Annotated in this window: 106 protein-coding genes and 1 riboswitch (2 of these 107 only partly in view); of the genes, 59 read left to right on the top strand and 47 right to left on the bottom strand. The window is 67.9% G+C overall.

Annotation, left to right across the window (positions count from 1 at the left end; translation table 11 throughout):
* Nucleotides 1-80 carry the 3' portion of a [protein-PII] uridylyltransferase gene (locus tag EV138_RS36555; protein WP_133985315.1) on the top strand. The gene continues 2,185 nt to the left of window position 1, outside the view, so the window shows 80 of its 2,265 coding nt (coding positions 2,186-2,265); its start codon lies beyond the left edge, outside the window; its stop codon occupies nucleotides 78-80.
* A gap of 10 nt (nucleotides 81-90) precedes the next feature.
* Complete coding sequence (locus EV138_RS36560; protein WP_133985317.1) at nucleotides 91-1,128, top strand: DUF2332 domain-containing protein; 1,038 nt, start codon at nucleotides 91-93, stop codon at nucleotides 1,126-1,128.
* A gap of 119 nt (nucleotides 1,129-1,247) precedes the next feature.
* Here EV138_RS36560 and EV138_RS36565 read toward each other — a convergent pair whose 3' ends face one another.
* The 7 genes from EV138_RS36565 to EV138_RS36595 all read right to left on the bottom strand — a co-directional run bounded on the left by EV138_RS36565 (nucleotide 1,248) and on the right by EV138_RS36595 (nucleotide 7,505).
* Nucleotides 1,248-2,024: an arginase family protein gene (locus EV138_RS36565; protein WP_238158612.1), complete on the bottom strand. Its 777-nt coding sequence runs from the start codon at nucleotides 2,022-2,024 to the stop codon at nucleotides 1,248-1,250.
* Nucleotides 2,025-2,378: 354 nt separating this feature from the next.
* Nucleotides 2,379-3,425 carry a hypothetical protein gene (locus tag EV138_RS36570; protein WP_133985321.1) on the bottom strand — a complete coding sequence of 349 codons (1,047 nt, stop codon included), beginning with the start codon at nucleotides 3,423-3,425 and terminating at the stop codon, nucleotides 2,379-2,381.
* A 3-nt stretch (nucleotides 3,426-3,428) separates the two neighbouring features.
* Nucleotides 3,429-3,869, bottom strand: coding sequence for a hypothetical protein (locus EV138_RS36575; RefSeq protein WP_133985323.1), 441 nt, complete (start codon nucleotides 3,867-3,869; stop codon nucleotides 3,429-3,431).
* 102 nt (nucleotides 3,870-3,971) lie between these two features.
* Entirely contained in the window at nucleotides 3,972-5,279 is a 1,308-nt protein-coding gene (locus tag EV138_RS36580) for a hypothetical protein (protein WP_133985325.1), read from the bottom strand.
* 3 nt (nucleotides 5,280-5,282) lie between these two features.
* Nucleotides 5,283-5,726, bottom strand: coding sequence for a hypothetical protein (locus EV138_RS36585; RefSeq protein WP_133985327.1), 444 nt, complete (start codon nucleotides 5,724-5,726; stop codon nucleotides 5,283-5,285).
* A 99-nt stretch (nucleotides 5,727-5,825) separates the two neighbouring features.
* Complete coding sequence (locus tag EV138_RS36590) at nucleotides 5,826-7,061, bottom strand: hypothetical protein (RefSeq protein ID WP_133985329.1); 1,236 nt, start codon at nucleotides 7,059-7,061, stop codon at nucleotides 5,826-5,828.
* Nucleotides 7,062-7,064: 3 nt separating this feature from the next.
* Nucleotides 7,065-7,505 (bottom strand): hypothetical protein, encoded by a 441-nt coding sequence (locus EV138_RS36595; RefSeq protein WP_133985331.1) that lies wholly within the window; start codon nucleotides 7,503-7,505, stop codon nucleotides 7,065-7,067.
* Nucleotides 7,506-7,680: 175 nt separating this feature from the next.
* On the opposite strand from EV138_RS36595, the gene ffh reads away from it, so the two are divergent.
* The 8 genes from ffh (at nucleotide 7,681) to EV138_RS36635 (ending at nucleotide 18,234) form a co-directional block, all read left to right on the top strand.
* Nucleotides 7,681-9,231 carry a signal recognition particle protein gene (gene ffh, locus EV138_RS36600; protein ID WP_133985333.1) on the top strand — a complete coding sequence of 517 codons (1,551 nt, stop codon included), beginning with the start codon at nucleotides 7,681-7,683 and terminating at the stop codon, nucleotides 9,229-9,231.
* Between the two features lie 183 nt (nucleotides 9,232-9,414).
* Entirely contained in the window at nucleotides 9,415-10,812 is a 1,398-nt protein-coding gene (locus EV138_RS36605; protein ID WP_133985335.1) for a lytic transglycosylase domain-containing protein, read from the top strand.
* A 359-nt stretch (nucleotides 10,813-11,171) separates the two neighbouring features.
* Nucleotides 11,172-12,308 carry a lytic transglycosylase domain-containing protein gene (locus tag EV138_RS36610; protein ID WP_238158613.1) on the top strand — a complete coding sequence of 379 codons (1,137 nt, stop codon included), beginning with the start codon at nucleotides 11,172-11,174 and terminating at the stop codon, nucleotides 12,306-12,308.
* Nucleotides 12,309-12,333: 25 nt separating this feature from the next.
* A complete protein-coding gene (locus tag EV138_RS36615) occupies nucleotides 12,334-13,413 on the top strand; it encodes an amidohydrolase family protein (protein WP_133985339.1) in 1,080 nt (359 codons plus the stop codon).
* Nucleotides 13,414-13,534: 121 nt separating this feature from the next.
* Nucleotides 13,535-14,911: an N-acetylmuramoyl-L-alanine amidase gene (locus tag EV138_RS36620; protein ID WP_133985341.1), complete on the top strand. Its 1,377-nt coding sequence runs from the start codon at nucleotides 13,535-13,537 to the stop codon at nucleotides 14,909-14,911.
* Nucleotides 14,912-15,082: 171 nt separating this feature from the next.
* Entirely contained in the window at nucleotides 15,083-16,315 is a 1,233-nt protein-coding gene (locus EV138_RS36625) for a sensor histidine kinase (protein ID WP_133985343.1), read from the top strand.
* On the top strand, nucleotides 16,306-16,944 hold the full coding sequence (locus EV138_RS36630) for a response regulator (protein WP_133985345.1): 639 nt from the start codon (nucleotides 16,306-16,308) through the stop codon (nucleotides 16,942-16,944). The genes EV138_RS36625 and EV138_RS36630 overlap by 10 nt, the downstream gene beginning before the upstream one ends.
* 159 nt (nucleotides 16,945-17,103) lie before the next feature.
* The gene (locus EV138_RS36635; protein WP_133985347.1) at nucleotides 17,104-18,234 is read left to right on the top strand and encodes a S1 family peptidase; all 1,131 of its coding nucleotides are present in this window, start codon (nucleotides 17,104-17,106) and stop codon (nucleotides 18,232-18,234) included.
* Nucleotides 18,235-18,292: 58 nt separating this feature from the next.
* Here the strand turns inward: EV138_RS36635 and EV138_RS36640 are convergent, their stop codons facing one another.
* Together EV138_RS36640 and EV138_RS36645 are read right to left on the bottom strand one after the other, a co-directional pair.
* Nucleotides 18,293-19,636 carry a flotillin family protein gene (locus EV138_RS36640; RefSeq protein WP_133985349.1) on the bottom strand — a complete coding sequence of 448 codons (1,344 nt, stop codon included), beginning with the start codon at nucleotides 19,634-19,636 and terminating at the stop codon, nucleotides 18,293-18,295.
* Between the two features lie 37 nt (nucleotides 19,637-19,673).
* The gene (locus EV138_RS36645; RefSeq protein ID WP_133985351.1) at nucleotides 19,674-19,868 is read right to left on the bottom strand and encodes an NfeD C-terminal domain-containing protein; all 195 of its coding nucleotides are present in this window, start codon (nucleotides 19,866-19,868) and stop codon (nucleotides 19,674-19,676) included.
* Nucleotides 19,869-20,026: 158 nt separating this feature from the next.
* Between EV138_RS36645 and EV138_RS36650 the strand changes: the two genes are divergently transcribed.
* From EV138_RS36650 to EV138_RS36660, 3 genes are read left to right on the top strand one after another with little or no spacing between them, the layout of a single operon-like run.
* Nucleotides 20,027-20,410, top strand: coding sequence for a hypothetical protein (locus tag EV138_RS36650; RefSeq protein WP_133985353.1), 384 nt, complete (start codon nucleotides 20,027-20,029; stop codon nucleotides 20,408-20,410).
* A 1-nt stretch (nucleotide 20,411) separates the two neighbouring features.
* Nucleotides 20,412-23,606, top strand: a complete 3,195-nt coding sequence (locus EV138_RS36655; RefSeq protein ID WP_133985355.1) for a caspase family protein — start codon at nucleotides 20,412-20,414, stop codon at nucleotides 23,604-23,606.
* On the top strand, nucleotides 23,590-24,240 hold the full coding sequence (locus EV138_RS36660) for a maleylpyruvate isomerase family mycothiol-dependent enzyme (protein ID WP_133985357.1): 651 nt from the start codon (nucleotides 23,590-23,592) through the stop codon (nucleotides 24,238-24,240). Before EV138_RS36655 ends, EV138_RS36660 begins: the two co-directional genes overlap by 17 nt.
* 6 nt (nucleotides 24,241-24,246) lie before the next feature.
* Here EV138_RS36660 and EV138_RS36665 read toward each other — a convergent pair whose 3' ends face one another.
* Genes EV138_RS36665 through EV138_RS36680 form a run of 4 tightly spaced genes read right to left on the bottom strand, consistent with a single transcriptional unit; the run spans nucleotide 24,247 to nucleotide 28,281 of the window.
* Nucleotides 24,247-25,044, bottom strand: coding sequence for a carbohydrate ABC transporter permease (locus EV138_RS36665; RefSeq protein WP_133985566.1), 798 nt, complete (start codon nucleotides 25,042-25,044; stop codon nucleotides 24,247-24,249).
* Between the two features lie 23 nt (nucleotides 25,045-25,067).
* Nucleotides 25,068-26,000, bottom strand: a complete 933-nt coding sequence (locus EV138_RS36670) for a carbohydrate ABC transporter permease (protein WP_133985359.1) — start codon at nucleotides 25,998-26,000, stop codon at nucleotides 25,068-25,070.
* On the bottom strand, nucleotides 25,997-27,283 hold the full coding sequence (locus EV138_RS36675; RefSeq protein ID WP_133985361.1) for an ABC transporter substrate-binding protein: 1,287 nt from the start codon (nucleotides 27,281-27,283) through the stop codon (nucleotides 25,997-25,999). Before EV138_RS36675 ends, EV138_RS36670 begins: the two co-directional genes overlap by 4 nt.
* A gap of 5 nt (nucleotides 27,284-27,288) precedes the next feature.
* Nucleotides 27,289-28,281 carry a carbohydrate kinase family protein gene (locus EV138_RS36680; RefSeq protein WP_238158614.1) on the bottom strand — a complete coding sequence of 331 codons (993 nt, stop codon included), beginning with the start codon at nucleotides 28,279-28,281 and terminating at the stop codon, nucleotides 27,289-27,291.
* Between the two features lie 125 nt (nucleotides 28,282-28,406).
* Between EV138_RS36680 and EV138_RS36685 the strand changes: the two genes are divergently transcribed.
* The 11 genes from EV138_RS36685 to EV138_RS36735 all read left to right on the top strand — a co-directional run bounded on the left by EV138_RS36685 (nucleotide 28,407) and on the right by EV138_RS36735 (nucleotide 36,483).
* A complete protein-coding gene (locus tag EV138_RS36685) occupies nucleotides 28,407-29,159 on the top strand; it encodes a DeoR/GlpR family DNA-binding transcription regulator (protein ID WP_133985363.1) in 753 nt (250 codons plus the stop codon).
* The gene (locus EV138_RS36690) at nucleotides 29,156-30,499 is read left to right on the top strand and encodes a 6-phospho-beta-glucosidase (protein ID WP_133985365.1); all 1,344 of its coding nucleotides are present in this window, start codon (nucleotides 29,156-29,158) and stop codon (nucleotides 30,497-30,499) included. The genes EV138_RS36685 and EV138_RS36690 overlap by 4 nt, the downstream gene beginning before the upstream one ends.
* 199 nt (nucleotides 30,500-30,698) lie before the next feature.
* Nucleotides 30,699-31,217 carry a 30S ribosomal protein S16 gene (gene rpsP, locus EV138_RS36695; RefSeq protein WP_133985367.1) on the top strand — a complete coding sequence of 173 codons (519 nt, stop codon included), beginning with the start codon at nucleotides 30,699-30,701 and terminating at the stop codon, nucleotides 31,215-31,217.
* Between the two features lie 5 nt (nucleotides 31,218-31,222).
* Nucleotides 31,223-31,474 carry an RNA-binding protein gene (locus EV138_RS36700; protein ID WP_133985570.1) on the top strand — a complete coding sequence of 84 codons (252 nt, stop codon included), beginning with the start codon at nucleotides 31,223-31,225 and terminating at the stop codon, nucleotides 31,472-31,474.
* A 156-nt stretch (nucleotides 31,475-31,630) separates the two neighbouring features.
* Nucleotides 31,631-32,182 (top strand): ribosome maturation factor RimM, encoded by a 552-nt coding sequence (rimM, locus tag EV138_RS36705; protein ID WP_133985369.1) that lies wholly within the window; start codon nucleotides 31,631-31,633, stop codon nucleotides 32,180-32,182.
* A complete protein-coding gene (gene trmD, locus EV138_RS36710; protein WP_133985371.1) occupies nucleotides 32,179-33,378 on the top strand; it encodes a tRNA (guanosine(37)-N1)-methyltransferase TrmD in 1,200 nt (399 codons plus the stop codon). Before rimM ends, trmD begins: the two co-directional genes overlap by 4 nt.
* A 154-nt stretch (nucleotides 33,379-33,532) precedes the next feature.
* On the top strand, nucleotides 33,533-33,895 hold the full coding sequence (gene rplS / locus EV138_RS36715; RefSeq protein ID WP_133985373.1) for a 50S ribosomal protein L19: 363 nt from the start codon (nucleotides 33,533-33,535) through the stop codon (nucleotides 33,893-33,895).
* Between the two features lie 138 nt (nucleotides 33,896-34,033).
* Nucleotides 34,034-34,663: a signal peptidase I gene (gene lepB, locus EV138_RS36720; RefSeq protein ID WP_232828083.1), complete on the top strand. Its 630-nt coding sequence runs from the start codon at nucleotides 34,034-34,036 to the stop codon at nucleotides 34,661-34,663.
* Entirely contained in the window at nucleotides 34,660-35,427 is a 768-nt protein-coding gene (gene lepB / locus EV138_RS36725; protein ID WP_133985375.1) for a signal peptidase I, read from the top strand. The genes lepB (EV138_RS36720) and lepB (EV138_RS36725) overlap by 4 nt, the downstream gene beginning before the upstream one ends.
* A gap of 11 nt (nucleotides 35,428-35,438) precedes the next feature.
* Nucleotides 35,439-36,137: a ribonuclease HII gene (locus EV138_RS36730; RefSeq protein ID WP_133985377.1), complete on the top strand. Its 699-nt coding sequence runs from the start codon at nucleotides 35,439-35,441 to the stop codon at nucleotides 36,135-36,137.
* A 22-nt stretch (nucleotides 36,138-36,159) separates the two neighbouring features.
* Complete coding sequence (locus EV138_RS36735; RefSeq protein WP_012922325.1) at nucleotides 36,160-36,483, top strand: DUF2469 domain-containing protein; 324 nt, start codon at nucleotides 36,160-36,162, stop codon at nucleotides 36,481-36,483.
* Nucleotides 36,484-36,551: 68 nt separating this feature from the next.
* On the opposite strand, the gene EV138_RS36740 is transcribed toward EV138_RS36735, so the two are convergent.
* From EV138_RS36740 to EV138_RS36770, 7 genes are all read right to left on the bottom strand, one after another.
* A complete protein-coding gene (locus tag EV138_RS36740; RefSeq protein WP_133985379.1) occupies nucleotides 36,552-37,676 on the bottom strand; it encodes a phosphoribosylaminoimidazolecarboxamide formyltransferase in 1,125 nt (374 codons plus the stop codon).
* 25 nt (nucleotides 37,677-37,701) lie between these two features.
* Nucleotides 37,702-37,785: riboswitch (ZMP/ZTP riboswitch) on the bottom strand.
* 24 nt (nucleotides 37,786-37,809) lie between these two features.
* Nucleotides 37,810-38,382, bottom strand: coding sequence for a dihydrofolate reductase family protein (locus EV138_RS36745; RefSeq protein ID WP_133985381.1), 573 nt, complete (start codon nucleotides 38,380-38,382; stop codon nucleotides 37,810-37,812).
* 176 nt (nucleotides 38,383-38,558) lie between these two features.
* Nucleotides 38,559-39,032: a pyridoxamine 5'-phosphate oxidase family protein gene (locus tag EV138_RS36750; protein ID WP_133985383.1), complete on the bottom strand. Its 474-nt coding sequence runs from the start codon at nucleotides 39,030-39,032 to the stop codon at nucleotides 38,559-38,561.
* Between the two features lie 446 nt (nucleotides 39,033-39,478).
* Entirely contained in the window at nucleotides 39,479-40,576 is a 1,098-nt protein-coding gene (gene dprA, locus EV138_RS36755; protein ID WP_238158615.1) for a DNA-processing protein DprA, read from the bottom strand.
* 433 nt (nucleotides 40,577-41,009) lie between these two features.
* A complete protein-coding gene (locus EV138_RS36760; protein ID WP_133985385.1) occupies nucleotides 41,010-42,575 on the bottom strand; it encodes a YifB family Mg chelatase-like AAA ATPase in 1,566 nt (521 codons plus the stop codon).
* Entirely contained in the window at nucleotides 42,575-42,931 is a 357-nt protein-coding gene (locus tag EV138_RS36765; RefSeq protein WP_133985387.1) for a YraN family protein, read from the bottom strand. Before EV138_RS36765 ends, EV138_RS36760 begins: the two co-directional genes overlap by 1 nt.
* 124 nt (nucleotides 42,932-43,055) lie before the next feature.
* Nucleotides 43,056-44,675 carry an APC family permease gene (locus tag EV138_RS36770; RefSeq protein ID WP_112236796.1) on the bottom strand — a complete coding sequence of 540 codons (1,620 nt, stop codon included), beginning with the start codon at nucleotides 44,673-44,675 and terminating at the stop codon, nucleotides 43,056-43,058.
* Nucleotides 44,676-44,811: 136 nt separating this feature from the next.
* Between EV138_RS36770 and EV138_RS36775 the strand changes: the two genes are divergently transcribed.
* Both EV138_RS36775 and EV138_RS36780 read left to right on the top strand, forming a co-directional pair.
* A complete protein-coding gene (locus EV138_RS36775) occupies nucleotides 44,812-45,756 on the top strand; it encodes a tyrosine recombinase XerC (RefSeq protein ID WP_133985389.1) in 945 nt (314 codons plus the stop codon).
* Nucleotides 45,757-45,787: 31 nt separating this feature from the next.
* Nucleotides 45,788-46,267, top strand: coding sequence for an RrF2 family transcriptional regulator (locus EV138_RS36780; protein WP_112236792.1), 480 nt, complete (start codon nucleotides 45,788-45,790; stop codon nucleotides 46,265-46,267).
* A gap of 124 nt (nucleotides 46,268-46,391) precedes the next feature.
* Here EV138_RS36780 and EV138_RS36785 read toward each other — a convergent pair whose 3' ends face one another.
* Complete coding sequence (locus EV138_RS36785; RefSeq protein WP_133985391.1) at nucleotides 46,392-47,246, bottom strand: M23 family metallopeptidase; 855 nt, start codon at nucleotides 47,244-47,246, stop codon at nucleotides 46,392-46,394.
* 285 nt (nucleotides 47,247-47,531) lie between these two features.
* On the opposite strand from EV138_RS36785, the gene rpsB reads away from it, so the two are divergent.
* The 6 genes from rpsB to EV138_RS36815 all read left to right on the top strand — a co-directional run bounded on the left by rpsB (nucleotide 47,532) and on the right by EV138_RS36815 (nucleotide 52,433).
* On the top strand, nucleotides 47,532-48,500 hold the full coding sequence (rpsB, locus tag EV138_RS36790) for a 30S ribosomal protein S2 (RefSeq protein WP_133985393.1): 969 nt from the start codon (nucleotides 47,532-47,534) through the stop codon (nucleotides 48,498-48,500).
* Nucleotides 48,501-48,641: 141 nt separating this feature from the next.
* Nucleotides 48,642-49,460 carry a translation elongation factor Ts gene (tsf, locus tag EV138_RS36795; protein ID WP_133985395.1) on the top strand — a complete coding sequence of 273 codons (819 nt, stop codon included), beginning with the start codon at nucleotides 48,642-48,644 and terminating at the stop codon, nucleotides 49,458-49,460.
* A gap of 47 nt (nucleotides 49,461-49,507) precedes the next feature.
* A complete protein-coding gene (gene pyrH, locus EV138_RS36800; RefSeq protein ID WP_238158616.1) occupies nucleotides 49,508-50,269 on the top strand; it encodes a UMP kinase in 762 nt (253 codons plus the stop codon).
* A gap of 164 nt (nucleotides 50,270-50,433) precedes the next feature.
* The gene (gene frr / locus EV138_RS36805) at nucleotides 50,434-50,988 is read left to right on the top strand and encodes a ribosome recycling factor (protein WP_202867130.1); all 555 of its coding nucleotides are present in this window, start codon (nucleotides 50,434-50,436) and stop codon (nucleotides 50,986-50,988) included.
* Nucleotides 50,988-51,821, top strand: a complete 834-nt coding sequence (locus tag EV138_RS36810; RefSeq protein ID WP_133985399.1) for a phosphatidate cytidylyltransferase — start codon at nucleotides 50,988-50,990, stop codon at nucleotides 51,819-51,821. The genes frr and EV138_RS36810 overlap by 1 nt, the downstream gene beginning before the upstream one ends.
* Before the next feature lie 21 nt (nucleotides 51,822-51,842).
* Entirely contained in the window at nucleotides 51,843-52,433 is a 591-nt protein-coding gene (locus EV138_RS36815; RefSeq protein ID WP_133985401.1) for a GNAT family N-acetyltransferase, read from the top strand.
* On the opposite strand, the gene EV138_RS36820 is transcribed toward EV138_RS36815, so the two are convergent.
* The gene (locus tag EV138_RS36820; RefSeq protein ID WP_133985403.1) at nucleotides 52,423-53,466 is read right to left on the bottom strand and encodes an LLM class flavin-dependent oxidoreductase; all 1,044 of its coding nucleotides are present in this window, start codon (nucleotides 53,464-53,466) and stop codon (nucleotides 52,423-52,425) included. The two genes, EV138_RS36815 and EV138_RS36820, sit on opposite strands and share 11 nt — an antisense overlap.
* A gap of 274 nt (nucleotides 53,467-53,740) precedes the next feature.
* Between EV138_RS36820 and EV138_RS36825 the strand changes: the two genes are divergently transcribed.
* From EV138_RS36825 to EV138_RS36840, 4 genes are all read left to right on the top strand, one after another.
* The gene (locus EV138_RS36825) at nucleotides 53,741-54,493 is read left to right on the top strand and encodes a C39 family peptidase (protein ID WP_238158617.1); all 753 of its coding nucleotides are present in this window, start codon (nucleotides 53,741-53,743) and stop codon (nucleotides 54,491-54,493) included.
* A 99-nt stretch (nucleotides 54,494-54,592) separates the two neighbouring features.
* Nucleotides 54,593-56,101 (top strand): alpha/beta hydrolase family protein, encoded by a 1,509-nt coding sequence (locus EV138_RS36830; protein ID WP_133985405.1) that lies wholly within the window; start codon nucleotides 54,593-54,595, stop codon nucleotides 56,099-56,101.
* 40 nt (nucleotides 56,102-56,141) lie between these two features.
* Entirely contained in the window at nucleotides 56,142-57,263 is a 1,122-nt protein-coding gene (rlmN, locus tag EV138_RS36835) for a dual-specificity RNA methyltransferase RlmN (RefSeq protein WP_133985407.1), read from the top strand.
* A 1-nt stretch (nucleotide 57,264) separates the two neighbouring features.
* Entirely contained in the window at nucleotides 57,265-57,765 is a 501-nt protein-coding gene (locus EV138_RS36840) for a DivIVA domain-containing protein (RefSeq protein WP_133985409.1), read from the top strand.
* Here EV138_RS36840 and EV138_RS36845 read toward each other — a convergent pair.
* Nucleotides 57,752-58,501 carry an alpha/beta fold hydrolase gene (locus EV138_RS36845; RefSeq protein WP_133985411.1) on the bottom strand — a complete coding sequence of 250 codons (750 nt, stop codon included), beginning with the start codon at nucleotides 58,499-58,501 and terminating at the stop codon, nucleotides 57,752-57,754. The two genes, EV138_RS36840 and EV138_RS36845, sit on opposite strands and share 14 nt — an antisense overlap.
* A gap of 99 nt (nucleotides 58,502-58,600) precedes the next feature.
* On the opposite strand from EV138_RS36845, the gene EV138_RS36850 reads away from it, so the two are divergent.
* Nucleotides 58,601-59,023, top strand: a complete 423-nt coding sequence (locus EV138_RS36850; RefSeq protein ID WP_133985413.1) for a MarR family winged helix-turn-helix transcriptional regulator — start codon at nucleotides 58,601-58,603, stop codon at nucleotides 59,021-59,023.
* A gap of 15 nt (nucleotides 59,024-59,038) precedes the next feature.
* Here EV138_RS36850 and EV138_RS36855 read toward each other — a convergent pair whose 3' ends face one another.
* The 4 genes from EV138_RS36855 to EV138_RS36870 all read right to left on the bottom strand — a co-directional run bounded on the left by EV138_RS36855 (nucleotide 59,039) and on the right by EV138_RS36870 (nucleotide 63,353).
* The gene (locus EV138_RS36855; RefSeq protein ID WP_133985578.1) at nucleotides 59,039-60,130 is read right to left on the bottom strand and encodes an LOG family protein; all 1,092 of its coding nucleotides are present in this window, start codon (nucleotides 60,128-60,130) and stop codon (nucleotides 59,039-59,041) included.
* A 28-nt stretch (nucleotides 60,131-60,158) separates the two neighbouring features.
* A complete protein-coding gene (locus tag EV138_RS36860) occupies nucleotides 60,159-61,034 on the bottom strand; it encodes a carbohydrate ABC transporter permease (protein ID WP_133985415.1) in 876 nt (291 codons plus the stop codon).
* A gap of 1 nt (nucleotide 61,035) precedes the next feature.
* On the bottom strand, nucleotides 61,036-62,001 hold the full coding sequence (locus tag EV138_RS36865; RefSeq protein WP_133985417.1) for a carbohydrate ABC transporter permease: 966 nt from the start codon (nucleotides 61,999-62,001) through the stop codon (nucleotides 61,036-61,038).
* 71 nt (nucleotides 62,002-62,072) lie between these two features.
* Nucleotides 62,073-63,353 (bottom strand): ABC transporter substrate-binding protein, encoded by a 1,281-nt coding sequence (locus EV138_RS36870; protein ID WP_133985419.1) that lies wholly within the window; start codon nucleotides 63,351-63,353, stop codon nucleotides 62,073-62,075.
* A 257-nt stretch (nucleotides 63,354-63,610) separates the two neighbouring features.
* Between EV138_RS36870 and EV138_RS36875 the strand changes: the two genes are divergently transcribed.
* Nucleotides 63,611-64,900 (top strand): aspartate aminotransferase family protein, encoded by a 1,290-nt coding sequence (locus EV138_RS36875; protein ID WP_133985420.1) that lies wholly within the window; start codon nucleotides 63,611-63,613, stop codon nucleotides 64,898-64,900.
* A 1-nt stretch (nucleotide 64,901) separates the two neighbouring features.
* Here the strand turns inward: EV138_RS36875 and EV138_RS36880 are convergent, their stop codons facing one another.
* From EV138_RS36880 to EV138_RS36910, 7 genes are all read right to left on the bottom strand, one after another.
* Nucleotides 64,902-65,807, bottom strand: coding sequence for an aminoglycoside phosphotransferase family protein (locus EV138_RS36880; protein ID WP_133985423.1), 906 nt, complete (start codon nucleotides 65,805-65,807; stop codon nucleotides 64,902-64,904).
* 66 nt (nucleotides 65,808-65,873) lie between these two features.
* Nucleotides 65,874-66,299: a hypothetical protein gene (locus tag EV138_RS36885; protein WP_133985425.1), complete on the bottom strand. Its 426-nt coding sequence runs from the start codon at nucleotides 66,297-66,299 to the stop codon at nucleotides 65,874-65,876.
* Between the two features lie 23 nt (nucleotides 66,300-66,322).
* Nucleotides 66,323-66,751, bottom strand: a complete 429-nt coding sequence (locus EV138_RS36890) for a hypothetical protein (protein WP_133985427.1) — start codon at nucleotides 66,749-66,751, stop codon at nucleotides 66,323-66,325.
* A 190-nt stretch (nucleotides 66,752-66,941) separates the two neighbouring features.
* Entirely contained in the window at nucleotides 66,942-67,856 is a 915-nt protein-coding gene (locus EV138_RS36895) for an amino acid ABC transporter permease (RefSeq protein ID WP_133985429.1), read from the bottom strand.
* Nucleotides 67,853-68,542: an amino acid ABC transporter permease gene (locus tag EV138_RS36900; RefSeq protein WP_133985431.1), complete on the bottom strand. Its 690-nt coding sequence runs from the start codon at nucleotides 68,540-68,542 to the stop codon at nucleotides 67,853-67,855. Before EV138_RS36900 ends, EV138_RS36895 begins: the two co-directional genes overlap by 4 nt.
* Nucleotides 68,543-68,619: 77 nt before the next feature.
* Nucleotides 68,620-69,456, bottom strand: coding sequence for a glutamate ABC transporter substrate-binding protein (locus EV138_RS36905; protein ID WP_133985433.1), 837 nt, complete (start codon nucleotides 69,454-69,456; stop codon nucleotides 68,620-68,622).
* 58 nt (nucleotides 69,457-69,514) lie between these two features.
* A complete protein-coding gene (locus EV138_RS36910) occupies nucleotides 69,515-70,276 on the bottom strand; it encodes an amino acid ABC transporter ATP-binding protein (RefSeq protein WP_133985435.1) in 762 nt (253 codons plus the stop codon).
* Nucleotides 70,277-70,532: 256 nt separating this feature from the next.
* On the opposite strand from EV138_RS36910, the gene EV138_RS36915 reads away from it, so the two are divergent.
* On the top strand, nucleotides 70,533-73,205 hold the full coding sequence (locus EV138_RS36915; RefSeq protein ID WP_133985437.1) for a WD40/YVTN/BNR-like repeat-containing protein: 2,673 nt from the start codon (nucleotides 70,533-70,535) through the stop codon (nucleotides 73,203-73,205).
* A 56-nt stretch (nucleotides 73,206-73,261) separates the two neighbouring features.
* Here EV138_RS36915 and EV138_RS36920 read toward each other — a convergent pair whose 3' ends face one another.
* Entirely contained in the window at nucleotides 73,262-74,791 is a 1,530-nt protein-coding gene (locus tag EV138_RS36920) for an amidohydrolase family protein (RefSeq protein WP_133985439.1), read from the bottom strand.
* A gap of 538 nt (nucleotides 74,792-75,329) precedes the next feature.
* On the opposite strand from EV138_RS36920, the gene EV138_RS36925 reads away from it, so the two are divergent.
* From EV138_RS36925 to EV138_RS36935, 3 genes are read left to right on the top strand one after another with little or no spacing between them, the layout of a single operon-like run.
* Nucleotides 75,330-76,865 (top strand): PQQ-binding-like beta-propeller repeat protein, encoded by a 1,536-nt coding sequence (locus EV138_RS36925; RefSeq protein ID WP_133985441.1) that lies wholly within the window; start codon nucleotides 75,330-75,332, stop codon nucleotides 76,863-76,865.
* Nucleotides 76,866-76,897: 32 nt separating this feature from the next.
* On the top strand, nucleotides 76,898-78,388 hold the full coding sequence (gene miaB, locus EV138_RS36930) for a tRNA (N6-isopentenyl adenosine(37)-C2)-methylthiotransferase MiaB (RefSeq protein ID WP_133985443.1): 1,491 nt from the start codon (nucleotides 76,898-76,900) through the stop codon (nucleotides 78,386-78,388).
* A 1-nt stretch (nucleotide 78,389) separates the two neighbouring features.
* A complete protein-coding gene (locus tag EV138_RS36935) occupies nucleotides 78,390-79,055 on the top strand; it encodes a phosphotransferase (RefSeq protein WP_133985445.1) in 666 nt (221 codons plus the stop codon).
* 69 nt (nucleotides 79,056-79,124) lie between these two features.
* On the opposite strand, the gene EV138_RS36940 is transcribed toward EV138_RS36935, so the two are convergent.
* From EV138_RS36940 to EV138_RS36960, 5 genes are all read right to left on the bottom strand, one after another.
* Nucleotides 79,125-80,321 (bottom strand): hypothetical protein, encoded by a 1,197-nt coding sequence (locus tag EV138_RS36940; RefSeq protein WP_133985447.1) that lies wholly within the window; start codon nucleotides 80,319-80,321, stop codon nucleotides 79,125-79,127.
* A 310-nt stretch (nucleotides 80,322-80,631) separates the two neighbouring features.
* Nucleotides 80,632-82,515 (bottom strand): LamG-like jellyroll fold domain-containing protein, encoded by a 1,884-nt coding sequence (locus EV138_RS36945; RefSeq protein WP_133985449.1) that lies wholly within the window; start codon nucleotides 82,513-82,515, stop codon nucleotides 80,632-80,634.
* A 138-nt stretch (nucleotides 82,516-82,653) separates the two neighbouring features.
* Nucleotides 82,654-83,118, bottom strand: coding sequence for an NUDIX hydrolase (locus tag EV138_RS36950; RefSeq protein ID WP_133985451.1), 465 nt, complete (start codon nucleotides 83,116-83,118; stop codon nucleotides 82,654-82,656).
* A gap of 335 nt (nucleotides 83,119-83,453) precedes the next feature.
* Nucleotides 83,454-83,699: an antitoxin gene (locus EV138_RS36955; RefSeq protein WP_133985453.1), complete on the bottom strand. Its 246-nt coding sequence runs from the start codon at nucleotides 83,697-83,699 to the stop codon at nucleotides 83,454-83,456.
* Nucleotides 83,700-83,789: 90 nt separating this feature from the next.
* Nucleotides 83,790-84,008, bottom strand: coding sequence for a hypothetical protein (locus tag EV138_RS36960; RefSeq protein WP_133985455.1), 219 nt, complete (start codon nucleotides 84,006-84,008; stop codon nucleotides 83,790-83,792).
* A 178-nt stretch (nucleotides 84,009-84,186) separates the two neighbouring features.
* On the opposite strand from EV138_RS36960, the gene miaA reads away from it, so the two are divergent.
* From miaA to ggt, 4 genes are all read left to right on the top strand, one after another.
* Nucleotides 84,187-85,176 (top strand): tRNA (adenosine(37)-N6)-dimethylallyltransferase MiaA, encoded by a 990-nt coding sequence (gene miaA, locus EV138_RS36965; RefSeq protein WP_133985457.1) that lies wholly within the window; start codon nucleotides 84,187-84,189, stop codon nucleotides 85,174-85,176.
* Entirely contained in the window at nucleotides 85,163-85,684 is a 522-nt protein-coding gene (locus EV138_RS36970; RefSeq protein WP_133985459.1) for a SigE family RNA polymerase sigma factor, read from the top strand. The genes miaA and EV138_RS36970 overlap by 14 nt, the downstream gene beginning before the upstream one ends.
* A 1-nt stretch (nucleotide 85,685) precedes the next feature.
* Complete coding sequence (locus EV138_RS36975; protein ID WP_133985461.1) at nucleotides 85,686-86,366, top strand: hypothetical protein; 681 nt, start codon at nucleotides 85,686-85,688, stop codon at nucleotides 86,364-86,366.
* A gap of 76 nt (nucleotides 86,367-86,442) precedes the next feature.
* Nucleotides 86,443-88,266, top strand: coding sequence for a gamma-glutamyltransferase (ggt, locus tag EV138_RS36980; protein ID WP_133985463.1), 1,824 nt, complete (start codon nucleotides 86,443-86,445; stop codon nucleotides 88,264-88,266).
* Nucleotides 88,267-88,491: 225 nt separating this feature from the next.
* Here the strand turns inward: ggt and EV138_RS36985 are convergent, their stop codons facing one another.
* Entirely contained in the window at nucleotides 88,492-88,767 is a 276-nt protein-coding gene (locus EV138_RS36985; protein WP_133985464.1) for a hypothetical protein, read from the bottom strand.
* A 4-nt stretch (nucleotides 88,768-88,771) separates the two neighbouring features.
* Nucleotides 88,772-91,093, bottom strand: a complete 2,322-nt coding sequence (locus EV138_RS36990) for an XRE family transcriptional regulator (RefSeq protein WP_133985466.1) — start codon at nucleotides 91,091-91,093, stop codon at nucleotides 88,772-88,774.
* Between the two features lie 176 nt (nucleotides 91,094-91,269).
* Here EV138_RS36990 and EV138_RS36995 point away from each other — a divergent pair, with 176 nt between their 5' ends.
* The 4 genes from EV138_RS36995 (at nucleotide 91,270) to hflX (ending at nucleotide 94,647) form a co-directional block, all read left to right on the top strand.
* Complete coding sequence (locus EV138_RS36995) at nucleotides 91,270-91,725, top strand: carboxymuconolactone decarboxylase family protein (protein ID WP_133985468.1); 456 nt, start codon at nucleotides 91,270-91,272, stop codon at nucleotides 91,723-91,725.
* A gap of 25 nt (nucleotides 91,726-91,750) precedes the next feature.
* Complete coding sequence (locus tag EV138_RS37000; RefSeq protein ID WP_133985470.1) at nucleotides 91,751-92,044, top strand: hypothetical protein; 294 nt, start codon at nucleotides 91,751-91,753, stop codon at nucleotides 92,042-92,044.
* Between the two features lie 190 nt (nucleotides 92,045-92,234).
* Nucleotides 92,235-93,080: a diaminopimelate epimerase gene (gene dapF, locus EV138_RS37005; RefSeq protein WP_133985472.1), complete on the top strand. Its 846-nt coding sequence runs from the start codon at nucleotides 92,235-92,237 to the stop codon at nucleotides 93,078-93,080.
* Nucleotides 93,081-93,171: 91 nt separating this feature from the next.
* Nucleotides 93,172-94,647, top strand: coding sequence for a GTPase HflX (gene hflX / locus EV138_RS37010; protein ID WP_133985474.1), 1,476 nt, complete (start codon nucleotides 93,172-93,174; stop codon nucleotides 94,645-94,647).
* A 96-nt stretch (nucleotides 94,648-94,743) separates the two neighbouring features.
* Here the strand turns inward: hflX and EV138_RS37015 are convergent, their stop codons facing one another.
* Nucleotides 94,744-97,122 carry an immune inhibitor A domain-containing protein gene (locus EV138_RS37015; RefSeq protein WP_238158618.1) on the bottom strand — a complete coding sequence of 793 codons (2,379 nt, stop codon included), beginning with the start codon at nucleotides 97,120-97,122 and terminating at the stop codon, nucleotides 94,744-94,746.
* Between the two features lie 221 nt (nucleotides 97,123-97,343).
* On the opposite strand from EV138_RS37015, the gene macS reads away from it, so the two are divergent.
* The 6 genes from macS (at nucleotide 97,344) to EV138_RS37045 (ending at nucleotide 105,364) form a co-directional block, all read left to right on the top strand.
* Entirely contained in the window at nucleotides 97,344-98,483 is a 1,140-nt protein-coding gene (gene macS / locus EV138_RS37020) for a MacS family sensor histidine kinase (RefSeq protein WP_133985478.1), read from the top strand.
* Complete coding sequence (locus tag EV138_RS37025) at nucleotides 98,480-99,130, top strand: response regulator (RefSeq protein WP_133985580.1); 651 nt, start codon at nucleotides 98,480-98,482, stop codon at nucleotides 99,128-99,130. Before macS ends, EV138_RS37025 begins: the two co-directional genes overlap by 4 nt.
* 106 nt (nucleotides 99,131-99,236) lie before the next feature.
* A complete protein-coding gene (gene secD / locus EV138_RS37030; RefSeq protein WP_133985480.1) occupies nucleotides 99,237-101,534 on the top strand; it encodes a protein translocase subunit SecD in 2,298 nt (765 codons plus the stop codon).
* Nucleotides 101,535-101,755: 221 nt separating this feature from the next.
* Nucleotides 101,756-103,735: an ATP-dependent DNA helicase gene (locus tag EV138_RS37035; RefSeq protein WP_133985582.1), complete on the top strand. Its 1,980-nt coding sequence runs from the start codon at nucleotides 101,756-101,758 to the stop codon at nucleotides 103,733-103,735.
* A 27-nt stretch (nucleotides 103,736-103,762) separates the two neighbouring features.
* On the top strand, nucleotides 103,763-104,728 hold the full coding sequence (gene ligD / locus EV138_RS37040; protein WP_238158619.1) for a non-homologous end-joining DNA ligase: 966 nt from the start codon (nucleotides 103,763-103,765) through the stop codon (nucleotides 104,726-104,728).
* A 45-nt stretch (nucleotides 104,729-104,773) separates the two neighbouring features.
* Nucleotides 104,774-105,364: a GNAT family N-acetyltransferase gene (locus tag EV138_RS37045; protein WP_133985586.1), complete on the top strand. Its 591-nt coding sequence runs from the start codon at nucleotides 104,774-104,776 to the stop codon at nucleotides 105,362-105,364.
* 95 nt (nucleotides 105,365-105,459) lie between these two features.
* On the opposite strand, the gene EV138_RS37050 is transcribed toward EV138_RS37045, so the two are convergent.
* Both EV138_RS37050 and lexA read right to left on the bottom strand, forming a co-directional pair.
* Entirely contained in the window at nucleotides 105,460-105,972 is a 513-nt protein-coding gene (locus EV138_RS37050; RefSeq protein ID WP_112236702.1) for a glutathione peroxidase, read from the bottom strand.
* A 48-nt stretch (nucleotides 105,973-106,020) separates the two neighbouring features.
* On the bottom strand, nucleotides 106,021-106,797 hold the full coding sequence (gene lexA / locus EV138_RS37055) for a transcriptional repressor LexA (RefSeq protein ID WP_133985482.1): 777 nt from the start codon (nucleotides 106,795-106,797) through the stop codon (nucleotides 106,021-106,023).
* 420 nt (nucleotides 106,798-107,217) lie between these two features.
* Here lexA and EV138_RS37060 point away from each other — a divergent pair, with 420 nt between their 5' ends.
* A complete protein-coding gene (locus tag EV138_RS37060; RefSeq protein WP_133985484.1) occupies nucleotides 107,218-107,694 on the top strand; it encodes a LysM peptidoglycan-binding domain-containing protein in 477 nt (158 codons plus the stop codon).
* A 38-nt stretch (nucleotides 107,695-107,732) separates the two neighbouring features.
* On the opposite strand, the gene EV138_RS37065 is transcribed toward EV138_RS37060, so the two are convergent.
* Complete coding sequence (locus EV138_RS37065; RefSeq protein ID WP_238158620.1) at nucleotides 107,733-109,061, bottom strand: Gfo/Idh/MocA family protein; 1,329 nt, start codon at nucleotides 109,059-109,061, stop codon at nucleotides 107,733-107,735.
* A 181-nt stretch (nucleotides 109,062-109,242) separates the two neighbouring features.
* Nucleotides 109,243-110,193 carry a nucleoside hydrolase gene (locus EV138_RS37070; RefSeq protein WP_133985486.1) on the bottom strand — a complete coding sequence of 317 codons (951 nt, stop codon included), beginning with the start codon at nucleotides 110,191-110,193 and terminating at the stop codon, nucleotides 109,243-109,245.
* Nucleotides 110,194-110,528: 335 nt separating this feature from the next.
* Between EV138_RS37070 and nrdR the strand changes: the two genes are divergently transcribed.
* Nucleotides 110,529-111,020, top strand: coding sequence for a transcriptional regulator NrdR (nrdR, locus tag EV138_RS37075; RefSeq protein WP_112236694.1), 492 nt, complete (start codon nucleotides 110,529-110,531; stop codon nucleotides 111,018-111,020).
* Nucleotides 111,021-111,177: 157 nt separating this feature from the next.
* Nucleotides 111,178-113,430, top strand: the 5' portion of a protein-coding gene (locus EV138_RS37080; RefSeq protein ID WP_133985488.1) for a vitamin B12-dependent ribonucleotide reductase. The gene runs 642 nt beyond the window's last position; 2,253 of the gene's 2,895 nt are visible here — the first part of the coding sequence; its start codon is at nucleotides 111,178-111,180; its stop codon lies off the right edge, out of view.

Raw genomic sequence — 113,430 nt, forward strand, 5'->3', positions numbered from 1 at the left:
CCGACCGCCACGGAGCACCGCTGGAAGAGGAGGACGCGGAGACGACCGCCAAGTCGGTGCTGGACCGGCTGACCTTCTAGTGTTTCGGCTGTGGATCTTGTAGAGGCGTTCCAGCTGCAGGCTCAGGAGTGCGAGAAACTCGGCTCGCCGATGTACGCGGACCTGCTGCGGCGGATCGTGGACGACCTCGAGTTGGGAGGCGTGTCCACGAAGGTGGTGGCCGGGTACGACCCTGCGCAGTACGGGCTTGCACTGCCGCTGCTGGGCGCTGTGCACCGACTCGTACTGGCAGGGGAGGCGCCGGAGCTTGCTGCGTTCTACCCGAGCGTCGGTGGCTCGTGGGACCCGGTGCTGGGCTGGGAAGCTTTCGAGCAGGTGCTGCAGTCGCGGGGCGGCGAGCTACGGGCGCAGTTGCTCCAGGCGCCGCAGACCAACGAGGTCGGACGCTCTACTGCCTTGTACGGCGGGTTGCTGCAGCTCTTTGAAGCTGTTCCCCTTCCTGTGCGCCTGTTCGAGATCGGGGCGAGTGCTGGGCTCAACCTTCGGGCGGACCACTTTCGCTACAACCTCGCGGACGGGAACGGCTTCGGTCCGCCTGACAGCCCTGTGCAGATCTCCGACGCGTGGTCCGGTCGGGCACTGGCGCCGCAGCCGGAGCTCCGGATCGCGGAGCGGGTCGGCGGCGACATCGCTCCGGTGAACGCGCTGAGCGCCGAGGGGGAGCTGCTGCTGACGTCGTACATCTGGCCGGACATGACGGCCCGGCTGGAGCGGCTTCGCGGTGCGATCGAGATCGCCCGGTCGGTGCCGGCCGACGTACGGCGTGAGGACGCCGTGTCGTTCCTTCGTGGGCTGGAGTTGTCGCCAGCGCACGTGACGGTCGTGTGGCATTCGGTGATGTGGCACTACCTCACTTCGTCGGAGCAGGCGGCGGCTGACGAAGCGCTTGACGCTCTGGGAGAGCGGGCTACGGCGTCGGCGCCGCTGGCTCGCTTGAGCCTGGAGCATCGCCGCCGTACGCCGGACGCACCTGTGGAGCCCTTGATCGTCCTCCAGGTCTGGCCTGGGGGAGAGCCCCGCATCCTCGGGCACACCTCTGCGCACGGCCAGCAGACGGTTTGGGAGTAGTCGCTTTCTGGCCGTTGAGCGCCTCGGCTGGTGACCGCCTCGGCTGGTGACGGCCTCGGCTGTTGAGCGCCTCAGCTGGTGACCGCCTCGGCTGGCGAGCGGCTCGGTTGGTGAGCTCCTCAACCGTTGAGCGCCGCGACCAGGGTGTCGGTGAGCTCGGCGGCGTACCGGCCGTCGGGATCCAGATCCGGGTCGAAGATGCCGACATCCAGCCCGACGCACTTCGGTGACTTCAGCAACGGTTTCAGCAGGCTCAGCAGGTGCTCGTGCTGCAGCCCACCCGGATCGGGACTGTCGACGGCCGGCATCACCTCCGAGTCGAGGATGTCGACGTCGAGATGCACCCAGAACCCGTCCAGCTCGCCCCTTTCCAGGTGTTTCAGCACATCGGCCGCGGCTTTGGTGGCGTCTTTCATGACCTCGAGCGCCGACCGCTCCAGAATCCCTGCCTCCCGGAGGGTTTCGAGGTACGCCTCGTCCTCGCGGTAGCCGAGCATCGCCGCGTCCTCGTCCCGGACGTACGGCCCGAGCCGCTCGAGGTCGGTCAGATCCACCTGCCCGCGCCCGGTCACCAACGCCAGCGCCTCACCACCGGCGGCCCCGACGTACTCGTCGTTGTCGACGGTGCGCATATCGGAGTGCCCGTCGAGATACACCACGCCGTACCGCCCGCGCCGCTTCAACGCCAACGCCGGCCCGAGCAAGTTGCTGCACTCCCCACCCAGCAGTACGACGAACTTGTCCTCGTCGACCAACATCCCCACCCGATCAGCCAACCTCCGGCTGTACTCCGCCATCGCGACCGCGTTGAACACGCCGTCCCCGGCCTTCCAATCCCCCCGGTCGTACCGCGGCGGCGTCACCACCCCCGAGTCCTCAGCCCCGATCCTCTTCACGAACCCCTGATCCCGCACCGCCCCCGCCAACTTGTAACACCCCGGCACAGTCCCTTCCACAGGCGGCCGTAACCCCAAATTCGACGGCCCATCCACCACAACCCGCTCCCGCACCCACCCACCCCTAACCACTATCCCGGCCACAATTGGTTAGATCCTCCCGACCCAATCCACCCCTTGTCAACGCACCTCCCCGCAGGCTTCGCGCTATCTGGTAGAGGCGAACTCGCGGTAGACCGGCGATTCACGATCGACCAGTCGTTCGCCGGCGCCCATGAGTCAGTTACCCGGACGGTGTAAATCTTCCGTTGGCCACGTGAGGCTGCGCAGTTCGCCTTCGAGGTGCTCGAGAACTCAATCCGCCCCGCGATCAAGGCCGGGGGTAGCGCGGCCCACCGGCGGCACGCCAGGCGCTCCGGCACCTCGAGAGCCATCTCCAAGCGAAGGCGCTACCCGCGTCGCGTGCGCAGCGGGCGCCTGCCCATCGAGGAACCGCATGGTCGCCACTTCCTGCTGCTTCGATTCAGTCACAGCGGTGGTTGGTGCTGAGGGACTTGGCTGGCTTTGTGCGGCGAGGCTTACGGCGTGCTGGTTGGGGAAGTCGGCCGGGAAGGGCTGGCGTGGATGGGCTTGGTAGTGATGACGAATCTCCTCAACCTTTGCGTTGAGCCTGCGCCGAATGTCCTCGGCGACTGCTGTTCCAGTTCCCGCTGAGACGTCGGGCAGAGTCGGCCAATGGTCGTGCGTCATTGTCTGGATCAAGGCGGCCCGTACCGCCAATTGATCTTCAGTTCGGTGGGGAACCACCTCTGCCAGGCGGTTCCGCACGACCCCGTCGGACAACTGATCGAAATGCATGACACCGGGTCCGTGAACGGCCTCCCTGATCAAGGCATACCTGTCCTTGGCCGGCCCGGAGGCTTGCGTGACCAGACTGTCCATTGCCGCGTACGCACCAGCGCGTTGCGGCGCCGGGAGTCTCAAACCCGGGTAGCCGGCGCTGACTGAGAAAGGTATGAAGTCGTTCAGCGCTCGCAGTTCGGCGATGCCCTCCATCGCGCCCTGCGAATGGAGGCTTCGGACGGCGTTCGGCTCGTTCGGCGCGTCCGTCTCCATACCGGCGTGCGTGAGTTCGTGCAGAACCGTCGCCAACGCCTGTGCCTGTTCGGCTGCGTCGACTTTCGACACCGAGCCGGTGAGATGTCGTAGTACGCCGTCTTCGGACAGCCGGATGCTGCCGGTCTTCGGATCGAAGCCACCCCAGCGTTTCGTATCCGTGGCGTAGAGCTGCCGATTCCACCGATCGACTCCGGTGGGCCGCATGCCACGAGCCACCTGGTGAAGGCGTGCGAACTCTTGGTATACAGCAGAATCACGGGGGACGAGCCGATCATCGCCCATCGCTCAGGTCGTTGGTGGGGCGGAATCACCGTGCGGCCAGGTCGGGTCGCGGAGTTCGTCCTCGAGGTGTTCCAGGACTCTTGTCATCGCGCGGATGTGTGGCGCTTCGTCCTTGGCTGCCCGGTCGGCGATGTCCCAGATCGTCTCGCGGGCCCTCTCCAGAGCCGCGATCTGTTCCTCGACGCTGCCGTCCGCTCGGTACGCCGCAGCGTGCACCTCGCTCGCCTGGTGATAGAACTCGCTCCACTCCCGAGGCGGCTCAGGTGGTTCGGCCAGACCGTCGATGAGAACCGTGGTCCACGCCCGATCGTGGTCGGACGCATCGTTCGGAATCAGCGAACGAAGCTCCGCCTGCACCGCGGCGACATCGATCCCCTCCTCGGCCCGCACCCTGTCCCGAGCCCGATAGAAGGCGTCGTTGAACTCAGCAATATCCAGCGGCACAAGCCCTCCAAGTGACTACTTCCTCCACTACCCGCAACGATATCGAGCGAAGTACCGCGGAGTCGGCGGTTATCCACAGGAGCCTTCAGCCCGTACTGCGAGTCAGTCCCGACTGCCCCGGTCGGGGGTGGGAGTGCGGCTCGGGGTTGGCCGATTGACCGAAGGACCACCAGGGGCACCAGCATCCCGCGAGCCGTCGCCCAGGGAGGGCGTTGCGTGGGTGGCCTGCGCGGCAGGTGCCTGATTGTTGAGGAAACGCATGGGATCACCCTGCTGGTCCGCCCCACGAGAATCGCCTTGCGCGCCTGCGCCGCGCCCGGCGTGCGCAGGCGGCGCAGTACCGGCCTGCCCCTCTCGGCCGCCGAAGGCTGGGGCAGGCTGAGTGATCGCGGAGTGCTCCGCCGGTGCGCGCTGGTCGCTTTCGAGTGCGCCCGGTTGGCTGTTCGGAGTACCGGACTGGGCGGACACGTCGGCTATTCGAGTGGCCGCGTCCGGGGGAGGGAAATCGGCCAGGCCGACGGTCTGGTCGCGGGCAGAGGTGGTGCCTGCGCGCTGTTGTTCGTCCGTATGGGCCGCCTCTGTGGCCAGCGTGGCTTCTGGGTTGAAGACTCGGGCGGGGTAGGGCTCGCTCGGGTTCTGGGCGTAATGGGTCTTGAGTTCGGCGACTGCGAGATCCAGGGCGACGTCGGTGTCTGCTGCGACTAGCGAGCCGAGATCGTTGCGACGATGGACCGAGGCCCACCCACCACCGGCGATCTCGCCGATGACGTGGGCCCGAGCAGCCTGCTGATGGGCCGCGTCCGGCGGGACGGTATCGCCGAGTTCTTTGCGCACGATGCTGTCGGCAATGCTGTCCCAGCGCATCGCCACCGGCTGATCAAGAGCCTTGTTGATCAGTTCGGTGCGCTCGGCTTCGGACGACGTGGCCCGGTCCAGTAACCCGGATGTTGCTTCGACGGCGCCGGGGTACTTCGGCTCCTGCTTCTCAGCGTGTTCGTAGCCGGCCTGTCGGACGAACTCCTCGTAGTCGTTCATCGTGGCCAGTTCGGTGAGTCCTTCGTCCAGCGCGATGGACTGCTTCGCCCGTACGGCGTTGGGCTGGTCCGCGGCGTCCATCTCGACCCGTGCGTGGAGGGACTCATGGAGCACCGTGGCCAGTGCATCGCCCTGTCGTGCGGGATCGTCGCTGCGCTCTCCACCCGTCAGGTGTTTGAGAACGAGATCCTCGCTCAGCCGGAGAGTTCCGTCGTTCGTCAGCCCGCCGTGCAGGCCGTCGCTGCGGGATTCGAGCTCGCCGTTCCAGCGGTCCCGGCCGCCAGGACGCACTTCCTGGGCGATCCCGTACAACCGGGCTACCTCGCGGTAGACCGGCGATTCCGGATCGATCCGACGCCCTTCCCCGTCCGCCACGACTCAGCCGCCGCGGTTGTCCGGACGGGGATCCGACCAGGGTGGTCCCAGTTCCAGGGCTCGCTCGTCGGACTCCAGGCCCCGGGTCAGGTTGCGGATCTGGCTACTGTCCGCGCCGGCTCGGTCGGCGATCGCCCAGATCCGTTTCCGGACGTCCGCGAGGGCCGCCGATCGCTCGTCGACGGTGCCGTCGTCGAATCGGCCTTCCGCGATGATGCGCAGGGCTTCGCGCATCTCGGGGGAGCGCTTGGCGTCGTCCTCTTGGAGGTTTGCGATCAGGGCCGGGAGGCCGTTGATCAGTTTGGTGGCGGCGGCCAGTTCGGTGTCGGTCAGGTCGCCGGCGAGGTGGCGGAGGTGTGTTTGTACGCCGTTGATGTCCGTGGTGTCGCCTGCGATCAGGCTGGCGCGGGACAGCTTGTACTGGCGTTGGAACTCGTTGAAGTCCATCGGCGCCTCTCCGCTTCGGCCTGTTGGATGGTGATTCGGGCCGACTTTATCGGGCGGCAGTTGCAAACTGTCGGGCTTGTCCACAGGCCCGTTTCGAGGTCAGTCTCGGCCGCCTCGGTCTGGGGTGGGGGTACGGGCCGGGGTGGTGCGGCTGATGGAAGGACCTGCCGGAGCACCTGCACCTCGGGAGCCGTCGCCGAGGGATGGGGTGGTGCGGGTGGCGTGGGCTGCGGGGGCCTGGTTGTTGAGGAAGCGCATGGGGTCGCCGTTTTGGCCGGTGGCCTGGGCAGCAGGTTGGGGGTTCGGTTGAGCCTCCGGCTGGATGGTTTGCGGGGAAGAGGGTTCGGGAGCGGCGGGGATGGGCTGAGGTGTCGTGCCGGGGGTGGTGTGGTTGGGGAGTCGGGTGGTGGCGTCCGGGGGTGGGAGTTTGGTGAGGTCGACGGGTTGGTCGCGGCCGGGGGTGGGGGCGGTGCGTTGTTGTTCTTGTTGGTGGCCGGTGTCGGCGGCGACCTCGGCCGCGGCGTTCGGGGCTTGGGCGGGGTACGGCTCGTCGGGGGTGTTCTGGTAGTGCTCGCGGATCTGGGCTACGCCGTTGTCCAGACCCTCGTTGGTGAGACTGGCGGTCGTTGGACCGAGGCCGTCGCGTTTGTGTACTGCGGCCCACTCTTCGACGGACATCTGGTTGACGAGGTGGGCGCGGGCTGCCTGTTGGTGTTCGGCGTCCGGTGGGACAGAGTCGGCCAGTTCGTTGCGCACGATGCTGTCGGCGATGGTGTCGAAGCGCATCGCCACCGGCTGGTCGACAGCTTTGTTCAGGAGCTCGGTGCGCTCGGCGTCGGACGAGGTGGCGCGATCCAGCAATTCGCCGGTGGCATGTACGGCGCCGGCGTACGCGGGGGTCGCCTTCTCTGCATCGTCGTAGCCGGCCTGCTGGACGAACGCGTCGTAGTCCTCCATCGTGGCGACTTCGGTGAGTCCCTCGTCCAACCCGATCGACTCGAGCGCACGTACCGCGTTCGGCTCCTGTGGGGCGTCCTTCTCGACTCGGGCGTGCAGAGATTCGTGCAGCACGGTTGCCAGCGCTTGCGCCTGCCGGTCTGGATCGTGGCTAGGTTCCCCGCCGGTCAGGTGGTCGAGAACGAGGTCCTGGTGCAGGCGCAGGGTCTTGTCCGGTGAGAGGCCGCCCAGCTTGTCATCGGTACGGGAGTAGAGCTCGCCGTTCCAGAGGTCCTGACCGCCAGGACGCATCTCCTGCGCGATCCGGTACAGCCGGGCCACCTCTTGATAGACCGGTGATCCCGGATCGATCCGGGTCATTCCCTCATTGCCCGCCATCGATCAGCTGCCGCGGTTGTCCGGCGGCGGATCCCAGGGCAGGCCCTCTTCCAGGATGTCCTCGCTGGTCTCCAACCCACGGCTGAGACTGCGGATCTGCACGCTGTCCGCGGTCCCACGGTCGGCAAGCTCCCAGATCCTCCGACGGGCTTCGGCCAGCGCGGCGAGACGCTCCTCGCGGGTGCCTTCGTCGAATTTCCCCTCGTTGACGATCCGCCGGGCCTCGAGCATTTCTGGCGAGGGGGGTGGGGGAGGGGCTTGGGCCGCGGCCACGGTGGCTGGGAGGCGGTGGATGAGTTTGTGGGCGACCTCTTGGTCGTTTCCGGTGAGGGCGGCGGCCAGGGTGCGGAGGTGGGTCTGTACTGCGTCGAGGTCTGTGGTGTCGCCTGCGATCAGGCTTGCGCGGGACAGTTTGTACTGCCGGTTGAACTCGTTGAAGTCCATCGACGCCTTCCGCTTCGGCCTGCCAGGTGGTGGTTCAGCAGACTTTACCGACCTGCCGTGTCCCCGGACGGAGCTATCCACAGGGCTGAGGGGTCGGGGTGGCCGGTAGACTCGTCGAGTTGCCTGGGGTTTGGGGTGGCGGTGTGTTCCATCGGAAGAAATGGATTGTGGCCTCGTGTTCGACACGCTTTCTGATCGCCTTTCTGCCGCGTTCAAGAATCTGCGCGGCAAGGGCAAGCTGACCGACGCCGATATCGACGCGACCGCGCGGGAGATCCGGATCGCGCTGCTGGAGGCCGATGTCGCGCTGCCGGTGGTGAAGGACTTCATCGCCGCGGTCAAGGAGCGGGCCAGCGGGGCCGAGGTGCGCGGCGGGCTGAACCCGGCGCAGCAGGTCATCAAGATCGTCAACGAGGAGCTCGTCACCATCCTCGGTGGCGAGACCCGTGAGCTGCGGATGGCCAAGCGGCCGCCGACGGTGATCATGCTGGCCGGTCTGCAGGGTGCGGGTAAGACCACCCTGGCCGGCAAGCTCGCGAAGTGGCTGAAGGAGAGCAAGCACCAGACGCCGATGCTGGTCGCGGCCGACCTGCAGCGGCCGAACGCGGTCACCCAGCTCCAGGTCGTCGGCGAGCGCGCCGGCGTACCGGTGTATGCGCCCGAACCGGGCAACGGCGTCGGCAACCCGGTGCAGGTCGCGCGGCAGGCGATGGACGAGGCGAGGACCAAGCAGTACTCCGTGGTCATCGTCGACACGGCCGGCCGCCTCGGTGTCGACGAGGAGCTGATGAAGCAGGCCGCGGACATCCGCGACGCGGTGACGCCGGACGAGATCCTGTTCGTCGTCGACGCGATGATCGGCCAGGACGCGGTCACCACCGCGCAGGCCTTCCTCGACGGCGTCGGCTTCGACGGCGTGGTGCTGTCCAAGCTCGACGGTGACGCGCGCGGTGGTGCGGCGCTGTCGATCGCGCAGGTCACCGGCCGGCAGGTGATGTTCGCCAGCAACGGCGAGAAGCTCGAGGACTTCGACGTCTTCCACCCCGACCGGATGGCGTCGCGCATCCTCGGCATGGGCGACGTGATGAGCCTGATCGAGCAGGCGGAGAAGTCGTTCGACGCCGAGGAGGCCGCCAAGACCGCCGCCAAGCTGCAGAAGCGCGGCGGTAAGGACTTCACCCTGGACGACTTCCTCGCCCAGATGCAGTCGGTCCGCAAGATGGGCCCGCTGACCAAGATCTTCGGCATGCTGCCCGGCGCGGCCCAGTTCAAGGACCAGCTGGAGAACTTCGACGAGCGCGAGATCGACCGGATCGAGGCCGTCATCCACTCGATGACCCCGGCCGAGCGCAACGACCCGAACATCATCAACGGTTCCCGCCGGGCCCGGATCGCGAAGGGTTCGGGGACCGAGGTCGCCACCGTCAGCGGCCTGGTCGAGCGGTTCTTCGAGGCCCGCAAGATGATGTCCGCGATGGCGTCCGGCAAGGGCATGCCAGGGATGCCGGGAATGCCCGGGATGCCGGGCATGGGCGGCAAGAAGGCGAAGCAGCAGGCCAAGAAGGGCAAGGCCAAGCGCGGCTCCGGCAACCCGGCCAAGCGCGCGAACCAGGCCGAGCCGGCCGCTCCGCAGCCCGGTCAGCTCCCGGCGGCCTTCGGTGGCGGCGCCGGCGCCGACGGCTTCGAGTTGCCCGACGAGCTGAAGAACATGCTCGGCGGAAAATAGCCGTTCAGTACTACGTACCGTGGTCGGCTGAGGCCGCTATCACGGATCACGCGCCGGGCACAAGTCCTCGCTCGGTCATGAACTCGCGCCCGGTCGTGGACGGTTGCCGGAACCGCACCGACGGCTAAGATCGTGACTACGCCCGAAGCAACGACAGACTGCAGAACCCGGGGGACGGTTCGGATGAGGCAGCAGTTCAAGAATCTGGACACGTGGCGCGGCAAGTTGACCGCCACGTGGATCTGCCTGGCCCCGCCTGCCGCGATGGTGGCCGTCTTCGTCGCCGGCGGCGTGCCGTCGAACTCGTTCGTGGTCGATTCGCACGCGCTCAGCCTGCCCCGGCAGGACTCGGTCTTCGACGACCTGCTCAACGACGTACCGGCCCAGCCCGGCGCCGACGGCGGGGTCGGCACGGAGAAGCGGTCCTCGATCGACGTCCCGATCACGGGGGCGATCGACAACAAGCAGCCGGTTCTGCCCGGTGTCATCGGTGACGCCTCTGGCATCCCGGGCACCGTGCTCGCGGCGTACCAGAAGGCGGCCAACGACCTCGCCCTCGCCCAGCCCAACTGCCACATCACCTGGCCACTGCTGGCCGGTATCGGCAAGGTCGAGTCCTCGCACGCCAGTGGCGGCCGGGTCGACGCGGCCGGCAACACCCGCGGCAAGATCCTCGGCCCGGTGCTCGACGGCGGCCCCGGGATGGCGGCCATCGCCGACACCGACCAGGGCCGGTACGACGGGAACACCAGCTGGGATCGCGCGGTCGGCCCGATGCAGTTCATCCCCGGTAGCTGGAACGCCTTCGGCGCCGACGGCAACGGCGACGGGGTCAAGGACCCGCACAACGTGTTCGACGCGTCCCGGGCCGCCGCGGGCTATCTCTGCTCGAACGGTTCCGACCTGAGCACTCCGCAGGGCCTGGTCCAGGCCGTACTCCGGTACAACCACTCGATGGACTACGTGAACACGGTGCTGCGCTGGATGCAGACGTACAGCAAGTCCACGACAACTCTGCCGGACGGCGACGGCGTGATCGATCCGACGATCGGTGACGACGGCAACGTGCAGCGCGATTCCGACCCGACCCACGTGCCCGGTGACCACGACACCACGTCGGACCCGACCACGACGAGGCCGGCGACGACCCAGCCCGCCACGACCAAGCCGGCCACGCACGCGACCCAGCCGGCCACCACGCCGACGACGGCGCACCCCACCGTGACCCCGACGGTGACGCCGACCCAGACGTTGCCGACGACCACCCGGCCGACCACGCCGACGCCGACGCCGCCGTGGACCGTCTCGCCGACCCCGCGGCCGACGCCGACCCCGACCGAGCCGTCGACGCCCCCGACCACGCCGCCCAGCACCCCGCCGACGACGCCTCCCACGACTCCGCCGACGACGACCCCGACGGACACGCCGACCCCGACGCCGCTGCCACAGTGCGAGGCAGGCGCTCCCACGCAGGCCCCGACCGAGACGCCGACCTGTACGCCGGTCTCCCAGCCGGCCGCGACGACCTCCGACGCCGCGAGCAACAACTCGACCCCGGGCGACACACCGACCAGCCCCTGACAGGTGCCGTCGGCCCGGACTGACCAGCCCGGACAGGCGCCGTCGGCCCGGATGCCGACCAGTCGCTGACACGAGCAGACTGGCCCAGAGCCCGTACGGCGTACGCAGGCGGTCCGGCAACGTAAGATCCAGCCCAAGGGCCGATCGGTTGCCCTCGGCCCCCGGAAGGCCCTTTTCCGCCTCAATCAAGGGTCGTTCGAGCCGAGAGCTATCCGCTCAGGTAACTTTCCGTCGCTCTTCGGTAACTTTCTGGCGCGTGGGTCGTTGGGGGAATCATGCGCCTAACCCGTAGTGGTAACCGTCGGGTCAAAATCATCATCGCTTCACTGTGCACGGCCCCGCTCCTGGTCGGGGCCATCGTGACAGTCGCCTCGGGGGGTGCCGGTGCCGCCGGCGACTTCGTGGCGGACAGCCCGGTCGCCCCATCGCCTGGGGCCGGACTGAACAGCGGTGAATTCGACGAACTGACGATGATCGTCCCGCAACGTCCCGGAGTGGACGGCCGGATCGGATCTGACAAGCCCGCCCGTGCCGACGTGCCCGTCCAGGGGGCGACCGACGGCTCGTCCGTGGTCCGGCCCGGCCGGCCCGGTGCCGTCAACGGCATCCCCCGCGGGGTCTTCCCCGCGTACCGCCGCGCCACCGCGAATCTCGCCGTGGTCCGGCCCAACTGCGGTCTCACCTGGCCGCTGCTGGCCGGGATCGGCAAGGTCGAGTCGAACCACGCCAGCGGCGGCCGGGTCGACGTGGCCGGCACCACCCGCGGCAAGGTCCTCGGCCCGGTGCTGAACGGCAAGGGCGGCACCGGCCGGATCACCGACACCGACAAGGGTCGCTACGACAGCGACAAGGTGTGGGACCGCGCGGTCGGCCCGATGCAGATCATCCCGGGCGTGTGGACCGAGTTCGGGGCCGACGGCAACGGTGACGGCTTCCGCAACCCGAACAACGTGTACGACGCGGTCACCACCGTCGCGGTCTACCTGTGCTCCGAGGGCGACGACCTGAAGCGCCCGATGGACCTGGTCTCCGCCCTGCTGCGCTACCAGCACTCCAAGGACTTCGTGGCCACCGTGCTGCGCTGGATGCGGGTCTACAGCAAGAGCGCGGTCCTGGTGCCGAATGCCAAGGGCAACCTCTCGACGCCGAAGGCGACCGGTAACGCCGATCGCAAGGTCGACCCGCGGCAGGTGCCGGACGTGCCGGACGACCCCAAGCCGGGCACCACGCAGAAGCCGACGGCGAGGCCGACCGGCAAGCCGTCGATCCCGGCTCCGATCGACACGCCGACCGCTCGCCCGACCAAGCCGACGCACACGCCGACGGACGAGCCGACGAAGCCGCCGACCACGCCGACGCCGACGCCGACCGACACCCCGACCCCGACTCCGACCGATACGCCGACCCCGACGCCGACGGACACGCCCAGCGGTTCGCCGTGCGGGACCGATCCGAACCCGACGCCCTGCACACAGGGCAGCGGCTCGCACGGCTGACACGTCTGCCGTTACCGTCGGCGGTATGTCCGACGTCATCAGGCTCACCGGCACGGTCCTGCCGGCCGGTGAGCAGCAGGAGATCCACCTCAGTGGCGGGCTGGTCGTCGACCGGCCCGCCACTGCCGACGTGACGACCGTGAGCAGCGGCGGCTGGATCGTGCCCGGCCTCGTGGACGCGCACTGTCACATCGGCCTCGACCAGCACGGCGCCGTCGACCGCGACACCCAGGAGCGGCAGGCGTACGCCGACCGCGACGCCGGCGCGCTGCTGGTCCGCGACGCCGGCTCGGCCGCGGACACCCGCTGGATCGACGATCGCGAGGATCTGCCCAAGATCATCCGGGCCGGCCGCCACATCGCCCGGTCGAAGCGGTACATCCGCAACTACGGCTGGGAGATCGAGCCGGAGGAACTGGTCGCGTACGTCGAACAGGAAGCGCTCAAGGGCGACGGCTGGGTCAAGCTGGTCGGCGACTGGATCGACCGCGACGCCGGCGACCTCACCCCCTGCTGGCCGGCCGGGGCGCTGAACGCCGCCATCGCCCGGGCCCACGAGCTCGACGCCCGCGTCACCGCGCACGTCTTCGGCGAGCATGCCCTGCCCGACTTGCTGGCCGCCGGCATCGATTGCATCGAGCACGGCACCGGGCTGCTCCCCGACATGATCGACCAGATGGCGGCGGCCGGCGTCGCCGTCGTACCGACGATGATCCAGCTGGAGAACTTCCCCGAGTACGCCGACCAGGCGGCCGGCAAGTTCCCGGCGTACGCCGGTCACATGCGCGACCTCTACGACCGGCGTCTCGACACCCTTCGCTCGGCAGTCGAGGCCGGGATCCCCGTGTATGCAGGGACCGACGCCGGTGGCGTACTGGGTCATGGGTTGGTGGCCGCCGAGATCCAGGCGCTCACGACGATCGGAATGTCCGGCGAGCAGGCGCTGGCCGCCGGGTCCTGGGCGGCCCGCGAATGGCTCGGCGTGCCCGGCACGCTGGTCCCTGGGAATCCGGCCGACCTGGTCGTCTACGACGAGGACCCGCGCGCGAACCCCGCCGTACTGGAGCATCCGCGGCTCATCGTGTTGCGAGGGAGAGTCTGCTGATCGCCCGGCGTACGGGAAAAATTCACGTAAGCACTGGCTTTTACGGAAGATATTGCCCTAGCGTGGCTGGCACCCGCCGACGCCCCTCGGTTGGGACGCCGCAAGGGAAGGAACGATCCCGATGGGTAAGACCGCCCCACTGCCCAGATTGATCGCCGGAGTGGCCGTCGCGGCCGCCAGTGCGATCGCGTTCAGCGGAACGCTGCCGAGCACCGCCGCGCCGGCCCCCGAGCCCGCCGGCTCGGTCGTGCCCGGTGAACTCGCCAAGGCTTTCCAGAGCGCATCCGCCCAGTACGACGTACCGCGCGCGATCCTGGTCGGCATCGGCTACGCCGAGTCGCACCTGGACGGCCACGACGGCCTGCCGAGCCAGGACAACGGCTTCGGCGTGATGCACCTGGCCGACAATCCCACCAACCCCACGATGGCCGAGGCGAAGAAGCTGACCGGTCTGCCGGCCGACAAGCTCGCCAAGGACGCTGCCGCCAACATCCAGGGCGCCGCCGCGGTCCTGGACTCGTACGCCGACAAGGCCGGCCTCCAAGGAGCCGCCCGCAAGGACGTCGCCAAGTGGTACGAGGTCGTCGCGCAGTACCCGCACTCGGCTGACGCCCCGACGGCCCGTCTCTACACCGACGAGGTCTACCGGATCATCGGCCAGGGCGTCGGCGCAGCAGGAGTCACGTTGGCCGCGAAACCGGTGACGCCCGACCGCGGCCGCTACGCGAACGTGGCACCACTCGGCACCCGTACGCCGGCGTCGCTCCAGGCGGCCGACTACCCGGGCGCCATCTGGAACCCGGCCTGCACCTGCAACTACCGGGCCGGCCGGACGGCAGCCATCACCACGATCGTCATCCACGTCACCCAGGGCTCGTACGCCGGCACGATCAGCTGGTTCAAGGACCCCGCGGCCCAGGTGAGCGCGCACTACGTGATCCGCTCCAGCGACGGGCAGATCACCCAGATGGTGGCCGAGAAGGACACCGCCTGGCACGTGCGCACCGAGAACCCGTACACGATCGGCATCGAGCACGAAGGCTTTGTGGACCAGCCGTCCTGGTTCACCGACGCGATGTACCGGTCGTCGGCCGCGCTGACCAAGAACATCGCCGAGCGGCGCGGCATCCCCAAGGACCGGGCGCACATCAAGGGCCACAGCGAGATGCCCAACAACGATCACACCGACCCGGGTCCGAACTGGAACTGGACCTACTACATGCAGCTGGTCAACGGCGGCAACCCGCCGCAGTACAACTTCACCACCTACGGCAGCGGTGTCCGGGTCCGCTCGGATGCGAAGCTGACCGCCTCGATCATCACCACGCTGCCCGGCCCGACCCAGGTGTTCGTCACCTGCCAGAAGCAGGGCGACACGGTGAACGCCGAAGGCACCAGCAACAACTGGTGGGCCAAGCTGCGTGACCAGGGCGGCTACATGAGCAACATCTACATCCAGGACCCCAACCCCAAGCTGCCAGGCGTCCCGGTCTGCTAGACGCTGCACCAACCGGACCAGCGGGGCCGGGGGCCTTTCGCGGTGGCCCCCGGCCCGCTGCTGCTCGGTAGCCTTACAGCAGATGCCCGGGCGAAGAGTAGAGCCTGCTGTACCGACTGCGCCTGCCCGTTGCTTCAGGATCGTTACTGACGACAACGGAAGGCCAAGGCAATGCTCTCGAAGATCCTGACCCGCGGTGGCCCAGCCAGCCTCTACCTGATCATCAGGTACCTCAAGGGCATCACTCTGCTCGCGGCCATCCCGATCAGCACCCTGCTGGGCTGGGCGATCCCCGGTGTCACCGGCGGACTGGTCCGGCTCGCCAACAGCGAGGTGTACCGCGCAGGCCGGTACCTCGAACTGCCGGAAGAACCGTCGCTGCCCCTGGCCGCACCGCGCAAGCCGGGCGACGTAGTCGCGTTGTTCAAGGACAAGACCTTCATCCGCAGCCTCCGAATCCTGCTGTTGGCGGTGGTGGCGATCCCGGAGCTGATCCTCGCGGTGATGGCGATCATGGCCGCACCCGCCGCAGTGGTGACCATGGTGCTGTGGCCGCTGGACTCGGGACAGTTCAGCCTGCTGGGAGTAGGCATCGACAGCTTGTGGAAGGCTCTGGTGCTCGGCCCGGCGCAGATCCTGCTGGGTCTCTACCTCCTGGGCTGGGTTGCACCCGCTGTAGCGCGTGGACATGCCCATGCGACTCGCAACCTGCTGGCACCGACTGCCACAGAGCTGGAGACCGCGCGGCTCTCGCAGCGCGTCGAGGAGCTCACCAGGACCCGTGCAGGCGCTGTCGATTCCCACGGTGCCGAGCTGCGCCGGATCGAGCGCGACCTGCACGACGGTACGCAGGCACAGCTCGTCTCGCTGGCGCTCCGGATCGGTGTAGCCAAGCAGACGATGGCCAACGACCCGGAGAAGGCGGCTCAGATCCTCGACGACGCCAGGGACGGTGCAGAGCAGGCCATGACCGAGCTGCGCGGCGTACTGCGGAGCATGTACCCGCCGATTCTCGCCGACCGCGGTCTGGCCGGTGCTGTGTCGGCCCTGTGCGCACGGTGCCCCATCCCGGTCGAACTGCGGCTCGGTGAGCTCGGGAGCGTCCCGGCGCCGGTCGAAGCCGCGGCGTACTTCGTGGTTGCCGAGTCACTCACCAACGTCAGCAAGCACTCGGCAGCCGGCCATGTCGACGTACTGCTCGAGCGCCGCGGGCACGAGCTCTACCTGGCGATCACAGACGACGGCATCGGAGGGGCCCGGGTCAACGAGAAGCAGGACCTGCTGGGCCGGGGGAGTGGCCTGCATGGCATGGTGCACCGGGTGGAAGCGATCGACGGACGCATGGAGCTGCAGAGCCCGATCGGCGGGCCGACGACGGTCGAGGTGATCCTCCCGTGCGGGTAGTGATCCTGGAGGACAACCCGATCCTCGCCGAGGGACTCGGTCTGCTGCTGAACAACTCCGGGTTCGAGGTCGTCGCCGTGGCGGGGGACGCCGACGAGTTCGCCAAGGCGGTCGCCGAGCACGATCCGCAGATGACCGTGGTCGACGTACGGCTGCCGCCCACCTTCACCGACGAGGGCCTGCGGGCCGCGATCGAGGCGCGCCGGGTGCGGCCGGGGTTGCCCGTGCTCGTCTTCTCGCAGTACGTCGAGGAGGTGTACGCCGCTGAACTCCTGGCGGCCGGGAGCGAAGGCGTCGGATATCTGCTGAAGGACCGGGTCTCGCGGGTCGACGAGTTCCTCGAAGCCGTACGCCGGGTCGCTGCCGGTGGGACCGTGCTCGATCCCGAAGTGGTCAGCCAGCTCATGGTGAAGCGGACCGACCCGCTGGAACGACTGACGCCGCGCGAACGCGAAGTACTCGCGCTGATGGCCGAGGGACTGGGCAACACCGCGATCGCCGAGCGGCTGGTGATCAGCGAGGGGGCCGTGCACAAACACGTCGGCAACGTGTTCCTCAAGCTCGACCTGCCGCCGACCGACTCCGGTCACCGCCGCGTTCTTGCCGTCCTGGCTCACCTGGGTCTCTGACCGCTTGCGGACAGCAGACAGGCGGGGATAGCGGTTGCCATTCCCGTGCCGATGACAACGAAGGTCATCAGGTCTTGACTGCTCGTGCTCACTAGGCCACTCTCGGGTGCGAGAGCGCTCTCACCGCACCGATCCGCCCCTTAGGTGAGGAGAGTCCTGATGAAAGTTCTAGTCGCCACCGTGCTCGTCGCGAGCGTGGTAGCCGTACCAAGCCAGGCCGTCGCGGCCGGTCCCGACCAGCCGTTGGCTGTGCCGAGCCAGGCGCTGGCCATGCAGAAAGACCTCGGTCTGACCGAGCAGCAGGTGAAGGACCGGCTCAAGGTGGAGTCCGCTGCCACCAAGCTGGTCCCGACCGCCCAGCGCGCTGCCGGAGCCGCCTTCGGCGGTGTCTGGTACGACAGTGCCAAGCAGAAACTGGTCGTCGGCCTGACCAACCCGGTCACCGCGGCCGCAGTACGAGCTACTGGTGCCGACGTCGCCGCAGTACCGATCACTGCCAAGCAGCTCGATCAGCGCAAGGCTGCAGTGGACAAGCTCGCCGGCAAGGCTGTGCCGGCTGCAGTGAGTGGCTGGTCGGCTGACCCGCGCACAGGCAGTGTGGTGGTGAATGTCCAAGCAGGTAAGCGTTCTGCGGCTGTCGATGCGTTTGTTGCCAAGGTCTCCAAGGCTGGGCCCGTCACGGTTCGGGAGGTCGCGGCCCAGGCGCCGCGGACCTTCGCGGCAGGCACGGTCGGTGGAGATCCCTACTACACGGGCAATGTCCGGTGCTCCATCGGCTTCTCCGTGTACGGCGGGTTCGTCTCGGCCGGGCACTGTTCTCCTGGTGTAGGTGCCAGGACGTTCGGCTGGGACGGTTCGGCGCAGGGCGTCTTCCGGGGCTCGTCGTTCCCCGGCAACGACTACTCCTGGGTCTCGATCGACAGCGGCTGGTGGACCGTACCGGTCGTCCTCGGCTGGGGACAGGTCAGCGACCAACTGGTCCGCGGCTCCTGGGTCGCCCCGATCGGTACGTCGGTCTGCCGCAGCGGCTCGACCAGTCACTGGCACTGCGGCCAGGTGCTGGCCATGAACGAGACGGTGAACTACGGCAACGGCCAGCTGTTCTACGGCGCGACAAAGACCAGTGTTTGCGCCGAGCCCGGTGATTCCGGCGGCTCGTTCATCACCGGTGACCAGGCGCAGGGTGTCACCTCCGGCGGCTGGGGCAACTGCAGCAGCGGAGGCGAGACCTGGTTCCAGCCGGTCAACGAAATCCTCAGCACCTACGGGCTGACACTGCACACCGCCTGAACACATGGAAACAGCCGGGCCTGCCATGCGGCGGGCCCGGCTGTCCAAGGTGGTGAGATCAGGCGGTTTCGTCCTGGACCGGTTCCAGGGTGGGCTGGTCCTTGGTGGACAGGGACTCGATCAGCTGCTTGGCCAGCGCGAAGCCGGAGCCGCCCATCGTGATGGTCTTCACCAAGGTGTCCTCGATGCCCTGGGCACCGTTCAGCACGACCATGTTGCCGACCTTCTCGAACGAGCTCGCGGCCGCCCGGACGATCTCCGGGTACGCCTCCGCCAACTGCTGCGCGACGACCGCATCGGTGTTGGTGGCCAGCGCCTCGGCCCGCGCCTTGATACCGGCCGCCTCGGCCATCGCCTTGGCCTGTACGGCGAGCGCCTCGGCCTTACCGTTCAGCTCGGTCGCCTTCGCCTGCGCCTCACCGCGCAGGGTGACCTCGCGGGCCTGCGCCTCGGCGGCCGCGATCTGCGCGTCACGCGCGGCCGCGGCCAGCGTGCGCTGCTTGTACGCCTCGGCATCGGCCGGCTTCAGCACCGTCGACTCCAGCTGCTTCTCGGCCAGCGACGCGTTCAGCTTCGCGGTTTCCGTCTCCGCGACGACAACTTCCTGGCGGGCCAGCGCCTCGGCCAGCGGGCCGGACTGCGACGCCTTCGAGTTCGCCTGGTCGACCTCGGCCTGGTAGCCGGCCTGCGCGATCGAGCTCTGCCGTACTGCGGCGGCCTTCGCCGCGGCGGCGACCTGCTCGCGCTCGGTCGCCTCCTGGTCGCGCTCGGCCTGGGCGATCCGGGCCTGCGCCTCGACAGCCGCGGCCTGCGGGCGACCCAGGTTGCGGATGTAGCCGGACTCGTCGTCGATCTCCTGGATCTGCAGCGAGTCCACCACCAGGCCGAGCTTCTCCATGTCGCCGGCCAGCGAGCCGCGGATGTTGGTGGTCAGCGTCTCCCGGTCGTGCAGCATCTCCTCGACCGTGGTGGAACCGACGATCGCGCGCAGGTGACCCGCGAACAGCTCGTGGATCGTGCTCATCACCTGCTCGTCGCTCTGCTCCAGGAACCGCCGGGCCGCGTTCGCGATCGACCCGAAGTCGTCACCGACCTTGTACGCCGTGACGCCCTTGATGTGCAGCGGGATGCCCTGGCTGGACACACAGGTGACGGTCAGCGGCGTCGCGCGGATGTCGAGCGGCAACCGGCGTACGGTCTGGAAGCCGGGCAGGACCGCGGTACCACGGCCGACGACGATCTTGAAGCCGAGCGTGTCGTTGACCTGCTCGGAGCTCGCGTGCGCGCCGAGGCCGGAGATGATCAGGGCCTCGTTCGGCTCGGCCACCCGCCAGACCATCCGGAACAGGATCAGCAGGACCACCAGCGCGACGGCGCCGGCGATCAGGTACGTCCAGAGCATTGCCCCTCCAGGGCTGCGAAAAGTGAAGGCGAGTGGATCAGACGGCGCGGGCGACGTAGACCGTCCGCGGCGGATCGAACTCCACCACGACGATCGGCGTACCGACCTCGATCACCTCGTCGGTTGCCGGGTAAGCGTAGAAGGCCTCGGTGGCACCACGGACCGGCAACATCACTTCGCCGACGATCCCCGGCCCGACCCGCCCGATCACGCGTCCTCGCTTCCCGACCATGACGTCCCCTCCGACGCACTCGCGACCACTTCAGTTCCTGCAGCCTAGTGGCGCCGGCCGCCTGACCTGAGGCCGCACGGCGATCCGGTGTCACGCCTTGTGATCGGCGTAGCACGAGCGCATGCTGTGAAATGACGGCCTGGGATGGGGGAGGGGCTATGGACGCAGAGGTTCGCGTCGGCGTGGTCGAAGAGGGGTCCGACGACGCGAGGCTCGAAGAGCTGGCGTTGATGCTGCGCCAGGAGTTGCTGGCACTCAACGTCCGATCGGTCGAGCCGTACGCCGAGGGGGACGCTCCGGAGGGCTCGCGATCCGCGTTGGCGGCGCTCGCCGGCGTACTGACCGTTTCGCTGCAACCGGGGCTGCAGGTGGTCGGCGCGGTCGTCGCGGTGGTACGCGACTGGTTGCGCAGATCGGGCGGTGGGCGGACGGTCAAGCTTGCGATCGACGGCGACGTGATCGAGCTGACCGGCGCCAGCGACGAGATCCAGCAGCAACTCGTGGACGCCTGGGTGAAGAAGCACTCGGGGACGGACGCATGAGATGGACGGCACGCGAGTCGCGCTCGTCATAGCCAACGACGAGTACGCCGATCCGGGGCTCCGCCGCCTGGTGGCGCCTGCCCAGGACGCGGCCGCACTGGCCGACGCGCTCGGCGACCCGTCGGTCGGCGGCTTCGAGGTCACCGTCCTGCAGAACGAGTCGGCGCAGGCGATCCGGCTGGCCGTCGAGGACTTCTTCGCCGACCGGGCGCCGGAGGACCTGCTCCTGCTGCACTTCTCGGGCCATGGCTTGAAGAACGCGGCCGGGGAGTTGTTCCTGGCGGTGGCGGACACCAGGCCCACCCGGCTGGCGTCGACCGCGGTCGCCGCCGACTTCGTGAACCGGCAGATGGCGGACAGCCGCGCGCAGCGGATCGCGCTGTTCCTCGACTGTTGCTACGGCGGCGCTTTTCCGCGCGGCATGGTGGTGCGTGCGGCCGGTGAGGCCCAGGTACGAGACGCCTTCGCCGGGCAGGAAGGTGTCGGCGGAGGCCGCGGACGGGTGATCGTGACGGCGTCGAGTGCGATGGAGTACGCCTTCGAAGGCGGGCAACTCGCGACGGACGCGTCGAAGCCTTCGCCGTCGGTATTCACGAGTGCGGTGGTGGACGGTCTGACCACCGGCGAGGCCGATCGCGACGGCGACGGCTGGGTCGGCCTGACCGAGCTGGTCGGTTTCGTCACCGATCGGGTCCATCGGGTGACGCCGAACCAGAACCCGCAGATGTGGACCTTCGGCGCGCAGGGCGAGCTACTGATCGCCCGCAGCCGGGTCCGCCGGATCACGCCTACACCGCTGGCACCCGAGCTGTTGCAGGCGATGGAGAGTCCCTTGCCTGCAGCAAGGTTCGGTGTCGCCGACTATCTCCGGGAGCGCTTGCAGGAAACAGACCTCGGTCAGGCGTACGCCGCCTGGCAAGCGCTGCACCAACTCGTCGACGACGACAGCCGCAAGGTCTCCCAAGCCGCCCGCCGCGGCATCGCGGACGCCGTACCTTCTACAACGCCCGCCGAGCTCGACCTCACCACGCGGTCCGGTGAAACCGCCGAGGCAGAACTCCAGTTGACCGGCCCGCCGATCGCGCTGACCGCGAGCGTCACGACAACCACACTGTGGCTCCGAGTGGAACAGGTCGGCCCGACCGTCCGCATCACCGCCACCCCACCCACCCCCGGCAACCACGAAGCCACCATCACGGTCACCGGCCCCACCGGCGAACGCACCATCCCCATCACCCTCCACGCCACCGCACCCCAACCCACCGCCGACGCCAAGCCTGCAACCGTCGCCGAGCCCGAGACCGTCGCCGGGCCCGAGACCGTCGCCGGGCCCGAGACCGTCGCCGGGCCCGAGACCGAGGCCGTCGCCGAGCCTGCAGCCGTCGCCGAGTCCGAAGCCGTCGCCGAGTCCGAGACCGTCGCCGAGCCCGAGGCCGTCGCCGAGCTTGCATCCGAGCCGGAGCCGGCGACTGCCGTGGCGTCAGCGGCTGCTGGTGTGTCCGCCTCGCCTGTCACCGTCCCCGAGCGGACTCCCGCCGCGGAGCCGGAGTCAGTCGCCGGTCCGGTGACCGTCCCCGAGCCGGCGGCGCCAAAGCCTGCCTCCTCTGCTACCCCGCCGGCCGTATCCGTTGAGCAGTCCGAAACGCCACCACCGATGGTTTCCTGGTGGGTGGTGGGCTTGCTGGCGGTCGGCGCGCTGATGCTGATCTTCATGAACTGGCCGGGGCAGGCGGAGTCGCGGAAGGTCTGGACCGACGAGTCGAATACCGGCTGGCGGATCTATCGCACCTGGTCCGGCTCGGAGATCCTCTCCGCCGTCTTCGCGCTGGTCGCCGCGCTGACCCTCCGCGCCTCGAGACGCTGGACGCCGGTTGCTCTCGGCATCGTCCTCGGCTGCGCGGTGAGCCTCGCTCAGCGGAGCCTGATGATTCTGGCCAGCGACATGGCCGGCGAGGAAGTCGGCGTCTGGGTCGCCACCGGCGCGCTGGCAGCCGCGATGGCAGTCGTCGTCCTCGCCACCCGCCGGCCTCTCCGCCGGCAGCTCTGGCCGGTGCATGTCGTCGGCGCGGCACTGGTAGTTGCCGGCGGCATCATGTTGCTCCTGCAGACGACCATCCAGCATCCCGACGGCATCTCCTTCATCGACGTCACCAAGTTGGCCGCGTTGGAGCCACTCGTCGTTGTCGCTATCGCCTGGCTGGCTCTGGCCGCCACAGACACCACAGCACGTGTCCTGCTCACTGCGACCGCAGTGACCTACTGCTCCTTGGGCGCGATCTCCGCCATCCCAGCTCTGACAGAAGGTGATTCCGCGCCGGCATTCCTGGTCACTTGCGTAGGAGAGGCGCTGGTGATCGCCGGCGTGGTCGTAGCCGCCCGGCGCCCGCCACAGCACGCAGTACTGGCTGCGGCTCCTGCCGTACTGCGCGGGCGTCGGCGACCGTGGCTGACAACAGTTGCGGTCGGCGTCGGAGCGGCACTGCTCGCGCTGGTGAATCTCGCTGGTCTAGATGACGCGCAGCGGCTTTGGTACAACTCGGGGTACGGCTCGCCCGACCTCTACCGGCACGTAGCCGACGGCACACTGCTGGCGTCGGTGGTTGCCCTCCTCGGAGCGGCACTCGCCTGGCGGCGTGGTCGTCTCGGGCTCTACTCCACCGGTGTTGCGGTCGGGGCCACTGTGCTGTTCGCTACCGCAGGGGTCGTCATTCTCGGCGGCCGGATCTCCTACGGCAACACCGTCTACACCTGGTCCATCTCACTGCTGATCGTCGGTCTGATGCTGCTCGTCGTGCTGACCGGTTCAGGCATCCGGACCACCGAGCTGGATCGACCCCGTGATCCGGTGACCACCGCTGTCATCGCGGCCGGCTTCGTCGCCCTGCTGGTGATCCAGTTGGTACCGGCCGAGAGCGGACCCTCCGCCGCGACGTACACCAATGGTCTCGCCCTACTACTGCCGGCCGTCGCCGCCGCACTGGTCCTGGCCGTCAGCGCTACGGCCCGCAACCCCTTGGTGGTCGGCGCGGCCGCCTCCTACCTGCTACTGCTGGCGGCAGCCGCCCTCTACCCGATAGGCGTGGACACCGCCCGCGCCTACTTCACAGCAATGCTCCTGGGCCACCTGCTCCTGTTCGCGGCTCTGGTCCTGGGCATCCGGCGAGTGGGACACTCGGCTCATGGGGGAACTAGCTGAGCTGATCAAAAGCGAGCGAGTGGCGCTGGCCGACTTCCTGGAGACGCTCACTGCCGAGGAGTGGGCTACGCCGTCGCTGTGCGACGAATGGCGGGTGCAAGACGTTGCCGCGCATCTCAGCTTCGCGCCGGTGGCCCCAGGGCGCGAAATGCTCGGAGGCATCCTGCGGTACGGCTTGCGGGTCGACAAGGCCAGCGCGGAGCTGTCGAAGAAGTGGGCCGAGCGCGGTCCGGCCGAGATCGTTCGACAGTTGCGCGCCAACGCCGCCGCGGGCACCAAGCCTGCCATCGTCCCCGAGATCGCCACGCTGGTGGACACCGTGATCCACACGCTCGACATCAGGGTCCCGTTGGGCAAGCCCCGGACGGTTCCGGCGGAGGTCTTCGGCCCGGTGGCCGACTTCTCGGTCACCACGAAGTGGCCGATGACGATCTCGGTCGGCGGGAGTGCCCGGAAGCGGCTTCGGGGCCTGGAACTGGTTGCCGAGGACTACGACTGGTCGTACGGCGAAGGCGCGCGGGTGAGCGCGAGCGGGAGCGCCGTACTGCGGGTTCTCAACGGCCGCCGGGTCGGGCGGAGCGAGCTGACCGGCCCTGGTGCCGACCAGCTCTATGCCACGCTGCCGAAAGGCTGACGAGGGTCAGCCTCTGATCGCCCCCTCTGTTGCGCCCTTGATGAACTGGCGGGCGAAGACGGTGAAGACGACGATCAGGGGGATCATCGCCATCAAGGCGCCGGTCATCACCATGCTGTAGTCGACGCCGTGGCTGCGGTTCAGCGACGACAGCGCGACCTGCAGGGTCAGATGATCGGGGTTCGTGAGCACGATCAGCGGCCAGAAGTAGTCGTTCCACGACCCCACGAACGTGAAGATTCCCAGGAACGCCAAGGCCGGCCGTGCCGACGGCAGGGCCACATGCCGGTAGATGCCGAGGAAGCCACACCCGTCCAGCGTCGCGGCTTCCACCAACTCGTCATGGATCGAGTTCTGGAAGTACTGCCGCAGCCAGAAGATGCCGAAGGCGTTCGCGGCGGCCGGGATGATCAGCGCCTTCAACGACCCGACCCACCCGAACGCGGCCATCGTCTGGAACTGCGGTACGGCGCCCAGCTGGGCCGGCAGCAGCATCGTCGCCAGCAGGACGACGAACAACGCGTTCCGGCCGGGGAACCGGAACTTGGCGAAGGTGAACGCGGCCAGCGAGTCGAAGAACAGCACCAGCGCGGTGGTGGAGACGGCCACGATCGCGGTGTTGCCCATCGACTGGAAGAACGCGACGTTCCGTAGTACGGCGTGCACGTTGTCGTCGAACTGCGACCCGAAGGTGAACTTCGGCGGGAACCGGTAGATGTCCGACGTCGTGTTGGTCGCCATCACCAGCGTCCAGTAGAACGGGAACAGGCACAGTACTCCGGCGATCGCCAGCAACGCGTGCATCAGCACGCCACGCCATTTGACGGTCACTGCCGCCCCCTTCCGCCCAGCAGCTTCCAGTTGATCGCGGTGAAGAGCAGCACGAGCATGAAGATGCTCAGGGCAATCGCCCCGGCATACCCGTAGTCGTTGTTGAAGAAGGCCTGGTTGTAGAAGTACATGACCACCGTCATGCCGCTCTGCCCGGTACCGCCGTTGTTGCCGACCATCACCTGGGGCTCGGTGAACGTCTGCAGGCCGCCGATCGTCGACATGATCACGGTGAACAGCACCACGGGCCGCAGTTGCGGCAAGGTGATCGAGAAGAACGTCCGGAACGGCCCGGCCCCGTCGACCTTGGCCGCTTCGTACTGTTCGGTCGGGATCGCCTGCAGCCCGGCCAGGTAGATGATCGTGTTGTAACCGGCCCACTGCCACACGATCATCGTGGAGATCGCGATCTTGATCCCCCACGGCTGCCGGAGCCAGTCCTCGGTCGGCAACCCGAGCGAGCGCAGGCCGGCGTTGATCAGCCCGAAGTTGGTACTGAACACAGCGGCGAAGAAGATCGCCGCCGCCACCAGCGAGGTGATGTTCGGGATGAAGTACGCGATCCGGTAGATGCCCTTGAACCGTACGGCGGAGTGCAGCATCACCGCGAGCGTCATGGCGATCACCAGCGTGGGTGCCGTCGACATCACGAACAGGACGACCGTGTTCCACAGGGACAACCAGAACGTGCTGTCCTGGATCAGGAAGCCGAAGTTCTGCAGGCCGACCATCTTGCGCGGGCCGAGGCCGTCCCACTTCTGGAAGGCGAGCAGGATCGTCGACGCGACCGGGTACAGCCCGAAGACGACGAAGAGCAGGTAGAAGGGCGACAGGGCCAGGTAGAAACGCCAGTACGACAGGACGCCTCGGCGGCGCTGCGGCTTCGCCGTACGGGCCGGTCGGGTGGGGGCTGTCGCGGTCAGGGTCACTGCACGCCCTGACGCTTGCCGATCTGCTTCGCCTTCTGCACGGCGGAGGACCAGGCCGCGTCGGAAGACTTCTTGCCGGCCTGGACCAGCTTGAGTTCGTCGGTGAACGGCGTGGCGACCGCGCTGTCCAGCGGCGCCTCGTAGGCGATCGGGATGTTCTTGGCCGCCGGGCCGAAGACCTCGATCGGCACCTGGCCGCCGAAGAACGGATCGGCCGCCTTGAGCTGCGGCTTGTCGTACGCGGCCGGCGTGGCCGGGAAGATCTGCGCATCCGCGAACGCCTTCGCCTCGTTGTCCGCGCTGAGCATGTACTTGATCACCTCGAAGGCGGCGGCCGGATCGGCGGCGCTCTTGGTGATGGTGAGGAACGAGCCGCCGAAGTTCGCCGGGCCGCTCGGGGTCGGGGCGACCCGCCACTTGCCGACGCTGGTCTTGCAGGCGGCCTTGATGTCCAGCGCGACCCAGGCCGCGCCGGTGACGGTGGGCACCGTGCCGTTGTCGAGGCCGGCGTTCCAGTCCGGCGAACCGCCGAGCGTCTTGCCGTCGACCTTGAGCGTGATCGCCTTCACCGCGGTGTCCCACGCCTTGCGGATGTGGTCCTGGTCGCCGATGAACTTGTTGTCCTTGTCGATGTAGCGAGCCGTGCCCTGGTTGACGATCGTGCCGTACAGGTCGGCGGCGTCGGCGACGATGAAGGCCTTCGGGTTGGACTTCTTCAGCTCCACCCCGGCGGCCAGGAAGTCGTCCCAGGTCTTCAGCTGCTCAGCTACCTTGGCCGGGTCGCCGGGCAGTCCGCCGGCGGTGAAGACGTCCTCACGGTAGAACAGCGCGGTCGGGCCGATGTCGATCGGGATGCCGAGCACCTTGCCGTCCAGCGTGGTGGCCTGCTTGACCTTCCAGTCCAGGTAGTCGCCGAGGATCGAGTCGGCCCCGATCGTCTTCAGGTCCACGAACCGGTTGGCCTGCGGCAGCATCGAGGCGATGTCCTCGCCCTTGACCCCGGTGATGTCGGGGATCGACGTACCGCCGTTGAACGTGGTCAGCAGCTTCTGCTTGAAGTCACCGCCGACCTCGGAGTACTTGATGTGCTGGTCGGGGAAGTGCGCGATGGTGTCGTCGAGCACGGACTTGCCCAGGCCGCCGGGCCAGCACCACAAGGCGATGTTGCCGGTGGCGTTCTTCTTCGTGGTGCCGGCGTCCATGCTGGACGAGCAGCCGACCACGGTTCCGCCGAGCATGGCGGCGAAGCCCCCGGCGATCAGCGTGCGACGAGAGAGCTCCATGGTGTCTACCTTCCTAGCTGCGCACTGAGCAGTGCGTCGATTGCCCCGTCTGATGGATTGCGGTGCTGCCACGCCTCGATCTCGGCCCAGGTCGGCGCCGCGTCGGCACCACCCAGCCGGGTCACCGAGAGCGCCGCGACCAGTGCGCCGAACCGCACGCGGTCTGCCAGCGGCAGGTCCCACAAGGTGGCTGCGATGAACCCGGCAGCAAAGACATCCCCTGCGCCAGTGGTGTCAACAGCCGGTACTACGTACGCCGGTACGGCGACCTCTTCGCCGGAGCGCCCGTCGATCGCCAGTGCGCCGTTGGCACCGTCCGACACGACGACCACGGGGACCCGCTCTGCCAGTCGGTGCAGTGCGTCGGCGGGACTCGTAGTACGGGTGTAGTGCATCGCTTCGCCGGCGTTGGGCAGGAACACGTCGCAGTGTTCGAGTTGGTCGAGTACTGCGGGGTCCCACTGCTCGGCCGGATCCCAGCCGACGTCGGCGAAGACCAGGCTGCCGGACGCTTTCGCCTTGGCCAGCCAGTCGTTTCCCCACGGACCGATGTGTGCGGCAACGGCTTTGGCCACCGGCGGTGTGGGCAGGAGTTGGTCCGCGCTGAGTGGGGGAGTGGTGCCTCGGGTCACGAGGGCACGATCGTTGTCATAGGCAAGGGCCACCGTGAGTGGGGTGGGCCAGCCGTCGACTTTGCGCGAGTGGGTCAGGTCGATGCCCTCGCCGGTTTCGAGTCGCTGCCAGATGCTGTTGCCGAGCTGGTCGTCGCCGAAGACCGCGGCGAGCCCGGTGCGCAGTCCGAGCCGGGCCAGCGCGACGGCGAAGTTCGCGATCCCGCCGGGACTCTCGGCCGAGTCGTCGGCCCAGACCTCGGTGCCGGGCCGCGGAGCAGTGGGCAGACCGAGCACCAGGTCGTGGAAGACCAGGCCGGACACGACCACGTCCAGCTCCGGGATCGGGTCCGGGGCTCGGGAAGGCAGCTGAGGCAGCTCGCCCATCGTCAGCACACTCCTGCAGGGTCGCTCAAACTCGTGCAGACAGTGTGGGTCTTCTGAGCAAACTACGCAATAGGCGTGCACTCAGATGAGTGAGTATGACGGAGTTTGCGTGGTACGGTCTCCCTGTGTTGCCAAAGCAGCGGCAGGATCAGATCGTCCGCGCCCTCAAGGCCGACGGGGCCGGGGGCGTGAAGGTGCTGGCCGCCCAGCTCGGCGTCAGTGAGGCGACGATTCGCCGCGACCTGGAGCAGTTGCACGAGCAGGGCCGGCTGACCCGCGTCTACGGTGGCGCGCTCGCGGTCGACGGCGGTGACGAGCCGTTCGCCGAGGTGAGCGCGGTGCACGCCGACGAGAAGGACCGGATCGCCCGGCGCGCGGCCTCCCTGATCAGTGACGGCCAGTCGGTGCTACTGGACATCGGTACTACGGCTCTCCGGCTGGCGCAGCACTTGCACGGGCGCTCGTTGACAGTGGTGACCAGCAACCTCGCAGTACTGGAGGAGTTGCAGAATGACGAGCAGATCGAGCTGGTGATCCTGGGCGGCTTCGTGCGGCGCAGTTACCGCTCTCTGGTCGGCTATCTGACAGAGGAGTCGCTGCGCCAGGTGCACGTCGACTGGCTGTTCCTGGGCACCAGTGGTGTGCGTCCGGACGGCCGGGTGATGGACAGCACGATGATCGAGGTGCCGGTGAAGCGGGCCATGATCAAGGCCGCCGACCGGGTGGTGCTGCTGGCCGACGCGACCAAGTTCCCCGGCCACGGTGTGGCGAAGGTCTGTGATCCAGCAGAGCTCTCGGTGGTGGTGACCGAGTCCGGTGCCGACGAGTCGACCCGGGCGCAACTGGAGGAGGCAGGGGTGCAGGTGGTGCTCGCATGAGACTGACCATTCTCGGTGGCGGTGGCTTCCGAGTGCCGCTGGTGTATCAAGCACTGCTCGGTGATCGTGGCGAAGGCCGGATCACCTCGGTAGTGCTGTACGACACGGACCGCGGCCGTCTGGGGGCGATCGGCGCCGTACTGCGGCAGCAGGCTGCGAAGTACTCCGATGCGCCTGCTGTCACTGAGACGACTGATCTCGACGAAGCCCTGCGAGGTGCCGACTTCGTCTTCTCGGCAATCCGGGTCGGTGGGCTCGAGGGGCGCACGGTCGACGAACGGGTCGCCCTCGACCTCGGCGTACTGGGGCAGGAGACCGTCGGGGCCGGTGGGATCGCGTACGCGCTACGGACCCTGCCGGTGGCGGTGGGGATCGCCCAGCGGATCGCTGAGCTCGCACCGGAGGCCTGGGTCATCAACTTCACCAACCCGGCCGGGATGGTGACCGAGGCGATGATCCCGTACCTCGGTGACCGGGTCATCGGGATCTGTGACTCGCCGTCCGGGCTCGGTCGCCGTGCTGCGCTGGCACTCGGGCTGGACGCGTCCACTGTCTTCTACGACTACGCAGGGCTGAATCACCTGGGCTGGCTGCGTGGTCTGCAGTCCGGCGGAGTCGATCGCCTACCGGAGTTGCTGGCGGACTCGACTGCGCTCGGTGCCTTCGAGGAGGGCCGGCTGTTCGGAGTGGAGTGGCTGCGGTCGCTCGGGTCCATCCCTAATGAGTACCTGCACTATTACTACTTCGCGCGGGAGACGCTGGCCGCAGTACAGGCCGTGGAGCAGACGCGGGGGACGTTCCTGTTGGAGCAGCAGTCCGCGTTCTACGCGGAGACGGCTCGGCGGCCTGACGACGCACTGGAGCTCTGGCAGAAGACGCGGGCCGAGCGCGAGTCGACGTACATGGTCGAGAGCCGCGCTGTCGCGGACGCGGGGGAGCGGGACGAGCGGGACATGTCCGCGGGGGGCTATGAGCAGGTGGCGCTGTCGCTGATGCGGGCGATCGCGCACAACGAGCGGGCCTCGCTGATCCTGAACGTCCGCAACCGCGGGACCCTGCGGCATCTGGACGACGACGCGGTGGTCGAGGTCCCCTGCACGGTGGACGCCAACGGGGCGCGTCCGGTGACCGTCTCGCAGTTCACCGATCACCAGGCCGGCCTGGTCTGCGCGGTCAAAGCAGTGGAACGCTCGACGATCGAGGCAGCGACGACCGGCTCGCGGGCAGCCGCCGTACGAGCCTTCGCCTGGCATCCCCTGATCGACTCGGTCACCGCCGCCCATCAGCTCCTCGATGGCTACGCCGACCGGCTCCCCGAGCTGGCGCCGTTCCGCCGCTGACGCCGGGGCCGGCACGAGAAGTGGTGGATTGGGTTGTGCGGGGTAGTTCTGGCAGAATGTTCGGCTGAGTGTCGTCAGGATCGCGTGCAGCCCTCTAACTCCACGCCCCCGTCGGCCCATCCGAGTGGTCGCCCGTTGTCCCCACGACGCCGGTGTACCACTCAACCAGACATGAATTCCCAAGGGAGACCACACAAACGTGGCAGTCAAGATCCGTTTGAAGCGCATCGGCAAGAAGCGTGCGCCGCACTACCGCATCGTCGTGATGGACGCCCGCACCAAGCGTGACGGCCGCGCCATCGAGGAGATCGGCAAGTACAACCCGAAGGCCGAGCCGTCGTTCATCCACGTCGAGTCGGACCGCGCGCAGTACTGGCTGGGCGTCGGCGCGCAGCCGACCGAGGCCGTCGAGGCGATCTTCAAGGCCAGCGGTGACTGGCAGAAGTTCAAGGGCCTGGAGGCGCCGGCGCCGCTGCGGGTCAAGGAGCCGAAGCGCGACAAGCTGGAGATCTTCAACGAGGCGCTGGCCGAGGCCCACGGCACGCTGAAGACCGAGGCCGTCACGGCGAAGAAGACCACCGCCAAGAAGGCTGCGGCCAAGAAGGACGAGCCGAAGGCCGACGAGGCCGCCCCGGCCGCCGACGAGGCTCCGGCCGCTGAGGCTGCTCCGGCCGCCGAGGCTGCTGCCGACGCGCCGGCCGACGACGCCAAGGCCTGACCGTGATGGAGACCGAGGCGCTGGAGCACCTGGTCCGAGGCATCGTGGACAACCCTGACGACGTACACGTCCGGTCCCGCAACCTGCGTCGCGGTCGCACCCTCGAGGTGCACGTGCACCCCGATGACATCGGCAAGGTGATCGGCCGCAACGGCCGGACGGCGACCGCCATCCGGACCGTGGTCGGGGCGCTCAGCTCCGAGCAGTCGGTCCGGATCGACTTCGTCGACGAGGTCAACCGGCGCCCGCGCCGCTGACCCGAGCACTTCCCTGGAGGGCTGCACCCGGTCGGGTGCAGCCCTCCAGGTCTATCCAGGCGCAGCTACCACGCGACTTGTTGACAAGATGTCGCGTGTCACTTGACGGCTCGCCGGCGCGGCCGGTGGCTGTAACCACGCAGAGAGGGACTAGCGGTGCTGGTGATTGTTGGCCGGATCGGCCGGGCTCACGGGATCAAGGGCGAGGTCGGCCTGGACGTACGCACCGACGAGCCGGACCGCCGGTTCGCCGACGGCGCGAAGCTCGTCACGACCACCAAGCCACCGCGGACCCTCACCGTCGAGTCCAGCCGCTGGCACAGCGGCCGGCTGCTGGTGAAGTTCGAGGAGTCGCCGGACCGGACCGCCGCCGAGCTGCTGCGGAACCTGGAGTTGCAGGCCGAGATCGGCGAGGACGAGCGCCCGGAAGACCCGGACGAGTACTACGACCGCGAGCTGATCGGGTTGTCCGTGCGGACCACCGACGGCGCCGAGGCCGGTGAGGTGATCGACGTGATCCACCTGCCGTCCCAGGACCTGCTGGAGATCCGCCGGCCGGCAGGCAACGCAGTACTGGTTCCCCTGGTGGAGGAGCTGGTGCCGGAGATCGACCTGGACGCCAAGTACGTGCTGGTGGCCGACCGGCCGGGGTTGCTCGATCCCGAGGGCGCAGAGGTCGTGCCTACGGACGGGGACAGCAGCGAATGAGGCTGGACGTCGTCTCGATCTTCCCGGAGTACCTGGCTGCGCTGGACCTGAGTCTGGTCGGCAAGGCGGCGAAGAGCGGCCTGCTGGACGTCCGGGTGCACGACCTGCGCGAGTGGACGTACGACCGGCACCGGACAGTGGACGACACGCCGTACGGCGGTGGCGCGGGCATGGTGATGAAGCCGGAGCCCTGGGGTGAGGCCCTGGATGCTGTGGCGCCCGCTGACGGCCCGTCGCAGCCCCGGTTGATCGTGCCGACGCCGGCAGGCCGCCCGTTCACTCAGGAGTTGGCTTACGAGCTCGCTGCCGAGCCCTGGCTGGCCTTTGCGTGTGGGCGCTACGAAGGGATCGACGCACGGGTCGCTGCGCATGCTGCCGAGCGGATGCGAGTCGACGAGGTCTCCATCGGCGACTACGTGCTCAACGGCGGCGAGGTCGCCGTACTGGTGATCGTCGAGGCCGTAGCCCGTCTACTGCCTGGCGTGATCGGCAACCCGGAGTCCCTGTCCGAGGAGTCCCACTCGGGCGACGGGCTGCTGGAGTACCCGGTCTACACGAAGCCGCCGACTTGGCGAGGTCACGCCGTACCGGACGTGCTGCTGTCGGGCAACCACGGTCTGGTGGCGCAGTGGCGACACCACGAGTCCGTACGGCGTACTGCCGAGCGCCGGCCGGATCTACTGGCCGCCTGGGGCGCTGCTGTTGCTGACAAGGACGACGCCGTCTCTGCCGTGCAGGTGCTCCCGGCAACCGTTGCGGACGCGGGGGAGATCCACACGCTCCAGCTCGCCGCTTACTTGTCGGAGGCAATGGCCTACGACGACTTCGGCATCCCGCCGATGCAGGAAGACCTGGCGGGCACTGTGGAGCGGGTGGCCGCAGGCGGCGTCTGGAAGGCCGTGGCCGGGACCAGGATCGTCGGCGCCGTCCATGTCGCAGTGGACGGCTCAGTGGCGCGCATCGGCCGGTTGATGGTCGCTCCCGACTGGCAGGGCCGAGGGGTCGGGACGAAGCTGCTGCGGGTCGCCGAGCAGACCGCGCCCGCCGGCGTCACGCAGTACGAGCTGTTCACCGGCGCCGAGAGCGAGCGCAACCTGCGGCTGTACCGGAAGGCCGGTTACCGAGAGGTACGCCGGGAGTCACAGACCGCGAAGGTCGAGCTGGTGCTGCTGGCCAAGCGGCGACGGCGGCGCTGATTTCGGTTCGGCTCAGGTCGTGTGGCAAACTTGGTCGCTGTTGCCAGTACGGTGCTCCTGCCACAGGGGGTGACCACCGGACGGCGGCATCTTCGACTCCTCACCACCGAGCATTCGTGGGTGACCTGTGGCACGCGCGAGAGAGAGACACCTGATGAGCAACATCCTGAACGAGCTCGACAACGCGAGCAAGCGCGACGACATCCCGGCCTTCCGCGCCGGTGACACCGTGAACGTGCACGTGAAGGTCGTCGAAGGCAACCGGTCCCGCGTCCAGGTGTTCAAGGGTGTCGTGATCCGCCGCCAGGGTGGTGGCCTGCAGGAGACCTTCACGGTCCGCAAGGTCAGCTTCGGTGTCGGCGTCGAGCGCACGTTCCCGATCCACACCCCGATCGTCGAGAAGGTCGAGGTCGTCACCCGCGGTGACGTGCGTCGCGCCAAGCTGTACTACCTGCGCGAGCTGCGCGGCAAGGCAGCCAAGATCAAGGAGAAGCGGGACAACATCTCGGCCTCCTGATCGTCTAGTAACGACGGTCACAGCATGGCGCCGAGCACTGCGACTCGCGCTCGCCCGGTCGCCAGGAGAGCACGTCGCAGCAAGGGACGTCACCGTAGGCTCAAGCAGCGGAATCCGCTGCTGAGCCTGCTCGTGGAGATGACCACCGTGACGGTGCTCGCACTCGTCATCACGGTCGTCCTGCGGCTGTTCGTGGCCGAGGCCTTCTACGTGCCCTCGGAGTCGATGTACGACACGCTGACGACGAACGACCGGATCCTGGCCGAGAAGGTCAGCTATCTGCACCGCGACGTCGACCGTGGCGACATCATCGTCTTCAAGGACCCCGGCCACTGGCTGAACGAGGAGCAGAAGCCGCCCGGCACGATCCGGCAGATCGGCGAGTTCGTCGGCATCCTGCCCCGCAGCGGCGAGGGTCACCTGGTCAAGCGGGTGATCGGCGTCGCCGGCGACCGGGTGATCTGCTGCGACCGGTCCGGCCGGATCATGGTGAACAAGATCCCGCTGGACGAGCAGGAGTACCTGCTGAAGGACGCCAAGCCGTCGCTGCAGCCCTTCGACGTCATCGTGCCGCCCGGCCATCTGTGGGTGATGGGCGACAACCGGGCCGAGTCCGCCGACTCCCGCGCCCACATGGGCGGCCCCGGCGGAGGATTCGTGCCCGTGGAGAACGTGGTTGGCCGGGCCTGTTGCGTAATCTGGCCGTCTGACCGGATGACGATGCTGCGTCCTCCGGAAACCTTCAAGAAGCCGGGGCTGAAGAAGTGACTGAGACACCGACTGCGACGAAAGAGAAACCCGCCCACCGCTCGGGCCTCGCGGCTGCCACTCGCGAGTTCGTGCTGATCGTGGTCGGTGCTCTCATCGTCTCGTCGATCCTGCGGGCCTTCGTCGGCCAGATGTTCATCATCCCGAGCGAGTCGATGCAGAACACGCTGCTGGTCGGTGACCGGGTCGTGGTCGAGAAGCTCACCGACGTGGAGCGCGGTGACGTCGTCGTCTTCGAGGATCCGGGCGGCTGGCTGGGCCAGGAGGAGAGCGGTCAGAAGCGGGGCTCGGTCGGGCGGTTCTTCGAGGTCGTCGGACTGTTGCCGGACTCCAGCCACGGGCACCTGATCAAGCGGCTGATCGGCATGCCGGGCGACAAGGTCGCCTGCTGCGACGCCAAGGGCCGGCTGATGGTGAACGGCAAACCCCTCGACGAGACCAGCTACCTGTACCCCGGTGACGCGCCGTCGGCGATGGACTTCCAGGTCACTGTGCCGGCCGGCCACGTCTTCGTGATGGGGGACCACCGGTCCGAGTCCGGCGACTCCCGGGTGCACCTGAGCGACACCGGCCCCAACGGTGGCTCACCCGGCGACGCCGCCTTCGTCCCGCTCGACAAGGTCACCGGGCGCGCGATCCTGGTCGTCTGGCCGGCGAACCGGTTCGACAAACTCGAGATCCCGGACACCTTCAAGGACGTCCCCGCGGCAGCGGCACCGCCGCCGGACAAGCCTTCGATCTCCCTGACCCCACCCCCTAAGTGAGTGGTTCGCCGATGAGTGCACTCCCACGGGGCAGCACCATCCGGCGGGACGCCGGGTTGTACGGGTACGAGCGCGCCCTGCGGCGGGTCGGTCTGGACCCGATCGCGGGCGTCGACGAGGCGGGTCGTGGCCCGTGCGCCGGCCCGCTGGTCGCCGCCGCGGTGATCCTGCCGGACGGCAAACGCGGCCAGATCCCCGAACTGGCCGACTCCAAGCTGCTCACCGCCAAGGCACGCGACCGCTGCTACGACCAGATCCGCGAGCGGGCGCTGGCCTGGTCGGTGGTGTCGATCGAGGCCGCGGAATGCGACCGGCTGGGAATGCACGTCGCCAACGTCGAGGCGCTCCGCCGGGCGCTGTTCCGGCTCGACCTGCGCCCGTCGTACGTGCTGACCGACGGCTTCGGCGTCGACGGCCTCGGCGTACCGGGTCTGGCGATCTGGAAGGGTGACCGGGTGGCCGCCTGCATCGCGGCCGCCTCGGTGATCGCGAAGGTGACCCGGGACCGGATCATGGAGCACTGGCACGAGGTGTACCCGCAGTACGACTTCGCCGTCCACAAGGGCTACTGCACCCCCGAACACCAGGCGGCACTGGACCAATACGGCCCGTGTCCACAACATCGACGGCGGTTCGAGAATGTCCGCCGCAGTCTGCGGCCCGATATGGGACAGAATGTGACCAGTCCCACCGGAGTGGAGAGCCGATGAGCGAGCGTAGCGAGGTGAAGGCGTGAGCGCTGACGACCTCGAGAAGTACGAGACCGATATGGAGCTGCAGCTCTATCGGGAGTACAAGGACGTCGTCGGGATCTTCAAGTACGTCGTGGAGACCGAACGACGCTTCTATCTGTGCAACGCGGTCGACCTGAAGGTCCGCACCGAAGGCGGTGACGTGTACTTCGAGGTGACCATGGCCGACGCCTGGGTCTGGGACGTCTACCGGTCGGCCCGGTTCGTCAAGAACGCGAAGGTGGTCACCTTCCGCGACGTCAACATCGAAGAGCTCGCCAAGTCCGACCTGGAAGTCCCCAAGGACTCCGACTTCGGTCGCTGACTTCCGCACCCCGGGCGCGTCTGCGCTCCGGGGTGCGCTTTGCCCTAATCGCTGAGCAGCACTCCGCGTCAGTGGTGGAACAGTCTGCCGGTGGTGTGGGTGAGCGTGATCCCGTACTCCGCGCACGCCTGCGCCACCTCGTCCGACCGGATCGATCCACCCGGCTCGGCGATGTACCGAACCCCGTGCCGCTGTGCGTGATCGACGTTGTCCCGGAACGGCAAGGCTCCGTCGGACACGAAGGCGACGTCATCGAGCTTCTGCAGCCACTCCGCGCGCTCGACTTCTTGCGGCGGCTCGACCAGGTCCAGCTTGAGCCGCTCGATCTCCTGGGTCGTGAGGTCGCCTTCGCACCACCGGATCTGCCAGTTGATCCGCTCCTGCCGCTTCAGGTCGTCCCGGAACACCAGGCCGCGGATCGCCGGATGCCGCCTGAGCCACCAGATGTCGGCCTTCGCTCCGGCCAACCGAGTGCAGTCCACTCGCGACTGCTGCCCGGCACCGATCCCGATCGTCATGCCGCCGCGCACATAGCAAACCGAGTTGGACTGCGTGAACCGCGAGACCGCCATCCCCAACTGGAGATCGTGCACGGCCCCTTGAGACATCTGGTTGGCCACGAGCTGGGGGAGCTGAGATCGCTCCTGGGTCAGGCGTACGCCGTACACCTCACGCGCCTCTTCTCGCGGCGGCACGTACTCCTGGTCAGCCTCGATGACCAAGAATCGCCCCTTCTTCTTCCTGCCGAGCCGCTCGACCGTGCCCGGCTCGTACCCGGGCGCGATGATGCCGTCGCACACGAGCCCGCCCAACACCTCGGCCAGCTCACCATCCACCGGATGCGACACCGCGGCGAAGTCCCCGTACGACGACTTCGGGTCGGCATCCCGGGCGCGAAGGTACGCACTGGTGAGCTCACCGACGCTGCCGCTGTCCACGCCGTACAGTCCAGCGGCAACCTCATCGACAGGTCCCGCAACAGCCGCGCCGGCAGGAGACACGTGCTTGAAGGACGCCGCCGCCGGCTTCCCCAGGCTCTGACTCGCTTCCCGCACCAACTGCCAACTGTTCAACGCATCAAGCAGGTTGATGAACGACGGCTCCCCGTGCACCACTCGCATCGGCCACTCACCAGCCACCACCGGCACCGCACTCGCGTCCTGCCCGGGGTTGATTCCATACCGCAATTCCATGTCGGGGCCTCCTCGTCACCAACCAAGGAAGCGCCCAGGCGGTCGACGCTCACACGGAATCAGGTCGCTCCCCGGTGGTCCTCCACCCTCGCCAGTCACGACTCTCGCGACCCTAACCGATCGGGCTGCGGGCTCAGGGGTGCAGGGTGGGCCGGTAGATGAGTTCTTGGGTGTGGTTGTCGAGGGTGCGTGTCTCGATCAGTTCCAGGTCGAAGGCGGCCGCGTCGTCGAAGATCCGGCCCAAGCCGCTGTGACCGGTGATCACGGGAAAGAGCGTGACCTGTACGCGGTCGACCAGTCCCGCGGCGAGCAGGGCGCGGTTCAGCGTCAGGCTGCCGTGCGAGCGCAGCGGCACGTCGGACTCCTTCTTGAGCCGGGCGATGGCCTCGACGGCGTCACCGTTCAGGATGGTCGCGTCCCAGTCGAGCGGTGCGTCGAGGGTGTTCGACACCACCGTCGTCGGCAGGTTCCGCATCCGGGTGACCCACGGATCCCACACCTCGGAGTCCGCGGAGGCCGAGGCGAGCATCGACGACATTCCCCGGTAGGTGTTGGCTCCGAGAACGAGCCGCTGCTGTTCGCCGTACTGGTTGAAGCGGTGTTCGAGCAGCTCCGGACCCTGCTTGCCGAAGTACCCACCGAATGTCTTGCTGTTGGAGTAGCCGTCGAGGCTGGAAAAGATGTCGAACGTGTAGCTGACACTCATGATGGTGTTTCTCCTGATCTCGGTGGACGCTCTCGTCGGCGCCCTCATCCCCACTACGAACGCCTCAACTTCAATCCGACAAACCGCTCTCCAACTCAGATGGCCACGCGTATCAACAAGTCATCGAACCGCACGTTCGAAGGAACGCAGCCGAGGCCCACCCCGCCGCGCGCTGTCTAATCGAGGGTCACTGTCATTCGCCGGTCGGTGCCTGTGCCGTACTCCGGGTCTCGGCCGGGGACGTGGATCGAGTGCTCGCTGACCTGCGCCCGGTACAGCCGCCACAGCTCCGGTTCACGGAGCTCCGCGGCGTCGAACTGCCTGAGTCCCGGGAACCGTGTCCAGGTCACGGTGTCGAGACAGCTCTCCAACTCCTCGTCCGGGACCACCTCGGCGCGGGCGATCAAATAGACCGCCTGCCCACGCCCGATCTCCGCGGCCGAGTCGAACACCACCATGCTGACCTCTGGCCGCTCGGCGATGTTCCGCGAGTGATGCGACTCGACCGACGACACCCAGTACATCAACGAGTAGCCGTCCGGCGCGAAGTACACCGGCGACACCCGTGGACGCCCGTCCGGATCCACAGTCCCGAGAACCATGTACCGATTGCTGTCGATCAAGTGCTTGGCCAACTCCTCAGATCCCATCCGGAAAGCTAACCGCCCGTCGGTCCACCCTCCACAACCCAGACCCCGACCGCGCCCTCCGTACAGCTCTCTCAGACCCAGGAATTCGAGAAGACCGGGCCGGGTCGAAGCCGGCCCCACCGATCAGCCGTAGCCAGCATCGGCATGAACCCCTACACGAACCCACCGGGGATGTGGTGACCAAGCGGCGCCCAGAGAGCGGCGGTGGTTTGGGATGGACGCCGGCCGGATCGGCATGAACTCCTGCACGAACGTACCGGCGGCAGCAGGGTGATCAAGCGGCGCTCAGGGAGCGGCGGTGGTTGGGGGAGAGGCGCCAGCCGGATCGGCATGAACTACCGATGGCAGCAGGGTGATCAAGTGGCGCTCAGGGAGCGGCGGTGGTGGGGGAGAGACGCCGGCCGGATCGACATGAACTCCTGCACGGACGCAGCGGGGTGTGATGGTCAAGCGGTGCCTAGGGAGCGGCGGTGGTTGGGGGAGAGGCGCCAGCCGGAGTCGAGGTATTCGACGAGGTCTGCGTCGGCGAGGGTTTCTAGGCATTCTTGGACTGTGTCGGTGTCCAGGCCGGCCGTGACGGCGATGCGTTGGGCGGGCGCTGGTCTGAGGACCGGGACCGCGTCGAGCGTGCGTTGGACTTCCAAGTCCAGACCGTCGGTGGGGCCTGCGGGAGCGTGCGGGTATGAGGTGAGCGCGGCGCCGAGTGGCGAGATCGCTTCGAGGATGTCGGCGATGCTCGTGACCAGAACGGCGTTGCGTTCGCGCACGAGGAGGTGCGCGCCTTCGGACATGCGGGAGGTGATCGGCCCGGGGACCGCCAGCACGGCTCGCCCGCACTGCTCGGCCCAGCCGGCGCTGTTCAGTGCGCCGCTTCGTACTGCGGCTTCGACCACCAGAGTCCCGAGGGTGCTTGCTGCGATCAGCCGGTTGCGAGCGAGGAACCGCAACTTGGTGGGCGAGCAACCGGGTGGCAACTCGCTCACGATCAGCCCTTCAGTCGCGATTCGGTCGAAGAGTGCGGTGTTGCGCTTCGGATAGCAGACGTCAACACCGCAGGCGAGTACTGCGATCGTCATCCCGGAGCCGGCGAGTGCGCCGCGGTGAGCAGCAGCATCGATTCCGTACGCGCCGCCTGACACCACAGTCACCTCGTTGTCGGCCAGCCCGGCGGCGAGTTCGGCAGCCGCATGCTCGCCGTACGACGAACAGGCGCGCGATCCGACGATGGCGACGGACTTCGCCAGCGCCTCGCGGAGGTTGCCCGGGCCGCGAACCCAGAGGCCGTACGGAACGCCTCCTCGACGAGATTGCTGTCCGGCATCTGCGAGTACTTCGACCTGCTCCGGCCACTCGTCGTCGCCCGGTATGACGAATCGCCCGCCTACCGCCCGTACGCGCGCGAGATCTCGCTCCGGATCCGTGTTCGCGAGCCGATTGGCCCACCGCTCGACGCGAGGTGCGCCGGTGCGCAGAAGGTCCCAGACCTCACGCGCAGACAGCCCGTCGAACGCCTCCAGCGCCGCCGGATCCCCAGGCTCCACCACTCGCGACAAACCAGCCCGCGCAATCCGCTCCAGATCCCGCGCATCCCCACCCCCCAACCCCGCTGGTCCACCCATCCCACCAACGCGCGTCCGAACGGCAAGGGATGGGGTGTCGGCGGAGGAGGCTGGCGCGCCGGGCGTGCTGGGTTTGTCGGGCGGCGGGGCAGGGGCGAGGGGTGGGGTGTCGGAGGAGAAGGCTGGGGCGTGGGGTGTGCTGGGTTTGTCGGACGGAGGGGTGGGGCCGAGGGGTGCGGTTGGGTGGGTGGAAGCGAGGTCGGTGGGGGCGAGGGGTGCGGTGGGGTTGATCGGGACGAGGTCGGTGGGGGCGACGGGTGCGGTGGGGTCGGTGGAAGGGAGGTCGGTGGGGGCGAGGGGTGCGGTGGGGTTGGTGGGGGCGAGGTCGGTGGGGGCGAGGCTCGGGATGGTCATGTGGTCACCTGATGGGTCGTTGGTCGGACAGTGGGGTGAGGGGTTCGCCGCTGCGGAGTTGATAGGCCTGGTGGGTCAGTTCTGGGGTTGGCTGGGCGATGCCTTCGAGATCGGCCAGGGTCCAGGCGAGGCGGACTACGCGGTCGAAGCCGCGGGCGGTCAGGCGGCCTTCGGTGTAGAGGTTCTCGAGCATCTTCTGGCTGACCGGGTCGAGCTGGAACTGTCGTCGCAGCAGCGGTCCGGGGATCTGGCTGTTCAGGAGCCAGCCGGTCTCGCGGTAGCGGAAGGTCTGACGATCGCGGGCGGCCTGCACCCGCTCGGCGACGACGGCCGTGGACTCCGGCTTCTCGCCGTCCTCACCGCCGCGTGCGGCCGGCAGGATCTGGCGCTGGATGTCGATGCGGTCCTTGATCGGCCCACTGATCCGCTGCCGGTAGCGGTGCAGAACCTGCGGAGTGCAACTGCAGAGCCCGTACGGCGTACCGGATTGGCCGCAGGGGCAGGGGTTGGCTGCGAGCACGAGCATGAACCTGGCCGGGAACTTCGCCACGGCCGCTGCTCGGTGCACCTCGATGAACCCGGACTCCAGCGGCTGCCGCAGAGTGTCCAGCGTCAACGGGTGCATTTCCGGCGCCTCGTCGATGAAGAGAATGCCGCGGTGCGCGCAGCTGATGGCTCCAGGGCGGGGCATGCCCGAGCCGCCGCCGACGAGGCTGGACAGCGAAGCCGTGTGATGCGGTGCGATGAAAGGCGGCCTGACCACGAGCTCGGCGTCGCCGGTGAGAAGCCCTGCCAGTGAGTGCACCGCTGACACCTCGAGCGAGTCGTCTGTGCTGAGGTCAGGCATCAATCCAGCAAGGCGTTCCGCCAGCATCGTCTTGCCCGAACCGGGTGGGCCGTGCAGGTAGAGATGATGCCCGCCAGCCGCGGCTGCTTCGATCGCGCGGCGGCCCTCGTGCTGGCCGAGCACGTCGTCGAGATCCACTTCGGGAACACGGGTCAGTGATTCAGAGAGCAGCCGCGGCTCAGCCCGCGGCGGCTCTTCGTCGGGAATCTCGACACCGCGGAGAATCGCGAGCACCTGGCGCAGCGAACGGACGCCGTACACCGCGATGCCTGGCACCAGCCGCGCCTCGCCGGCGTTCAGCTCCGGGACCACGATGCGCTCGAAGCCGGAACGCGCCGCGGCCAGGGTCATCGCGAGCGCGCCGCGCACCTCGCGGACACGGCCGTCGAGGCCGAGCTCGCCAATCATGGCGGCCTGCCGCAGCCGTTGGCCTTCGACCACACCGGCAGCGGCCAGTAGAGCGCAGGCGATCGCGACGTCGTAATGGGAGCCGGTCTTCGGAAGTGTGGCGGGGGACAGGCCGATGGTCACCTTGCGGTCCGGGAATCGCTCGCCGGAGTTGACGACCGCCGCGCGCACCCGATCTCTTGCCTCCGACAACGAGGTGTCCGGCAGGCCGATCAGGGTCGTCTTCGGCAATCCTTGCGCGATGTCGGCCTCGACCTCGACCAGGTGACCTTCCAGGCCGACCAGGGCGACGGACCACGCCTGGGCGAGCGGCATCAGGCCACGCCCTTGACGTGGTCGATGGTCGGCCGGCCGCCGTGCGGGACGAGGACGGCGACCACGTCGATCCGGATCTGGCCCGGCCGGGTGCCGTGCTGGCTGAGCCAGCGGCCGGCCAGGCTGCGCAGCTTCGCCAGCTTGCGGTAGGTGATCGACTCCAGCGGCGAGCCGTAATTGAGCCCGCGCCGGGTCTTCACCTCGCAGACGACCAGGGTGTCGCCGTCGCGGGCGACGATGTCGATCTCGCCCAGCTCGCAGCGCCAGTTCCGCTCCAGAATGGCGAAACCGGCCGCTGTCAGATGTTTCGCGGCGAGATCCTCGCCGTACTGCCCGATTGCTTGTGTGGCTCGCATCGGTGACCACCTCCGGCTAAGAACATGCCGGGATGGACGCCGATTTCAGCTGCGAGTTCGGACCTGTGGAGAAGTTGTGAGTTCGAGGCTGTGGAGAATCATCAGCCGGTGGCCGCGGAGCCGGTCAGTTGCGCATGTGTTTGCCGCGCGTCGGCTTCGGTGGCGTCCGGATCGCCCGGAGCTCGGAGGTGTCCGAGTCGGTGGGACGGATGGCTTGCAGGCCACCACTGCCCGGATCGGTGTCGCCGATCTCGAAGTCCCAGCTCTCCTCGTTGGCCAGCCGGCTGTGCCAGCGACCGTAGAGACCGTAGACGGCGAGTCCGAACACCATCCAGACGATGAACATCCACCAGGTGCTGGTCTTCAGGTTCAGCATCAGCCACAGTGTCGCGCCGAGTGACAGCAGCGGGACGAGCGGCACCATCGGCACCCGGAAACCGCGCTCGAGGTTCGGCTCGGTCCGCCGGAGCCTGAGCACGCCGACCGCGCAGAAGGCGAAGCAGAACAGGGCACCGATGACGAGCAGCTCTTCGAGGTCGATCACGTTCGGGTACAGCGTGAGGATCACGGCTGCGACGCCCGCGGCACTGGCGGCGCGGGCGGGGGACGAGTAGACGCGGCTGACCCGGCCCAGGCTCTTCGGAAGCAGCCCGTCACGACCCATGTTGAACAGCACCCGGCTCTGCGCGATCAACACCACCATGATCACGGTCATCAGGGCGAGCAAGGCGCCGAGGTTGACCACGTCGGCGGCCCAGCCGATCCCGACCGAGTCCATCGCCTCCGAGACCGGAGCGGGCCCGCCCAGCTGACCGTAGGGCCGCAGACCGACGAGGACGACGGCCATCGCGACGTACAGGATGGTGACGGCGCCGACTCCGAGGAGCATGCCTTGAGGGACCGTCTTGCGCGGGTTGCGCGCGTCCTCCGACGCGGTCGCGATCAGGTCGAAGCCGATGAAGGCGAAGACGATCGAGCTGGCGGCGGTGAAGATGCCCATCACGCCGAACGTGCCGAACGAGGAGTCCACGATCCAGCTGAGCAACGTCGGGCTGGCGGTGGCCTGGGCGGCGCGGCGCATCGGGATGAACGGGTGGTAGTTCGCCCAGTTGATGTGTGTGGCGCCGATGATGACGACCAGGAGAATCACGGCGACCTTGGCCGCCACGACGACGGTCAGCACCCGGGACGACAGCTTCGTGCCGGTGACGATCATCGCCGTCAGCAGCAGCAACAGCAGTGGCGCGACCAGGTTCACTTTGGCGTCGGGGCCGAAGAACTGCGCGAGGCTGTGGGGCAGCGTGACGCCGAAACCGTCCAGGGTCGCCAGGAAGTACGCCGACCAGACTCGGGCCACGATCGCGGCCGCGGTGACGAGTTCGAGTACGAGCGCCCAGCCGACCAGCCAGGCCCACATCTCGCCGAACGTCACATAGCTGAACGTGTAGGCGCTACCGGAAACGGGGATGGTCGAGGACAGTTCGGCGTAGCAGGCGGCCGCGAGCACGCAGACGAGCGCAGCGATCAGGAACGACAAGATCACGGCAGGTCCGGCGACGGTCGCCGCCTCCTTGCCGCTGAGGCTGAAGATGCCGGACCCGATCATCACACCCAGGCCGAGCACGACTAGGTCGCGCCGGCCGAACAGGCGTGGCAGACGGTGCCTCGCATCCTCGACTCGAGTGAACGCCGACTCGACCGGCAGGCGCCGGCCTACGGTCTGTCCGTTCGCTGAGGGGGCCATGGTCAGGGGTGCCTCCGTTGCTACTAGGGCAATCGGGCCGAACAGTAGTCGACCATTGGTCTACGGGCCAGACCTCCTGTGTCTCGACTCCGCGCGGTGGCTTGCGATGCCGGGGCCACTCCCGCATGGTCGAGTCATGGTGCCGGACGATGTCAGCGAAATCCCTGCTCTGTCGGAAGATTTCACTGCGTTACTGGCTGACTACGAACGGCACTTGACGGCGGAAAGAGACCTCAGCGAACACTCGGTGCGAGCGTACCTCGGTGATATCGCGGACCTGCTGGACCATTTGACTCGGCTTGGTCACGATGCTGATCTGAACGGACTCGACATCCGCGGCCTGCGCTCCTGGCTCGCCAAGCAACAGAGTCTGGGCAAGGCACGCAGCACCATGGCGCGCCGTGCGACGGCCGCGCGAGTGTTCACCGCGTGGGCCCAGCGGACCGGGCGCATCCAGACCGACCCTGGTGCGCTGCTGGCCAGCCCCAAGCCACACAGGCCACTGCCCGGTGTGCTCGGCCAGGCCGATACCCGCGCCGTCCTGGACGCAGCGGCCGTCGCAGCCGACGACGGCAGCCCCGTCGGCCTGCGCGACCTGGCCATCATGGAACTGCTCTACGCCACCGGCATCCGAGTCGGAGAACTCTGCGCGCTCGACATCGACGAGGTCGACTCGTCCCGCCGGGTGGTCCGCGTCTTCGGCAAGGGCCGCAAGGAGCGGTCCGTCCCGTACGGCGTACCGGCGGCCGAAGCGCTCGAGACCTGGATCCGGACCGCCCGGCCGAAGTTGGCACAGCCCGGAAGCGGACCGGCTCTCTTTCTCGGTGCGCGGGGTGGACGGATCGATCCACGGACCGTACGTCGGGTCGTCCACGCCCGGATCGGCGCCGTCGACGCGCCGGATCTGTCGCCGCACGGCCTGCGGCACACGGCGGCGACGCACCTGCTCGAAGGGGGAGCCGACCTTCGCAGCGTGCAGGAGTTGCTCGGCCATGCGTCGCTGGCGACCACGCAGGTCTACACCCATGTCTCGGGGGACAGACTGCGACGCGCGTACGAACAAGCCCATCCACGCGCCTGACGACGGCCCCGGATAGGGCAGACTGCGGAGCATGCGGGTTTCGGCGAAGTCTGACTATGCGTTGCGAGCGCTGATCGAGATCACTCAGCGCTGGCTGGCGAGCGACCCCACGGTGGTGTCCGCCGAGGAGCTCAGTCGTGCCCAGGGGATTCCGCACGGTTTCTTGCAGGGCATCCTCGCCGATCTGCGCCGGGCCGGGGTGTTGTCCAGCCAGCGCGGGCAGTCCGGTGGCTGGAAGCTCGCGGTCGATCCGAACAAGATCTCGGTCGCCGATGTGATGAGAGCCGTCGACGGGCCGATCGTGAGCATCTCGGGCGTACGGCCGGAAAGCGTCGACTACAACGAACAAGCGGTCGTCCTGCAGCGGGTGTGGATCGCCGCCCGTGCGAGTCTGCGGGACGTTCTGGAGCACACGACGCTGACAGACCTTGCCAAGGGCAAGCTTCCCGCCGGGGTGGAGCGTCGCTCCCGCGACGAGGACGCCTGGCAGGCGCGGGTTCAGGGCAGCTGAGCCCACAGCGGACGAACGCTTGACGGCGGAGTTCATCGCGGCCGCCCCGGCAGGCATCGGACTCGGTCTGTGGATCTGGAATGGCGTGAGCCGGTCGGAGGGCTTGGAAGGCTCGGGCGGCTCATCAGTGGCGTCTGATCAAGAGGCCGCCGGCCAGCGTGAGCGCCGCTGAGAGGCCCACGACGACCGCGGGTGCCAGTCCGGAGCCGCGCAGCGAGCCAGGCGTGGAGGCATCCCCGGAGCCGCGCCCGGAGTCGTGGTGGAAGCCAGGTTCGGGGTCGCGGTCTGGGCTGAGAACCGGGGGGCTGGTGCGGGGATCGAGGGGGTCGTTGGCCTGTGGCTCGGCGGTGCTGGTTGAGCTGTTGGTGCTGAGGAGGTGTCCGGTCGTGGGGGGTGGCGCGAGGGGGAGTAGGCGCACGGGGCTTGCAGTGAGGAGTGTGAGCGGGTTCAGGTAGGTGGCGGCTCGGCGGAGGCCCCAGTGGAGGCAGGTGCGCGGTGGGCAGTGGGTGCCTGCCGAGGAGAGGGTGCCTAGTTGGTCGCCGGGAGCGACGGTGGCGCCGACGTGGGTTGAGGCGATGACGGGCTCGTAGGTGGTGCGGAGTGGGCCGTTGGTCACCACGACGACGCCGCGGCCGGCCAGCGGACCGGCGTACGTGATGGTGCCTTTGGTGGCTGAGAGGACCGGTTGGCCGGGGGAGCCGGACAGGTCGAGGCCTCGGTGGCCGGGGAGCCAGGGCTTGGCGGGCAGTTCGAAGCCACGCACGATTTCTGGGCGTGGAGTGAGCGGCCAGACGGCGGGCGACGGCTCGGCGCCGGGTGGTGCGGCCGTGGCGGGTGGCGGCAAGGCGAGGGCGAGGGCGACAGCGGCGAAAGCTGAGAGGGTGGCGGCGAGGAGCGCGCCCCGCCGTGCGGCGGCGCGTGACACGGAGGCGGCGGGCAGGTGGGTGCGGCGGGCGGGGGTCTGCTGAGTTGGCTTCATGCTTGGAATGTGCCGCGGAACGGACCACGAACAGCCTGTGGATTGTGGGGCTGTGGACAAGGGGCAGGCCGGTTCGACCTGGGGCCCGGCGTCCCGTAGACTTTTGCTGGCGTCCCACGCGAGTGGGTCGACTACGCACGCCTGCATAACCCCGAACCTCCTAGGTCCCGGCTCGCCGGGTGGAGGGTCGTGGCGGGCGTCAGGCGCGGCGGACCATCCGGTCCGGCGCGGGACAACCGAACATGCTCCGGCTCGAGCGAGCCGGCGCGACAGGAGGAACACCTCATGGCCGTCGTGACCATGAAGCAGCTGCTCGAGAGCGGCGTCCACTTCGGGCACCAGACCCGTCGCTGGAACCCGAAGATGAAGCGATTCATCTTCACCGAGCGCAACGGCATCTACATCATCGACCTGCAGCAGTCGCTGTCGTACATCGACCGCGCCTACGAGTTCGTCCGGAGCACCGTCGCCTCCGGCGGCGCGATCCTGTTCGTCGGCACCAAGAAGCAGGCCCAGGAAGCGATCGCCGAGCAGGCGACCCGGGTCGGCATGCCGTACGTGAACCAGCGCTGGCTGGGCGGCATGCTCACCAACTTCCAGACCGTCAACAAGCGGCTCCAGCGGCTCAAGGAGCTCGAGCTGCTGGACTTCGACGACGTCGCCGCCTCCGGCGTGACGAAGAAGGAGCTGCTGCAGAAGCGTCGCGAGCACGACAAGCTGCTCAAGACCCTCGGCGGTATCCGTGACATGGCCCGCGTTCCGGCCGCCGTCTGGATCGTCGACACCAAGAAGGAGCACCTCGCCGTCGACGAGGCGCGCAAGCTGAAGCTGCCGATCATCGGCATCCTGGACACCAACTGCGACCCGGACGAGGTCGACTTCCCGATCCCGGGCAACGACGACGCGATCCGTTCGGTCGGCCTGCTGACCCGCGTGGTCGCCGACGCCGTCGCCGACGGGCTCATGTCGCGTGGCGGCCAGGGCGCTGCCGCGGCCGGCGAGGAGCTGGGTGCCGAGGAGCCGCTGGCGGCGTGGGAGCGCGAGCTGCTGGAGAGCCAGAACGGCGCCGCCACGGAGGCCAAGGCCGACGAGGCCCCCGCCGCCGAGGCGAAGACCGAGGAGGCTGCGGTCGCCGCGACCGACGAGGTTGCCGACAACGCGCCGGTGGCCGAGTCCGCCGCTGTCGCCGAGACCATCGCCAAGGCCGACGACACGCCGGTCGAGGGCACCGAGGCGCCGAAGACCGAGGCCTGATCGGCCCGTCGCCGCTCGGCGCACCCGCCGGCTCCCGTACTACGGACAGCCGGCCCGGGCACCGGGCGGCGACCAGCCACCGGCGCAGGCCGGTCGGCGAATCCACCAGCTGACGCACCACTGAAGACGAGAGAACGAGGAATGGCGAACTACACCGCCGCTGACGTCAAGAAGCTCCGCGACGCAACGGGCGCGGGCATGATGGATGCGAAGAAGGCCCTCGAGAGCACCGACGGCGACTTCGAGAAGGCGATCGAGGAGCTGCGCATCCACGGTGCGGCCAAGGCCGCCAAGCGTGGCGCCGAGCGTTCCGCGACCAACGGCCTGGTGGCCGCCGCGGAGAACGCGATGGTCCAGCTCAACTGCGAGACCGACTTCGTCGCCAAGAACGAGCAGTTCCAGCAGCTCGCGGCCGACATCGTCGCGCACGCCTCGGCCAGCAAGGTCGGTGACGTCGAGGGTCTGCTCAACGAGAAGCTGGCCGACGGCAAGAGCGTCGCGGAGAACATCGAGGCCCTGGCCGCGGTGATCGGTGAGAAGCTCGAGCTCGGCAAGGTCGCCGTCTTCGACGGCAAGGTCGCGGCGTACATGCACAAGCGTGCCGCCGACCTGCCGGCCCAGGTGGGCGTGCTGGTCGAGTTCGAGGGCGACAACCTCGACGCCGCCCGCGGCGCGGCCATGCAGGCCGCCGCGATGCGCCCGCAGTACACGACCCGTGACGAGGTGCCGGCCGAGACGGTCGAGACCGAGAAGCGGATCGCCGAGGCCACCGCCCGCGAAGAGGGCAAGCCCGAGCAGGCGCTGCCGAAGATCATCGAAGGCCGGGTGAACGGCTTCTTCAAGGAGGTCGTGCTGCTCGAGCAGGCGTCGGTCCAGGAGAACAAGAAGACCGTGAAGGCCGTGCTGGACGAGGCCGGTGTCACCGTCAAGCGGTTCGCCCGGTTCGAGGTCGGGGCCTGACGGTCGCGGTAGCAAGAGTCAACGCAGTCGACGAGGAGGCCGGAATCGTGACGGAAACCCTGGGTACCGAGACGAGTCCGGCCTCTTCGCCGTCCGCTCCGGCCTATCACCGGGTGCTGCTGAAGCTGTCGGGCGAGGTGTTCGGCGGCGGCAAGCTGGGCGTCGACCCCGACGTGGTGAACTCGATCGCCAAGCAGATCGCCGAGGTGGTCCGGGCCGGCGTCCAGGTCGCCGTGGTGGTCGGTGGCGGCAACTTCTTCCGCGGCGCCGAGTTGCAGCAGCGCGGGATGGAGCGCAATCGCGCCGACTACATGGGCATGCTCGGCACGGTGATGAACTGCCTGGCGCTGCAGGACTTCCTGGAGAAGCTCGGCGTCGAGACCCGGGTTCAGACCGCCATCACGATGGGCCAGGTCGCCGAGCCGTACATCCCGCGCAAGGCCGACCGGCACCTGGCCAAGGGCCGCGTGGTGATCTTCGGGGCCGGCTCCGGGATGCCGTACTTCTCCACCGACACGGTCGCCGCCCAGCGCGCGCTGGAGATCGGCGCCGAGGCCCTGCTGATGGGCAAGCAGGGCGTCGACGGGGTCTACGACTCCGACCCGAAGAAGAACCCGGACGCGGTCAAGTTCGACCAGCTCTCGTACGACGACTTCCTCGCTCGCGGCCTCCGGGTCGCCGACGCGACGGCGATCAGCCTGGCCCGCGACAACGCGCTCCCGATCGTCATCTTCGGTCTGGAAGAGGGCAACATCGCCCGCGTCGTCCAGGGCGAGAAGCTCGGCACGGTCGTCTCGCCCGGGCAGTAGGCGCGCGAGCCGCGGCCGAAGCGAGCCCGGCCGACGCCGCCGACCGCCGTAAGCACTAAGATCACGGCCAACACACGGGCTGACGTCCGTGGTCTGGTAAACCAGCGTTCGTAGGGTTGGAGCGGCCGCACCGATGCGGCCTTGAGGAAGCGAGGATTGTCGTGATCGACGAAGCACTCCGCGATGCCGAGCAGAAGATGGCGAAGGCCGTGGAGGTCGCCAAGGACGACTTCGCCGCGATCCGCACCGGCCGGGCGCACCCTTCGATGTTCGCGAACATCGTGGCGGACTACTACGGATCGCCCACCCCGTTGCAGCAGCTGGCGGGTTTCCAGGTCCCCGAGCCGCGCACGGTGCTCATCTCGCCGTACGACAAGGGCGCGACGGCCGCGATCGAGAAGGCCATCCGCGACTCCGACCTCGGCGTGAACCCGGGCAACGACGGGTCGGTGATCCGGGTCGTGATGCCGCAGCTCACCGAGGAGCGCCGCAAGGAGTACATCAAGGTGGCCAAGACCAAGGCCGAGGAGGCCAAGGTCTCGGTGCGGAACATCCGCCGCAACGCGATGGATCAGGTGCACAAGACCGTCAAGGACGGCGGCGCGGGCGAGGACGAAGGAAAGAGTGCTGAGAAGCGGCTCGACGGGTTGACGAAGAAGTATGTCGACTCCATCGACGCGCTGCTCAAGCACAAGGAAGCCGAACTGCTCGAGGTGTGATGGGCGTCGACCAGAGCACGCCCGCACCGAGCCGTGCCGGGCGCAACCTGCCCGCGGCGATCGCGGTCGGTGTCGGCCTCGGTGCGGTCATCCTCGGTTCGCTCTTCTGGCAGAAGGTCCTGTTCATCTTCGTCGTGCTGGCTGCCGTCCTGGTAGCGGTCGACGAACTCATCCGCGTCTTCCACAACAGTGGCGCGAAACTGCACCGGATCCCGTTGTTCGCGGGCACCACCGCGATGGCGGTCGCCGCGTACTTCGGAGGTCCGCTCGCGCTGCTGGTCGCGATGGCGCTCACCGTGCTGGCCACGATCTTCTGGCGGATGCCGGACGGTTCGGCCGGCTTCGTCCGCGATGTCACCACCGGCACGTTCCTGATCAGCTACGTGCCGCTGCTGGCCGGGTTCGCGATCCTGCTGGTGCAGCCGGAGCACGACGGGCCGGAGCGGGTGGTGACGTTCTTCCTGGTCGTGGTGGCGAGTGATGTCGGCGGTTACGTCGCCGGGATCCTCTTCGGCAAGCACCCGATGGCACCGACGATCAGCCCCAAGAAGACCTGGGAAGGTTTCGCCGGCTCGACACTGGCCTGTATCGGTGCCGGCATCGCGGCCGTGGTCTGGCTGCTCGACGGGCACTGGTGGGTCGGCGCGATCGTCGGCGCGGTCGCGGTGCTGACCGCGACGGTAGGCGACCTGGCCGAGTCGATGATCAAACGCGATCTCGGCATCAAGGACATGTCGAACCTTCTGCCCGGCCACGGCGGTGTGATGGACCGGCTGGATTCCTTGCTGGCAACGGCTCCCGCGGTCTGGCTCCTGCTGCACCTGCTGGTCTGACGACCTGGTTTGATGGGCTCCATGACGACAGCCCCTGACGGCCGCACCCTGACCGGAGACATCGTCCGCCTCGACCAACTGGTTGCCGAGGACATCGAAGCGCTGTACGCCGCGATCGGCAACGAACAGGTGTACGCCGGTGGTTTCGGCGGCGGCGTCGCCGGAATGCCTGCCGACGCCGACCAGATGCGCGAGGACTGGGTCGCGGGCGCGGCGAAGCGTACGGCGTACGTGGTGCGGTTGGTCGGGGACGGGACAGTGGTCGGTACGTCGAGCCTCGGTGACGTCGATCTCCACAACGAGTCGGTGCACCTCGGCTGGACCGCCTATGCGCCGTCGGTGTGGGGGACAGCGGTCAACCCTGCCACCAAGTTTCTCCTGCTGCAGCACGCCTTCGAGGACTGCGGGTTCGGCCGGGTCAAGATCCAGACCGGCTTGACCAATACCCGCTCGCAAGCCGCCATCGCCAAGCTGGGTGCGACGCGTGAAGGCGTACTGCGCCGGCACAAGCGACTGGCCGATGGCTCGTTCCGCGACACCGTGGTGTTCTCCATCCTGGCCGACGAGTGGCCGGATGTTCGCAAGCGGCTCCAGGACCGCATCAGCGGCTAGCGAGACTCCGCAAGCCGGCAAGCTCCGCCAGTTCCCGGTACGACGCCAGTAGGTCGCCGCGGTCGTAGGTGTTCGTCGTCAGCAGCACCTCGTCCGCTCCCGTTCGCTGCACGAGACCGCCCAGCAAGGAGTCGACCTCGGCGGGCGTGCCGTAGAGCTGCCCGTCGAGCGAGCGCTCGAAGATCTCACGCTCCTTCGAAGTCATCTCCAGCTGGAGCACTTCATCGACGGGCAGCAGGGGCGGGAAGACACCCCGAGTACGTGAGTAGGCGCTGGACCAGGCCTCCGGCAGCAAGAGTCGCCGAGCGTCGGCAGTCGTCGCAGCAACAGCAGCGGTGGCCGCCAGTACGACGTACGGGCGCTGTGCCCAAGCAGAAGGGCGGAAGGTCGAGCGGTAGCGCTCCAGCAGCGCCAGGAGTTCCTGCTCGCCCTTGACTCCGGCGATCACCAGCGGAAGCCCCAGCGACGCGGCAAGCAGCGCACCTTCGCCGATTGCCAGTACGTACGCCGGTACGCGCAAGCCCTCACCGGGTCGCGCGTGCACCTGCGGGTGGACCTGCTGAGTGCCGGTGAAGTACCCCAGCAGCTCTTGTACCTGTGCCGAGAAGTCCTCGGCCGCGTCCTTCTCCACGCCGAGCGCTCGGCGGATCCCGTTCGTGAAGCCGACCGATCGCCCGAGGCCCATGTCGATCCGCCCGGGGAAGAGCGACTCCAGTACGCCGAACTGCTCGGCGACGACGAGCGGCTGATGATTCGGGAGCATCACGCCGCCCGTGCCGACCCGGATCCGGCTGGTCGCTGACGCCACAGCCGCCGCGAGGACCGTCGGCGCGGAACCGACGACACCGGGAACGCTGTGGTGCTCGGACACCCAGAAGCGGTGGTAGCCGAGCTCCTCGACCTGCTGGGCCAGCCGGACCGTACCGCGCAGCGTCTCCGCTTCGCTCTCGCCGGACCGGGTCCGGGACCGGTCGAGGACGGACAGCGGCACACCGGCGAGCAACGGCTGGGGGAGTGCTCCTGGCAGGTCCATGATGCAGAGTCCAACGGCCGCACCGGAACCTCCATTCCCGGCCGGGAGCGGAACCCTTTCGATTGAGGTCGAAATGTCGTCGTCAATTTTTGACGCGATCCACACGCCTCTCGTCAGGGGTTGACACCCCTCTGACCTGCGGAAACGTCGGCGAGACCGTCGCGGACAGTGCCTGAACGGGCGCGAAGAGTGGGTTTACAACCCCTCGGTCGCAGGTCTGCACTGGGCTTTGGCGGTGGCCGCGCCGGTCGCCGTTCGAGGCTGAGGAGCTGACATGCGAAGTCACCTGATCCGGCCGCCCGTGAGGCTCGGGAGGCGTACCACGACGAAGTTGAAGGCCGCAGCATGCGGTCTGGCCCTGGTGGCGGGAGTGTCGATGCCCGCGGCGCTCGCGACCGCGGCTCCGACCGCGACCACCGTTGCGGGAGCGCCTACCGCCCTGGGCACTCCCCAAGCAGTGCAGGCCGCCAATGCCGCCGCCGCGGCCAAGAAGGTGCCGGCCGGGGCCTACTCCACCCAGGGCCTGCGGACGCTGAACATCCAGTTCCAGTACCAGCAGACCGGCTACTGGTGTGGCCCCGCCGCCACCAGGATCGCGCTCTCCGCGCGCATCTCGCCGCCGAGTCAGCAGCAGTTGGCCAACGAACTCCCGACCACGACCAACGGCACCGACTGGATCGGCCAGGTCACCCGGGTGCTCAACAACCACCTCGGCACCGGCTGGTACGAGACCAAGGAGATGCCGAACGACCCGCCCACCCAGGCGCAGCGCGATCTGCTCTGGCGGGACGTGATCCTCGACATCGACAACAACTACCCGATCGTCGCGAACATCGTTGCCCCGGCCAACAACCACCCGCCGGGCTACCCGAACTACACGATCTACCACTACTTCACCGTGATCGGCTACGACACCAGCGACTCGACCGTCCTGATCGCCGACCCGGCCGGCTTCGGCCCGGCCACCTACTGGCTCACCTTCAACCAACTCGCCACCCTGATCCCGCCGAAGGGCTACTCCGCCTGACCACGGTCACCCGCGCCCCGCAGTACGAGCCAGTACTGCGGGGCGCCGGTTGCGGTCGCGGGATTGTGAGAGGTTTGTTTCGAGAGTAATCTCTCAGATATGACCGAATGGGTGGGGTACCTGGAAGTCGACGGCCTACGCCGGGTCGTCATGATGACCGGAGACCTGGTTCCGGACGGGGTGGTGGAGTTCGCCTTCCCGGCCGAGCGGGTCTTCCGGCTGGAAGTGAAGCTTGCCGAGCTGCGGGGTGAGGTGGTGGCTCGCGGCGAGACCATCCGCTTCGAGGGGCAGCGAGACGAAGAGACCTTCGCAGGCACGTGCGAGACGGACAGCGGGCAGGGCTTCATCGAGCTGCACCGGGTGCACTTACTGAGCCTCGGCGAGTACCGGAAGCTCAGCGCGCAGTACGAGCTGGAGGACGGTCGGCGCATCTCCGTCTTCGTCAACGCCGACGAGTTCATCGGGACGCCGACCCTCTTCTTTGCCGAGCGAGATCGGTTCGTGCGGCTCTACCCCAGCGCGAAGGGGCTGTTCTCCGAGGACGGCGAGTGGCTGGAGCTGAGCACACGCACAGACGGCTGGATCGACGAGGACGTGACGATCGACGGCCCGGACGGCAAGCTCGCCGGCACGCTGATGTCACCGCCCGGCCCCGGTCCGCATCCGGCCGTCGTGATGATCCACGGCGCCGCGGGCGGCCGCCGTGACTACTACCGAGCGTTCGCCGAACAGTTCGTGCGCAACGGAGTCGCGGCCCTGGTGTTCGACCGTCGCGGCTGGGGCGAATCAGAAGGGCATCCGCCGTCGACGTTCGAGGAGAAGGCCGACGACGCCGCGGCGTGGATCGACTACCTGCGAACCCGGCCGGATGTGGCGAAGGTCGGCATCTGGGGTTTCAGCAACGGCTCGTGGGTCGCGCCGCTGGTGGCCGCGCGCGATCCGCGGGTCGCCTTCGTCTGCGTCATCGGAGCCACCGGGACGACGGCGCTCGAGACCGAGATCCACCGACGGGCGTTCGATCTCCGCGGCCAAGGGGTGCCGGAAGAGCAGATCGGGTGGATCCGCGAGATGTGGAGGATGATCTTCGCGGCCGATCTCAGCCGGCAGCCCGATGAGGAGCACCGACGCCGGTACGACGAGCTGGCGCCGATGGTTGCTGCAAGCAACGAGCTGCGGGGGATCACCCTGCAGGAGTACGCGATCCAGGAGCCGACCCTCGGACCGGTGCCGCCCTGGGCGTCGTACGACGAACTCCTGGCCGAACTGGGTGAGCCGGAGGAGGCCGGCGACCTGTGGACCTGCGATCCGGTCGACTCCTATCGCGCGATCGAGGCGCCGGTCCTCTTCCTGGTGGGCGTCGACGACTCGAACCTGCCCGGGGTGGAGAGCGCCGAACGGGTCAGCCGGGCACTGGAACACAATCACGAGTCGATCGTCGTTCTCTTCCCGAACACCGGTCATGCGATGAACCTGGGCCGCCCGGACGCGATCGGGATGAGCGACGAGGAAGCGGGCTACCGGCTGCACGACTACCGCTTCGTCAGTGGCTATCTGGACCTGATCGAGCACTGGATCCGGACCCGGGTGACCGAGCACACGGTGATGTGAATTTGTGAATGGGGGTGGCCGGGGGCGACAATTGAAGGCGATGACTACCTCCCTCCCCCTTGTTTTCGATGAACCGCGCCGTGCCAAGAAGCCGCCGCGGCACCTGGCCGACCTCACCGGCGAGGAGCGGCGTACGGCGGTGACCGCGCTGGGGGAGCCCGCGTTCCGGGCCAAGCAGTTGTCGAACCACTACTTCAGCCGGCTGACCGACGACCCGGCGCAGATGACCGACCTGCCCGCGGCGACCAGGGACAAGCTGGTCGCCGAGTTGATGCCGCCGCTGCTGACCAAGGTCCGCGACCTCGAATGCGACAACGGCACCACCCGGAAGTCGCTGTGGAAGTTGCTGGACGGTTCGCTCGTCGAGTCCGTTCTGATGCGCTACAAGGACCGCACCACGATGTGCGTGTCGAGCCAGGCGGGCTGCGGGATGGCGTGCCCGTTCTGCGCGACCGGCCAGGCCGGGCTGACCCGCAACATGAGCACGGCCGAGATCGTCGAGCAGGTCGTGGACGGTGCTCGTGCGCTGTCCCGCGGTGAGATCGCCGGCGGTCCGGGGCGCGTCAACAACATCGTGTTCATGGGCATGGGCGAGCCGATGGCCAACTACAAGGCCGTGATCGGCGCCGTACGCCGGTTCACCGAGCCGTCGCCCGACGGTCTGGGCATCTCGGCTCGCGGTGTGACGGTGTCCACCGTCGGCCTGGTGCCGCGGATCAACCAGCTGTCGACCGAGGGCATCCCGGTCACCCTGGCGCTGTCCCTGCACGCGCCGGACGACGAACTGCGCGACGAGTTGGTCCCGATCAACAACCGGTGGAAGGTCGACGAGGTCCTCGACGCCGCCTGGGGCTACGCGGAGAAGACCAAGCGCCGCGTCTCGATCGAGTACGCGATGATCCGCGACATCAACGACCACGCCTGGCGGGCGGACCTGCTCGCCGAGAAGCTCCGGGCCCGCGGCGACTGGGCCTGGGTGCACGTGAACCTGATCCCGCTGAACCCGACACCTGGCTCGAAGTGGACGGCCTCCGACCCGGCCGACGAGCGCGAGTTCGTCCGCCGGCTGCAGGCGGGCGGCATCCCGACGACGGTCCGCGACACCCGCGGCCAGGAGATCGACGGCGCCTGCGGCCAGCTCGCCGCCTCGAACAAGGCCTGACGTGCTCCGACCCGAATTCACCGTCCGCCGGATCGGTGAACGCTACGACCGTGCCGCGGTCGACGCGCTCGTCGAACGCGTCCTCGCGACAGCGAACCGTACGACGAAGCAGTCGGTGACCGTCGCCGAACTCCGCAACGCGGCATTCCGTACTCCGCTGCTGGGCCCCGGCTACTCCGCCGAAGAAGTCGACGACTTCCTCTCCGACGCCGAGCAGTGGATGCCCGATCGACCGGTCGCCGGCCGGCCCAGTACCGATCAGCAGCGCCAGCCCCCGCTGTTCACGCCGGTCCGGCTTCGCGAGGGCTACAACATGGAGCAGGTCGACGACTTCGTCGACCGGGTGATGGCGACGGTGAACGGCCTGCCCGTCGAGCGGCCGGTCACGCCGCGCGAGATCCACAAGGTGAAGTTCACGCCGGTCCGCCTGACCGAGGGCTACGACGTGGAAGAGGTCGACAAGTTCCTCGACGAAGCGGAGAGCTGGCTCAGCGGCGGCTGACGTCCAGCAGCGCCCGGAGGAGTTCCTCGGGCGTCTCCAGTTGCGGCAGGTGGCCGGTGCGGGGGAGCACCGTGAAGGTCGAGCCCGGAATCGCCGCGGCGAACGCCCGTCCGTACTCCGGGTCGGCGATGCCGTCGCTCTCGCCCCACAGCACGTGCACCGGAATCTCGATGTCGCCGAGGCGCTTGCTGAGCGTCGGATCGAGCATGGCCGGGCCGGTGTAGCCGATGAGTGCCAGGACATCCGGGCTGGGCCCGGTGGTTCCGGCCGGCGGCACCGGTGCCTTGCTCGGATCGTGGAAGGAGAAGGACCGGAGCTCCGCGACCGACAGGCCGCTGACGTCGGTGATCGGGTGACCGTCGACCTCGATGCCGATCGCGTCGACGATCACCACGCTGCTGATGCGCGGGCTGTGCTGCAGGGCGATCTCAGCGGCCAGCCAGCCGCCGAAGGAGTTGCCGATCACCGTCACGTCGGTGAGGTCGAGCTGCTCCAGCATCGCGACGTACACGTGCGCCAGCTCGGCGACGCTGGTCAGCGTCTCGGGTTTCGGCGTACCGGCGAAGCCCGGATGGGTCGGCAGCAACACCCGGGAGTGGGTGCGCTCGGCCAGGAGGTCCGCGAAGCCGGCCATGGTCGCGACGCCGCCGCCGCCGTGCAGCAGCAGATACGGGCGGGTGCGGTCGCGGTCTTGGAAGGTCAGCTCGACTGATCCATCAACGGTGAGTGTCGTCATGGCGGTACGTCCCAACAGATCGAAGAAGGTTTATCTAAGGAAACTTAGATCAGCTTCCTGATATAAGCAACCTGTCTTCCATGCGCTAGGGTGGCAGCCATGACGTATCGACCGGCCGAGGTCGCGCTGGCGGTCAAACGGTTGCAGTACCGGCATCACCGCGCCCTGAGCCAGGCGCTGGCGCCGCTCGGACTCTCGCTCGTCCAGTGGGACACGCTTCGCCATCTGCACCGCAAGCCGGATGCCTCGCTGCACGACCTCGCGGTGCTGACCTTCCAGACCGACCAGTCCTTCGGCTCCTTGGCCACCCGGATGGCGGACCGCGGCCTGATCGAGCGGGTGCCAGGGCCGGGCCGGGCAGTGCGGCATCAGCTCACCGAGGAGGGCGCGCGCCTGCGAGCTGAGGGGCAGCGTGCGGTGGACAAGGTCGTCGAGTCCTCGTTCAAGAGCCTCTCGACCGCCCAGCTCAACCAGTTGGGCGAGTTGCTCGACCTGGCCCTCGGTGCAGACCCGACCGCCTAGCAGCCCAGCCGATCGTCAGGCTGAAACGAGCTTGGTGGCTTCCTCGATGGAGTCGACCAGGTGGATGGACGAAGCCATCGGGCGGTCGGCGGCCAACCGCTGGAGGACGTCCCAGACCGGCACCTTCGCGGTCCAGTGGTCGGTGTCGACCAGAATCATCGGCGTCTGGGTCGCGCGGTCGCCGTAGTAGTTCGGCGTCACCGCCTGGAAGATCTCCTGCACCGTGCCGGCCGCGCCGGGGAGGTAGATGATGCCGCCGCGCGCCCGGCGGAGCAGGACGTCCTCGCGCTGCGCGTTGGAGAAGTACTTCGCGATCGAGCTCGCGAACACGTTCGGCGGCTCGTGCCCGTAGAACCAGGTCGGGATCGACACCCCGCCGTCACCCGGGAAGGTCTGCCGTACTGCGAGACCCGCAGCAGCCCAGTCGGCGATCGACGGCCGGAACCACGGCACCTGGGCCAGCTCACCCAGAACCGTTTCGACCGAAGCATCGTCGTACGCCGCCAGCGATGCACCCAGGTTGGCCGCTTCCATGGCACCCGGGCCGCCGCCGGTGGCAACCGTCAGCCCCGAGCGGGCCAGCGTCCGCCCGAGCAGTACCGCGGAACGGTAGTGGGGATCGCCTCGCAGGATCCCGTGCCCGCCCATCACGCCGACCCAGGGCCGGTCGCCCGGGAGTTCCGCCAGGGCGTCGGCGATCGCGTGATCGTGCAGTGCGGCCGCGAGTGTCCGGCTGGTGTCGCCGCGCTCGTCCTGCTGCCGCGACCAGGCGTAGATCCGGGCGTCCGGCGTCGCCTCGTACCCCGAGGACAGGCCGGCGTACAACTCGTCGGCGGTGTACAGGGAACCGCGGTACGGGTCGAAGGGCAACTCGGGGATCGCCGGGAAGATCAGTCCACCGCCGTCGCGGATCCAGGTGGCGGCTTCCTCTTCCAGCGTGCAGCCGAGGAAGACCGAACCGGCCGGCTTGAGCTTGCGTAGTACCGACGTCCGGTCGACCAGTGGCACGGACTGGACCCGCCAGCCGGTCATCGAGGTGGCCCCGGCGGCCACGATCCGGTCGAAGTGCTCCAGCGACTCGATATCCACATGTGGAACAGCAGGCATCGTCACGCAGAGCACCCTAGCGCCCGGGCTAGTCCTTCAGGCCCGCATTGATGTCGGCGTTCATCACGTACTTCTGGAAGACCAGGTAGAGGGCCACCAGCGGGATCATCGACAGCACCGACGCGCCGAGCAGGACCGACCAGTTCACGTTCTCCGCGCCCACGATGGTCGCCACGCCGATCTGGAGGGTGTACTTGCCCGGGTCGTTCAGCACGACCAGCGGCCAGATGTAGTCGTTCCAGCGCCACTGGAACGAGAAGATCGCCAGCGTCAGCATGATCGGTCTCGACAGCGGCAGCATGATGCGCAGCAACGTCGAGAGCTCTCCCGACCCGTCGATGCGGGCCGCCTCCAGCAAGTCGTTCGGCACCGTGAGGAAGAACTGCCGGAACATGAACGTCCCGGTCGCGGTGATCACCGCCGGTACGACGACGGCCGACAAACTGTTGTAGAGGTGCAGATCGCGCACCACCAGGAACAGCGGCGCGAGGATGACCTCGCCGGGCAGCATCGTGGTCGCCAGGATGCAGAGCGCGAACGCCTTGACCCACCAGTTGTTGTACTTCGCCAGCGCGTACCCGCAGGCGGCACTGGCCACGATGGTGAGCACGGTGGCCGAGACCGCGACGATCAGCGTGTTGACGAAGTACTTGGCGACGTCGAAGCTCGTCCAGGCCTGGGTGTAGCCCTTGATCGTCGGGTGCTTGGGGAAGAACGTCAGCGGGTACGAGAACAACTCGCCGGCGGGCTTGAACGAGCTGAGCAGGAACCACAGGACCGGCAGGCCGTACACGGCGACCATCAGCCACATGATGGCCGTCGCCCAGAACTTCTTGGTGAGGTCTCCGGTCATGCCCTGCTTGACGGGACGGCGAACGGCCGAGGGCGCGGTGGTGGCGGCCATGTCAGGACTCCCTGCGCCGGTTGATGACGAGTTGCACGATCGCGATGACCATCAGGATCAGCATGAGGACGAACGACGCGGCGCTCGCGTAACCGATCTGCGCTCGCTGGAAGCCCTTGGTGTAGATGTACTGGACGATGAGGTTGTTGGCCGTGCCCGGGCCGCCGGCGTTGATCGCCTGGACGAGCGCGTACTCCTTCATCGACCCCAGCACGCTCAGCAGCACCACGATGAAGGTCGTCGGCGCGATCGCGGGCAGGGTGATGTTGCGGAACTTGGCCCACGAGCCGGCTCCGTCGAGCGACGCCGCCTCGTAGTACGCCGTCGGCACGTTCTTCAGGGCCGCGACGAACAGCAGCATGTTGAAGGCCGTGCCGCCCCAGGCCGCGGCGATGATGACGACGAACAGGGACAGGTTCGCGTTCGACTGCCAGGGCACCTCCTTGCCGCCCAGTGACGTGATGACGAAGTTGACCAGGCCGAAGTTCTCGCCGAACATCCAGCGCCAGATCACACCGGCGATGATCGGGGAGATCAGCCAGGGCAGGAAGAAGATGATCCGGGCGACGCTCTTGCCCTTGGTGTAGTCCGTGACCAGCAGTACCGCGGTGCCCAGTGACAGCACGATCGTCAGCGGCACCACGCCGGCAGTGAAGGTCACTGTGCGAGTCAGGGCCGAGTAGAAGGCCTTGTCGTTCAGCAGCCGCTGGTAGTTGTCCAGGCCCACGTACGGCGCGTCGCCGACGCCGGTGTAGCTGGTGAACGAGTACAGCAGGCCGGTCACCGCAGGCCACACGAAGAACGTGACGAACAACAGCAGATTGACCGAGATGAGCACCAGCGGCGCCCCGGTGTAGCGGTTCAGTCGTCTGCCCCGCCGCCGAAGCAGGCGCGGTCGTGCGGGCTCCGGCCCACGCCGTACTGCGCGGCTCGGTGCCTCCGCCGTCGCGTGGATGCTGTCCACCATGCTGCTCTCCTCGTACTCCGTGCAGTGGACCGCCGGCATCGCTCGCTGCCGGCGGTCCCGCGATCAGGACGTCAGCTCAGTTGCGAGTTGAGACCGTTGACGATGTTGTCGACGGTCTTCTGCACGTCCTGTTCGCCGTTGATGAACTTGGCCATCTCCGGCTTGGTCGGGTCGTCCTGGACGGCCTTGCCCTCGAGGATGAGCTTGGTGCCGGCAGCCTGGCCCGATGCCGAGATCGGGTCGGCGAGCTCGATCTCCTTGTTGTAGAGGTCGAACGCGGCCAGCGCGGCCGGGGACTTGAACGGGTACTTCAGCGCGAGTCCGGACTCGACCGACAGGTAGCCGTTGGACTGGGCCAGCTTGGTGTAGTTCTCCTTCTGGAAGAGGAAGTCCACCCACTTCTTGGCCGCCGAGGCGGTCTTGTCGTTGTTGAAGGCAACGACCTTGCCGCCGAGGTTGATGTCGGTGGCCTGCACCGGGCCCGGCGTCGGGACACTGGCCCACTCGAAGCCGGTGATGCCGTCGGCGAAGTCCGGTACCTGCCAGACGCCGGAGTAGTAGGCCACCACCTGGCCGCTCTTGAACAGCGCGTTCGGATCGGCGCCCGAGGTCCAGACCGACTTCGGCATCACCTTGTCGTCGTTCATCGCCTTGAACTTGGTCAGCGCGGCGACCGTGGCGTCGTCAGGCTTCTGGTACTTGCCGTCGTCGCCGAGCTGGAAGCCCTTGCCGCCGTTGTTGTAGATGAAGCCCCGGATCCGGGCGGCGGAGTTGTCGTAGACCAGGTCGTACTTGGCCTTCGTCGCGGTGCGCACCTTGGTCGCCGCCGCGAGGAACTCGTCCCACGTCCAGGTCTTGGCCGGGTCGGTCGGGAACGGGACTCCGGCCTTGGTGAACAGGCTCTTGTTGATGAACAGGCCGGCCGCGGTGAGGTCGGACGGGATCGCGAGCACCTTGCCGTCCTGCTCGGTGACCAGGTCCTTGCGGATCTTGTTGGCGTCGTTGTTCGCCGTCGCGCTCAGGTCCTGGAGCTTGTTGATCCAGATGGTGTCGAGCGAGGGCACGCTGGCGACGTCGGGCAGCGAGTTGGCCTGCGCGGACTGCCGCAACTTGTCCTGGTAGCCGTCGTAGGGCTGGTTGACGACCTCGACCTTGACACCCTCCTTGGCCTCGAACTCCTTGGCCAGGTCGGTGTAGCCCTGGATCTGGGCCGCGGTCGACAGCCAGAACGTGATCTTCTTGGCGCCGCCCGAGGCCGAGTCGTCGCCGGAACCGCCACCGCAGGCGGCCAACGCCACCGCGGCCACGACCACCACCGGCAGCCATCGCCAGCGTCGAAGTGAAGTGCTCATCTTGCAGTCTCCTTGGGGTTCCAGGCGGGCCTTCGTTGGCGTCGGACGCTAGTGGGCAAGCGTTTACCGCGTCAATAGTCAGGACAAAATTAGGTAGGTTGTTCTGACATTTTCTTGTTATCTCCTCCGTGGATGTTAGCGGTATCACGCCGGGGAGCGTTCCCCGTGATCGAGTGCTCGCCACGAGTAGCACTGAGACGCGGTCCCGTAGTACGGCGTACTGTCGGCGAACCGCGCGATGAGGTAATGCTTAGGGCATGACTCATGCGGAGCTCTGGGAGCGTCACAAGGCCGTCATGCCGGACTGGCTCGCGTTGTACTACGAGGAGCCGATCGAGATCGTCAAGGGATCCGGTCGCCGGGTGACCGACGGCGAGGGGAAGGAGTATCTCGACTTCTTCGCCGGCATCCTGACCAACGCGATCGGGTACGACATCGCCGAGATCTCGGACGCGGTCCGGGAGCAGTTGGCCAGCGGCATCGCGCACACCTCGACGGTGTACCTGATCCGGCGGCAGATCGAGCTGGCCGAGAAGATCGCCGAGTTGTCCGGGATCCCGGACGCCAAGGTCTTCTTCACCAACTCCGGCACCGAGGCGAACGAGGCGGCCCTCCTGCTGGCCACGCAGAAGCGACGCTCGAACCAGGTGCTGGCGCTGCGCAACTCGTACCACGGGCGGGCGTTCGGCACCGTCGCGATCACCGGCAACCGCGGCTGGTCCGCCAGCAGCCTCTCACCGGTGAACGTGCAGTACGCGCAGGGCGCGTACCGGTATCGCAGCCCGTTCAAGGACCTGCCGGACGCGGAGTACATCAAGGTCTGCGCGGACGACCTGCGCGAGGTCATCCAGACCACCACGGCCGGCGACGTGGCCTGCATGATCGTGGAGCCGATCCAGGGCGTCGGCGGCTTCTCGTCCCCGCCCGACGGCCTCTACGCCGCGTTCAAGGAGGTGCTCGACGAGTTCGGCATCCTGCTCATCTCCGACGAGGTACAGACCGGGTGGGGCCGCACCGGCGACCACTTCTGGGGGATCCAGGCGCACGATGTGGTGCCGGACGCGATGACGTTCGCGAAGGGCCTCGGCAACGGGTTCGCCATCGGGGGTGTGGTCGCGACGCCCGCGCTGATGGACAGCCTGAGCGCGAACTCGCTGTCGACGTTCGGTGGCAACCCGATCTCGACCACCGCGGCGAAGGCGACCATCGACTACCTGCTCGACCACGACCTGCAGGCGAACGCGGCCAAGCGCGGTGCCCAGTTGATGGACGGTCTGCGGGGCATCTCGGAGGAGTTCCCCGAGTTGGGCGACGTCCGCGGGAAGGGCCTGATGCTGGCGGCCGAGATCGTCATGCCAGAGGACAACAAGCCGGACCCGGCCGCCACGGCGAAGCTGCAGCAGGAGACCAAGAACCGCGGCCTGCTGATCGGCAAGGGCGGCCTCTACGGCAACGTCCTGCGGATGGCACCGCCGATGACCCTGACCGAGGAAGAGACCACCGAGGCGCTGGAGATCATCCGCGACTCCTTCAACACCCTGCGCTGAACTACCCGGCCGCCGCGTGGTCCTCGAGGACCTCTTCGATCACGCGGCGGTTGGTGGCGACGCTCTCCTCGTCCGTCTCGAGGTCGGCAGCCATGACGATCAACGCCTTCCACAGCGCCCACCCACGCGCCCGTGCCCAGGTGCCTGCGTCCTGATCGACCGTACGGCGGAATGCCTCGCGCGCGGCCCCGTCGAACATGGTCCACGAGATCACCAGGTCGCACGCGGGGTCGCCGACCCCCGAAGTACCGAAGTCGATCACCGCTGACAGACGCCCGTCCACGACAAGAAGGTTGCCACTGGCAATGTCTCCGTGGAACCACTTCGGCGGCCCGTCGTACACCGACCCGATCGCAGCTTCCCAGACCTCAGCCGCGGCAGCGGTGTCGACGTGTCCCTCGAGTACTTCGAGCGCTCGGCGAGTCTCGCTGTTGTAGTACACCGGCGGCGCACCCCGATGGAAACTGTGCGCCCCGGCGACTGGCCCGTCGGTGACATCACACCTCTGCAAGGCCCGAACGAACTCGCCAACCTCGGTCGCGAACTCGACCAGATCCTCGATCCGCTCCGGCGCCGACGTCTCCCCGTCCAGCCATCGCCGAACCGACCAGTTGAACCCGTACCCCTCACCCGGAACCCCCTTACCCAGGGGTTCCGGGACCGCAACCGGCAACTGCGGCGCCAGCACCGGCAGCCACCGATCCTCTTTGTCCACAGCAGGCGCGTACGCCGCGGCCGTCGGCAGCCGAACCGTCATCGAGTCACCGAGGCGATAGGTCCGGTTGTCCCACCCATCGACCTTGACCGGCTCGACCGGCAGGTCGCCCCACTGCGGAAACTGCGCCTTCACCAACCGCCGAACCAACCCGGCATCGATCCCGGCACGCCCATCCGCCTTCGAATTCATTCCGGCAGTCTCCGGCCGGAGCGGCGATCCACGCAACGCGATTTCTGCCCGGCGGCCCCTGGAGCCTCAGCCGGTGCAGCCCTTGCAGGGCAGGTAGCCGAGATCCTCCTCGTAGACGTTCTTCCAGTTGCCATAGGTATAGGTGATCTTCGCGTAGGTGTAGTTGCCACGCCTGTCGTTGGGCTTCGGCATACTCGGCGCGGACGTCTTGATCGTGTGTGTGCCGGTCTTCACATTGCCCTCCGAGTAGACCCACCACTCGCCGTTGACGTAAACGTCCATCCGCCAATGTGCTTTGACCGTCGCGCACTCCCCGGTCACGACGACGGTGCCGCTGCGGCCCGCCGTGGACGTCTGCCAGGCGGCCCCGGTCGAACCGCAGAACTCGGTCCCCGAGACGTCGGTGCCACCGGCAACGCCGACGCCTGGGGCGACTGCCATCAGTGCCAGACCGGTCAGGGTGGCGATGATGAATCGCTTGGTCGTGTGCATCTTCTGCTCACCGTTTCTCATGGTCAGGGTGCGGCGGTCTTGAAGCAGGCGTTTCGCGATTCCGAATCGATCAGGGTCTTGTCGAAGTAGTAGAGCTCCGACGTGGCCGAGACGCAGGCGGACTTCTTCTGGCTCGCCGCGGTGGCCGGCACGATCGTGCGGTTGTCGTACGGATCGGTGCGGTAGCCGGTGTTCTCACTGGCGAAGTGCTTGGTCAGTGGCCGGTCGTAGATCTGCAGGTCGTACCGCTTGAAGTAGCTCGCCGGTGAGCACTTCATCGAGGTGGTGACGACCCACCACCCGCCGGTCTGGTCATTGTCGAAAACGTAGCTGATCGAGATCGGGCTGCATTGTGCCGTGGTGGCGGCGGGTGCCGCCGCGGCCGTACCTGCGGTGATCAGTGGTAGCAGTGCCACCGCGGCGAATGCCGAAAGCGCTGAGCGCGCACGCATGTCTTCGTCCTTTCACTGGGGAGCCGGCCGGTTACGGCCTGTTGCGCCAGTGTTGCCCTAGGCAAGGATTACTGTCCACGCAGCGTCGCCGGGTTGCAGGAAGTGGCAGACCGAAAGGGCGTCCGAGACACAAATGAAACAGCTACCCAGGGAAGACCCATGGGTAGCTGTAACAAAGATGTGCAGCGGTTCAGAAGCCGGGTTGACCGGTGTTCGCCTGGTTGGCGTTGGCGGCGGCGACCTCGACGGCGGCCTGGTCGATCTGGTCCGGGGCCAGGGGGCCGCCGGCGGAGCGGCCGCGGCGGCGGGTGCGCTGTTCGATCTTGTTCGCGGCCAGGCTGACCAGGTAGTTGACGATCACGAACAGGGCGCCGACGAAGATCAGGGCGGGCAGCAGGTTCGATTTGAAGTTGCCGATCTGCTCCGCCTTCCGGAGCAGTTCCTCGTAGGTGATGATGTAGCCGAGGGCGGTGTCCTTCAGGATCACCACCAGTTGGCCGACGATCGCCGGCATCATCGCCGTGATTGCCTGCGGCAACAACACCAGCCGCATCGTCTTGCCGGTGGTCAAGCCGATGGCCAGCGCGGCCTCGTTCTGCCCCTTCGGCAGCGAGTGCACACCGGACCGGACCAGCTCGGCGATGACGGAGCCGTTGTAGAGGGTCAGCCCGGTGACGACGCCGGCCAGCGCGATCTGATCCGCTGGGAACGTCTCGTAGTGCCCGTAGAGCGCATAGGCGAACAGCATCATCAGCAGGACCGGAACCGCCCGGAAGAACTCGACGACAATGCTGCTGGGCCAGCGGATCCACTTCGCCGCGGACAGTCGGCCGACGCCGAGCAGGACACCGAGGACGAGCGCGAGCACGGTCGAGATCGCGGCGGCCTTGAGCGTGCCGAGCAGGCCGGGGATCAGGTACTGGGTCCAGATCTCCCCGGTGAGGAACGGCTTCCACTTCGCCGCGGTGAGTTGGCCCTTGTCGTCGAGCTTGGCCAGCACGAACCACAGGATCAGCAGCAGGATGACGACGCTGGCCACGCCGACCGCGGCGTACAGGCGCTTGGACCGCGGTCCCGGGGTGTCGAACAGAACGCCGGCGCTCATCGCTTCACCGCCAGCCGCTTGGACAGCGAGGTGAACAGGATCCCGACCGGCAGGGTGAGGATCACGAAGCCGACCGCGAAGATGCCGAAGACCACGAACAGCACGTCAGGCCGGTTCTCCATCATGTCCTTCATCGTCGCCGACGACTCGGATACACCGATCACGGAGGCGACGGTCGAGTTCTTGGTGAGTGCGATCAGTACGTTGCCCAGCGGCGCGATGGCGCCCCGGAAGGCCTGTGGCAGCACGATGTGGCGCAGCGTCTTCAGGAACGGCAGGCCGATCGCGCGAGCGGCCTCTGCCTGGCCCAGTGGCACCGTGTTCACGCCGCTGCGGATCGCCTCGGCCACGAACGACGCGTGGTAGACGGACAGGCCCAGCACCGCGAGCCGGAAGTTGTTGTCGTCGATGGAGGTCGGCGAGTTCGGGTCGACCAGCGAGATGCCCAGCTGGACGAAGAGCCCGAGGTTGCAGAACACGATCACCAGCGTCAGCGGAGTGTTCCGGACGATGTTGACGTAGCCGGTGCCGATCAGTTGCAGCACCCGGACCGGCGAGACCCGCATCACCGCGACGACGGTGCCGATCAGCAGCGCGAACACCGCCGACAGCAGCGTCAGGTAGATGGTCTGCTTGAAGGCGCCGAAGATCGGATAGTCGGAGAACAACTCGGAGATGACGTGCATGCTGCTCCAGCGGGGGAACGAGGTGGAGACCTACTCGTGGGGAGGGATCAGCACGATCCCTCCCCACGAGACACAGGTCAGGCGCAGGTGTCGAACGTCTTCGGCGGGTTCGTCGCCGGGTCCAGCTTCAGCCCGGACGGGCCGATGTTGGCGTCGAAGGCCTTCTGCCACTCGCCGGAGTCGACCATCTTCTTCAGGGCGGCGTTCACCTTCTCGCAGGTGTCCTTGTCGCCCTTCTTCAGGCCGACGCCGTAGCGCTCGGTGGAGAAGGTCTTGCCGACGACCTTGAACTTGCCCTGGTTGGCCGGCTGCGCGGCGAACCCGGCCAGGATGGTGTTGTCGGTGGTGACGGCGTCGATCGAACCGCCGGCCAGCGCCTCGACACACTTGGAGTAGGTGTCGTACTTCTGCAGCTGAACGGTCTTGGCGTACTTGTCGGCGACCTTCTGGGCCGACGTCGAGCCGCTCACCGAGCAGAGCTTCTTGCCGTTCAGCGCGTCCGGACCGGTGATGTCGCTGTTGTCGGCCTTGACCAGCAGGTCCTGACCGGCGACCAGGTACGGGCCGGCGAAGGAGACCTTCTCCTTGCGGGCGTCGGTGATCGAGTAGGTCGCCAGGATCATCTTGACCTGGCCGTTCTGGAGCAGGCTCTCGCGCTGCGCCGACGGGGACTCCTTGAACTCGATCTTGTCCTCGGCGTAGCCGAGTTCCTTCGCCACGTACTTGGCGACGTCGACGTCCATACCGGTGTTCTTCGAGCCTTCCTTCAGGCCGAGACCGGGCTGGTCGAACTTGACGCCGATGACGATCTTGTCGCCCCCGCCACCGCCCGAGCCCGAGTCGTCGCCACAGGCCGTCAGACCGGTTGCGGCCAGGACCGTGATGCCGAGGGCAGCGATGATCCGCTGTCGCATGTTGGTTTCCTCCAGGTATTCGGTACTGCTCAGGAATTGCAGGGGATGGACGGGGCGGTCAGTGGGTGAGGATCTTGGAGAGGAAGTCCTGCGCCCGCCGGGTCTGCGGGTCGGTGAAGAACTTCTCCGGCTCGGCCTCTTCGACGATCTGGCCGTCGGCCATGAAGACGACCCGGTTGGCGGCCTTCCGCGCGAAGCCCATCTCGTGGGTGACCACGACCATCGTCATGCTCTGCTTGGCGAGTTCGACCATCACGTCGAGCACCTCGTTGATCATCTCCGGGTCCAGCGCGGAGGTGGGCTCGTCGAACAGCATCACCTTCGGGTCCATCGCCAGCGCCCGGGCGATCGCCACCCGCTGCTGCTGACCACCGGACAACTGCGCCGGGAACTTGTCGGCCTGGGCGGCGACACCGACCCGGTCCAGCAGGGCGCGCGCGGTCTTGTCCGCCTCGGCCTTCGACTGGCCGCGGACCTTGGTCGGTCCGAGGGTCACGTTCTGCAGGATCGTCTTGTGCGCGAACAGGTTGAAGCTCTGGAACACCATGCCGACATCGGCACGGAGCTTCGCCAGTGCTCTGCCCTCGCTGGGCAGGGGCTGGCCGTCCAGGGTGATGGTGCCGGAGTCGATCGGTTCGAGCCGGTTGATCGCGCGGCAGAGGGTGGACTTGCCGGAGCCGGACGGGCCGATCACGACCACGACCTCGCCCTTGTTGATGGACAGGTTGATGTCCTTCAACACGTGCAGGTCGCCGAAATGTTTGTTGACGCCCGTCAGGGCGACGAGACCAGTTGTCGTCACGGTGCCGGAATCGCTCATGGCGAGAACTTATCGGAGCCGGGGGTGAGCCGCACGGCTCCGGGGTCCCACGGAGGTAACGATCTGCGACCAGCGTGTCGTTGAGTCACCGATCGGTCACGCACCGAACGATCCTGCAGGATTTCCCTTGTTCCACCCCGCGCCGGTCCGATCCCTACCGTCGGCCGCATCCCCGGACGTATGGTCCGAGCGGCCGTGTGCTACGGGAGCAACCGCGAGAACCAACGGTGCCCCGCCGGAAACTGCGGAGTGAGTCATGCGAATCTCGCTGACGGGACGTCATCGGAAGATCCTGGCAGGTGTCCTCGGCGTAGGACTCGTTGCCACCGGCATTGGCGGCTACGCCGGCCGGTACGAACTCAAGGAGCAATGGCTCAAACATCAATGGGCCGACAAGCACTACAACGCGGCCGTGATGGAGAAGGCGCTGATGATCGCCGGCGGCAACCCGTCGGAGATGCAGAGCGAGTCCAAGGAAGCGTTCACCATCGCCGACGAGTTCGAGCAGGCGCGGACGGCACCGGGCATCGTTGCCCCGGGCGCGTACTCCGCGGCCTTCGCCCAGCTCACCGCGATGCAGCACACGGCCGGGACCTGGAGTGACGTCACCAAGGTTCCCTACAACGCGGACGACCCGCGCTACCGCGACTGGTACTCGAACTCCAGTGGTGGCGCCGGCCACGTGACCGGCCGGATCACCGGCCTCGCCGCCGACAACTCGAATCACGTGTACGCCGCCGGCGCGAACGGCGGCGTCTGGCGCTCCAGCGCGGGCGGCGGCAACTGGACCCCGCTGAGCGACTCCCTGCCCTCACTGAGCGGCGGTGACCTGCAACTGGCCGGCGACGGATCGCTCTGGTACGCGACCGGCGAGGCCAACACCGGCGGTACGTCGTACGTCGGGTCGGGCGTCTATCGCCTCGCGAACCCGACCTCGGGCGCCTTCGCTCCGTCGGACCGGGTCGGTGGCAAGGAGCTCGAGTCCACCACCGTCGGCCGGCTGCGCTGGGGTGGCGGCCAGGTGTTCGCGGCGACCAACCGCGGAATCTGGTACCACGACGCGTCGACCAAGGCCGGCGCCTGGAAGGTCGGGTTCTACCCGAACCCGGACTTCATGCCCGAGATCAAGGACGACGCCGGCAACGTGCTGGTGCCGGCCGGAAGCCAGACGGGTGGCGCCACGAACGCGGCGTACAAGAACATCGTCAACGACATCGCGATCGACCCGAAGAACCCCAAGCACGTGATCGCCGCGATCGGCTGGCGTTCGGGCGACACCTACAACGGCTTCTACGAGACGAACGACTTCACCGCCGGTCCGTCGAGCTGGAAGCGGCTGAGCGTCGTGCTCGGCGGTATCAAGAACAGCACCGACGTCGGCTACACGACCTTCGCCTTCTCCAAGACCGGCGACCGGTTGTACGCGCTGGTGCAGCAGCCGAGCAAGATCAACAGCAGCACCAGTCTGGCCGGGATCTTCGTGTCGAAGACCGGCAGCCCGGCCGGTCCGTGGAACAAGATCGCGGATCCGCAGATCCTGCACAACAGCGGCTCCGCACTGAGCCGCAAGGGCTACGCCGTCGGCGTACAGGCCTGGTACAACCAGTTCCTCGCCGTCGACCCGGCCAACGCCGACCACGTCTGGGCCGGTCTGGAAGAGGTCTTCGAGACCACCGACGCCGGCTCGCACTGGGCGACCATCGGCCCGTACTGGAACTTCGGCTTCGGCTGCTGGGACATCTCGGACGCGAAGAACACGTGCCCGATGGCACCACACTCCGACCAGCACTCCGTTGCCGTCGGTACGGCGGGAGGTAAGCCGGTCGTGTTCGTCGGCAACGACGGTGGTCTCTACCGGCGCCCGGTGAACGGCCAGATCAACGCGAACAAGAACGGCACCGACTGGTCGTCGCTCACCGACGACGGGACGATGGACGCGCTGCAGTACTACTCGGTGTCCGTCGGCAAGGACACCAAGAACGGCGGCGTCGTAGTCTCCGGCGGTCTGCAGGACAACGGGGTGTCGAACCTGTTCTCGGTCAAGCCCGACGGCACGACCAGCGACTCCGAGATGGGCTCGAACTTCGGTGGCGACGGCGGTGACGGCGCGGCCGACCCGCAGAACGGGTGCAACCAGCTCCAGGAGTACACCTCGCTGGCGGTCAAGATCACCAACAACTGCGCGCTGAACCCTGGTGCGTTGAGTGTCGACCAGGCGAGCTCGTGGAGTCTCGACCCGGGCGACCCGGCGCCGCGGTTCATCGCGCCGGTCGCGATCGACTCGGCGAACTCCAACGGCTTCATCGCGGGTGGCCAGTACGTCTACACCTCCACCAAGGGCTGGGGGATGCGGAGTGCCTCCGAGTGGACCAAGGCGTTCGACCTCGGCGCGGGTCACTCGGCGACCGCGGTCGCGATGCGTGGCGGCGTCGGCTGGGTGAGCTGGTGCGGTCCGTGCAACAACGCCGGATTCGCCCGCGGGCTGGCGACCAATGCGGGTGGCAGTTGGCACCAGGTCACGCTGCCGGGCACCTTCCCGAACAGGTACCTCGCCGGGATCGGGATCGATCCGGCGTCGGGTCAGCACGCGTACGTCGCGGTGAACGGCTTCTCCCGCCGCTTCACCGAGGGACCGGGTGCGGGGGTCGGCCACGTCTTCGAGACCAAGGACGGCGGCGCCACCTGGACGGACATCTCGGCGAACATGCCCGACATCCCGACCAGCGCGGTCAAGCAACTGGCGAACGGTGCCTTGGTGGTCGGGTCCGACCTGGCCACGTTCTACCGGGCGCCGGGTGCGACGAACTGGCAGGTCCTGGGCAACGGTGCGCCGACGACGACCGTGATGGACATCGAGGCCGGGCCTGACGGCCGGGTGTACGCCGCAACTCACGGCCGCGGGATCTGGAGCATCACCCCGCCGGCCTGAGTCACCCAGCCAGGACGGCCCGCTCTCTCGAGGCGGGCCGTCCTGCTGTCCATCGGTCAAGCGGGGCGGTTGGTTCCGCAGCAGCCGCCGGCGGCGATCGCGGCGGCCGACGGGGGCTGCTTCACCGCGGCCTCGACGTCGGCGAGCATCTTCTGCTGGGCAGCGGGGGAGATGACGCGGCCGCGGGTGATGACCGAGTGGATCCGCCGGGTGTTGCGGATGTCCTGCAGTGGATCGGCGTCGAGTACGACGAGGTCGGCCAGCTTCCGCGGCTCGACCGTACCGGTGTTCATCCCGAGGAATCGCGCGGGCTCGATCGTCGCCGCGGCCAGCGCCTGCCTCGTCGATGCACCGGCGGCAACGAGCAACTCGAGTTCGTCGTGCAACGCGAAGCCGGGTACGGAGTACGGCGTACCGGTGTCTGTGCCGGCCAGGACCGGTACGTCGTGCTCGAACAACTCGCGGACGAAGCGTTGCCGGTACTCCCACATCTGTCGCTGGTGGGCGATCTCCTCGGCACCGCGGTTCGCCTTGTAGAGGGTGTCCATCACGTACTCGAAGGTCCCGATCGAGTCCTCACTGAGGTACTTCAGCGTCGCCGGATCCGGGCCGCTGAAGTCGGGCAGGTCGAGCGCGTGGTGCATCGTCAACGTGGGCGTCACCCGGGTCCGGTTGCGTCGGAGCGTGCCGAACACGTCGGCCGCTCGCGCCGGGCTGTAGGTGTTCGCGGCGATCCACTCGATCGGGTGCATCTGGCGGAACCAGCCGTTGTAGTCCCCGGTCCGTACGGCGATCGCCTGCTGCATCCGGCGTACTTCGGCCTCGCGGGTCGACACCGACAAGGCCAGCGAGTGGATGTGCTCGATACTGCGCTGCCCGGCGGCGCTGACCTGCTTGATCGACACTTGGTCCGGCGCATGCCCGTGCACAGTCAGGCCAACCCGGCGTGCCTCGTCGAGGATCGCCCGGTACGCCGTGGGGCTGAGCCGCGAGTACACCTTGACGAAGTCCGCGCCCTCGCCCTTCACCTGCCGTACTGCGGCCCGCGCGCCGGCCTCGTCGTTCACGACCAGCACGTGCAGCAGGTTCGGATCCCACAAGGTCGGGTCCCCGTCGATGATCTGGCTCGCCACGACCATCCGCGGTCCCAGCAGGCTGCCCGCCTCGATCCGGTCACGCCAGTCGTACAGGACGGGGTCGGGGGCCGCCATCTCGCGGACCGTGGTGAGGCCGTTCGCCAGGTAGAGCGGCGGCGAGACGTGCTCGTCACCCAGCGAATGAACGTGCATATCGGCAAGCCCGGGGATGACGAACTTGCCGGAGAGCCTGAGTTCGGTGGCACCACGCGGTACCGGTAGGCGACCGACTCCAATGATCCGGTCGCCGCTGATCAACACGGTCTGATGCTTGTCCCGGCGACCGCCCGCGACGTCGATGACGGTGACGTCGGTCAAGGCGGTGATGCGGGTGCCACGCCGGCTACGCGAGATGGCGGCGGCGGGGGAGCCGACGGCGAAGGAACCACCGGCAAGCACTGCGGCCCCGGCGGCGGTACGGGCGAGAAACTGACGACGAGAACTGTTCATGGGTTCCAGTGTTGTCGGGACGAGCGTGCGCGGCAGGGGTCGCAGAACCCCGATCGGGGTGGTGCTAGACCCACCTGTTTCTCACCCACGCCGCCGCCTACGGGCGCTCCTGCGTCGCGTCCTCCGGCGGCTGGCTCCCACCCGCCCGGGACGCGGGCTCCTACGCCGCCTGCTGAAACGGTTGCCTGGCTGAGGCCGCCGAACGAGTACCCGCAGGCTGAAGGCAAGAGAACCCGTGAGAGGCGACGACGTGAAATGAGGCGACCTCGGCCTGCAACTCAACCAGCTCCGGCGTTGGCCCTCACGTCACGCCCCTGGAGCGGCCTGCCACCCGCTTTCGGACACGTATTCGACCACCCGAGCCAGGCACCCATCCAGCGGGCGACGGAGGAGCCCGCGTCCCGGGGCGGGTGGGAGCCAGCAGCCGAAGGACGCGACGCAGGAGCGCCCGCAGGCGGCGGCGTGGGCAAGACGCGCGCGCCTCTGCCGGCGTGCGTGGCTTGGGGCGCGACCCCGGTGTCCACCTATCCTCGGCCGGGTGAAGTTTCAACTGGTCCCTCGCGGGCGGGCCATCTTTCTGGGGATCCTGGCTTTGGTCGGCCTGGGGGCGGTGGGTTGGGCGATCGCCGTGCCGCGACCGGTCCTGTACGTCGTGGGCCTGCTGCTCTGCGCGCCGCTGGTCATCCTGGCGGTCGCCGAGCTCGTCCGGCGTCGGACTTCGCGAAGGCTGGTTCTCTGGTCTGCTGGGTTGCTGGTCGCGGTGGTTGTGCTGGTGGTTGCGATCGCCATTCCGCGGGCGGCGCTGGACGGTCAGAGCCGATCCGGCGTCAAGTGGTCCGCATCGCTTGACGATCGGCTGTCGCACACGGGTGGAATTTCGGTCTGGGCGATCGGGGACCGTATCTATCTGCTGGGCGCCGAGCAGCCGCTGCGGTCCTACGAGAAGTCGACGGGCCGGTTCGTCGCGAGCTATCCAGCGGCCCGGTACAAAACGACGGCGGTGGCTGCCGACGGCTCGGTAGTTGGCTGGTCGGCCTCCGCCGATAACCAGGGCACCGTGACCTACTACTCCCGGGACGGTCAGGAGCTCTGGGCAAAGTCTTTCAAGGGTCGCGGGGCGATCGGCTCGCTCGACTACTTCACGCCCGTTGTGGCGGCGTCCGACGGGCTGGTCGTTCTCGCGGACTGCCAGTTCAGGGAGTTGAGCGAGGCCAAGCCCTGTACCTGGACCGGTGTCGACAAGACCGGCAAGACCGTCTGGACACAGCAGGACCACCGGGCGGCCGAGAACACTGCGGGGCGGACCGTCATCTTCCGCCGTACGGTCCCGGCGCTGCCGTCGGTGGTCGTGGGCCTGCGCCAGTTGGACGCGGATCGCAACGAGTACGTGATCCGGTCGGCCGTCGACGGCCGTGAGCTGAACCGGTACGCCGTCCAGCCGCTGAGCGCGCTCGGCCTGCAGGGTGATCTGACCGTGATCGCGGAGAAGGTCAATGGCAACTGCCAGGTGCTGGGCTTCCGCGACGGCAAGCAGGCAGTCGCGACCACGGGAATGCCCTGTTTGCAGGGGATGCACACGACGTACCCCGGCAGCCTTCGGCTCACGCCCGACCGGGCCTATCTGCTGGAGGGTGGCAATGCGCGGACGGTGTCGCTGAAGGACGGCAGTTGGCGGTCGATCGGCGGCCTGACCATCTCCACCGGTGACGAGCCTGCGGTGGCCGGGTCGGACGAGATCGTCTACCGCAGCGGCGGCACACTGACGGCAGTCGACGCGGGCAGCGGTGACAAGCTGTGGAAGAAGGACGTGCCCGGGAAGATCGTCGACATGTACGTCGACAACGGCGGCCTGCTGGTGTTCAGCAGGCCGAACGTGCACAACCCGTTCCTGTCCCACGCGGACCAGGACGAGAACGCCCTCCAGGTGACGTCGTGGGTCTCGCGGACCGGCAAGCAGACCGCGTCGCTGCTCGTCCGGAACGGCGACGCGACCCGCGGCGCCTCGATCGGCCCGGGCCAGAGCTTCCTGGTCGCCTACGACGTCCCGGGCGTCCGACTGGTCGGTGCCGACTGAGACCGCCGTACGACGTAGGCTTGGTGGCTGTTATGCGTACATATGAGGTCCGCACCTACGGGTGTCAGATGAACGTCCACGACTCCGAGCGCCTGCGCGGGCTGCTGGAGGACGCGGGTTATGTCCGTGCGCCCGAGGGTGACCAGGCCGATGTGGTCGTGTTCAACACCTGCGCGGTCCGTGAGAACGCCGACAACAAGCTGTACGGCAACCTCGGTCATCTCGCGCCGGTGAAGGCGAAGAAGCCGGGGATGCAGATCGCCGTCGGCGGCTGCCTGGCGCAGAAGGACAAGGCGACCATCACCAAGAAGGCGCCATGGGTGGACGTCGTGTTCGGCACCCACAACATCGGCTCGCTGCCGGTGTTGCTGGAGCGGGCCCGGATCGCCGAGGAGTCCCAGGTCGAGATCCTGGAGTCGCTCGACGTGTTCCCGTCGACGCTGCCGACCCGCCGCGAGTCGCCGTACTCCGCCTGGGTCTCGGTCAGCGTCGGCTGCAACAACACCTGCACGTTCTGCATCGTCCCGGCCCTCCGCGGCCGCGAGAAGGACCGCCGGCCGGGCGACGTGCTCGCCGAGGTCGAGGCACTCGTTGCCGAGGGCGTGCTCGAGGTGACCCTACTCGGTCAGAACGTCAACTCGTACGGCGTGGAGTTCGGCGACCGCTACGCCTTCTCGAAGTTGCTCCGCGCCTGCGGCGGCATCGAGGGGCTCGAGCGGGTCCGGTTCACCTCGCCGCATCCGCGCGACTTCACCGCGGACGTGATCGAGGCGATGGCCGAGACGCCGAACGTGATGCCGTCGCTGCACATGCCGCTGCAGTCCGGCTCGGACCAGATCCTCAAGGCGATGCGCCGCTCGTACCGGCGCGACCGCTATCTCAAGATCATCGAGGACGTGCGCGCCGCGATGCCCGAGGCGGCGATCACGACCGACATCATCGTCGGCTTCCCCGGGGAGACCGAGGAGGACTTCCAGGGCACGCTCGACGTGGTCCGCCAGGCGCGGTTCGCCGGCGCGTTCACGTTCCAGTACTCCAAGCGGCCCGGCACTCCGGCGGAGTCGATGGAGGACCAGGTGCCGCGGGACGTAGTACAGGACCGCTACGAGCGGCTCGTCGCGTTGCAGGAAGAGATGGCCTGGGCCGAGAACAAGTCGATCGTCGGCCGGTCGCTCGAGGTGCTCGTTGCCGAGGGGGAGGGGCGGAAGGACGCCGCGACCCACCGGCTGTCCGGGCGGGCGCAGGACAACCGGCTCGTCCACTTCGCGCTGCCCGAGGGCGTCGAGAAGCCGCGCCCCGGTGACATGGCGACCGTCGAGGTCACGTACGCCGCTCCGCATCACCTGGTGGCCGACGTGTTCGGCTCCGTACGGCGTACTCGCGCGGGCGACGCCTGGGAGCGCCTGCAGGACGCGCCGGCCACTTCGCCCTCTGCTTCGCCCGGCGTGATGCTCGGGATGCCGCAGATCGGCGTGAAGCCCGCGCCACTCGAACCCGCAACCGGCGGCTGCCAAGTTGGCTGATGTGATCCCAGCCGACGCGGAGCCGTTCGCCTCGGGGCGGGATGCGGATGTCTACTCCATCGACGACTCCTGGGTACTACGGCGTTACCGCAACGGCCATTTGGTGCGCGACGAGGCCGACTTCATGCGCTGGGTCGCGAAGTACGACTACCCGGTCCCGGCCGTCCGCCAGGTCGACGGTGCCGACATGGTCATCCAACGGCTCACCGGCCCGACCCTCGCCGACGCAGCCCTGGCAGGCGACATCACCGCGATCGAACTGGGCCGCCTCCACGCCGACCTGCACCGCCGCCTCCACGCCATCCCACCCCCGAGCGGAACCCGCGGCCTGGTCGTCATGCACGGCGATCTTCACCCCTACAACGTGATCCAGACCCCCGACGGCCCGGTAGTCATCGACTGGCGCAACGCAGAAGAGGGCCCGCCCGAATTCGACATCGCCATGACAGCGATCATCTTCGCCCAGGTAGCCCTCGACCCCGCCTGGGCAACCCTCTCCCCACTCCTCCGCGAGTCCCTGGCCACCTACCTCGCACACTCGATCGACCCCACCCCCGGCCTCGACGCCGCCCTGGCTTCCCGCTCCCGCAACATCACCCTGACTCCAGAAGAACTGGCCCTCCTCCCAGCCCAGGCAGAACTCATCCGCTCCCTTCTTCCGCAGTAAACCCCTCACACCGCTCCTTGTGAGGGCCGGGTTCTGCTATTGCCTGCAGGCTCGCGTCTGACGGCATGACTACTCGAGACAGCTCTCAAGTAGCTGTCCCAAGGTGTCGGCCTCAACATCCCAGCGGACAAGATGCACAGCGCCCGACCGACCACGCCGGATGTGCTCCAGTTGCCGCTCGGACAGTCCTACTCCGGCAACGATCAGAATGATCGGCGCCTCAGTGGGAAGATTCTCGATCAACCTCGTGACTCGTTCGCGTTCATTTGCGGCCCGAGGCGTCAAGCGTGATCGAATCTCAAGAGCGACTTCCTTCTCGCCGGCCGAGACGATGGCGTCGACAATCGCGCCGCCGAAAAGGGCGTTCTCCCGCACGATCGCATCTGTCGGCGCAACCTCCGTGAGTACGTCCAGGACATGATCCTCGAATCGCTGGGCGACCGAGCCGCGCCGCTGGGCCAAGGATTGGAGGATCGGTGGACCGGATTGTTCTGCCGCCCGGCTGACCCGTTCCGGCACTCGGTCGCCATGAGCAGCGCGGTCGCCCGCTTGCAGAAGTTGCGAGATCGGCCCTCTTAGGTCGGCGGGCACAATTCCGCGATTGATGAGGACGTCCAGCATGGCCATGGCGGACCGCTCCCCGGGTGGAGGTGGTGGGGCCGCCAGCGATCTGATGACACGTTCGAGTTCGAGCCGCAGTTGCACCAGTCCTGTCGGGCCGATGGCGGTCTCGACGGTGATGTCCTCGTGGGGTTCCCGGTTTTCGGTTCGAGCAGGAGGCCCTTCGCCTGTCGCGGTAGATTCGGAGGGGATTACGCGGGCCGGCTGTTCAGCGAGACTCTGAAGTGCAGTTCCGAAGGGTTTGGTATCGTCCGGAATCTCGCCGATTTCAACCAAGCTGCCGAGCTTTATGGCGTAGCGGCCGAGTAGCGTGCGTTGGATCAAAGCGGCAGCTACAAAGGCGGTGCCGAGCAGGAGAATGATCTTGGTGAACAGTATTGCCACCGGGGTGGCTAGACGCCCTATTGCCGATGGTTCTGCGCCCGGTTTCGTCGTCTTTTGCGTTGTTGTAGACGACGAAGTCTTTCCAGCTTCGCCTACTTTGGACTCGCTGGTCTCCACCGTCGTGACCTCAGTGGCCTCGTGGGGCGGCACATCTTCCCGGATGAGGACAAATGCACCGCCGAGCAAGGTAAGCGTCAACACCGCGAAGGCGATCCAGTTGGCGATCTTTGGGCGCGCGACCGCATCTTGATGGCTCGGCACGGCTGACAAGGTAGCGCCCTGAGAGCGTCGCCGCTAGAGGATCCGCACCTTGGGCAGGTGACTTCTTGCTAGCAGCCTCGTGTCGCCACGTGAGTATTCTGCTCGAATCGACAATGGTGAGGCGGCACGTTCTCACCTATTCGAGCGGTCCTTTCGTTTGGGGACGGTGTATCGAGCTCAATGAGAAACGCAACGCGGCACATTCAGTCACAGGCGGGCTCGCCTCAGCCACCGCGGGTTTGTCTGAGCAGCGACGGAGGAGCTGCGAACTACGGGCGGGCGGGAGCCGCGACGGAGGAGCGGCGTGGGATCAGGCGTTGAGGAACTGGCTTGGTTTGAGGGCGTGGTCAACTATGCGGACGTCGCCGATGGTGCCGGCGAAGGTTTGGTCGATGGTGTTGGCGTAGTGGCCGGCGCCCAGGAGCCAGGGGGCGCCGGTGGTGCTGAGGCCGTTGGACGGGGTTGCCGGGTTGCGGAGGAGTTCTGAGGAGTCGACGTACAGGGTGCTGTGTTTGCCGTCGTTGACGACCGCGAGGTGGAACCAGCGGCCGGCGAGTTGCTCGTGGCCCCAGTTCGTGAAGGTGTCGTTCTGGTCGAGCGGGTAGACCGCCCACTGGGCCTGGCGACCGCCGGAGAAGCCGAGCTTCGCGACCGGCTCGGACGGGTCGCTGCCGGTCTTGCCGACGTCGGCGCCGGTGCCGAGTCGGCTGAGCAGGCCCTCCCACGCGTGGTCGGCGCCGTCATCGGCCAGCTTGACGAAGGCTTCGATCGTGTAGCCGCTGCGGAAGGTCTGGCGGTTGAGTGGCGCGTTGTCCGCGGTACGGAGGTAGCCGCCGCGAGCGGGGTCCTTGCCGCCGGCAAATATCCAGCTGGCGTGCGCCGGCTGGTCCGGGTGGTGGTCGGTCGACGTCTTGAGGCTGTCGGCCGGGCTGCCCGGCAGCAGGACCGGGGTGAGGTCGTTGCCGCGTCCTGACCGGTCGATCACCTTGCTGCCAACAGCTCCATCGAGTCGCCAATAGGCGAGCGTGCCGGGGATGACCAGTTCGCGCGCCGGGCGTTCCGGACGGACCGGCTGCGGGTCGAACCCGGCGAAACGGGCGGTGAAGTCGAGAGGCACTGAGAAGCGGTTGGTCTCGTCGGTGAGTTCGAGCTCACCCTCGGCCAGCAGGCTGCGCCGGGCCGGCTGCTGCTCCAGGATCCACGGCGAGATGGTCTCGACGTCGATCGTGTTGCGCGCCAGGTCGAAGTGGTAGAGGCGGATCATCGCCGAGCCGCCGTAGTACCGGTCCTGGTAGTTGGTGATGTGCAGGTGCACGTCGTGGCCGGCCTTGTTCTGCCGGATCACGCGGCCGGACGGCCAGAAGTGACCATTCAGGGTGAGGAAGATCTGGTCGTTGCCGTCGACAAGTTGTTCCCAGACGCGGTTGCCGTGGTCGGAGAACTTCGCCACCGGGTCCCCGGCATCGGCGTAGACGAGCTCGTGGATGGTCAAGATGACCGGCATCCGAGGGTGGTCGGCGATCACCTTGCGCGCCCACGCGAAGCCGGCGTCCGACGGTCGCCAGTCCATTGCCAGCAGCAACCATTGCCGGCCGGCCGCGCGGAACACGTGGTACGAGTTGTACCCGTCCGGCGTCGACCCGCCGTACGTGCTCGATCTGCGGAACCGGCGCGGCCCGAAGGTCTGCAGGTACGGCGTATCGCCGCGCTGGTCGTCGGTGCTGCCGTCGATGTCGTGATTGCCCGCGAGCACGGAGTACGGCATCCGGGCACGGTCGAGTACGTCGAACACAGGGGCCGCTTGGGCGAACTCCATCGTGAGCGCGTTCTCCACCACGTCGCCGAGATGCGCGGTGAAGACGATGTTGTCCGCGGCCCGCTGCTCGATCAGATACTCGAAGCTCGCGGTCAACGGCGCGGGATCGCCCCGGTCGGTGTCGAACAAGTACTGCGTGTCCGGCACGACGGCGAGCGTGAATCGCGGGCTGTCCGGATCCCCCGTACGCCGCGCAGCCGCGCCGGTGGTGACCGCCGCCGAGGCGGTGTCGCCCATCGTCGAGGCGGTGTCAGTCGTCGTACCGGCGAAGGCAGGTGAAAGAGCGCCCGGCAGAGCCCCGACTCCGAGCGCGCCGACGCCGGTAGCACCGGCCTGAAGCAGCCGCCGCCGGCTCGTACCGTCGTTGTGGATGGTCATTCAGTGCCTCCGCAGTCGTTGACAACGAAGGCACTGTAGAGCCTCTCACCCGGCCCGACGGTGAACGGCGAAAGAACAGCCTTCTTCGTCGGCGCTACGTCAAGGCGCGAGCCTTCGAAGGCGAGGTGGCCCGGGCAGTCAGGGGGAGTCGGGCGAGAAGCCCTGCGCGATGATCGCGGGGAGTCCGCCGGAGCGGACGCCGGCGAGCACTCGGGCCTCGTGGGGGACGACCGGGTCGGGGAGGTTGTCCAGGGAGTACCAGCCGAGGCCGGCTGCTTTGCCTGGTTCCATCAGGCGGGGTTCGCCACGCCAGCGGGTGGTGGTGAAGAAGAAGTCGACGCGTTCGTCGATCGGCCGGCCGTTGCCGCCGGTGCGGTGCATCGCGGTGAGGGGGAGCAGGTCGGCCGGGTCGATCTCGACGCCGACCTCCTCGCGGACCTCGCGGATCGCGGCGGCGAGCACCGACTCGTCCTTCTCGACATGGCCGGCGGGCACGGCCCAGTAGCCGTCCATGTAGCCGGTGTCGGCCCTGAGCAGCAACAACACCTCGTCGCCGCGCCGAAGCACGACGTACGCCGCCGGAATCACCTGGAACCGATCCATGCCGCAACCCTAGACGGACCTGCCGACAACCCGAACCGCCAAGGCCGACCCACCGAGCGCAACCCGGCAAGGCCAACCCAGCGAGGGCCCCGGGCGAGGGCAACCCGGCAAGGGCAACCCGGCGAGGGCACCGGGCGAGGGCAACCCGGCAAGGGCAACCCGGCGAGGGCGCCGGGCGAGGGCAACCCGGCAAGGGCAACCCGGCGAGGGCACCGGGCGAGGACAACCCGGCAAGGGCCAACCCGGCAAGAGCACCCGGGCGAGGAAACCGAAAGGAAGGGGGAACAGTGAAGGGCCGCGAGGACGAATCCTCGCGGCCCTTCGGAGACGAGACGTCAGGCGGGGTTGTTCGGCCCGTTGTCGATGTCGTCGTCCTGACCGTCGAGACCGTCGAGACGGTCCTTGGCGACGCCGACACCCTGGTCGATCTTGTCGCCGTACTTGCCGCCGGTCTTCTCGTCAACGAAGTCGCCGGCCTTGTCGAGACCCCCGCCGACCTGGTCGCCGTGCTGGTCGACGAGGTCGGTCGCCTTGTCCTTGAGTTCCTCGGCCTTGCCCTTGAACTTGTCGAAGATGCCCATCTCGTGGGGCTCCCATTCCTAGCGTAGTGAACTACTTACAGACAGCTAGCGGTGATCTTCCCACCTGGAAGCCCCCGAGTGTGGGATGTCTCAGTTTCCGCCGGCCGGCGGTGCCTCGACGTCGCCGCCGCTCTCCTCCGGGTCGTCGCCGCCGACCTCGACGTCCCCGCCACTCTTGGCCTCGACGTCGCCGCCGCTCTTGCCCTTCAGTTCCACATCGCCACCACTGCGCTTGGCGGCGTCGAACTCGCCGTCCAGGTCCAGGGCGTCCTTGGCCGCGTCGGTCTCTTCGTCGAACGGATTCGTCACTGTATGTCCTCCCGAGTCGGTACTGCGCTGAATCGTGTCGGCCCCCCAGAGCGGACCGCACTCCTTGCCTCCGTTCCTACCGAACACACAGGGTCATCACAACCCCTTCGGCCCCAGTCTTGGGCAAGAGTTCACGCCTCCTACCGTGGATCAGGGCAGGCACTGTCACACTGGTCGGATGGTCGTGCCACTGGTCGTCGCGGTCGTCGGTCCCACCGCGGCCGGCAAATCCGACCTCTCCGTTGCCCTGTGCAAGCGATTGCACGGTGAGGTGGTCAACGCCGACGCGATGCAGGTCTACCGCGGGATGGACGTCGGTACCGCGACGATCACCGTCGCCGAGCGGCAGGGGATCACCCATCACCTGCTCGACATCCTCGACGTCACGCAGACCGCGACCGTCGCGGAGTTCCAGCAACTCGCCCGGGCCGCGATCGACGACTGTCTGCGGCGTCAGGTGGTGCCGGTGCTCGCCGGCGGCTCCGCGCTGTACGTCCGCGCGATCCTGGACGACTTCGCGTTCCCGGGCACCGACCCCGCAGTACGGGAACGGCTCGAGGCCGAGCTGGCCGAGCACGGGTCCGGCGAACTGCACCGGCGTCTCGCCGAGGTGGACCCGCCTGCCGCCGAGCAGATCCTGCCGAGCAACGGCCGGCGGATCGTGCGTGCGCTGGAGGTCATCGAGATCACCGGTACGCCGTACGTCGCGACCCTGCCCGAACACACCTACATCTACCCGGGTGCTGTCCAGCTCGGACTCGACGTGCCCAGGCCGGTCCTCGACGAACGGATCGGCCGCCGGGTGGACCGGATGTTCGAGAACGGGTTCGTCGACGAGGTCCGCGACCTGCTCGGCAAGGGCCTGTTGGACGGCCGTACGGCGAACCGCGCGCTCGGGTACTCCCAGGTGATCGCGCTGCTCGCCGGTGAGATCAGTGAGGCCGAGGCGCGCGAGCGGACGGCTCAGGCGACCAGGCGGTTCGCCAGGAGGCAGGATTCCTGGTTCCGCAAGGACCCCCGGATCACCTGGCTGGCCTACGACGATCCCGACCTCGTCGAGCGCGCGGCAACCGTCGTACGAGAGTCCGTGGTCCAGGGCAACCGTTCGGCGCCGGGCGGCGTAGATGGGGTGGAAGAAGGCCTGGGGGCTGTGGATGCGAGGGGGTGACCGCGAGGCCGAGTTCCGCGAGTACGTGCTCGCGGATCGCACCAGACTGATGCGTACGGCGATGCTGCTCACCGCGGGCGATGTGCACACCGCCGAAGATCTGGTCCAGACCGCGTGTACGAGGGTGTACGTGCACTGGCACCGGATCCGGCACGAGGGCGCGGGGCCGTATGCCCATCGCATCCTGGTCAACGCCTTCCTGGACGAGCGCCGCCGGGCCGGCCGCCACCCCGAGGTGGTGACCGCCGAGACGTTCGAACCACGGCTGTCCGAGGAGACGGACCAGGTGGACACGCTGGCCGTCCGGCGCGCGCTGCTCGACCTGGCGCCGCGGCAACGGGCGGTCCTGGTCCTGCGGTACTTCCAGGATCTCGACGTCGCCAGTTGCGCGCGCATCCTGGAGTGCACCGAGGGGACTGTGAAGAGCCAGACGGCGAAAGCTTTGAAACGACTGAAGGATCTGATGGCCGAGGACCCGGCCGCCGATCCCGCGACCGGGAGTAGTTGACGTGGACGACGTGAAGTTGCTGCTGACGCAGTTCGCCGACCAGGCGGTCGACGGCCTGCCGCCGGCCGACGTGGACGCGGATGTGGCGCGTGGTCGCCGGGCGCTGTTCCGGATCCGGGCGCGCCGGCGGACCACCGGTGTGCTCTGCATCGCCGCTGTCACCACGGCCGTGTTCGGCTTCGGCAACCAGTTGAAGTGGTGGGGCGGTCCCGACAAGGAGGTCGCCACTGGCGGCGCGCCGGCCGAGGCCTCCGCGACTCCCACCCCCAGTCCGGCTACGCCACAGAGCGAGGAGACGATCTCGACCTTCGCCGGTGCCGCCCTGGAACTGGTCCCGAACACCAAGCCCTGGAGCACAGTCGCCTGCACGCTCGTGCCGCAGGGCTGGACCCCACAGACCCCGATCGCCGCCGACCGCGTAGTACTGACCCCTCCGAGTGCCCGAACGTCCGACGACCAGGCCAAGCTCGTACTGCGGTCCGCCGCCGACGCGCAGAGTCTGTTGTCGGTGCGAGTGACGCAGGCCGGTGGCAAGGTCTTCCACATCGGGACGGCGGCCGGTCGCGAGGTCGGTCAGGTCAAGCTCGGCGAGCGCTGGCTGGTGGTTCAGTTGCCCACCGAGCATCCGGGCTGGGACGACGCCTCACTGCAGCGGTTCATGGCATCCTGCACGGTGTCCTGACACGGTTCGACTGGCGTTTGCGTCGCCGAGCAGGTAGGCAGGGCCTGTCCCTGTACGCCGACCCGCGGAGGACCCGGTGACACCGAAAAGCTTGGCCGCAGCCCTGACGGCTGGCGCGCTCGTCCTGTCCGGCCTGACTGCCAGTACGGCGGTCGCCCACCGGCACGCCCCGCCGGTGAAGACGCCCACCGCGATCGGCTTCGGTGGTGCCGTCGCCTCCGTCGATGCCGACGCCACCAACATCGGCCTGTCGGTACTCCGGCACGGCGGCAACGCGGTCGACGCAGCAGTCGCGACGGCGGCCGCGCTGGGCGTGACGGAGCCGTACTCCGCCGGTATCGGTGGCGGCGGCTACTTCGTCTACTACAGCGCCAAGAACCACAAGGTCTACACGCTCGACGGCCGCGAGACAGCGCCGGCGACGATGCCGAACAACGCCTTCATCAACCCGGCGACCGGCAAGCCGTACAACTTCTTCCCCGAACTCGTCACCTCGGGCGTCTCGGTCGGAATCCCCGGCACGCTGGCGACCTGGGACTCGGCTCTGCACAACTGGGGATCGCTCTCGCTCGGCAAGGCCCTGCAGCCCGCCGCGAACCTGGCCGACCGCGGCTTCGTCATCGACCAGACCTTCCGCAACCAGACGCTCGACAACAAGGCCCGCTTCTCGGCGATCACGCCGACCGCGAAGCTCTACCTGCCCGGTGGAGACGCGCCGGTGGTCGGATCGGTGTTCAAGAACAAGGACCTGGCGAAGACGTACGAACTGCTGGGCCGCAAAGGCCCGTCCGCCTTCTACAGCGGGCCGATCGCGCACGAGATCGAGAAGGTCGTGCAGACCCCGCCGAAGGCACCGGGCGCGACCTTGCCGGTGATGCCCGGCTATCTGACGACCGCTGACCTGGCGAAGTACAAGGTCATCAAGCGGGACCCGACGAAGGTCCACTACGAAGGACTCGACGTCTACGGGATGGCGCCGTCGTCGTCCGGTGGAACGACGGTCGGTGAGGCGCTGAACATCCTGGCGCCGCAGCACCTGTCGAAGATGTCGACGCCGCAGGCTCTGCACACGTACCTCGAGTCGTCGGCGCTCGCCTTCGCCGATCGCGCCGCCTACGTGGGCGATCCGGCGTACGTGAATGTGCCGGTGAAGGAGTTGTTGTCGCGCGGCTTCGGCGCTGAGCGGTCCTGCTTGATCGATCCGGATCACGCGTTGGTGAAGCCGTTGAAGGCCGGTTCGCCGGACGGCAGCTACTCGCCGTGCACGCCGGGTGTCGCCACGACGCAGCGGCCCGATACCGAAGGGTTGTCGACGACTCACCTAGTCACCGCTGACAAGTGGGGCAACGTCGTCTCGTACACGTTGACGATCGAGCAGACCGGCGGCAGCGGCATCCTCGTACCGGGTCGCGGCTTCCTGCTGAACAACGAGCTGACCGACTTCTCCGCCGCCTACGACCCGGCCGACCCGAACCGGATCCAGCCCGGCAAACGCCCCCGCTCCTCGATGTCGCCGACGATCGTGCTCCGTGGCGGCAAGCCGTTCCTCGCTCTCGGCTCTCCTGGTGGCTCGACGATCATCACCACGGTCCTGCAGACCCTGACCAACCGGCTGGACCGCGGGATGACGCTGCCTGAGGCGATCGCCGCCCCGCGTGCTTCCCAACGCAACACGGCGACGGTGACAGCGGAGCCGCCCTTCATCGATGCCTATGGCAAGGACTTGGCGCCGTACGGTCACGTCCTCGTCCCATCCGGCGACGCACTCACCTCAGCAGCCGAAATCGGCGCGGTCGCGGCGCTCGAGTTCCTCCCCGGCGGCGGCTATCTCGCAGCAGCCGAACCCAAACGCCGAGGCGGTGGCGCCGCCGGAACCGTCCACCAACTCTGGCCGAACTGAGCCGGTACGACGGAGGAGCCGCCCCACGCAGCTCCTCCGTCGCCGCTCCCACCCACCCTGAAACGCCGGCTCCTGGCGTCGCGGCTAAGTAGGCCCGCCCCGTCGCCTGCTCCCGCGTCGCGGCTCCCCCCACCCGAAACAACGCTCCTACGTCGCGGCTCCGCCAAGCGAACTGCGCTGGTACGTGCCTGGTCGTCACCACCCAGTGCGAATCGGAGCACCTACTCAGCTGTTCTTCAAGCGTTTGGGGGCTGACGGCAAAGGTGCTGGTTCGGGGACCGGTTGGTCAGCTGCCGGAGATTCCAGCCACCCCTCGTACTGCGTGAGTAAGCCATCCAGCACCGTCAGATCCGTAGTGGCGGGGAGGAGAACCGTCCAAGGGTGGTCCTCGTCGTCGTCCTCGCCCTGGAAGTGGCCTCGGCGGAGCGTTCCATCGAGCGCGTCCGCGACGTGTTCCGCGTCCTCGCGTTCGAAGAAACAGGCGACCAGGTCCATGGTCATCAGCCTACTGGGACACCGCGGCGAGGCCCGCGCGTGCGACCGTTGCCTCGTGTGCGTAGCCGGTCGACTCGGCGAGTTCCAGAGCCTGCTGGTAGATCGCGCGTGCATGGTCGGCCAGACCGGCCGCCAGGGAAGTTTCGGCATAGCTGTTCAGGAAGTTGACCGCCCACTGGCGTTCTGCGGAATCCTCGACGAGCTGCAGCGCCTTCCGATGAGTCGCGAGTGCTTCCTCGTAGCGTCCGGCCTCGCGTAGAGCTACGGCCAGGTAGTTGAGGCACCAGGCCTGGTTCTGTACGTGGTCGTCCTCGCGGGCCAGCCGCAACGCGTCGGTCAGGTACGCGATCGCCCCCGCCGGATCCGTCGCGCCGATCGCAGCGCCGAGGGTGACCAGAGCGGTGATCGGCGGCGGCCAGTCCTCCGCATCGCTCTGCAAAGCCAGCGCCGTACGGGCGAGCGCGGCGGCTTCGTCGAGTTGGCCGAGTTGGTACGCCGCCCAGGCCTGGAACGCCGTCGCGTGGGCGACTCCCTTCGGCTGCTGGTCCCGGTCGAACAGCTCGGCGGCCGACCTGAACAGTTCCATCGCCTGCGAGGTCTCGCCGAGATCCTGGTGAAGATAGCCACGGCGTACCGCAAGAGAGGCCGACTCCGGCATCGTCGTCGCCGCCGATTCGTAGTACTGCAAGGCTTCCGGGAAGCGGCCGGCGCTGTAGCGGGCGAAGCCGAGATCCGCTTGCACGGCAGCGACCACTGCGGGGTCGCCAAGGCGTTCGGCCGCTGCCAGTGCCTGCTCGAGCAGACGGTTCTCGTCGGCGGACGCGGCGCGGCGGAAGTAGTAGGGGCGGAGCAGTCGCGGCAGGCGGCTGACGTGCAGATCGGAGCCAACCGTCAGAGCCTCGACCAGGTTCGGATATTCCTCGTCGAACCAAGCCAGCGCGGCCTCCTGACCGGCGAACGCAGGCAGGGCAGCCGGCGCTGGACAAGGCAGCGGTGTCTCGTCCGGGTACGCATACCGAAGCAGCTTGCCGGCCGCCGCCGCGCTGTGCAGGTAGTAGTCCAGCACCCGTACTACGGCCTGCCGCTGGTCCGCCGATGATTCCTCGGCCGTAGCGAGCCGCCCCGCAAAGCCGCGCACCAGATCGTGCAAACGGAAAACGGCCGGTCGCGGTTCCTGCACCAAATGGCTGTCGACCAGGTCCTCGAGCGAAGTCTGTGTCGCTGCCAGGCTGCTGCCGGTGAGCGCGGCCACGACGTATGCATCAAAGGTTGCTCCAGGCAACAGACCGAGCAGCCGGAAGGTTCGCCGTTGGCCGTGATCGAGTTGGCGAAGCGACATCGACAGCGCCGTGTCGACATGGTCGGAGCCGGTTCGCAGCCGGTCGGCCAGCACGCCGATGGTCCAGCCGGGACGATGCCGCAGCCGCGCCGCCGACAATCTGATGGCCAACGGCAACCCGCCGCACAGCCGTAGTACCTCGGCGGTCGCTTCGGGTTCTTTCGCCACCCGGTCGCCCGGACCGCTCGCCTGCTGGAGGAGCTCGATCCCGTCGGCAGCTCCGAGCACGTCCAACGACACCGGCGGTACTTGGTCGAGCTCGACGAGCCGGTTGCGGCTGGTGATCAGGACGGCGCTGGCGCCGGCTCCGGGAAGCAACGGCCGGGCATGCTCGGCGTCAGCGACGTTGTCCAGCAGGACCAGCACTCGCCGCTGCGCCAACTCCGCTCGCCAGAGCGCAGCGAGCTCTTCCACGCCGGCCAGGCTGTCGGCAGTCGGGATCTCCAGAGCGGCCAGCAACATCCGCAGCGCCGCAACCGGCTCCAGCGGCTCACGGGCAGGCGTGAAACCGTGCAGGTCGAGATACAGCTGACCATCGGCGTACTCCGGCGCCAGCTGATGTGCCAAATGGACCGCCAGGCAGGTTTTGCCGACGCCGGCCATCCCGTCGATCGCGACCGCCCGGGCTGCGAGCAGGCTCTGCCGCACGGCGTCGAGTTCTTCCTGCCGTCCGGTGAAGTCCGCGACATCCAGCGGCAGGTCGTTGCGGCCGGCCACCTTCGGACGCACCGCGGCGGCCGGCGGTGGCGGGGGGAGCTGGGACGCCAGCTCCCAGAGCTCCCGCAGCGGCCGGGGATCGCGCCGCACGAGGCGACACAACGCGACAACCGAGGACCAGGGTGGCAGGCTGCGGCCCGCGAAGTACCGCGACAGCGACGACGAGCTGATGCCGGTCGCCCGCTCCAACTCGCGCAAGCTGCGCCCGGACAGCTTCTGGATCGCCTGCAACCGCCCGGCCAGCTCGGTGCGGGGCGACTCGGCCCGCTGTGTCACGCCCCACCTTCCGCCCTGTCCCAGCCCGGGACGATCTCTTCGCTGCAGATTAGTGCAGGTGGGCGGCCGGTCGGCTGTCCCACGGTGTCCCACCGACCTCGCTGGGACGGTGCTCCCGGTGGTCCGATCGGTCCTGTTCACACCGAACGAGAACCACACCGAGAAGGAGCAGCACGATGCAGTCACGGATGAAGAACCCGGTCATGGTCATCACCGAGGCGATGGGCCCGGCGCAGAAGCTGATGGGCGCGGCCAAGCTGGGCGGCGTACCGGACACCACCCTGGAACTGGTCCACCTTCGGGTCAGCCAGATCAACGGGTGCAGCGCCTGTGTGGACGGCGGCACGAAGACCGCCCGCAAGAACGGTGAGACCGACGACCGGCTGGGCACGGTGGCCGCCTGGCGGGAGACGACGTACTTCACCGACGCCGAGCGGGCCGCGCTGGCCCTCGCCGAAGGCGCGACCCGGCTGGCCGACGGCGCCGGGGGAGTCTCCGACGAGGTCTGGGACGAGGCCGCCAAGTACTACGACGAGCGGGGGCTGGCCGCGCTCGTCCTGATGATCGGGGTCACCAACCTGTTCAACCGGCTCAACGCCATCACCCGTCAGATCGCCGGCGCCTGGGGCTGAGCGAACACCTCCCGAGGAGAACCCGATGAACACGATCGCCGTACGAATGCACACCTACCGGGTCGGCCCCGATGAGCTGACCGAGTTCCTCAGCCGGCGGGCGGCTCTGGTCGCCGGGCTGCGGGCGGAGTACCCGGGTCTGGCGCAGGTCCAGTTGATCCGCCTGGAGGACGGGACCTACCGCGACACCTGGCGCTGGGACTCCTTCGAGCAGATGGCCGCTGCCTTCCCGGCAGCCGGCTCGCCCCAGGCAGCCGCCGTCCAGTCGTTCCTCACCGAAGCCGCTGCGCTGAACGGCGAGATCGTCGACGAGCGCTGACGCCGAGCCGTAAGACGCCGCCCTCGAAAGGGTTGCGGCGCCCGGGGGTGAGCCGCGTCCGGAACTCGACGAGCGCCGCCGGTTCTGGCGCTCCCGCGAGACCAGTACGGCGGAAGTCCACGACCCACAGCCGGTCCGCGCCCCGCATCGCGCGGACCGGCTCACATCGCCCGCACCGTAGGATCGGGGTGTGGGAGAGACTTTCAGCTGGCTCAAAGGGCATGGCACGGAGAATGACTTCGTGCTGCTGCCGGATCCCGACGGGACCGTACACGGGGACCTGGATGCCGCGTTGGTGCGGTTCCTGTGTGACCGGCATGCCGGGATCGGGGCCGACGGCGTCCTGCGGGTGATCGAAGGGTCGAAGCAGGCGTACGTCGAGGACGGCGGCGCCTGGTTCATGGACTACTGGAACTCCGACGGGACCATCGGCGAGATGTGCGGCAACGGGATCCGCGTGTTCGCCCGCTACCTCGCCGAGGCGGGCCTGGTCGGCGACAAGCCGGTCCGGATCGGGACCAGGGCCGGCATCAAGGAAGTCTCGTTCAACGACGACGGCACGATCACCGTCGACATGGGCGAGCCGAGCTTCCCGGGTCCGGCCGGCATCGTCGTGGAGGCGAACGGTCACCAGTGGCCGGCCCTGCACGTGAACGTGGGCAACCCGCATGCCGTTGCCTTCGTCGACGACCTCCGTGAGCCCGGCGCGCTGGTGGATCCACCGGTGTGGTCCCCGGCCGAGGCCTACCCGAACGGCGTGAACGTGGAGTTCGTCGTCCGCAAAGGCCCGAACCAGGTACAGATGCGCGTGCACGAGCGCGGCTCGGGGGAGACCCGCTCGTGCGGCACCGGGACCTGTGCCGTGGCGGTGGCGTCCGCCCGGGCGGCCCACCAGGAGGCACCGGTCACGTACAAGGTCGGCGTACCGGGGGGTGAGCTCACCGTCACCTGGCGTGAGGACAACCACCTGGAGATGACCGGGCCTGCCGTGATCCACGCTCGCGGTGAATTTTCGCGCAGCTGGCTGCCCGCCTGAGGCGTAGTACGGGGAATTCGGTACCACGTGCGGTCGTTGGACTGTTAATCGGGTCGCCTGTCCGGGCGCTCCGTGCCACGATGGAAGGTATATGACGACCCAATCGCATTCATACGAAGAAGCAGATGTCGAACTCGACCTGGACCAGGGCGAGGACTCGGACTCTTCGTCGGGTTACGACACCTCGCTGAGCACCGAGGGACTCGAGCTCGAGGAACGCCAGGCGCTGCGGCGCGTGGTCGGGATGTCGACCGAGCTGACCGATATCAGCGAGGTCGAGTACCGCAAACTTCTGCTGGAGCGCGTCCTGCTGGTCGGGGTGTGGACCGAAGGCAGTGCCGAGGACGCCGAGAACTCGCTCGCCGAGCTGAAACTGCTCGCCGAGACCGCCGGTTCCGAGGTGCTCGACGGCGTGATCCAGCGGCGCAAGAAGCCGGACCCGGCGACCTTCATCGGTTCCGGCAAGGTGGCCGACCTGCGCAACCTGGTCGCGTCGCTCGGTGCCGACACGGTGATCGCCGACGGCGAGCTCGCGCCTGCCCAGCTGCGCAACCTGGAGGACAAGCTCAAGGTCAAGGTGGTCGACCGGACCGCGCTGATCCTGGACATCTTCGCCCAGCACGCGAAGAGCAAGGAAGGCAAGGCGCAGGTCGAGCTGGCCCAGCTGCAGTACATGAAGCAGCGGCTGCGTGGTTGGGGTGGGAACCTGTCCCGCCAGGCCGGTGGTCGCGTCGGTGCGGCCGGTGGCGGTATCGGTGGCCGTGGTCCCGGTGAAACCAAGATCGAGACCGACCGGCGCCGGATCAACACCAAGATCGCCAAGCTGCGGCACGAGCTGAAGGCCTTGAAGGGCACCCGCTCGACGATGCGTCAGGAGCGCCGTCGGCACTCGATCCCGTCGGTCGCGATCGCCGGGTACACCAACGCCGGCAAGTCCTCGCTGCTGAACAAGATCACCGGTGCCGGCGTGCTGGTCGAGAACGCGCTGTTCGCGACCCTGGACCCGACCACCCGGCGTACGACGACGTCGGACGGCCGCGTCTACACGTTCACCGACACCGTCGGATTCGTCCGGCACCTGCCGCACGACATCGTCGAGGCGTTCCGCTCCACGCTGGAAGAGGTCGCCGACGCGGATCTGCTGCTGCACGTGGTGGACGGTTCGCATCCCGACCCGCTGGCGCAGATCCAGGCGGTCCGTGAGGTGCTCGCCGAGATCGGCGCGGGTGACGTCCGGGAGATCATCGTGATCAACAAGGCCGACCTGGCCGATCCGATGGCCCTGGCGCCGATCCTGCACCGGGAGCCGCACGCGATCGTGGTCTCCGCGCGGACCGGCGACGGCATCGACAAGCTGACCGCGCTGGTCGAGGCGTCGCTGCCCCAGCCGGACGTCTCGGTCGACCTGCTGCTGCCGTACGACCGCGGCGACCTGGTCTCGCGGATCCACTCCGAGGGCTCGGTCGACACCCTGGAGCACACCGGCGAAGGCACCCGCCTCGCCGCCCGCGTCCACGCCGGCCTGGCCGACGAACTCGCGCCGTACGAGGTCAGTACTACGCGCTGACGCCGTACGGCGGTGTGCTTCTCGCACTGCCGGGACACAAAAGGCCGGCGGCCCTGGGAGATTTCCCAGGGCCGCCGGTTTTTGTTGCTCAGGGCATCAGCTGCGCTTCGAGACCTTCACGGTCATCGAGGTGCCGCTCTGACCGGTGACCTTGATGTTGACCCCGTTGTTCGGGACCTTCACACCGGCACTCGGAAGCTCCGGGTACCAGTAGGTCTTGCTGTCGTTGAACGTCGGCACGGCGGCCTGTCCACGGATGTAGCTGGGCTGGCCGTTGAAGTGCAGCGTGAACGAGTCAGCCTTGGTGAGCCCGAACGGAGCGTCGTAGCCGCTGACGCGCGGGCGCCAGACGGTTCCGTCCATCCGGTTGATCGGGACCGGCCGCGAGTCGATCGGCAGGGCCCGGCCCGTGCCCGGGTGCACGCTGGTGTTGTTGTCCGGCGTCGAGGTGTCGACGTACCAGATCAGCAGACCCGGCTGGTACGGGAAGTGCTCGACCTTGTCCGGCTGGGTGTTCAGGAAGCCGAAGTTGTACGGGCCGGTCTTGAGGTTCGCGTCGTACGAGATGTGGTTCACGTTCGTCGCGATGTAGTAGTTGTCGTACAGCGTGGTGATGCTGGCGCCGACGGAGCTGAAGCCGTTCAGCGTCCAGCCCTCCGGTGACGTCTCCGCACCCGAGTCGACCACCGTGGTGGTGCCCGAGGTGACCTTGAGGTCGTCGACGAAGAAGCCCTTGCCGCCGGCCGCCGCGTCGGTCACGTAGTGCAGCTGCAGGCCGATCGTCTTGCCCGCGTAGGCGGACAGGTCGAAGGTGGCCGGGACCCAGCCGGCGCTGGTGCCGTCGATACCGTTGCCCTCGGCCGCCTTGGTGATGCTGCCGGGGATCGCCTTGTAGCCGGTGCCGTCGTTGACCTCGACGTAGGCGTAGTCACACGGGTCCGGACCGCAGTCCTCGATGTCGTAGTTCGCCTGGAAGGTCAGGCTGGCCGAGCCGGCCGGCAGCGTGACCTGGCGGCTCATCGAACGGTCGAGGTTGTTGCCCTGCCCGCTCCACCACTGCTTGGTGCCGACCGGGGGAGTGACCAGCGGACTGACCACCTGCTTCTTCGGCAGCGTGACCACCAGGCCCTGGGCCTTGGCGGTGTTGTACTCGAACGGGCCGAGCTCGACGGTCCGGTTCTGGCCGGAGTTCACGATCTCGTAGTCCAGCCAGCCGAGGAACATCTTGTCCCAGGCGCCGAAGTCGGCCGCCTGCTCGCCGATGCCGCCGTCGGTGGGCTTGCTGACCCGGCTCTGCGCCATGATCGTCCACCAGTTGACGCCGTTCTCGCCGCCGGCCGTGTCGTACTGGTCCGGCAGGCCGAGGTCGTGGCCGTACTCGTGCGCGAAGACGCTGATGCCGCCGTTCTCCGGCTGCACCGTGTAGTCGCCGACCCACACGCCGGTGTTGCCGATCTGGGCGCCACCGATCGGGAAGTTGGCCGGGCCACCCGGGGTCTGGACACGCCAGCGGTGCGACCAGATCGCGTCCTCACCCTGCTGCGGGTCACCATCGGCCTGGTCGCCACCGGAGTGGACGATCTGGAAGTGGTCGATGTAGCCGTCCGGCTCGTTGAAGTTGCCGTCACCGTCGTAGTCGTAGCGGTCCCACTGGTCGTACGTCGCCAGGTCGGCCTTGATCTGCGCGTCGGTCTGGCCCTTGGCCTTCTGGTCCGTGACCCACTGGTTCACGGCGTCCTGGACCAGGGCCCAGGTGTTGTTGCAGACGTTGCCGGCGCACGGGAAGCCGTTCGACCGGCCGTAACGTGCCTCGTTGTAGGGCACCTTCACCCAGTCGCTGACCTCGCCGTTGACCGAGTAGCGGCCGGAGGACTGCTTCTCGTAGTACTTCTTCACCGAGTTGCCGCTGCCGAAGTACAGGTCGCGGTAGTGCTGGGCCGAGTAGTCGGCCTGCCAGACGGTCGAGTTGTCCACCGCCCGGTTCGGAGCCGGGATCGCGTTGTGCAGCGGGCCGTCGAAGGTGGCCGGACCGGGCGTCGCCGGGTCGGTGTCCTGGTCGGGGTAGCTCGGGTGCCGCTGGTTGCCGAACTCGGCCAGGATGACGAAGATCTTGTCGGTCTTCTCCCGGGACAGCTCGACGTACTGGTCGACCTTGCCCTGGGCGTTCTTCGCGCCCTTGGCTCCCTTGGTCTTGGTGCCCAGCTTCATCACCGTGCTGGCGCCGCGCTTCTCGGCCTTGCCGGTGCCGTTCAGGAGCTTGGTGATCGCCTCCTGACGCAGATCCCGGCGCTTGTCCTCCAGCGGGTTCGGCAGCTCGTCAGAGGCCGGTGCCTCGCTGGCGTTCGTGGTGCCGCCCGAGGACGGCTGCTGTGTGACGGCGTTCCCGGCCTGGCTGATGCTCAGGCCGAAGGTCGCCGCAATAGCCAGGCTGACCAGCCCGACAGTTACCTTGCGCACGTTTCCCTCCCAGCTCATAAATCCACTCCGTCAGGTGGTAACGGAGTGTGAGTAGTGCTCCCCCGAGCGTGTACTTCTGCGCGACAGTACGGGGAAAAGGCGGGTTGATGAAGTGGTTCGGCGGAATTTTCCAGGTAACAGCGGGGAATCATGCGCGCACGGACCTGGGTAAGACCACTCAGTCGAGTGGAGTACCTGTACGCAGCGTCAGGGACCGGCTGATTGGCACACTGTCCGGCATGGAGGATGTCCGGTCGCGTGGTGACGCCGCGGACCTGCTGTTGCCGCTTTGGCGTGCGCTGGTCGTGTTCCGGGTGATCACCTGGCTCTTCGCCTGCTTCGGGGTGTGGACTCGCTGGGACGGCATCCATCGGCACTCGGGGGCGGTCGCCCAGCTCGCCATCATGGGCGTGTGGACCGTCGTCGCCTCGATCGGCTACAGCAGGCACTGGGGCCGCCGGAACACCCGGCTGGCCCTCGCCGACCTGGTGGTGACGGTCGGCTGCATGTATGCGACCCTGCTGGCCCAGCCGCTGCTCGACATCCGAGGCGGAGCCTCCGTGCTCACGTCTGTCTGGGCAGCGGGTCCGGTGATCGCACTGGCCATCTCCCGCGGCCGTGACGGCGGTCTGCTCGGCGCTGCGACCATCAGCCTCGCCCTGTTGTCTCTGCGCGGAGTCGACCACGCTTCGAAGATCCTCAGCAACGTCCAACTGCTCCTGGTCGCCGGGCTCGTCGTCGGGTACGCAGCGACCACTATGCGCCGCGCCAACGCCCGGCTGCGCGAGGCGATCGCCGCCGAGGGCGCCGCGGCCGAGCGGCTCCGCCTGGGCAGGTCGATCCACGACGGAGTACTGCAGGTGCTTGCCCAGGTGCAACGACGCGGTACTGCGATCGGCGGCGAGGCAGCCGAGCTCGCGGCGCTCGCTGCCGAGCAGGAGGTCGCTCTGCGCACCCTGATGGCCTCCCGGCCGTCGACTGGTGATCGAGGACGGATCGACCTCTGCATGCTGCTGATCCCGTTGGCCACGCCGCGGGTGGACGTCGTCGTACCGGCCGGGCAGGTGTTGTTGCCGACGGCCACCGCTACCGAACTGGTTGCCGTCGTCAAGGAAGCCCTGAGCAACGTCGACAAGCACGCCGGGCCGGGCGCCCGGTCGTGGGTGGTGGTCGAGGACCTCGGTGACGAGGTCCTGCTGTCCGTCCGCGACGATGGAACCGGGACGACACCCGACCGGCTCGAACAGGCCACCTCCGACGGTCACCTCGGCGTGAGCCAGTCGATCCGCGGCCGGATCGCCGATCTGGGTGGCAGCGTCTCGGTCCGGACCGCTCCGGGCGAGGGGACCGAGTGGGAGATGAGAGTGGGCAGCAGATGACGCGGGTGATGATCGTCGACGACCACCCGATGTGGCGCGAGGGCGTCGCCCGGGATCTGGGCAGCCGCGGGTACGACGTCTGCGCGACCGCCGCCGACGTCTCGAGTGGAATCCGCATCGCACTGGCGACCCGGCCGGACGTGGTGGTGATGGATCTGCAGCTGGGCCAGGGGTCCGGCGTCGATGCGACCCGGGAGATCACCGCTGCGCTACCGGACACCAGGGTGCTCGTGTTGTCGGCCAGCGCCGAGCAGGCCGACGTACTGGCTGCTGTGAAGAACGGCGCCTCCGGTTATCTGGTGAAGTCTGCATCGCTGGACGAGTTCGACGACGCAGTACGGCGTACTGCTGAGGGGGACGCCGTCTTCAGTGCTGGGCTGGCCGGGCTGCTGCTGGGTGAGTACCGGCGGCTCGGGGCAGGACCGGAGGTGCCTCAGCTCACCGAGCGGGAGACCGAGGTACTACGACTCGTCGCGCGTGGCCTGACCGCTCGCCAGATCGCGACCCGGTTGGTGCTGTCCCACCGGACCGTCGAGAACCACGTGCAGAACACGCTGCGCAAATTGCAGCTCCACAACCGCGCCGAACTCGTGCGCTACGCCATCGAACACGGCATCGACTCCGCCGACGAGGAGCCGACCGCTTAGACCGCAGCGGCCTTGAATGCCTCCATACACTGTGCGTTCCACCCCCAGTGGTCTGCTCTGAGTCACGACACTCTTACCCAGAGTGCCCATCTCCCGGAGGCTGTCAGTGAAACGCTCGTCCCTCGTCCGAGCGCTGTTCGCGTTCCTCGTCCTGGCCGCTTCCGGCTACGTCGTGATGACCGCGAAGCCACAACTCGGCCTGGACCTGCGCGGCGGCACCCAGATCGTGCTGGAGACGAGCGACTCGCCGACGGTGAAGGCCGGCAAGGAGACCACGGACAAGGCGCTGGAGGTACTGCGGCGCCGGATCGACGCGCTCGGCGTCAGCGAGCCGAGCGTCACCCGGCAGGGCGACAAGCGGATCATCGTCGAGCTGCCCGGGGTTCAGGATCCCCGCGAGGCCGCGAAGGTGATCGGCAAGACCGCCCAGCTGACCTTCCACGAAGTGCTCGACCAGGTGGCCGCCAAACCGGCCAAGCCGGCAGCGGGCGACCTCTACCTGCCCGACGATTCGGGCGGCGGCTTCCTGAAGTTGGCCAAGCCTGCCATGACGGGGGAGAGGGTCGGCGGTGCCGACGGGCTGTTCGACACCCAGCAGGCTTCCGGCTGGTTCGTCCAGCTGGACTTCAAGGACGACGGCGGCAAGATCTGGGCGAACATCACCGGCAAGGCGGCCTGCGAGCCGGTCGGTACGCCGGCGCGACGGGTCGCGATCGTGCTCGACAACGAGGTGATCACCGCCCCGCAGGTCGACCCGAACGGCGGCGGCCAGCTCTGCAACATCGGCATCGCGGGCGGCACCAGCACGATCTCGGGCTCCTTCACCGAGGACGAGGCCAAGGACCTCGCCGCGCTGATCGAGGGCGGCTCGCTGCCGGTGCCGGTGCACGTCGTCGACCAGCGCACGGTCGGCCCGTCGCTCGGCAAGGACGCGATCCAGGCGAGCGCGCTGGCCGGCGCCATCGGCATCGGGCTCACCGCGCTCTTCATCATCTTCGTGTACCGGTTGGTCGGCCTGATGGCGGTGTTCGGCCTGATCGCCTACTCGGGGATGTCGTACGCCGCGTTGACCGCGCTCGGGGCGACGCTGACCTTGCCCGGTCTGGCCGGATTCGTGCTCGCGATCGGGATGGCGGTGGACGCGAACGTCCTTGTTTTCGAGCGCGCTCGCGAGGACTACATCGCTGGCCGCACCGACGGCCTCAGGAGATCTCTGCGCAGCGGCTTCCAGAACGCGCTGTCGGCGATCGCGGACTCCAACATCACCACTTTGCTCGCCGCCGGACTGCTCTTCTTCCTGGCGGCCGGCCCGGTGCGCGGCTTCGGGGTGACGCTGAGCATCGGCGTACTGGCTTCGATGCTGTCCGCGCTGGTTGTCACGCGCGTGCTCGCGGAGTTCTTCGTGTCGCGGAAGTTCGTTCTGCGGCGACCGGCGCTCAGCGGGATCGCCGGTCACGGCCGGGTGCGCACCTGGCTCGAGACGCGCCGCCCACCGCTGATGAAGCACAGCCGGCGCTGGCTCGTCATCACGGCCGTCGCGATCGTCGTCAGCATCGCGGGCGTGGGAGTCCGCGGACTGAACCTGGGCGTCGAGTTCACCGGTGGCCGGCTGATCGAGGTGAGTACGGCTCAGCGGATCACGCCCGATCAGGCGCGGGCCGCCGTGGCCGAGGCCGGTTACCCGACGGCCGTCGTACAGGCGTCTGGCGCCGACGACATCACTGTGCGGACCGGCACGATCAGCGATGACGAGGCCGAGAAGATCCGCGAGTCGCTGTCCCGGATCGGTGGCAGCGCGGATGTGGTTCGCAACGAGAGCATCGGGCCGTCGCTGGGCAACGAACTGCGGAACAAGGCGCTGATCGCCCTCGGGGTCGCGCTGCTGGCTCAGTTGGCGTATCTCGCGGTGCGATTCCGGTGGACGTTCGGCGCCGGTGCCGTCCTGGCTCTGCTGCAGAACGTCGCGGTCGTCATCGGCGTGTTCGCCTGGACCGGCAAGCCGGTGGACGGGATCTTCCTGGCCGCGCTGCTGACGATCATCGGGTACACCGTCAACGACTCGGTCGTCGTCTTCGACCGCATCCGCGAGACCCGCAACGCACGCTCGACCGAGAACCTCGGCCCGGTCGTCGACACGGCAATCGTCAACGTGCTGCCCCGGACCATCAACACCGGCATCAGCACGCTGTTCATCCTGGCCGCCCTGCTCTTCCTGGGCGGCGATTCCCTGGCCGACTTCGCCCTGGCGCTCCTCCTCGGCATCCTCGTAGGCACCTACTCCTCCAACCTGACCGCAGCCCCACTGCTGGTCGAGTTGGAAAAGCGCTACCCGGCCCCACCGCCCCGCCCGAAGACGAAACAACGCGACCGCGACTCCGAACCAGACCGCGGCGCAGTCGTCTAGACGCCACGCCCGCCCGCCCCGCCCCGCCCGCCCCGCCCTCAGCCGTCGCGCCCGCTGGTCACCCGGTCTCGCCCTGCCGTCACCCCGCACCGCCTTCCTTGCCCCGCCTTCCCTCGCGCCTGGTGACCAATGCGGTCAGCAAAGGGGGTTTTCCACAGGGCGGTGTGCGGTGGTCGGGGAATGTCCGTCGGGCGGGCTAGGGTGATGCGGTGGGTGTCGAAGTGCGTGAACTGCTGGAGGCCGCGGTCTCCGGTATCGGTGGTCAGACGCGTCCTGGCCAGGTGGAAATGGCCGAGGCGGTCAACGGGGCGATGGAAGACGGATCCCATCTCCTCGTCCAAGCCGGCACCGGAACGGGGAAGTCACTCGGGTACTTGGTGCCCGCGTTGCTGCATGCCTTGGAGGACCGCCGCGTAGTGGTGTCGACAGCGACGCTGGCGCTCCAGTCGCAGCTGGTCGACCGCGATGTGCCGGCCCTGCTGGAGGCGACGGAGAAGCTGTTGCCGCGCCGCCCGGCGTACGCGATCCAGAAGGGCCGGAACAACTACGCCTGCCTGCACCGGATCCGCGAAGGCGCGCCCGATGACGACGGCATGCTGATCGACATCCCGCCGGCCGGACCTGTCGGCCAGCAGGTGCTGGAGTTGCGCGACTGGGCCGAGCAGCAGTTGCTCGACGGCGAGGCGGGGGATCGCGATCACGCGCCCACCCATCAGTACCAGGCCTGGCAGCAGGTGGCGATCGCCGCCCGCGAGTGTCTCGGCGCCCAGAAATGCCCGTACGGCGACGAGTGCTTCGCCGAGAAGGCGAAAGAGCAGGCCCGCAAGGCCGACATCGTGATCACCAACCACGCACTGCTCTCGATCGACGCCTTCGAGAACAGAACCGTGCTGCCCGAGCACGACGTGGTCGTCATCGACGAGGCGCACGAACTTCCCGCCCGGGTGACCGGCGCGGCCGGCGCCGAACTGTCGCCACAGATGGTCGAGCGCGCCGCCAAACGCGCCCGCCGGTTCGTCGACGACGACCACGCGGACGACCTCATCGACGCCTCCGACGCGCTGCGGGCCGCTTTGGACGAGACTCGTGAGGGGCGGATCGAAGCAGCGAACGGCGTTGTCCTCGAAGCCGCCGGTCTGGTCCGCGACGCCGCGCGTTCTGTGTACTCCGACCTGAACAAGAAGTCCGACGACGCCGACAACGATCCCGACGGCGCCAAGCGGCAGTCCAAGGGCGCGGTGAAGGAGATCTTCGACGTCGCCGAGCGGGTCGCCGCGCTGAGCGACCTGGACGTGGTCTGGCTGGTCGACCGCGAGCGCTTCGGCCGCGAGCTCCGGATCGCGCCGCTGACGGTGGCCGGCCTGCTTCGCGAGCTGGTCCTCAAGGACCGGACCGTTGTCCTCACCTCGGCGACGCTGACGCTCGGCGGTGACTTCGACGCGATCGCGCGCCAGGTCGGGCTGCGACCGTCCGACAAACTGGCCGACGGCGACGAGATGCCTTCTGTCGACGCCGACTCCGACACCGGCCCGCTGCCGTGGCGTGGGCTCGACGTCGGCTCCCCGTTCGAGTACGAGAAACAGGGGATTCTGTACGTCGCCAAGCATCTGCCGCCGCCGCATCGCGACGGGCTGGGCAAGAAGCAGTTCGAGGAGATCATCGACCTGATCACGGCCGCTGGTGGCCGGACGCTCGGATTGTTCTCGTCGCGCCGGGCAGCCGAGGCCGCGACCGCCGCTGTGCGCGAGGCGACCGACCTGAAGGTGCTCTGCCAGGGCGACGCGCAATTGGGTGAGTTGGCCCGCGAGTTCATCGAGGACCCGGAGACGTCACTGTTCGGCACCTTGTCGCTGTGGCAGGGCATCGACGTGCCGGGCTCGACCTGCAACCTGGTGATCATCGACCGGGTGCCGTTCCCGCGTCCCGACGAACCGCTGATGGCGGCCCGGCAACGAGCCGTCGACGAGGCGGGCGGGAACGGCTTCATGGCCGTCGCCGCGACCCATGCCGCGCTGCTGCTCGCCCAGGGGACCGGCCGGCTGATCCGGCGTACGTCCGACCGGGGCGTCGTGGCGATCCTGGACCCACGGATCGTGACCGCGCGGTACGGCGGTTATCTGCGCGCCTCCTTGCCACCGATGTGGCCGACCGCCGATCGTGAGAAGGTGCTCGGCGCGCTGAAACGACTCCAGGACACCTGAGCCGATGAGTCCTGCCCGGGTGATCCGTTGAGTCCGGCCGGTGGTCCGCCGGTGCTGCCGATGATGGCGGCACTCGGACCGATGCCGACCGGCCCGGGCTGGTCGTACGAGATGAAGTGGGACGGCATCCGGGTCATCGCCGAGGTCGACGAGGACAGTTGCCGGCTGTGGTCCCGCAACAGCCGCGACGTGTCCGCCGGGTACCCGGAGCTGGTCGGGCTGGCCGGCGACGCCGGGCTGCGGCTCCCCGCAGTACTGGATGGTGAGATCGTCACGCTGGACGAGAACGGGGCGCCGTCGTTCGGGCTGCTGCAGCGGCGGATGCACGTTCGGGATCCACGTCAGCTAGCGCAGCTGATCAAGCAGGTGCCGGTCTCGGTGCGAGTCTTCGACATACTGCGGTTCGACGGGAAGTCGTTGCTAGAGGCAACGTACGACGAACGTCGCGGGTTGCTCGAGTCGCTGGAGCTGTCCGACCCGTTCTGGGAGATCCCGCAGAGCTACGCCGACGGCGAGGAGGCGCTCGAGCTGTCGGCCTCGACCGGCCTCGAAGGCGTGGTCGCCAAGCGGCGCAAGTCGCGCTACCTGCCGGGTAAGCGCAGCGCGGACTGGGTGAAGGTCAAGCCCGTGCTCACCCGGGACGTCATCCTGTGCGGCTGGCATCCGGGGGAGGGGAACCGCGAGGGCAAGATCGGCTCCCTGTACTGCGGCGCGTACGACGGCGACGACCTGGTCCTGATCGGCAAGGTCGGCTCCGGCCTCGACTTCGCCATGCTCGAAATCCTCAGCGCCGAACTCGCCGCCCTCGAGATCGACACCCCACCTTTCGACGTCTCCTCCGTCCCCACCTCGGACCGCCGCGCCGCCCACTGGCTCGACCCCCTCCTGGTCGCCGAAGTCACCTACTCCGGCTGGGCCGCCGACGGCCGCCTCCGCCACCCCGTCTGGCGAGGCCTCCGCCTGGACATAGACCCCGAATCAGTAACCCGCTGAAAATCACTCAGTCAATGGCAGGAGAACCACTAGCCTGGCGCGGTGATGGACAGCAGCGATCCTGAGGGCGAACACGTCGAACTGGTGATCCGGGAGGAACGCGCCGAGGATCATCAGGCTGTGCGGGAGGTTCACGCTCTCGCGTTCGGCGACGGTGAGCGGGTTCCGGTGCTGGTCGACGCGTTGCGCGTGGCTCCGGCGTTGCTGGCGCCGTTGTCGTGGGTCGCGCTCGTCGGTGAGCGAGTGGTTGGCCACGTGATGCTCAGCGGCTGCCGCTTGGATGCTCTACCCCGCCTCGTCGGTGTGTTCACGCTGTCGCCCTTGGGCGTGCTGCCTGATTTCCAGAGCCAGGGAATCGGCACTCGACTCGTCGCACACGCCCTCGCGGAAGCCGACAGTCACGGCGTTCCTCTGGTGTTTCTGGAGGGCTCACCGCAGTACTACGGCAAGCGCGGCTTCGTCGATGCGACAACGGCCGGCTTTCGTCCGCCGACTTTGCGGTATCCGCCCGGCGCCTTCCAGGTCGCCAAGCTCTCCTCGTACGAGGAATGGATGACCGGCACCTTCGTGTACTCCGACACCTTCTGGGCCCTGGACTGCGTGGGCCTCCGAGGCGACCGGCTCGCAACGCCGTGATCCCAAGCCGCCCCAACAACGTCGGCGAGTCCGCAAACGGCGCCAGGGGAGCACTGATCAGGGTGGATCGGGTATCGATTCCACCCTGCGTGGGATCAGTCGCTTGATTCGCGCCGGCTGGGAGCCGGTACGGCGAGGGCCGCCTCGATCTTGTCGGCCAGCTTCTCCGGGGTGTGGGTCGGGGCGTAGCGGCCGATCACGCTGCCGTCGCGGGCGATCAGGAACTTGGTGAAGTTCCACTTGATCCGCCCGCCGAGCAGCCCGCCTTGCTCCCGCTTGAGCCAGTTGTACAGCGGCAGTGTCTTGGACCCGTTCACATCGATCTTGGCGAACATCGGGAAGGACACGTGATAGATCGTCGAACAGAAGTTCGCGATCTCGTTCTCGTCGCCGGGCTCCTGGTGGCCGAACTGGTCGCAGGGGAATCCGAGCACGGAAAAGCCCTGCTTGCGGTACGTCTTGTACAGCTTCTGCAGGCCGGAGTACTGCGGGGTCTGGCTGCATTGCGAGGCCGTATTCACCACCAGGAGCACCTGGTCACGGAAGTCGGCAAGAGACTGTTCATTGCCTTCGATCCGGGTGGCACTGAAGTCATAGACAGTCGTCATATCTCAATCCTGACATGTCCGCGCTGACTCCGCTCGCCGTCTGAGATGTCAGACACGCCGCAGAACTGTTACGACCTTGCCGAGGATGGTCGCGTCCTTGCCGTCGATCGGCGAGAAAGCCGGGTTGTGCGGGAGCAGCAGGATCTCGCTCTTGGTCTTCTTGAACGTCTTCACCGTCGCCTCGCCGTCGATCATCGCAGCGACGATGTCACCGTTCTCGGCGTTCGGCTGCTGGCGGACCACGACCCAGTCGCCGTCGCAGATCGCCGCCTCGATCATCGATTCACCCTTGACCCGCAGCATGAACAAGGTGCCCTCACCAACCATTGCCCTGGGCAACGGGAAGATCTCCTCGACCTCCTGCTCGGCCAGGATCGGCCCACCGGCGGCGATCCGGCCCAGCACCGGCACGTACGCCGCGTCCGGGTGCGCGTCGCCGGCCCCGGTCTCGTCGTACGCCGTCTGCCGCACCGAGCCGACCGATCCCCGGCGCGCCGCGGCGTCCGCGACCTCGCCCGGATAGCGGACCTCGATCGCGCGCGGCCGGTTCGGGTCGCGGCGGAGCAGGCCCTTCTGCTCCAGCACGCGGAGCTGGTGCGACACCGACGAGGAACTCGTCAGCCCGACCCGCTCGCCGATCTCCCGCATCGAGGGCGGGTAGCCCCGACTGTCGACCGAATCGCGGATGACGTCCAGCACCCGCCGCTGCCTCGGGGTGAGACCGGTGGCGTCCGCCGGACCGTCGGGCAGCTCGGACACGGTCGGCCCGGCGGCCTCCGCGCTCAGGCGTCCGTCCTTGCTGGAACCGCTCGGCGTCCTGGCCATCGGCTGGCAACTCCCTCGGGTCAGGCCGGCAGTCGCACCCCCGGCCAAAGCTTTCAACGACTGAGAAGACCGTAGACCGAATCCTGAGATTCTTCAAACATCTGTTCGAAGGCGTGTCGGTTCGCACGTTTGTTCGTGTGTCAGGTTATAGAGCCCGCCTGGCGGCTCGGCCGACGGGAATATCGACGGCGTGTCGTGGTTGGAAATGGTTGCGTCCCGGGCGCGGTTCGGTTAATCATTCGTACAGGCGTTCGATCGAACAGGTGTTCGGGTTCGGGTGCCGGAACGGCTCGCCGGCGAGTTCGCCGGGTGGACCGTTCGAGGGACCGATGGGGTCGCTCGACGAAAACTGTCGGCGGCGGCCGATAGACAGAGATCGACACCGCAGCACGAGGTCTGAACGAAGGTCTGGAGGATCCGATGAGGACAGCGGCCCTGGCAGCAGGCGCGACTCAGGTGACAACCGTGCCCGAGGTGGACGGCAACCGTCCGACCCGGCGCCGGCGCATCGCGGGGACGACGACCGAGAGCCTGCCGGTTCGTGCCTGCTCCGGTGACGACCTCGGCCGGCACCACCAGCTCGCCGAGATCGAGCCGCCCGCCCTGCGCCTGACCAGGCGCGGCCGGATGCTGCTCACCACCGTCTCGGTGCTGGTCTTCGGTGCCGCGATCGCCGTTCTCGGCCTCCGCGTCGCCGGTGTCCTCGACCCCGCCCCGCAGTTCAGCCACACCATCTCGGTCCAGGTCGGCGCCGGCCAGTCCCTCTGGTCGATCGCCCAGGAAACCAACCCGACCGCCAACCCCGCGACCGTCGTCGACCAGATCGCCACCCTCAACAACCTCCGCACCCCCGCCGACCTCACCCCCGGCCAAACCCTCCAGGTCCCGGTCCGCTAACCCAGCTGTTGACCGAGTTGCCCGGCCCGGTTCTCTCTCTAGCTGTCGAGCAAGGTCGACACCTCGACTGCTTGGCCTGTCTCGAAGGAGCGGTTGGCGGCGAGGCCGACCAGGAGTGAGCGCGCACCGTCGTGGTGATCGGCGCTACGGCCGAGCGGATCGTCGCCGGGGGAGCCGAACAGGGACTCCAGCAGTCGCGCATCGCCGCCGCCATGGCCCTGACCCAGCTCGTGATGCAGCAGCGTCTGCGGCGGCTCCCACAGTGGATGCAGCGTCAGCAGCGCCTCCGTCTCACCCGGCGCCGCATCCCCGTGCTGCACCGCCGTCGCATGCCGCTGTTCCTCCGGTGGCGTCGCGAAGGTGTTCTCCCGCACCAGCAACTCCAATCGCCCCGCGCTTCCGTTGAAGCCGATCCGGTAGCCCTCCCACGGCGAGTACGCCGTGAGGTGGTAGCTCAGCGAAGCCCCCGAGGCATAACGGACCAGCACCGCCATGTCGTCCTCGATCGTGATGCCCTCGCCGAACACGTTCTGGTCCCGGTGGTACCCGTCCTCGTGCTCCGCTTCGAGATACAGCTCCCGCAGTACGTCGTTCGCGGCGAGCTTGATCGCGAACGGATCGTCCGCAGCCGCCGCCGAACCGTCGGCCCGCTCGTAGTCGCGCGCAAGCCCGCGCTGCCGCCCGTTCTCGGCGCCGTAGAAGAACAACTTGCCGTCGGCAAAGACTTTCACCGGCTCGGAATCGATCCACCAGTTCACCAGGTCGAAGTGATGGGTCGCCTTGTGCACCATCAGACCGCCCGCGTTGGACTTCTCGCGGTGCCAGCGACGGAAGTAGTCGGCGCCGTGCCGGACATCGAGCAGCCATTCGAAATGCACCGAACCGATTTCACCGATCGCGCCCGACTGAAGCACTTCCCGGACCTTCTCGTGCACCGGGTTGTAGCGATAGTTGAACGCCACCCGCACCGATCCGGCCGCCTTCTCCGCGGCGTCCAGAATGCGCCGGCAACGCGCCGGATCCATCGTCATCGGCTTCTCGGTGACGACGTCCAGCCCCGCCTCGAGCGCGCTCACGATGTACTCGTCGTGGGTCCGATCCATCGACGTCACCACGACGACATCGACCTGCTGTTCCTCGAGCATCCGATCGAAATCATCGGCGCCGTACTGCGGAACGCCCGCGTGCCCGAATTTCTCGGCCAGCCGGCGATTGTGGACGGCCATCCGGGTCTGATTCACATCGCAGAATCCGACGAGTTCCGCGCGGTCGGCGTACGGGCCGGCCAAGGCGTCGACAAAGGTCTGCGCCCGGGCCCCCAATCCGACCACGGCATAACGACGGCGGGCTTCGGTCGCAATAGCCACAAGCGCTCCCTGAGCAGACGGCAAACGCTTACCACCCAATCACGCGCCACCGCGGCCGGACAACCCGAGTGGCCGATTCCGGACGCCTGTCTCCGACCTGCAGGCTGCCGTCAGCTCCCGGTTCGCAGCCACTGGCGCGCCAGTCACCGGCGGGGTGAGCGCACTGTTCGCAGTTGCCGCGTCAGCTCACGGTCTGCAGCCAGAGGTCGGCGTACCGGCGGGCGTCCACTGCCGTCGCCACCTGGACCACGGTCGGCGCCGCGCCGTGTGGGTCGCTGCTCAGGTCCTTCGACCAGTCCCGCGTGTCGACGATCGTCCGGCCGCGCGACCAGCTTCCGGACAGCTCGACCCGGAGTGGGAACGCCTGAGTGGTCAGCCCGGCCGGATCGATCACGGCGCACACAGCTCCGCCGTCCCCGATGCTGGCCCCATCGGCGCGGTACAGCTCGCTCCGCTTCTCGATCAGGGCCCGAGCCAGATCGGCCGACGGAGATCCCTTCAATTCACGCGCCTCGTCGAGCGTGATCAGCACGTCGTAGAACACGTCGAGCCCGTACATCGTGACCGGTACGCCGAGTTCGCCCGCCGCGGCCAGCACGATCGCGGCCGCCTCCGGGTCGGTCCAGATGTTGAACTCGGCCGAAGCCGTCGCGTTGCCGATCCCGGCCGCCCCGCCCATGAAGACGATCTCGGCCAGCCCCGCCGCAGCCTCCGGATACGTCCTGAGCAGCAACGCGATGTTGGTCATCGGAGCCAGCGGGATCAGCGTCACCCGGTCGCCGCTCCGAGCGGCCTCGAGCAGCACGTCGCGCAGAAGCTCCACGGCGTGCCGCGAATCCGTAGTACGGGTCGAGCGGGGCCAGTCGAGGTTGCCGAGTCCGTCGATGCCGTGGACATGCGGGGCGGCCCGGACCGGTTGCAGCAAGGGCAGGGCGGCTCCGCGAGCCACTGGGACGTCGGAGCGGCCGGCGGCTTCGAGGACGGTGAGTGTGTTGACGACGACCTCGTCCAGGCCGACGTTGCCGCCGACACAGGTCACGGCTCGCAGGTCGAGCTCCGGATGGCGGGCGGCGAGCAGCAGCGCGCATGCGTCGTCGAGCCCGGTGTCGACGTCGAGGATGACCGGTTTCATACCCACATCCTCACCCATCGACCAGGCCTCGACGGACCCGGCCGGGACCTGCCGGGCGCGCATAGTTTGCGCCTCGAAAGGGCCGTCGGGACGGCGCCACGCGGGACTACACGAGGTCGCGCGAGTGTTGGAACAAGGAGACGCGCGCGGGATTCGGGCGTTCTTGCAAACTGTCGGAGGCCGGACGTAGCATCCCTAGATGTAGTAGTTACACGCCTGTAGTTCTCCACAGGTAGTGGTTGGTTACTCACAGGTCATACACAAGTTGTCCCCAGTTCGATCCACAGATCCACCGCTGCGCAGCCGGCGTGGACCCTCGGGAGGAGTGATCCGACATGCACTGTCCGTATTGCCGGCACGTCGACTCCCGGGTCGTCGACAGCCGGGTCGCCGAGGACGGCGGAGCGATCCGCCGCCGCCGGCAGTGCCCGGTCTGCGAGAAGCGGTTCACCACCGTCGAGCAGATGCAGCTGACGGTCGTGAAGCGCTCCGGCGCGACCGAGCCGTTCAGCCGGGAAAAGGTGATCAGGGGCGTCGGCAAGGCCTGCAAGGGCCGGCCGGTGGACGACGACGCGCTGGCCCGGCTGGGGCAGCGCGTCGAGGACGCGCTCAAGGGCGGCGGCTCGCCGGAAGTGCCCGCGCACGAGGTCGGCCTGGCCATCCTCGGACCGCTGCGGGAGCTGGACGAGGTCGCGTACCTGCGGTTCGCCAGCGTCTACCGGCAGTTCGAGTCGGCCGACGACTTCGAGACCGAGATCGCGTTGCTGCGCGCCGAGAAGGAGCCCGAGGGCACCGAACCGGCCGCGCACGGGACACCACAGACATAAATCGGGGAATCGCAGGACCGGCAGCACGCAGTACAGGGCACCAGCGGTAGCCAGCGGCACGCAGTACCGGGCAGGACGCAGTACAGGCAGGGCGAAGTACGCGCAGGACTCAACGGGGCGGTCCCGACAGACCGCAGACACAGGGCGAGGAGCAACCATGACAGAGACGGTGACCGGCCATTCGGGGTCGACCAAGAGGTCGACGGCCGGGTTCCGCAGGGGTAAGAACGCCCCGGCGGGACTCACCATCGAGCGCATCTTCACGACCGAGGGCGTCCACCCGTACGACGAGGTGACGTGGGAGCGTCGCGACGTCGTGCAGCAGAACTGGAAGACGGGTGAGACCGTCTTCGAGCAGCGCGGAGTGGAGTACCCGGACTACTGGTCCGTGAACGCCTCGACCATCGTCACCACCAAGTACTTCCGCGGTGCCGTCGGTCACGACAACCGCGAGTGGAGCCTCAAGCAGCTGCTCGACCGGGTGGTCAAGACCTACCGCAAGGCCGGCGAGGAGCACGGGTACTTCGCCACCCCCGCCGACGCGGAGATCTTCGAGCACGAGCTGACCTGGATGCTGCTGCACCAGTACTTCAGCTTCAACTCGCCGGTCTGGTTCAACGTCGGTACGACGTCGCCGCAGCAGGTGTCGGCCTGCTTCATCCTCGCCGTCGACGACTCGATGGACTCGATCCTGAACTGGTACAAGGAGGAGGGCCTGATCTTCAAGGGCGGCTCCGGTGCCGGTCTGAACCTGTCCCGGATCCGGTCCTCCAAGGAGCTGCTGCAGTCCTCCGGCGGGACGGCGTCCGGTCCGGTCAGCTTCATGCGCGGCGCGGACGCGTCGGCGGGAACGATCAAGTCCGGCGGCGCCACCCGGCGCGCGGCGAAGATGGTCGTGCTGGACGTCGACCACCCCGACATCGAGGAGTTCGTCGAGACCAAGATGCGCGAGGAGGACAAGATCCGCGTCCTCCGTGACGCCGGGTACGACATGGACCTCGGCGGCCGCGACATCACCTCCGTGCAGTACCAGAACGCGAACAACTCGGTCCGGGTGACCGACGAGTTCATGCGCGCGGTGGAGGAGAAGGGCGAGTTCGGCCTGCGGGCCCGGATCGACAACTCGATCATCGAGACCGTCGACGCCCGCGAGCTGTTCGACAAGATCAGCCACGCCGCCTGGGCCTGCGCCGACCCCGGTCTGCAGTACGACGACACCATCAACGACTGGCACACGACGCCGGAGACGGGCCGGATCACCGCGTCCAACCCGTGCTCGGAGTACATGCACCTGGACAACTCGTCCTGCAACCTCGCTTCGCTCAACCTGATGAAGTTCCTGAAGGACGACGACACCTTCGACTCGGAGAACTTCGTCAAGGCCGTCGAGCTGATCATCACCGCGATGGACATCTCGATCTGCTTCGCCGACTTCCCGACCGAGGCGATCGGCGAGACCACTCGTGCCTACCGTCAGCTCGGCATCGGCTACGCCAACCTCGGCGCGCTGCTGATGGCGACCGGCCACGCCTACGACTCCGACGGTGGTCGCGCACTGGCGGGCGCTATCACCTCGCTGATGACCGGTACGTCGTACAAGCGGTCGGCCGAGCTGGCCGGCGTCGTCGGGCCGTACGACGGCTTCGAGCGGAACAAGGAAGCGCACGCCCGGGTGATGCGCAAGCACGCCGCGGCCAACGACGCGATCCGGACCCTCGACGACATCGACAAGGACGTCCACAAGCACGCCACGGCGGCCTGGGACGCAGTACTGAAGACCGGTGCGAAGAACGGCTGGCGGAACGCGCAGGCCTCGGTGCTAGCACCGACCGGCACCATCGGCTTCATGATGGACTGCGACACGACCGGCATCGAGCCGGACTTCTCGCTGGTCAAGTTCAAGAAGCTGGTCGGCGGCGGCTCGATGCAGATCGTCAACCAGACGGTGCCGCGGGCGCTGCGCAAGCACGGCTACACCGAGGAGACGATCGAGGCGATCGTCGAGTACATCTCCGAGCACGGTCACGTCGTCGACGCGCCGGGGCTGAAGACCGAGCACTACGAGATCTTCGACACCGCGATGGGTGAGCGCTCGATCAAGCCGATGGGCCACGTCCGGATGATGGCGGCCGCGCAGCCGTTCCTGTCCGGTGCCATCTCGAAGACGGTCAACCTGCCGGAGACGGCGACCGTCGAGGAGATCGCCGACGTCTACTTCCAGGGCTGGAAGCTCGGCCTCAAGGCACTGGCCGTGTACCGCGACAACTGCAAGGTCGGCCAGCCGCTGTCGGACTCCAAGTCGGCCAAGGCCAGCGCCGCCGCCGACGCGGCCGCCGCGGAGCCGGTGGTCGAGAAGGTCATCGAGTACCGGCCGACCCGCAAGCGCCTGCCGAAGTCGCGGCCGTCGCGG

The sequence above is a fragment of the Kribbella voronezhensis genome, assembly GCF_004365175.1.
GTDB lineage: Bacteria > Actinomycetota > Actinomycetes > Propionibacteriales > Kribbellaceae > Kribbella > Kribbella voronezhensis.

Excerpts from the sequence above, each read along its gene's own strand:
- EV138_RS36820 (WP_133985403.1), bottom strand. The coding sequence starts at position 53,466 with ATGGACCTGCCAGGAGCACTCCCCCAGCCGTTGCTCGCCGGTGTGCCG.
- EV138_RS36950 (WP_133985451.1), bottom strand. The coding sequence starts at position 83,118 with ATGGATCGGTTCCAGGTGATTCCGGCGGCGTACGTCGTGCTTCGGCGC.
- EV138_RS36865 (WP_133985417.1), bottom strand. The coding sequence starts at position 62,001 with ATGGTGGACAGCATCCACGCGACGGCGGAGGCACCGAGCCGCGCAGTA.
- EV138_RS36700 (WP_133985570.1), top strand. The coding sequence starts at position 31,223 with ATGGAGACCGAGGCGCTGGAGCACCTGGTCCGAGGCATCGTGGACAAC.
- EV138_RS36655 (WP_133985355.1), top strand. The coding sequence starts at position 20,412 with ATGGACGGCACGCGAGTCGCGCTCGTCATAGCCAACGACGAGTACGCC.
- miaB (WP_133985443.1), top strand. The coding sequence starts at position 76,898 with ATGCGTACATATGAGGTCCGCACCTACGGGTGTCAGATGAACGTCCAC.
- EV138_RS36850 (WP_133985413.1), top strand. The coding sequence starts at position 58,601 with ATGACGTATCGACCGGCCGAGGTCGCGCTGGCGGTCAAACGGTTGCAG.
- EV138_RS36890 (WP_133985427.1), bottom strand. The coding sequence starts at position 66,751 with ATGCGTGCGCGCTCAGCGCTTTCGGCATTCGCCGCGGTGGCACTGCTA.
- EV138_RS37060 (WP_133985484.1), top strand. The coding sequence starts at position 107,218 with ATGAGGACAGCGGCCCTGGCAGCAGGCGCGACTCAGGTGACAACCGTG.
- EV138_RS36675 (WP_133985361.1), bottom strand. The coding sequence starts at position 27,283 with ATGGAGCTCTCTCGTCGCACGCTGATCGCCGGGGGCTTCGCCGCCATG.
- EV138_RS36860 (WP_133985415.1), bottom strand. The coding sequence starts at position 61,034 with ATGGCCGCCACCACCGCGCCCTCGGCCGTTCGCCGTCCCGTCAAGCAG.
- EV138_RS36690 (WP_133985365.1), top strand. The coding sequence starts at position 29,156 with ATGAGACTGACCATTCTCGGTGGCGGTGGCTTCCGAGTGCCGCTGGTG.
- EV138_RS36815 (WP_133985401.1), top strand. The coding sequence starts at position 51,843 with ATGACGACAGCCCCTGACGGCCGCACCCTGACCGGAGACATCGTCCGC.
- EV138_RS36785 (WP_133985391.1), bottom strand. The coding sequence starts at position 47,246 with ATGAAGCCAACTCAGCAGACCCCCGCCCGCCGCACCCACCTGCCCGCC.
- EV138_RS36635 (WP_133985347.1), top strand. The coding sequence starts at position 17,104 with ATGAAAGTTCTAGTCGCCACCGTGCTCGTCGCGAGCGTGGTAGCCGTA.
- EV138_RS36780 (WP_112236792.1), top strand. The coding sequence starts at position 45,788 with ATGCGGGTTTCGGCGAAGTCTGACTATGCGTTGCGAGCGCTGATCGAG.
- macS (WP_133985478.1), top strand. The coding sequence starts at position 97,344 with ATGGAGGATGTCCGGTCGCGTGGTGACGCCGCGGACCTGCTGTTGCCG.
- EV138_RS36625 (WP_133985343.1), top strand. The coding sequence starts at position 15,083 with ATGCTCTCGAAGATCCTGACCCGCGGTGGCCCAGCCAGCCTCTACCTG.
- EV138_RS36775 (WP_133985389.1), top strand. The coding sequence starts at position 44,812 with ATGGTGCCGGACGATGTCAGCGAAATCCCTGCTCTGTCGGAAGATTTC.
- hflX (WP_133985474.1), top strand. The coding sequence starts at position 93,172 with ATGACGACCCAATCGCATTCATACGAAGAAGCAGATGTCGAACTCGAC.
- EV138_RS36945 (WP_133985449.1), bottom strand. The coding sequence starts at position 82,515 with ATGACCATCCACAACGACGGTACGAGCCGGCGGCGGCTGCTTCAGGCC.
- lexA (WP_133985482.1), bottom strand. The coding sequence starts at position 106,797 with ATGGCCAGGACGCCGAGCGGTTCCAGCAAGGACGGACGCCTGAGCGCG.
- EV138_RS36920 (WP_133985439.1), bottom strand. The coding sequence starts at position 74,791 with ATGAACAGTTCTCGTCGTCAGTTTCTCGCCCGTACCGCCGCCGGGGCC.
- rplS (WP_133985373.1), top strand. The coding sequence starts at position 33,533 with ATGAGCAACATCCTGAACGAGCTCGACAACGCGAGCAAGCGCGACGAC.
- EV138_RS37070 (WP_133985486.1), bottom strand. The coding sequence starts at position 110,193 with ATGAAACCGGTCATCCTCGACGTCGACACCGGGCTCGACGACGCATGC.
- EV138_RS36905 (WP_133985433.1), bottom strand. The coding sequence starts at position 69,456 with ATGCGACAGCGGATCATCGCTGCCCTCGGCATCACGGTCCTGGCCGCA.
- EV138_RS36830 (WP_133985405.1), top strand. The coding sequence starts at position 54,593 with ATGACCGAATGGGTGGGGTACCTGGAAGTCGACGGCCTACGCCGGGTC.
- EV138_RS36750 (WP_133985383.1), bottom strand. The coding sequence starts at position 39,032 with ATGGGATCTGAGGAGTTGGCCAAGCACTTGATCGACAGCAATCGGTAC.
- EV138_RS36590 (WP_133985329.1), bottom strand. The coding sequence starts at position 7,061 with ATGGCGGGCAATGAGGGAATGACCCGGATCGATCCGGGATCACCGGTC.
- EV138_RS36900 (WP_133985431.1), bottom strand. The coding sequence starts at position 68,542 with ATGCACGTCATCTCCGAGTTGTTCTCCGACTATCCGATCTTCGGCGCC.
- EV138_RS36955 (WP_133985453.1), bottom strand. The coding sequence starts at position 83,699 with ATGGGCATCTTCGACAAGTTCAAGGGCAAGGCCGAGGAACTCAAGGAC.
- EV138_RS36875 (WP_133985420.1), top strand. The coding sequence starts at position 63,611 with ATGACTCATGCGGAGCTCTGGGAGCGTCACAAGGCCGTCATGCCGGAC.
- EV138_RS36985 (WP_133985464.1), bottom strand. The coding sequence starts at position 88,767 with ATGACCATGGACCTGGTCGCCTGTTTCTTCGAACGCGAGGACGCGGAA.
- EV138_RS36895 (WP_133985429.1), bottom strand. The coding sequence starts at position 67,856 with ATGAGCGCCGGCGTTCTGTTCGACACCCCGGGACCGCGGTCCAAGCGC.
- EV138_RS37025 (WP_133985580.1), top strand. The coding sequence starts at position 98,480 with ATGACGCGGGTGATGATCGTCGACGACCACCCGATGTGGCGCGAGGGC.
- EV138_RS36885 (WP_133985425.1), bottom strand. The coding sequence starts at position 66,299 with ATGCACACGACCAAGCGATTCATCATCGCCACCCTGACCGGTCTGGCA.
- EV138_RS36680 (WP_238158614.1), bottom strand. The coding sequence starts at position 28,281 with ATGGGCGAGCTGCCTCAGCTGCCTTCCCGAGCCCCGGACCCGATCCCG.
- EV138_RS36760 (WP_133985385.1), bottom strand. The coding sequence starts at position 42,575 with ATGCCGCTCGCCCAGGCGTGGTCCGTCGCCCTGGTCGGCCTGGAAGGT.
- tsf (WP_133985395.1), top strand. The coding sequence starts at position 48,642 with ATGGCGAACTACACCGCCGCTGACGTCAAGAAGCTCCGCGACGCAACG.
- EV138_RS36640 (WP_133985349.1), bottom strand. The coding sequence starts at position 19,636 with ATGCTCTGGACGTACCTGATCGCCGGCGCCGTCGCGCTGGTGGTCCTG.
- EV138_RS36620 (WP_133985341.1), top strand. The coding sequence starts at position 13,535 with ATGGGTAAGACCGCCCCACTGCCCAGATTGATCGCCGGAGTGGCCGTC.
- EV138_RS36910 (WP_133985435.1), bottom strand. The coding sequence starts at position 70,276 with ATGAGCGATTCCGGCACCGTGACGACAACTGGTCTCGTCGCCCTGACG.
- EV138_RS36880 (WP_133985423.1), bottom strand. The coding sequence starts at position 65,807 with ATGAATTCGAAGGCGGATGGGCGTGCCGGGATCGATGCCGGGTTGGTT.
- EV138_RS36845 (WP_133985411.1), bottom strand. The coding sequence starts at position 58,501 with ATGACGACACTCACCGTTGATGGATCAGTCGAGCTGACCTTCCAAGAC.
- EV138_RS36855 (WP_133985578.1), bottom strand. The coding sequence starts at position 60,130 with ATGCCTGCTGTTCCACATGTGGATATCGAGTCGCTGGAGCACTTCGAC.
- EV138_RS36585 (WP_133985327.1), bottom strand. The coding sequence starts at position 5,726 with ATGGACTTCAACGAGTTCCAACGCCAGTACAAGCTGTCCCGCGCCAGC.
- rlmN (WP_133985407.1), top strand. The coding sequence starts at position 56,142 with ATGACTACCTCCCTCCCCCTTGTTTTCGATGAACCGCGCCGTGCCAAG.
- EV138_RS36970 (WP_133985459.1), top strand. The coding sequence starts at position 85,163 with ATGCGAGGGGGTGACCGCGAGGCCGAGTTCCGCGAGTACGTGCTCGCG.
- EV138_RS36595 (WP_133985331.1), bottom strand. The coding sequence starts at position 7,505 with ATGGACTTCAACGAGTTCAACCGGCAGTACAAACTGTCCCGCGCAAGC.
- EV138_RS37050 (WP_112236702.1), bottom strand. The coding sequence starts at position 105,972 with ATGACGACTGTCTATGACTTCAGTGCCACCCGGATCGAAGGCAATGAA.
- nrdR (WP_112236694.1), top strand. The coding sequence starts at position 110,529 with ATGCACTGTCCGTATTGCCGGCACGTCGACTCCCGGGTCGTCGACAGC.
- EV138_RS36650 (WP_133985353.1), top strand. The coding sequence starts at position 20,027 with ATGGACGCAGAGGTTCGCGTCGGCGTGGTCGAAGAGGGGTCCGACGAC.
- EV138_RS36915 (WP_133985437.1), top strand. The coding sequence starts at position 70,533 with ATGCGAATCTCGCTGACGGGACGTCATCGGAAGATCCTGGCAGGTGTC.
- EV138_RS36730 (WP_133985377.1), top strand. The coding sequence starts at position 35,439 with ATGAGTGCACTCCCACGGGGCAGCACCATCCGGCGGGACGCCGGGTTG.
- EV138_RS36645 (WP_133985351.1), bottom strand. The coding sequence starts at position 19,868 with ATGGTCGGGAAGCGAGGACGCGTGATCGGGCGGGTCGGGCCGGGGATC.
- trmD (WP_133985371.1), top strand. The coding sequence starts at position 32,179 with ATGAGGCTGGACGTCGTCTCGATCTTCCCGGAGTACCTGGCTGCGCTG.
- EV138_RS36870 (WP_133985419.1), bottom strand. The coding sequence starts at position 63,353 with ATGAGCACTTCACTTCGACGCTGGCGATGGCTGCCGGTGGTGGTCGTG.
- EV138_RS36825 (WP_238158617.1), top strand. The coding sequence starts at position 53,741 with ATGCGAAGTCACCTGATCCGGCCGCCCGTGAGGCTCGGGAGGCGTACC.
- EV138_RS36770 (WP_112236796.1), bottom strand. The coding sequence starts at position 44,675 with ATGGCCCCCTCAGCGAACGGACAGACCGTAGGCCGGCGCCTGCCGGTC.
- EV138_RS37045 (WP_133985586.1), top strand. The coding sequence starts at position 104,774 with ATGGACAGCAGCGATCCTGAGGGCGAACACGTCGAACTGGTGATCCGG.
- EV138_RS36660 (WP_133985357.1), top strand. The coding sequence starts at position 23,590 with ATGGGGGAACTAGCTGAGCTGATCAAAAGCGAGCGAGTGGCGCTGGCC.
- lepB (WP_232828083.1), top strand. The coding sequence starts at position 34,034 with ATGACCACCGTGACGGTGCTCGCACTCGTCATCACGGTCGTCCTGCGG.
- miaA (WP_133985457.1), top strand. The coding sequence starts at position 84,187 with ATGGTCGTGCCACTGGTCGTCGCGGTCGTCGGTCCCACCGCGGCCGGC.
- EV138_RS36765 (WP_133985387.1), bottom strand. The coding sequence starts at position 42,931 with ATGCGAGCCACACAAGCAATCGGGCAGTACGGCGAGGATCTCGCCGCG.
- EV138_RS36665 (WP_133985566.1), bottom strand. The coding sequence starts at position 25,044 with ATGCACGCGTTGCTGGCGATCGCCGGAGTACTGTGCCTGTTCCCGTTC.
- EV138_RS36995 (WP_133985468.1), top strand. The coding sequence starts at position 91,270 with ATGCAGTCACGGATGAAGAACCCGGTCATGGTCATCACCGAGGCGATG.
- EV138_RS36570 (WP_133985321.1), bottom strand. The coding sequence starts at position 3,425 with ATGGGCGATGATCGGCTCGTCCCCCGTGATTCTGCTGTATACCAAGAG.
- EV138_RS36810 (WP_133985399.1), top strand. The coding sequence starts at position 50,988 with ATGGGCGTCGACCAGAGCACGCCCGCACCGAGCCGTGCCGGGCGCAAC.
- EV138_RS37015 (WP_238158618.1), bottom strand. The coding sequence starts at position 97,122 with ATGAGCTGGGAGGGAAACGTGCGCAAGGTAACTGTCGGGCTGGTCAGC.
- EV138_RS36745 (WP_133985381.1), bottom strand. The coding sequence starts at position 38,382 with ATGAGTGTCAGCTACACGTTCGACATCTTTTCCAGCCTCGACGGCTAC.
- EV138_RS36615 (WP_133985339.1), top strand. The coding sequence starts at position 12,334 with ATGTCCGACGTCATCAGGCTCACCGGCACGGTCCTGCCGGCCGGTGAG.
- EV138_RS37000 (WP_133985470.1), top strand. The coding sequence starts at position 91,751 with ATGAACACGATCGCCGTACGAATGCACACCTACCGGGTCGGCCCCGAT.
- rpsB (WP_133985393.1), top strand. The coding sequence starts at position 47,532 with ATGGCCGTCGTGACCATGAAGCAGCTGCTCGAGAGCGGCGTCCACTTC.
- EV138_RS36605 (WP_133985335.1), top strand. The coding sequence starts at position 9,415 with ATGAGGCAGCAGTTCAAGAATCTGGACACGTGGCGCGGCAAGTTGACC.
- EV138_RS36740 (WP_133985379.1), bottom strand. The coding sequence starts at position 37,676 with ATGGAATTGCGGTATGGAATCAACCCCGGGCAGGACGCGAGTGCGGTG.